Origin of the sequence: Kitasatospora sp. NPDC049285 (assembly GCF_040678815.1) — a bacterium.
In the GTDB taxonomy this organism is placed as follows: Bacteria; Actinomycetota; Actinomycetes; order Streptomycetales; family Streptomycetaceae; genus Kitasatospora.
Window position 1 is genome coordinate 1 of the sequence record NZ_JBFAQR010000007.1, and the last position, 115,343, is coordinate 115,343.

Consider the following 115,343-nt stretch of genomic DNA (forward strand, 5'->3'; position numbering starts at 1 on the left):
GCCCCGGACCCCTGGGGCGACACCCGCCGACCGTCCGCCCTGGGTCAGCCGATCAGCAGCTGCTGCCCGGGTGCCGCGGTGCACGGCTGCTGGACCAGCGCTGCGCCGTCCGCGGTGGAGCCGCCCGCGATGTCCAGGCACTTGCCGCTGTGCCGGGCCAGCAGGGTGACGTACCCGCTGCCGTTGTCACGGACCGAGAACTCCTGGTTCGGCCCGCCGTTGCAGGTGAACTGCACCACCGGTGCGCCGTCCGCCGTGGACAGGCCCGCCACGTCCAGGCACTGCCCGGTGGAGCGCGCCACCACCGTGACGTGGCCGGGGCTGCTCGGGCGCAGCGACCACTGCTGGTCGGCGGCGTTGGCGCAGGTGTGCTGGATGACCGCGGTGCCCGGGGCGGTGGCGGCGCCCGCCACGTCGACGCAGCGGCCGCTGAGCCTGACCTTCAGGGACTTGTAGGCGTCGGCCGCGGCGCTGCGCGGCGCCCAGGACTGGTTGGCACCCGTGGTGGCCTGCCAGACGCCGACCGGTGCGCCGTCGGCGGTGGACTCGCCGGTGACGTCGAGGAGCAGACCGCTGGCCTTGTTGATCAGGGTGTCGTGGCCGTCGCCGGTGGTGGAGAGCAGCCACTGCTGCTGGGTGGAGGTGCCGGCGGTGGCGAAGCCGAGGGTTCCGGCGGAGACCGACAGCGCCTTGCCGGTCCTGGCGTTGGTGATCCGGTACGCGGCGGTGGAGTCGTAGCCGCCGGCCAGCTTGGTGAAGGTCCACTGCTGGGTGGTGTCGGCGGGGTTGACGGTGCGCTGGACGGGGCCGGTGCTGCCGGCGGTGAGCGCCAGGCCGCTGCGGTCGTTGACCAGGCGGCGGACCTGGCCGGTGGGGGCGGTGGCGGCGGCCGGGGCGACGCCGTTGGCGCCGGGCAGCACGAAGGTGGTCACCGAGCCGGGGCCGACGGTGGCGGTGAGGGTCTTGGCGGCGGTGGCGCTCAGGTCGGCCTCGCGCTGCAGGTTCTTGCCGGCGTCGGTGGTGTAGCGCTGCACCGGCACGGCCTGGTCGACGGTGGCGAAGCCCGCCAGGTCGAGGGTGACGGTCTGCGCCGCGCCGGTCGAGTTGGTGTACACCGCGACCGCGCCGGTGCCGCCGGGCCGCAGCGCCGCCAGGGTGTCGGTGGAGTCGGTGCCGATCACCCGGGCGCCGGGGCGCACGAAGCGGCTGTAGTTGGCCATCGCCCAGTACTTCTTGTTGGTGCGGATCGGCTCGTTCGCCGGGTCGGCGGAGTTCAGGTCGACCTGGATCAGGCCCCAGTTGGAGTCCTCGTGGCCGGGCGTCATGTTGGTGTAGTCCTCGACGGCCTGCCACATCACCCAGGCGCCGGGCTCCAGCTCCCGTACGTCGTCGGTGATCCGGTGCGCGAAGTCGAGGGCCGGCGCCATGTCGGTGAAGCTCTGCGGCACCGAGCCGCCCAGGTCGACCTCGGACATCCACAGCGGCAGTCCGGCGCCCTTGGCGCTGTCCCGGACCCCGCCGCGCCCGCTGGTGCCGTAGGTGTGCGTGTCGAGCCTGCCGACGGCGGCGCGGGCCGCCGCCGGGTAGGCGTTCCAGTCGGTGCGGAACAGGTCGGGGTTGGTCTCGTCCATCGCCGCGATCGGGGTGTGCAGGCCGGCCCCGTCCAGGGCGGTGCGGACGGCGGTGGCCAGGTGCGCCTGCGAGGCCTGGTCCCAGTGCGAGCCCTCCTGCGGGCCGCCGGCGTGCCAGTACGAGGTGCCGGGTTCGTTCATCGGCGACAGCGAGCCGAAGGTGACGCCGCCGGCGGCCTGCGCGCGCTGCACGGATCCGGCGAGGTAGGCGGCGAAGCGGTCGTACTGGTCGGCGCGCAGGTTGTCCTTCGAGCCGTCGGCGGCGCCGGAGACCAGGCCGCTGTTGGTCATGAAGTACGGGGCGGAGTTGGAGAACGCCTCGAAGGTGTCCGCGCCGCGGCTCTTCGCGGCGGCGAGCCACCAGCGCTGGTTGGCGTCGGCCTGCGGGTTCCAGTGGTCGGGGTTGTTCGGGTCCCACCAGTTCGGCTGCTCGGTCCAGCCGGTCGGGTTCCCGCCGGGCGGGCCGTACGCGGCGGGGCGGTTCCAGTAGCCGGGCACGGCCGCGCCGGGGCGCAGGTACGGCGCGGTCTCCGGGCTGTCGCCGCCGCCGATGTTGTAGCGGGCGACGGTGAAGCCCAGCCCGTCCGGCCCGTACAGGGCGTCGGCGAGCTTGGTGCGCTCGGCGTCCGGCCAGCCGCCGGTGACGTTGGCGAACCAGGCCAGTGCGGTGCCCCAGCCCTGGAACGGCTGCTGCTGGTAGGACGGGTCGAGCCGGACGGTGACGTGCGCGGCGGCCTCCTCGGCCGCGGCGGGCGGGGCGGCCAGCAGGCCGGTGGCCAGTGCGGCGACCGCGGCGAGTGCGGTGGCCGGGCCGGTGCGGCGGCGGCGCGGGACGGGCAGGGGCATGGGTTCCTCCCGGGTGGCAGGCGGGGCGCGGACATGCGAACGGCACGCCCCTCGCCTGGCGAGGAGAGGGGCGTGCCGTGGTCGGGGGTGTGGCGGGGGTGGTGACGGGGCGTCAGCGGCTCACAGGGCGGCCGCGCCGCGCCGCCACTGCTGGTTGGCGCCGGAGTTGCAGGTCCACTGCTCCAGCCCGGTGCCGTCGGCGGTGGACTGGTTGATCACGTCCAGGCACTTGCCGGAGCGCCGGTCGACCAGCTTGACGTTGCCGCTCGCGTCGGCCTTCACGACCTGCCACTGCTGGGAGGTGGCGGTGGAGCAGGTGTTCTGCACCACAGGTGCGCCGTCCGCGGTCGAGTTGCCCGCGATGTCCAGGCACTTGCCGCTGTGCCGGGCCATCAGCTGGACGTAGCCGCCGCTCAGCGGCTTGAACCAGAAGTTCTGGTTCGCGCCGTTGCCGCAGGACCACTGGAGCAGCCCGGCGCCCGCCCCGAACGCGTAGTTGCCGACGTCGGCGCACTTGCCGCTCTGCTTCCCGGTGAGGGTCTCCCAGGTGGCGTTCATCGGGGTGACGGTGCCGGCCGCGGCGTCCACGGTGATCTGCGGGGAGTCGCCCATGGTCATGGTGGTGGCGGTGGGGAACTTCAGCGGCAGCCAGACGTACTGCGAGTCCTGGACGGTGCCGCCCATCGAGTTGCCCCAGCGGTCGCCCATGTACAGGTAGCTGGTGCCGGTGGTGCCCTGGACCGGCAGCACGTACGCGGTCTGGCTGCCGTAGGTGACGCCGTCGCCGATGTCCTGCAGGCCGCTCCAGGAGCCGGTGATGCTGCTCGCGGTGCCGTACTGCTGCTGGTTGGGGGACCAGCCGGTGGCCTGCGAGGTGAGCAGGAAGTAGACGCCGCCCCGCTTGAACAGGGCGGGCGCCTCGCGGGACTGGCCGTTCCACAGGCTCTGCACCTGGGCGTCGATGCCGGTGTAGTCGGCGGTCAGGCGGTAGACGTGCAGGTCCCGGTTCTCGTTGGCGGCGGAGACCATGTAGGCGGTGCCGTCGTCGTCGACGAAGGTGGTGATGTCGCGGGACATCTCGCCGAGCGGGCGGAAGCTGCCGCGCCAGCCGTAGTTGCCGTCCACGGTGGAGGAGACCGCGACCGCGGCCCGGGCCTCGCCGTAGTCGGCGCCGTTCTCCTTGTGCATCCACATCACGAACTGGCCGGTCGCCGCGTTGTAGATCACCTTGGGGCGCTCGATGTTGGCGGAGGCCAGCTCGGGGTCGGTGGCCTGGGTGAGCACGTGGTTGCGGAACTCCCAGGTCTTCAGGTCGGTGGAGCGGTAGGCGGAGACGTAGCGGAAGGTGTTGTCGGCGTTCCGGTCCTCGCCGAACCAGTAGTAGTACTGGCCGACCTTGATGACGCCGCCGCCGTGGGCGTGCACCACCGCGCCGGTGGTGTCGGTGAACTGGGTGCCGTTGACGATGGTCGCCGGGGCGGCGTGGGCCTCGGTGGCGCCGGTGGCGAGCGGGGCGCAGAGCGCCAGCAGGGTGCCGAGGAGCGCGACTCTGAAACGGTGCATGGGGGCTCGTACCTCTGCGGTGCGGGGGTGGGTGGGGGAGTGGCCGCCGTCTGCTCCAGCGCGTTCCGTTCGCTGATGTTGACGCAAACAAGTGGTTGTCCGAGAGTTTCCGAGCGATGTTCGGTTGTGTCAATGGTTTCCGCCAGGTAACCAGAATTTCGCTCAGTGGTGTTGAATCATGTTGGATTCGCGGGACGGGAGTGGCGCGGGGTGCGCTCGGGGCGGCTCGGGGCCGCCCTATCCTGTTGGTTCGTGAGCAAGAACCCAGAGGTGGGAGACAGACCCGTGGCGGACCCCGCACTGCTCGGCCCCCAGCGCCGGACGCTGATCCTCGACCTGGTGCGCCGGACCGGCGCCGTCCGGGTGGCGGAACTGGTGGAGCAGTTCGGCGTCTCCGACATGACGATCCGCCGGGACCTGGACGAGCTGGCCCGGGCCGGCGAGGTGGAGAAGATCTACGGCGGTGCGGTGGCCGCCGGCGCCCGGGCCGAGGAGCCCGGCTTCGAGGCCAAGGCGCAGCGCGCCTCCGGCGCCAAGGCGGCGCTGGCGGCCGCCGCGGCGGCCCTGGTGGAGCCCGGCAGCGTGGTGGCGATCTCCGCCGGTTCGACCGCGTACGCGGTGGCCGGACGGCTGCTGGAGGTGCGCGGGCTGACCGTGGTCACCAACTCGCTGCCGGTCGCCGAACTGCTGCGCGAGCACGAGGCCCGCAACCCCGGCACCGGACCGGCCCTGCTGCTGACCGGCGGCACCCCGACCCCGTCCGCTGCGCTGGTCGGCCCGCTGGCCGACCAGGCGATCCGCTCGCTGTACGTGGACGTGCTGGTGATCGGCGCGCACGGGGTCTCCGAGCGGACCGGGCTGACCACACCCAACCTGGCCGAGGCGCAGACCAACCGGGCGCTGATCGCCGCGGCGGGACGGGTGGTGGCGGTGGCCGACCACAGCAAGTGGGGCGTGGTGGGCCTGAGCGCCTTCGCGGCGCTGAACGAGGTGGACTGCTTCGTCACCGACAGCGGCCTGGACGAGCCGGCCCGCGCCGTGCTCGGTGAGCAGGTGGGCCGGCTGATCGTGGCGGACGCGCCCTGACCCGCCGCCGTCCGGCTCCGGGGGCTCAGCGCGCCGCGGCGAAGGCGGCGGGCCGCACGCGGCGGGAGTCGGCGGACGGGCCCAGCGGGTGCGGCAGTTGGTGGACCCGGCAGCCCAGCTCCTCGAACCGGCGGACGGTGGCGTCCGCGGCCTCGTCGTCCAGCGAGAAGACGAACGGCCCGGGGATCACCACGGCGGAGACCCGTCCTTCCTCGACCGCCTCGAGCAGCGCCTCCAGCGACGTCAGCGGTTCGCGGGAGCGGCGGCCGTTGTCCATGAAGACGGTGGCCTCGCCGAGGCCGGCGGTCAGCGCGTAGCGGCTCAGCACGTCCCAGAAGTCCAGCAGGTAGCCCGCGTCGTAAGGGTAGCAGCGCAGGTAGATGGCGGTGGGGCGGCTTGCCACCGGGCGGGTCCTCGTGTTCATGGCGCTCTCGCCTCCGGGTGGTGCGGGTGGGGCTCGTGCTTCCAGCCAAGGCCGCGAAGGGCGCCGGATCCAGGGCCGGCGGTGCCCAGTTCCGAGCGGGGGCGGCCGGGACATGGGTAGTCGCGGGCCGGTACCTGGGTAGTCGCCGACGCCCCCGGCGATGTGCGGTGGTGTTCGGTCGTGGTGCACATCGGCCGGGCCCACCGGTCTGTCGCCGATCGGCCGGGCCCACCGGTCTGTCGCCGGTCCGCGCCGGGCGGGGGGGCAGTAGCGTGAAGGTACCTTCCAGGCGGGTCAGGAGCGGCAGATGGCAGGCACCGGACGGCACCCCGGCCGGGCGGCGGACCGGCACGGCTTCGCGTTCGTCGGACGCGACGGCGAACTGCGGGAGCTGGTCGCCCTGTTGTCGGCCCGCCCGGCCATCGCCCTGATCCAGGGCGAGGCTGGCGTCGGCAAGACCCGGCTGGCCGCCGAGGCCGCCGAGGCGCTGCGCGCACAGGGCGTCGGCACGGTCACCGGCCGCTGCCACCCGCTGCGCGAACCCCTCGCCTTCGGCCCGGTGATCGACGCGCTCGACACGCTCGGCCCGCTGCTGCCCCCGGATGCCCGGCTCCCCGCCGCCACCGGCGCCCTCGCCCCGCTGCTGCCCGCCCTCGCCGACCGGCTGCCCCCGCCGCCCGAGGCACCCGCCGGCCCCGGCGAACAGCGCCAGGCCGTGCTCCACGCCACCCGCGCCCTGCTCGCCGCGGCCGCCCCCGTCGTGCTGGTCGTCGAGGACGTGCACTGGGCCGACGACGCCACCCGGGAACTCCTCCTGCTGCTGGCCGGCAGCCTGCCCGACGACGTCGGCCTGGTCCTCACCTTCCGCGGTGAGGAGCAGCAGGGCCCGCTGCTCGGGCGGGAGTTCCGCCGCCCCGCCGGCACCGGCCTGCGCGAACCCGTGCTGCACCGGCTGGACGCCCCGGCGCTCGCAGCGCTGGCCGGCTCCGCCCTCGGCGCGGCCCCCGACCGCCAGGTCACCGACGCCCTGTACGAACGCAGCCACGGACTGCCGCTGATCGCCGTGGAGGACCTGATCACCCTCAGTGGTCAGACCGGCGCCGCCCGCAGCCCCGACCTGCTCGGCGTCCCGCGCAGCCTGCGCGAGGTGCTCGCCGCCCGGATCGAACGGCTCACCCCGGACGCCGTCGCCCTGGTGAACGCCGCCGCGGTCCTCGCCCTCCCCGGCCCGGAGGCGCTGCTCGCCGACGCCGCCGGCCTGTCCGCCGACGCCGGCACCGACGCGCTGACCGACGCCCTCGACCGCTCCGTCCTGGTCGAACAGGGCCCGGACAGCTACGGCTTCTCGCACGCCCTGGCCCGCCGCGCCGTCTACGACGCGCTGCCCGGCCCGGTCCGCACCCGGCTGCACCGTCGCGTCCTGCACCTGCTCACCGCGCAGCAGCCGCCACCGCTGGTGCAGATCGCCCACCACACCCGGGCCCTCGGCGACACCGCGCAGTGGCTGGTGCACGCCCGCGCCGCCGCCGACCAGGCGATGGCCGTCGGCGACCTCGGCACCGCCGCCCTGATGCTCCGTCAACTCATCGACCACCCAGGCCTGCCGGCCGAGGACCTCGGCGTCGCCGCCCGCTCGCTCGCCGAGGCCGTCGCCTACACCGCCGAGGGCACCGACACCACCGTCGACGCGCTGCGCCGCATCGTCGACACCCCCGGTCTGGCCCCCGCCGACCGCGGCGAGATCCGCGCCCGGATCGGCAACATCCTGCGCACCCGGCTCGGCGGCTCCCACGGACTGGCCGAACTCGAGCAGTCCGCAGCCGAGTTGGAGGCCGACAACCCGGTCCACGCGGCCAAGACCTTCGCCGTCCTCGCCGCCATGGACTCCGGCGACGCCACCGCCGCCGAACGCCGGGCCTGGATGGACCACGCCCTCGCCATCCTGGACCGGGTGGACGACCCCGAGGCCGCTGCGGTGGTCGGGATCAACCGCATGGTCCTCGTTCCCGACTGCGCCGACCCCGGCATCCCCGCCCTGGTCGCCGCCCTGCCCCGGCACACCGACAGCCCGAAGCTGAAGTTCTGCACCGTCGTCGGCCTGTCCAACGCCGCCGAGACCGCCTTCCTCACCGGTCAGGACCGCCGCACCGGCCCCTGGGCCGCGGAGGCCGCCGCCCTCGCCGAACGCGACGGCCTCAGCCTGATGATGATGTACGTCCGCAGCTACCCGCTGCTCCTCGACTGGGCGGGCGGCCACTGGCAGCGATGGGACGCCGGACTCGCCGACTACCGCGCCGGGTTCCCGGACAGCCCGCTCGCGGACGGCGGACTGCTCGCCGCCGCCCAGGCCGGCATCGACGCCGCCCGCGGCCACACCGCCCGCGCCGTCGAGCGCCACCGGCAGTGCCTGGACACCGACCCCACCGACCTGCTCACCCTGCCGCACGCCGCCGGCCTCGCCCGCCTCCAACTCGCCCAGGGCGAGCCGGAGGAGGCCTGGCGCACGCTCACCCCCGCGGTCCGGCTGCTGCGCCGCCGCGAAGCCTGGCCGTTCGCCAACGACCTGCTGCCCACGGCCGTCGAGACCGCCCTGCTGCGCGGCGACCGGGTCACCGCCGCCGCCCTCGCCGCGGAGCACGCCGCCGGGATCGCCGGCCTGGACTGCCCCGGCGCGGTCGCCGAACAGCACCTGGCTGCCGGCCTGCTCGCCGAACAGGCGGCCGACGCCGCGACCGCCTTCGACCGGGCCCGGGACGCCTGGCAGGCCGTCGGCCGTCCCTACCCCGCGGCGCTCGCCGGCGAACGCGCCGCGCTGGCCCGGCCCGCCGACGAGGCGGCCGCCGGGCTCACCGCCGCCATCGAGGTCCTCGACCGGCTCGGCGCGGTCAGCGACGCCTCCCGCTGCCGCCGCCACCTGCGCACCCACGAGTCCGCCGCCGTCCCCCGCGCGCCCCGCGACCCCGCCGACACCCTCTCGCCGCGCGAACGCCAGGTGGCCGGACTGCTCGCCGAGGGCGCCAGCAACAAGGAGATCGCCGCCGCGCTCTACCTCTCCGAGCGGACCGCCGAACACCACGTCGCCGCAGTGCTGCGCAAGCTCGGCACCACCCGCAAGTCCCTTCGTGACAAAGCGAGTTGACCGCACGCCCGGCGGGTATCGACCCGAAGGGGGCGGGGCCGGGCCGAGGGGGAACCGTGCTGCGGAGGATCGTGTGCGTGCTGGGCGCGCTGGTGGCGGCGGGCCTCTCCGCCTTCCTGATGGTGCTGGTGGTGAAGTACGGCCAGGTCTGGGCCTACTTCCTGATCATCCTGGTCGCGCCGTGGTCGGTCTTCCTGCTCCTCCTGGGCTTCATGGACGACGACGGCGACGCGGGCAACGACATCCCGGGCGGCGACGGGGGCGTCGGGCTCGGCCTGTGACGGACCGTCAGTGCTGTGAGCGCGGGTCACAGGACGAACGCCTGCCCGGCCGCCGTCCGGTCCGCCGGTCGGAGGGTGGGTCAGCCCGGGTACTTGGTGCCGCCGTTGAAGTCGGCGGTGAAGGTGGTCTCGATGCCGGTGAGGACGCCGGGGTCGGTGACGATCAGGCCGAGTTCGCGGTTGTGGTTGAGGGAGTTGTCGGAGAAGTTCTCCGAGCCGGCGAAGACCTTGGCGGTGGCGGTGCCGTAGTCGGCGACGATGGTCTTGGCGTGGACGTAGAGGCCGGTGGTGCCGTTGTAGGTGACGACCTTGCCGCCCGCGCCGACCACGGCGGAGAAGGAGCTGCCGTAGCTGGAGGGGTTCATGCCGACCACGCGGACGGCGACGCCGCGCCTCGCCGCGGCGACGACCGCGTTGACCAGCGCGGTGTCGCCGAACTCCAACTGCTCGACGTCGAGCGAGTGCTGGGCGCCGTTGATCAGGGCGAGCAGGCGGGTCTGCGAGTCGGTGGGGGACCAGACCAGGTTGTCGCCGTCCGGCGGGGTGATCGAGGTCTTGGCGTAGTCGGCGTTGAAGACCTGCTCGATCGCGGCCACGTCGGCGGCGTCCGCGTCGAAGACGCCGAAGTCGCGGTCGTTGGCGTAGTAGGTGGAGTCGAGGTTGCCGGTCATCACCAGGGACTTGGCGCCGTCCACGGTGATCGTCTTCTGGTGGGTGTAGACGAACGACGAGGAGGAGTACACCACGCCCGCGCCGCCCGAGCGGAGGGCGTTGAAGGCGGAGGAGTTCACCGAGGTGTGCGCGCCGTCCAGGATCACCCGGACCTTGACGCCGGCCTTCTGACGGTTCACCAGCGCGGTGACCGCGGTGGTGTCCCGCAGCTCGTACATGGTGACGTCGACGCTGCGGGTGGCGGTGTTGATGAAGTCGTAGACGGCGGTGTGGCTCTGGTCCGGGAAGACCAGCAGCGCGTAGGCGCCCGCGGCGTGGGCCGGGACGGCGGTCAGCGCGGTCGCGGCGGCGGTGGCCGTGGCGGTGAGCAGGAGGGCGGCACGGCGCGCGAGGGTGCTGGGCATCGGGGATTCTCCCTGCGGTGACGTGGTGCACGGCACCGGCTCCCGGACGGGGGAGCCGGCCTGGGCGGAGCAGCTGAGCACGGTGCGAAGGAGCCCTGGGAGTGTGGCAGTGCCATGGTTTACGCGCATAGACGCCGGAGATGGCGCGTACATGAACCGAAGGCGGTGAACGGGCGCACCCACCCGACGCCCGCTCAAGTAGGCTGGCCGCCGCCGGAGCGAGGGGCGGCGTCGACGGCGCGCCCCCGCAGCGCCACGGGGACCGGCGAACGGGGACGACGAAGAGGAACAGTGCACGTGGACACCGGCGCACTCACCGGTCTGCGGACTGCCGGGGACCTCCCGGACGCCGACGCCCCGTCAGCCGCGGGCTGGCGGTACGTGGTCGACCAGGGCTACGACCCGGCGGGCCGGGTGCCCGGCCACGCCGTCCAGGGCGGCTGGCCGCCCGGACCGGACGCCCCCTACCGGCCCAACCCCGGCCACGGCCGGCCGCCGAGGGCCTCCGCCGCGACGGCCTCCGCGGCCGTCACCCCCGCCCCGCTGCCGCCGCTCGGCGCCGGCCGCCGCCCCGCCGCCCGGGCCCTGCTGTCCTGGCTGGACGACGAACGCGCGCCCCGGCTGTGCCGGGTGACGGGCTCCTCCGGCAGCGGCCGTACCCACCTGCTGACCTGGCTCGCCGCCGCCTGCCCGCCGGACCACCCGCGGCCCGGCCGCCGGGTGCACGCCCTGCTGGACGCCGAGGGCCTGACGGTCCGTTCGGCCACCGCCCGGCTCGCCGACCTGCTCGGCGTCTTCGCCCGCGAACCGGCCGACCTGCTCACCGCCCTGCAGGACGGCCAGCCCCGGGTGGTGGTGGTCACCGACCTCGACCGGGCCGGCAACGCCCAACTGCCCGGCACGGCCGCGCGGATCGCCCGCGAGCTGCTCGCCCCGCTGCTCGCCCTGCCCTGGCTGCTCCTGCTGGTCGACACCGCCCACGAACCCGCCGCCCGCGCGCTCACCACGGCCGCCCCGGCCGGCGCGGTGCTCGACCTGGACGAGCCGCAGTGGACCGACCCCGGCCAGTTCGCCGCCTGGTGCGCCCAGCTGGCGGGCCGTCAGGTCGACCCGGCCGCCGTCCACCCCAGCCCCGGCCTGGCGCTGCTCGCCGCCCGCATCCCCCCGACCGTCCCGCTGCCCCGGCTGCCCGCCGGGACCCCCGTCGGCGAACGGGCCGGCGCCCTGGCCGCCACCTGGTGGGCCGCCGTGCCGCCCGCCGAACGCGCCGCCCTGCAGGCGCTGCACGCCGCCGAGGCGCCCGTCAGCACCGAGCTGTGGGCCACGCTGCCCGGGGCGGGCGGCCCGGCCGCCGTACACGCCGCCGCCGAGCTGCTGCCGCCGCCCGCCGTGGTGGGTCGCCGGCGGCTGCGCCCGGAGGTACTCGCCCGGCAGGTCGCCGCCGACACGCCGCCGGTCGACCACCCGGGGCTGATGTGGGAGATCGCGGGCGGCATACCCTCCGGCCCCGGCGGCCGACCCGATCTCGCCGCGGCCGACCCGGAGCGGCTCGCGCTGCTCGTCCAGCACGCGGCCGCCGCCGACCCGGCCTCCCCGCTGCTGGACGACCCCGACGTCCTGCTGCACGCCGAACCGGCCGCCGTCACCGCGGCCTTCGAGCGCGCCCACGCGGCCGGCGCCCCGGTCACCGCGCTCGCCGCGGCCTGGCAGCTCGCCGCCCCCGACCGCACCGCCCTCGCCCACCCCGCCGAACGGGCCGGCGCGCTGCACGCCTGGCTGGTCGGCCGCGAACCCGCGGCCGCCGCGCACTGCGCCGCCGTCGCCGGACCGTACTGGCGCACCCACTGGAGCCGCCCCGCCGCCGGACCCGCGCTGATCGCGCTCGGCCGCGGCCCGCTCACCGGACAGCTGCTGCTCGCCGCCGACGGACGGCTCGGCCTGCTCGACCCGGCGACCGGTCAGGAAAGGGCCGTGCCACTGCCGCTGACGGACCGTTCGGCCGTCGCGCTGGCCTGCGCGGGCGACGGCGGCGCACTGCACCTCTCACCGGCCGGACCGGTCTCCGTGCTGCCGCTCGGCGGACCGATCGGCGCGCCCTCCTCCGCCGCCGTCGCCCTCCCGCCGGTCACCGCGCTCGCCACCCTCGACGACGCGCTCGCCCACGGCACGGCCGACGGCCGCACCGGCTGCCGCCTGCTCGCCGAGGACACCGCCCACGAACCCGAACAGCCGCTGCACGACGGGCCGGTCACGGCGATCGCCCTGGCCGAGGTCGACGGCGGCACCCTGGTGGTCAGCGGCGGCGCGGAAGGCCGCGTGCACTCCTGGATGCCGGCGCGCGCCCCGCTGCCCGAGCCGATCGACGCCCGCCCGTACTCCGTCACCGCCCTCGCCGTCTCCGCCACCCCCGCCGGCCTGCTGCTCGCCGCCGCCTGGTCGGACGGCCTGCTGCGCCTGCGCCGCTGGGGCGCCGCCGCCACCGCACTCGACCTCCGCCTCGGCAACCCCGCCACCGCGCTCGCCGTCACCCCCGACGGCCTGGTGCTCGCGGCCCTCCCGGAGGCCCTGCTCGCCCTCACCTTGGAGTAGCCCGGCACACCGGTTCCGACGTCGTTCGGCGGTAGCGCCGGCCATGGCGCGTTGAAAGTCGCCCCCGGACCCGCCACCTTCAACAAACATCGAGGAATCTCACCATTTCCGGTGCCATATCGATCGAGTTTGATCACCGGGAGGACATCGGGCGTCAATGGGGCCGCCGGTTCTATCCCTCCACGTTGACGAAACTGACTGGAAATGAGGAACCGATGCCTGAGTACCGTGGCGGGGTCGATCTTGTGGAGATGGAGTGCGCGGCCCTCGCCGGGCTGCCCGCGGCCGAGCGGCTGACCGAACTCGAACGCCTCTGCCGGCGCACCGAGAAGATTCTCGGCCGGGCCGTCCTGGACACCGCCTCCGAGGTCTACGAGCAGGGCGACGACGCGGCCCTGCGCCGCTCGCCCTACGCCTACGGCTACCTGCGGCGCACCCTCGGCTTCCGCGGCGATCACCGGACGGACGGCTGACCGGTGTACACCTACCTGTGCCGGACCCGCTGGGGCGACATGGACGCCTTCGGGCACGTCAACAACCTGAAGGTGCTGCAGTACGTGCAGGAGGCGGTCTACTGCCTGCTGTACGACGACACCGGGGGCCAGGACCTGTTCGAGGACGGCTTCATGATCGCCCGTCATGAGATCGACTACCGGGCGCCGCTGTACCACTGCCCCACCCCGCTGCCCGTGCAGATCTGGGTGGAGCGCCTCGGCCGGTCCTCGATCAGCACCAACTGCGAGGCCCGCCGCCGCGGACACGTGGTCTTCCAGGCCCGGACGGTCACGGTGGCGACCGACGCCGAGACCAGGCGCAGCCGCCCGCTGCGCGAGCCGGAACGGCAGCACCTCAGCCGGTACCGGGTGCGCTCCACCACCCTGACCGCCCCCGGCGGCCGCGGCCCGGGCACACCCGCCACCCGCACCCCGGCGGCACCGGCCGCGCGCTCCTCGGCCGCGCCCGCCGGCCGGCCGCCGCGCGCGGGTTTCAACACCGGCACGACTTCAACCGGAGTCGGCAACGCCCTGCCGGGACACCGGCGGTGACCCGCCCATACTGCTGGGCGGGAGGCCGCGCATCCGGCCTCCGACCGGGCCGGCTTCTGCGGTGGGTGGCCGGGCCGCGGTGGGCGGCGGCGGCACGGGATCCGTCCCGGCGGACGGGTCGGCGGGAACCACCAGGGCGTAGTAGGAGGGGTCGTTCATAGCGGAAGTGATCACCAGCCGGCCCGCCCGGCCACACCCGCGGACGGCCCCGCTCACCCCCGCGCGCGGCCGGGCTCCGGGCTACCCGCCCAGCCGCGCGAACCGGCCCTCCAGCCGGGCCAGTTGCAGGGAGGTGGCGGGCGAGCGCAGGGCCTCGTGGCGCTCCCGGAAGGTCGCGTGGGCCCGCCTCGCCTGGTGGATGTTGCCCGCGTCCAGCTCCAGGTGGGCCAGCTGCAGCAGCGACACCCCGATGGTGCGGTGCTCGCCCTGCGGCCGGGCCCGCAGCGAGGCCCGCAGGTACGACAGCGCCGACTCGGTGGCCCGCAGCGCCTGGTGGACCTGCGCGGTCTGGTACAGCAGGGCCGGCTCCGGGTACCGGTGCGGGCCGCCCTCGCTCGCCGCCCGGCCCGCCCACTGCTGCGCCCCGTCCAACCGGCGCATCGCCTCCCCGGCCTGCCGCAACCGGGCCGCCGCCACCGCCTGCTGCGCCAGCACGAACGCCCGTACCCCCGGCGCCGCGGCGCCCGGCAGGTGCTCGGCCGCCGCGTCCGCCAGCCGCGACGCGTACGCCTGGTGCCCCAGCGCCCCGGCCTGCGTGCTCTGGTCCCGCAGCGCCATCGACTCGGCCTGCCCGTCCTGTGCCTCCGCCGCCATCCGGTACGCCAGACGGTAGTGCCGCTGCGCCTCCCCGTGCCGGTTGTCGTCGGTGTAGGTGCGGCCCACCAGGCGCACCAACTGGGAGGCCGCGCTGAGCAGTTCGCGGTGCCGGAGGTCCGCGGCGGGTGACCGCAGCCAGGGCAGCACCTGGTCGCGCAGGTAGCCCAGCAGCAGCCCGCGGGCGATCGCCCCGCCGTACGCGTCGTAGTGCCGGGCCGCGAAGGCGGTCATCTCCCGGACCGCCTCCACCTGCCGCGCGCCGACCCGCTCCGCGCCCGCCCGGTCCATGCTCGGCCGGTCCATGGTCGGTCGGTCCGCGGTCGGCCGGGCCGCAGGCGCGGGTGCCGTGACCGGTGGACGATGGAACGGGCCGGTGCGGCACGGGAGTTGCGGCTCGGGTGCGGGCAGCCGCGGGGACGGCAGCAGGCGCACCTGGAAGAGAGGGGACGCGGACGTGTCGTCGTCCGGAGGGGCGGACTCGGGCCAGGAGTGCCACTGCCGCAGCCCGGCCACCGGATCGGTCGGCTCCGACTCCTCCGCGGAAAGGGCCCGCACGGGCGGACGCAGGCCGAGTTCGACCAGGCTGACCGGTCGCCCCAGCCGGCGGGCGAACGCCTCCTCCAGCAACTGGGGCCCGGGCGGCCGCGGCTGAGTGCCCGACAGCCAGTGCGCCACGGTCGTCCGGTCGTAGCCCACGCTCAGACCGCTCTCCCGGGCCACCTTCTGCAGGGCCGCGGCGAGGGCCGGCCCGTTCCATCCCGCCTCCGCCATGCAGCGGCGCAGCGCGGGATTCGGTCCACGGGCGTGTGCCATATTCAGATCTCCTCGTGCGGACCTTTCGACGTGGCGGTCCCAGAATAACCGGCGGCGAAGGCGGTGAAAGCCCGCTTTCCGGAAACCCCGGCTGTTCAACGCGGGAGGAGGGAAACCGATGCTGTTCGGTGGCGAAGGAGTGAGGGAGGGTAAAGCAGAGTCAAAGCCGGGTGGTGAAAGGTGATTGTCAGCTCGGCAGTCCCTCCGGCCCGGGGAGCGGTCGGTCGGGGCGGTGCTCGGGGCGGTGGTCGAGGAGGCGGCGAAGCAGGGTGTCGGTGTCGAGGTAGTGGTGCTCGAAGCCGGGCGGGACGAGCCGCTCCGTCAGCCGCAGGAAGTCGCGGACCGGTTCGACGGGCGTGCGCAGCACCGCGGTGTGGCCCGGGGTGGAGAGCGCGATGGCGACCAGTTCCGGGTCGGCCAGCGAGCGCCGGATGGTGACGTCGCCGATCCCGGCCCAGCCGTCCAGCCCGGCGGACAGCAGGTCGCGGGCGAACAGCCAGGTGATCGGGTCGTCCAGGTCGGCGTGGCAGTCCAGGTGCACGGCGTACGGGTCGGCGCGGTGGTAGCGCAGCCGTGCCGGGACGGAGACCTGCAGGCCCGGACAGGGCTCCACGACGACGTCCAGCAGCAGCACGCAGTCCGCGTCACCGGCCCGGTCGAGCCGGTCGTGCGGGGTGTTCGACCAGTTCACCGGGACTCCTCCCGCGGTCGCACGATGCTCGGCCGCGCACCGGCCGCCGGCTTGCCGGGCGGTCGATCGCCCGGGGGCCGTTCGCCTGGCGGTCGTTCGGGTCGGGCGGGCTCGGCTCGGATGGCGTCGGATCGGACGGGGTCGGCTCGGACCGGTTCGGCTCGGACCGGTTCGGGTCGAGTCGGTTCGGACGGCGGCTGGAAGGAGAACCGGGGCAGCGCGACCAGTCGGGACCACTCCTGGTCCTGCCGGCCGGGCACGGTACGCCCCGCCTGGTGCCAGATGGTCACCAGTCGGGCGTAAATCGGGGCTTGCTGAATCGTTTCGTCTCTTACGCCCGTCAGGGCCCTTGGGTCGGCACTCACGTCCGGGGATAACGACCGAAACCCGGGGTGGTCACGCCACTTGCACCCGTGGGTGCGAGCGGAGTCGGCGAGGGCGGCCGGGTCCGGGTGCCCGGTCGATGCCGCGGCGGGTGCGAAAACGGCTCGCGGGAGGGTCCGGGGCCGGGCAGGATGTCCGGCCGTGACGGACGAGGACGACGACTTTCGGTACGCGCCGGTGGACACCCTGCCAGGGCTGATCCAGCGCGGGCGCGGGTTGGGGGCGGTGTGGGCGGAGCGCGAGCCTGCGGCGGCCGCTGCGGTGGCGCTGGCCTGTGTCCGGCGGGACACCAGGTGGGACTGGCAGGTCGATGACCGGCACGGCTACCTGGCCGGGCTGCTCGACCGCTCGGCGGTACCGCTGGAGCCGCTGCTGGAACAGCTGGCGGGCGACCAGGAGGAGTGCGAACGAGGGTTCCGTGTACTGGAGTTGCTCGCCCTGCGCGGGTCGGTCGAGGCCCGCGAGGCCCTGCGTGACCACGTCCGGCACGGTCCGTGGTGGCAGGACGTCCTGTGCTCGCTCGCCGACTGCTGGCCGCCCGAGTGGTGGGACGACCTGGCCGAGGACGCGGTCCGCCGTCTGGACGGCGGGCGGCCGGAGTGGCCGAACAGCCGGCCGTGGCTGCGCTGGCGGCAGGCGCTCGCGCCGGAGAGCCGGACCGCCCTGCGCCGCCACCGTCACCGGATCGGCCCGACCGACGCCGAACTGATCGCCGTCCTGAGGGACGCCGATGCCTCGCGGGCCGAGCGGGGCGCCGCCGTGGTGACCCTCGCCGGCCGTCCCGGGGTGAGCGAACTGATCCCCCTGGTACCGGACTTGGCATCGGCGGACGGGCAGCGGCCGCTGCCGCTGCTCGGCCGGGCGGTGGAGCGGGTGGGGGCGCCCGCGCTGGCCGCCGCGCGCGAGTGGGCCGCGGACGACCGGCCGTGGCTGGCGTGGCTCGGCCTCGGGGTGCTGGCCCGGCACGGGGAGCGGGAGGACCTGCCCCGACTGCTGCGGGAGTTGGAGCGCTGCTGGGGCGAACGCCGGTGGTGCGGGCCCGATCTGCTGGCGGACGGGCTGGGGCGGTTCGGTGCGGCGGCGGGTGAGGCGGAGGCGGTGCTCGGCCGGTACTGGCTGCACACCCCGCACTCGTACGAACGGCCCTCGTACCTGCGGGCGTTGGTGGCGATCCGGCCGGGCGCGGTGGACGCGCTGCTGTACGAGTCGCTGTGGGACTGCGAGCCGGCCGCCCGGCTGCTGGCGGTGGAACGGGCCCCGGACGGGACCGAACTGCGCCGCCGGCTGTCCGAGTTGCGGGACGACCCGGCGGAGCAGGCCGAGGTCCGGGCGGCCGCGGCGGCGCGACTGGGCTGACGCCCGTGGTGAACGCCGACCGGGCAGCCACGGCTGGAGGCCGTGGCTGCCCGGTGGGTGGGGGTCAGCGGGTCAGAACTGGGTGGTGATGGTCACGCCGCTGAAGTCGGTCGCGGCGTAGAGGCTGAGGTAGCGGTAGCCGGCCGTGGGGTTGGTGACCGTGATGGTCTGGGTGGTGGTGCCGGGGGTGGTGGAGGAGGCGGTGAAGGCGCTGGGGGAGGCCCAGGTGCTGTCGTTGTAGTAGAGGTACGCGGTGCCGGTGCCGCCGCTGGCGGTGATCTTCAGGGTGGTGGTGCCGGCCGGCAGGTAGACGTACAGGTAGTCGAGGTTGCCGGCGGTGCGGGCGCGGCCGGTGCGGGAGCAGTTCTGGCCCATCGCGTCGGTGCGCTGGTCGGTGCAGGTCGGCAGCGTGGTGCCGGCGCCGACGGCGACGGTCACCGAGGCCGGGGTGGCGGTGGAGCGGCCGTTGGCGTCGGTCACGGTCAGGGCGACGGTGTAGGTGCCCGCGTTCGCGTAGGTGTGGGTCGGGTTCTGCACGTCCGCGGAGGTGCCGTCGCCGAAGGTCCAGTGCCAGGAGGTGATCGGCGCCGGGCTGTTGGTGACCACCGAGCGGTCGGTGAGGGTGACGGTCGGGCCGCTGACGGACTGGGTGAAGAGCGCGGTCGGGCCGGTGGCGTAGCAGGCACCCGAGGCGCAGGCGCTCAGCCAGGCGTCGAAGTCGGCGTCGTACGAGGTGCCGAGGCCGTTGTAGACCGCGTAGCCGCCCTGGTAGTCACCGGTGCGGAAGTGGCCGAGCATGGCGTAGACGTCCGCCGGGTGCTTCTCGACCATGTACCGGACCGCCATGTATCCCCACGGGTAGACCCGGTTGGAGTCCGAGTTGGAGTAGGTGTTCTGGAAGATCGTGCTGAGCTTGTAGGTGTGCTTGCCGGCCTCGGTCATCGCCTGGGTGTCGGTGACGCCGCGGTAGGTGTACGACTGGTACTCGGCGACGCCCTCGATCCACCAGATGTCCGGGACGGACGTCTCGGCGCCGAAGTTGCCCTTCATGTCGTAGATGTTGTCCAGGTAGTGCGTGTACTCGTGGTTGAGGTTCCACACGTTGCCCGGGAAGTCGTCGTTCCAGGACTTCTGGTACATCACGCAGACCGGCTGGTTGTTCGGGTCGGTGACGTCCATGACGGTCTGGCCGCCGTTGTCCGTCGAGTTGCCGTAGATCGCCCAGGAGTACGTCTGGTAGTCGGCGGCGGAGGCGAAGACCGGCATGATGACGGTCTTGCCGTACTGGTTCGGGACCGGACCGGTGTCCTTCACCAGGTTGTGGAAGAAGCCGTCCTCGCCGCGCAGGCTCGCGCAGACCGGCTGCAGCTGAGCGACCGTCAGGGCCTGGGCGCGCAGCGTGCGGTTGTCGCAGACCAGCACGTTCGGCAGCACGGTGTCCGCCAGCTTGGTCGGCAGGTCGCAGATGCCGTAGTACGAACACTGCGCCCGGTCGTAGGAGTTGGCGTTGTACGCCACGTGCACGTAGAGCGGGCCGGTGGTGCCGAGGATCGCGGTGGTGTCCAGGACCTGCTTCACCAGCGGCTTGGCCACGCTCTCGATCGCGGTGCTGTCGCCGGCCATCCGGGCCAGGTCGTTGCCCGCGTTGACGTCCAGGAAGGCGTTGGCGGTGCCGAGCAGGTCCTTGTGGTTCTGCACGAACCCGGCCAGCGCGCCGACCAGGCTGGTGTCGGCGCCGACCGCGTTGATGAAGTCGCTGTTCCAGTTCGCGCGCCACAGCGGCGCGAACAGCAGCGCGTTCACCGAGTCCACCATCCGCGGGGACGCGTTGTAGCCGTTGTTGTACCCGTTCAGCAGCTGCTTGTAGACGTTCAGGTAGCCGGCCTGGACGTTGGCGCTGTCGGTGAGGATCACCACGTCGTACAGCACGACGCCGTTGGCGTCGTTGACGTCGGTCCAGTGGCTGCCCGCGAAGAACCGGTCCAGGCCCGCCTTGGTGGCGGCGGTCAGCGAGGAGTCGTACGGGCCGACCGCGCCCGCGTTGTAGGACTGGACGTAGTAGCCGGCCCGCAGGAACTGCACCAGCTGCAGGATGCCGGCGGAGTTGGTGCCGTCGTAGCCGGCCGCCAGGTCCTTGAAGGCGCCCGCGACGGTCAGCATGTTGGCCTGCTTGAAGATCGCGCCGGCGTCGCTGCCGGTCACGTTGAACAGCGTCTTCACGCAGGTGGTGGTGGAGCCCTCGACGAAGGCCACCAGGTCGGCACCGGAGCGGCTGCCGAAGTCGGCGGCGGTGCAGGTCTGGGCGGCCGCGGCGAGTGTCCCCGCGGCGCCGCTCGCCGAACCGGTGGCGCCCTTGGCCGACTTGGCGACCGGCTGGGCGGGGAGGGCCTGGTACGGCCGGGGCGTGGTCTGCACGGCGGTGCCGGCGGGCTGGCCCGCCACCACCTGGTTGAGCAGGGCAGGCGGCAGCGGGGCGGCGACCGGGGTGAGCGTGTCGGGCGCGGCCGCGACGATCGGGCCGAGCGGCTTGGGGGCGGTGTCCGCGACGGCGGCGCCGACCCGGGCCTTGCCGGCGGCCGGCGCCGGGGCGGCGGAGGCCGGGACGGCCGGCAGCAGGGCGGCGACCGTGGCACAGCCGGCCAGCAGGCCGGCCGTCAGGGTGGGAAGGGGTATGCGCAGGCGCACTGCTTCTCCTGTGGGGGAGTTCACTGGGCATCAGCTGGGGGGTGACGCGAGTGCATCCTGGCATCGGGCGGGGCGTCAGAACAATGTCACAGGTCATATGACATTGCACTGGGGTGGCATAACACGATTGGGGAGGGGTTGGTGAGGTGAACGGACGGGGTGCCGGCCCGGACCTCAGGGGCGCGGTGGACGGAAGCTGCGCGCGGCCCAACTGTGCAGGTGGGGAGCCTCGGCGGCGAGGTCGCGGTGGGCGGCGGTGGCGGCGGCGACCAGGGTGTCGGCGAGGGCCGGGCTGACCGCGGTGCGCCGCCAGAGCAGCGCGTGGCGCAACCACAGCGGGCTGCCGAGCAGTGGCTTCAACACCGCTCCGTACGCGGGTGCGGTGCTCGCCGGGACCAGCGCGACGCCCAGGCCGGCCGCCACCAGGTCCAGCAACTCGCGCCGTCCGCAGCGGACTTCGTTGACCTGGGCGGGCGCGAAGGAGGCCGCCGTGCAGGCCGCCCGGAACAGCGCGGGCCAGGTGGGCCCGTCCAAGGTGGGGAGCAGCCAGGCCTCGGCGGCCAGGTCGGGCAGGGTCAACTCGGCGTGGTGGCGCAGCGGGTGGACGGCCGGGAGTGCGACGAAGGCCGGCTCGGTGGCGATGCCGCGAAGCCCGAAGTCGGGCGAGGGGCGGAGCTGGGCGCCGGGGTGGTCGAGGGCGAGGACGAGATCGGGCTGGGCGGGCTGCGGCGCGCCGGGGGATGGGGCGGGCGGGAGGTGGGGGGAGAGGGTGAAGCGGAGGTCGGGGCGGAGCTGGCGGGCCCTGGTGAGCAGGCCGGGCAGCAGGGCGGGGCTGGTCGCGGCGACCCGGAGATCACGGTGGGGGTGGTCGTCGCCCGCGCAGGCCGGGCCCTGGGCGAGCCGATCGACCCGGGCGAGGACCTCGCGGGCGGCGGCCAGGACCTCGGCGCCGAAGGTCGTGGGCACCACGCCGGAGGCCGTGCGATCGAACACGGACGCGCCCAGGTGGCGCTCGATGCGCCGCAGTTGGGTGCTGGTGGCGGGCTGGGACGCGCCGATGGTGGCCGCGGCCCGGCCCACGCTGCCGGTGTCGGCGATCGCGCAGAGCACCCGCAGGTGTCGCAGCTCCAGGTCCATGCGCCCTCCCTCGCGTGCAGCCGCGGCCCGCCCTGGCGGTGGCGAGGGGGAGCTGTGCAATTTCACACGCAACATGTCAGATGGTGTCGCTCACCTTCGCTGCGCGAGCGTGGCACGTCAAGAGCGAGGGTGAGGGTGGGGGGCGGCGCGGGCGCGTGGGTGTGGGGCGGGGAGGGGTGCTGCGCGAGGGTGGCACGTCAAGAGCGAGGGTGAGGGTGGGGGGCGGCGTGGGCGCGTGGGTGTGGGGCGGGGAGGGGTGCGCTGCGCGAGGGTGGCGGGTCGAGAGTGAGGGTGAGGGTGGGGGGGGGCGGCGTGGGCGCGTGGGTGTGGGGCGGGGGAGGGTGCGCTGCGCGAGGGTGGCGGGTCGAGAGTGAGGGTGAGGGTGGGGGGCGGCGTGGGCGCGCGGGTGCGGGGCGGGGAGGGTGCGCTGCGCGAGGGTGGCGGGTCCCGGGCGGGGGCGCGTGGGTGTGGGGTGCGATTTGCGACCGGTGAGGCGGTGGTCCGGGTGGCCGGTCAGGCCGCCGTGCGCGGCGTGGGTGACCACCAGTTCGGGCGGGCGACGAGGCCCTCGGGGCGGCCGACGGCACCCTGTGGGCCCGGACCCAGCTCGTGCAGCGCATCGGTGAGGTCGCCCACCCGGGGGCGCCGTTGGCTCAGCTCGCGGTGGCCATGGTGGTGGCTGCCCCGGCCGGGGTGTGCCGGGCGGGCGGGCCGTCGGCGGCTGGCGACTCGTCGTCGTCGCGGGCGGACCGCCTGCCGCGGGTGGGGTGCGGGCGCACTCTCCTGCGGCGGCGGCCGACGGTCCGTCATCGCGCGATGGGCGCCGGGTCTACTCGAAGCTGACCGAGGCCAGCTTCGACTGGAACACCTCGGCGTGGCCGGCCACCGTCTCGGCGTGCTCGTGCATCATCCGGGCGTGGTCGTCCAGCAGGTCCGGGTCGATCATGAAGCCGCTGCCGCCGCCCGAGCCGCCGCTCACCCCGAGCGCGGACTCGGCGGCCTGGAAGACCAGGCCGGAGACGGCGTTGGCGACGGTGTCGATCAGCGGGCCGATCGCCGCCTCGATCACCTGGCCGATGATGTACTGCTCCAGCTGCTGCTCGAGGTAGTTGATCAGCCGCTTGGCGGCCTCCTCGATCAGCGCCACGGCAGCCTCGGCGATGCCGAAGGTGGCCACCGCCGCGGCCTGGTCGGCGACGAACGCCGCGGCCAGCGCGATGAGTTCGCCGATCGTCTCCATCTTCATCGCGATGATCACGTCGGAGGCGATCTCCAGCGCCTGCGCCACCACGTGGCAGGCCTGCACCAGCTGGTTCAGGTGGCTGTCCGAGATGTTCGCCCACTTGGCCAGCAGCGCCTCGTAGGACGCGCCCTGGTACGCCTCGCCGAGCCGCTGGATGGTGTCCGTCGACTGCTGGTGCGCCGACTCGACGTTCTCCGCGAACTCCTTGACGTGCGAAGCGAACTCGCGCACGGAATCCTCGTTCACGCTCGGCCAGTTGATGCCGATGATGGACAGGAACGACACGACCTCGCCGGGCAGTTCGATCGCCATGGTGCCTCCCCGTTGGGACCTGGTGGCTCGCACGGTAGCGCCAACCCGGGTCCGGAGGCGGCGATTTGAACGAAGCTTGGTGATCCGGTCGCGAATCCCTCCGGCGGCCGGCCGGGCGGGGTGATGTTGGTCACGCTGTGTGCACCGTCGAGGGCGTCCGACGGGCCGTCAGATCGGGCCGCGGAGTGCGGCGGAGGCGGGCAGCCGTCTTCGCGGTGTGGCGGGCGTCACGCCGAACGGGGCCCGCGGGGGCGTACCACCGCTGGTCAGCGGGGGGACCGCCCGGTTGATCGCGGGCGGCCAAAGCTAGCATGGGAGCGCCTTAGCTCGGCCTACCCTCGAAAGTTGAACTTGTGACTGTCAATGACGACGTGTTCACGGACTGGATGAACCGCGAGGAGATCGCGGAGTCGATGATCCCGATCATCGGGCGGCTGCACCGCGAGCGGGACGTGAACGTCCTGCTGCACAGCCGTTCCCTGGTGAACAAGTCGGTGGTCAGCATCCTGAAGACGCACCGCTTCGCCCGCCAGATCGCCGGCGAGGAGCTCTCGGTCACCGAGACCATGCCGTTCCTCCAGGCCCTCACCACGCTCGACCTCGGTCCCTCGCAGATCGACCTCGGCATGCTGGCCGCCACCTACCGTGCGGACGACCGCGGCCTCACCGTCGAGCAGTTCACCGCCGAGGCGGTGGTCGGGGCGACCGGCGAGCACAAGCTGGAGCGCCAGGCCCCGCGCGACGTGGTGCTGTACGGCTTCGGCCGGATCGGCCGCCTGCTGGCCCGCCTCCTGGTGGAGAAGGCCGGCTCGGGCAACGGCCTGCGGCTGCGCGCCATCGTGGTCCGCAACAGCGGCGGCGAGGACCTGGTCAAGCGCGCCTCGCTGCTGCGCCGCGACTCCATCCACGGGCAGTTCCAGGGCTCGATCACCGTGGACGAGGCGAACAGCACCATCGTCGCCAACGGCAACGCGATCAAGGTGATCTACTCCAACGACCCCAGCGAGGTGGACTACACCGCCTACGGGATCAAGGACGCGATCCTGGTCGACAACACCGGCCGCTGGCGCGACCGCGAGGGCCTGTCCAAGCACCTGCGGCCGGGCATCGCCAAGGTCGTGCTGACCGCGCCGGGCAAGGGCGACGTCCCGAACATCGTGCACGGCGTCAACCACGACACCGTCAAGCCGGACGAGCAGATCATCTCCTGCGCCTCCTGCACCACCAACGCGATCGTGCCGCCGCTGAAGGCGATGGCCGACGAGTACGGCGTGCTGCGCGGCCACGTGGAGACCGTCCACTCGTTCACCAACGACCAGAACCTGCTGGACAACTACCACAAGGCCGACCGCCGCGGCCGCTCCGCGCCGCTGAACATGGTGATCACCGAGACCGGTGCCGCCTCCGCGGTCGCCAAGGCGCTGCCGGACCTGCAGGCGAAGATCACCGGCAGCTCGATCCGCGTCCCGGTGCCGGACGTCTCGATCGCCATCCTCAACCTGCAGCTGGCCCGCGAGACCACCCGCGAGGACGTCCTCGACCACCTGCGGGACGTCTCGCTGACCTCCCCGCTGAAGCGGCAGATCGACTTCATCGACTCGCCCGACGCGGTCTCCAGCGACTTCATCGGCTCCCGCCACGCCTCGATCGTCGACGCGGGCGCCACCAAGGTCGAGGGCGACAACGCGATCCTCTACCTGTGGTACGACAACGAGTTCGGCTACTCGTGCCAGGTGATCCGGGTCGTCCAGCACGTCTCGGGCGTCGAGTACCCGACCTTCCCGCGCCCGGCGGTCTGATCCGTTCGGAACCCTGGTGGAACCCCGGCCGGCCTGCGTGCCCGCCGGGGTTCCGGCGTTCCGGGGGCTGACGGACCGTCAGTTCTCCTTCTCGGCGCGCTTCCTGGCGTAGGCCCGGGCCGCCCGGACCCGGTCGCCGCAGCGGGTGGAGCACCAGTGGCGGGAGGCGTGGCCGCGGACCAGGAAGCGGGTGCAGGGGCTGCCGCCGCAGGCGGCGAGCTTCTCCGCGTCGGCGCCGGTCAGCAGGTCGGCGGCGTCGGCCGCGAGCAGCGCCATCGCGTGGTCGGCCAGCCGGTCCGCGGGGTGGGTGACCGAGCGGTGCAGCCCGAGGTCGGCGTCCCACCGCAGCAGTGGCGCGGACGGGGTGGCGGTCAGGGCGGCGTTGACGGCCGCCAGCGCGTCGGCGGGCGCGGGCCGGCCGGCGGTGTGGGCGTCCAGGAGTTCCCGCAGGGCGGCGCGCAGGCCGTGCAGCCGGCCGTTGCAGACGTCGTACACCTGCGCGCCGGCCGGGGCGAGACCGTGTTCGACCAGCCAGGCGGAGGTCTCGGCGGGTGTGGCGAGCAGGTCGAGCGTCCCGCCCGGGAGGGTCAGCGCGGAGTTGACGAAGTCCAGGGCGACGTACCGCTCGGCGCCGGGGGCGGGCGGGGGCGCGGGGGCGGCGACGGCGGCGGGACGCTGGCTCATGCCTCTCATGGTAAAGCGTCCAGTTGCCCGTGAGTGGGCGGGTCGCGGTGCGGGCCGGTGGGAGAATGATCGGGACCGCCGGGGCGAGGCCTGCCCGGCAAGCAGATGGTGCCGTCCGTGATGTACCCGCCGGTCGGTGACGCCCCTGCGGCCTACAAGTCCCACCCGGGCGAGGAGTTCCTGTTCGTGCACGCGGGTCGCGCCGAGCCGGCGTTCCCCGACCGGACGGTGCAGCTCGGCCCCGGCGACAGCGTGTACGTCAACTCCTTGGTGCCGCACCGGCTGCGCAGCCTGGACGGGCGGGCGGCCGAGGTGCTGCTGGTGATCCGCGACGAACCCGTGGCGGCGGAGGGCCGGGTCCCGTCGCTCCCGTGAGCCCCCGCCGCAGCGGGTTCGTGGTGGTGCGTCAGGCGGGTCACCGGGTTCGGTCCTCGGTGCTCGGGGCCTCGGTGAGGGCGTCGCCGTGACCGGCGCGCAGGGCGCGGCGGGCGTAGTAGGCGAAGTTCGCCTGCCCGCGCTCGGGGGTGGAGGTCCAGTCGTGGGCCTCCTTGGCGAGCAGCTCCGGGATCTCCTGGATCCGCCCGGCCGCGGCGGCCAGCAACTGGAGCCGGGCCGCCCGTTCGAACAGGATCGCCAGGGTGCAGGACTCCTCGACGCTCGCGGTGGCGACGAGTTGGCCGTGGTGGGCGAGCAGCAGCGCCCGCTTGTCGCCGAGCGCGCCGGCGATCAGCTCGCCCTCCTCGTTGCCGACCGGGATGCCCGGCCACTTCTCCAGGAACGCGCAGTCGTCGTACAGCGGGCACAGGTCCATGTGCGAGACCACCAGCGGTGTCTCCAGCATCGACAGTGCCGAGACGTGCAGCGGGTGGGTGTGGATGATGCAGGTGACGTCCGGCCTGGCCCGGTACACCCAGGAGTGGAAGCGGTTGGCGGGGTTGGCCATGCCGTCGCCCGCCAGGACGTTCAGGTCCTCGTCGACCAGCAGCAGGTTGTCCTCGGTGACCTCGTCGAAGCCGAGGCCGAGCCGCTGCGTGTAGTAGGTGCCCGGCCGTTCGGCGCGGGCGGTGATCTGGCCGGCCAGGCCGGAGTCGTGGCCGGCGTCGAACAGGATCCGGCAGGTCAGCGCGATCTTCTGACGCACCGTCCAGTCGTTGTCGGGTATCGCGGCGCGCATGCGTCGCCGGGCGAGGTCGACCAGTTCGGCCTTCCGTGCGGCAAAGGTGTCCGCCATGGTCCGGGGGCCTCCTCGTCGGTTCGGCGGGTGCCGTGAACGCGGGGTCGACTGTAGGACACCTTGTGTCCAAGCGGCGGTGCCGGACCTCTTCTCACGGAAAACCTTGCGACGAGCCGTGAGGTGCCGCTAGATTTCTCTCACGGGAAACGACACGGTTTCCCGTGACTCAACTGACTCTCCGTGAGGTGTGCGATGACCGATTCCCTCGACATCCAGGTCTTCGGCGGCCCCACCGCCCTGATCGAGTACGGCGGCCTGCGGTTCCTCACCGACCCGACCTTCGACGCTCCCGGCGACTACCCGCGCGGCGACGGCCGGTACCTGACCAAGACCCTGCCCGGGACGGTCGAACCCGCCGAACTCGGCCACCTCGACGCGGTGCTGCTCTCCCACGACGAGCACCCCGACAACCTCGACCACGGCGGGCGCAAGCTGCTGGCCGACGTCCCGCTCACCCTGACCACTCCGAGCGGCGCGATCCGCCTCGGCGGCACCGCGCAGGGCCTCGCCCCGTGGGAGAGCGCCGAGTTGGCCCGTCCCGACGGCGGCGTCGTGACCGTCACCGCCGTCCCCGCCCAGCACGGCCCCGAGGGCTGCGAGCCGATCAGCGGCGAGGTGGTCGGCTTCGTGCTGACCGGCGAGGACCTGCCGGTGGTCTACGTCAGCGGCGACAACGCCTCGCTGGACGTCGTCCGGCGGATCGCCGACCGCGTCGGTCCCGTCGACACCGCCGTCCTGTTCGCCGGCGGCGCCCGGGTCGGCATCTTCGACAACGCCCTGCTCACCCTCGACAGCGCCGCCGCCGCCGAGGCCGCCCGGATCCTCGGCGCCCGCCGCGTCGTCCCCGTCCACTTCGACAGCTGGGCCCACTTCACCGAAGGCCGCGAGCCCCTGCTCGCCGCCTTCGCCGCCGCCGGCCTCACCGACATCCTCGACCTGGCCTGACCCCGGGTCACCACCCCGCGGGCCGCCGCCGGCGGTCCGGCACGGCTCGCCCGAATGCAGTGAGGACTCGTGACCGTCCCGCCCCAGCACGGCCCGGCGCACGGCGATGGGCCGCCGGCGGATCCGTCCGCGTCCGGCAGGCAGCCGTCAGGTCGGATGTCCGCGGGGGTGAAGGTCGCGCTGATCGCTCTCATCGGAACTCTGAGCGCCCGGGCCCGAACCTGTGGCTGTGCGTGCGCACCTCGGAGAAGCGGGTGGCCGCCGTGCACGTCACGGACCTGCAGCACGCGGGTGGGGGCCGGCCGGCCACGGCGACGGTGTCCGTCGCGGTGTGGCTCGACTGACCCGGTCAGATCTCGACCAGCATCTTGCCGGTGTTCGCGCCGGTGAGGACGCCGAGGAAGGCGTCGACGATGTGGTCGAAGCCGTGGTGGAGCGTCTCGGGGGAGTGGATCGCGCCGGAGCGCAGGTGCGGGGCGAGCAGGGAGTAGAGCTCCGGCTGGGCGTCGAGGTGGTGGCGGACCAGGAAGCCTTCGAGGCGGATGGACTTGCCGACCAGGTCGAACAGGTTGTGCGGGGCGGCCGGCGGGGTCGCGGCGGCGTACTGGGCGATGGCGCCGCACCAGGCGATGCGGCCGAAGTCGCGCATCGCGTCGATCGCGGCGGCCAGGTGCTCGCCGCCGACGTTGTCGAGGTAGACGTCGATGCCGTCGGGTGCGGCGCCGTGCAGCAGCTCGCGGACCGGCCCGTCGTGGTAGTCGAAGGCCACGTCGAAGCCGAGCCGGTCGGTGAGGAAGGCGGTCTTGGCGGGCGTCCCGGCCGAGCCGATCACCCGGCGGGCGCCGAGCAGGCGGGCGAGTTGGCCGGCCGCGGTGCCGACGCCGCCCGCCGCCGCGGAGACGAAGAGGTCCTCGCCGGGCTTGAGGCCGGCGATCCGGGTCAGGCCGACGTAGGCGGACAGGCCGGTGCCGCCCAGGATGCCGAGGTGCGCGCTGAGCGGGACGCCGGGCAGCTCGGGCAGCACCCGCACGTCCCCGGGCGTCACCACCGCGTGGGTGCGCCAGCCCTGACGGTGGATCACCGCGGTGCCGACCGGCAGGGCCGGGCTGCGGGACTCCACCACCCGGCCGACCGCGCGGCCCTCCAGCGGGGCGTTCAGCGCGTACCCGCCGTCGCCGCCGGCCATCGAGCCGAGCATGTAGGGGTCGACCGACAGGTAGGCGTTCTCCACCAGCGCGGTGCCCTCGGTGAGGGCGGGCAGCTCGTCGGCGACGAACGCGAACTGCTCGGCAGTGGGCAGCCCCTGCGGGCGGGCGGTCTGGTGGACGGCGAGAGCGGTGCGGGTGGCGGTGCGGGTCATGGCGCTGCTCCAGGGTCGGACGTGCGGTGGGTGACGGGTTCGACCGTAGGGAGCGGCGCGATGCCCTGGCAGGGGCCGGCGTCGATGGAACGCCGCCTGCCATGAATGCCGTTCATGGCTGCCGCTACGCTGCGCGGATGGCAGATCTCCTTCCGCAGGAGCTGCGGGTGCTGGCCGCGGTCGCCGACACCGGTAGCTTCACCGCCGCCGCCGAGCGGCTCGGCATGACCCAGTCCGCCGTCTCGCACGCGGTCCGCGGCTGCGAACGCAAGCTCGGCGCCGTGCTGTTCGACCGCGGTCGGCGCGGTGCGAGCCCGACCGAGGCGGGTGCCCGTGTGGTCGGGCACGCCCGGCGGATCCTGCGATTGCTGGCCGCGCTGCCGTACGAGGCGCAGCGCGGCGCGGGCGAGCCGGTGGCCGGGCCGCTGCGGATCGCCGCCTTCCGGAGCGTCGCCGTGCACCTGCTGCCCGCCGTGCTCGCCGGGCTGGCGGTGCGTCACCCGGGCGTGGAGCCGCAGGTGCGGATCGTCCGCGAGCTCGGGCGCGGCACCGCGGGCGAGGTCGCGGACGGGCGCGCCGACCTGGCGCTCGCCACCCTGGACGCGGGCGGCACCGCGCTGCCCGGTCTGCTCGCCGTCCCGCTGTACGAGGAGGGCTACGCGCTCGCCCACCAGCAGGGCCATCCCGATCCGATGCGCCTGCCGCTGGTCGACTGGGACGAGAACTGCGGTTCCTACACCGCCGGTTGGTGGCGGCGGCAGGAGTGGATCCCGGCCGCGACCGTCAACGTCGAGGACGACACGGTGGTCCTCTCGATGGCCGCCCAGGGACTCGGCATGGCCATCATGCCGCGCCTCACCCTGCTCAACCCGCCTACCGCCCTCGCGATCACCGACCTGGGCCCCGAGCCGCCGACCCGCCAGGTCGGCTACGTCACCACCCCCGAACTCGCCCGCACCGCCGCCGTCCGCGCCCTCATCCGGGAACTCCGCACCGCGCCTCTCCCCGAAGGCGTCACCCTCGCCGACGGCTCGAGGGTCCGGGCCTGAGGTGTGAGACTGCGGTCCGACGGTCTGACCCGCACGGAGGGGGACGTACGTGAAGGACCTGCAGAACGGCCTCACGGCGCTGCTGCCGAGCGCGCTCGGGGTGCAGGTGCGGGCCGAGGCGTGCCCGGCGTGGCTGGTGCGGCCGGGGCGGGTGGAGTGTGCCGGGCGGTGGCCCGCCGTGGCGGTGATCTACCGTGCGCTGACCGGACTCGCCCTGCCTGACCTGGCCCCGCCTCGCGAGCACCGCCGGCTGGACGTGCTGCTGACCCATCCGGACGGCCGGCAGCAGGTGCTGGAGGTCGACGAACGCCAGCACTTCACCGGTGCGCGGGCCGTCAGCCTCGCGCACTACCCGTCCGACGCCGTCCTGGGGTTCGATGCCGCCCGATGGTCGCGGCGGGCCCGGGAGTTGACCGGCCGTGAGCCCGGTGGCGGGTTCGCCCCGGGCCCGGCCTCTGCTGTTTCCCGGCGCGGGCGGCCGGCACCGGCAGCGGGCCTTCCGGGATGCGCTGGCCGATCTGCTGCCCGCGGAGCACGGCTGGCTGCCGACGCTGCGGATCGATGACATCGAGGCGGCGGCGGTGCTGGCTTCGGCTGAACCGGTGGACGCCGTGCGGCGGTTGCTGGCGGGACGGCCGGGAATCGGGTGGGCCGGGGCGCCCCGCCGCCCGTGAGCGGGTGCCGGGTCCGGCCGGGGGGATGAACGGACCCGGTGGGCGGCGGGGCGGGGCGGTGACGTGGCCCCGACAACGAGTGTGGGCGGGGGCGCTCACGTTTGGTTAACGTCCGGGTGACGTGCGGAAACGGGGGTCGGGTGTGGTTGACTGGGCGGGCCGTTCGGCCCGGAAGGGTGGAACGGGCGCGCTCCGGCGGTGAGTTGGAGTGCGTCCGCGGGCGGCGGGGATGTTCGGGGATGTCGGGGAACGTGGGACTGCCGTCAGGGGGAGCGATGCGGGCGCTCGCCGAAGTCGAGGACGAGCCGCTGCGGGCGGACGGGCTGGTGTTGCGCCGGCCGGTCGTCGGCGATGCGCCGCTGGTGTTCCGGGGGACCCGGGACCCGCTGGTCCGGGAGTTCCTGCAGGCGGTGATCCCGCACCTGGACATGGCGGCCGCCGAGCGCTGGCTGACCGAGGTGCCGCCGCTGCTCTGGGCCGAGGGCCGGGCCGCGTACTTCACCGTGGACCTGGACGAAGAGCCGGTCGGCTGGGCCGAGTTGGTGAACCTGGACGCGGCGGACCAGAGCGCCGAGGTGGCCGTGTGGCTGCTGCCGGAGCATCGGCGGATGCGGACCGCGACCGGCGCGCTGCGCCTGGTCTGCCGGTTCGGCTTCGAGCGGCTGGGCCTGCGCCGGATCGACGCCTTCGCCGCCGCCGACAACATGCCGAGCCAGGTGATGGGCGCCGCGATCGGGTTCCGGCGGGCCGGCTACCGTCCGGCGCTTTTCCGCAGCTCCCGCACCCAGCGGCTGCACGACGCCGTGCACGCCACCCTCGTCCCGGACGACCTGTGCTGACCGCCGGAACGAGACGACGGCGGGTGGATCGGAACGGCGCGCGGATGACGGCGTCGCGAGGCTGACGCGTGCGGGCGGCGCAGGCCGCCGGGCGCACCCCGGGTCGCCGGACGGCGACGGGCGCGAGACCAGGCAAGAGAACGGGAAGCAGCGCGGGCAGGCGACTGTCCGGCAGGGCACAAGGAGTGACGACATGTCAGGAAGCGTCCGGCTGGAGGCCGGTGGCCGCGGTGAGCTGCTGATCACCGCCGACGGAACGTTCCGCGCGAGCGGGGCGGACGGCGGCGGCGAGCGGACCGGTCGGCTCGACGGTGCGCTGGTGCGGCGGGTGCTGGGCGGCCTCGGCGAGGCGCCCGTGCCGGTCGAGGAGCCGGCCACGGCGCGGCGGCTGACCGTCGTCGGCCAGCCCGGCCACCCCGACCGGCAGTGGACCGACGGGACGGCGGCGCCCGTCCCGGTCTCGGCCACCGCGTTGGAGGCGCTGCTGGACCAGCTGCTCGCCGAGCCGGGCAGCCCCGCCGCGCTGCCGGGCGTGCTGGCGATCGCCGACCCGACCGCCCGCGGCGCCCGCACCGCCGCCGCCGTCGGCACCGTGGGCGGCCGGGCCGCGTACGCGCTGGTGGACGAGGACGGCTCGTTCGGGCTGACCGCGCTGGACGACGCCGAGTCGCTCGGCGGCTCGGACGCCGACGCGGGCCTGCTGCCCACCGCCGTGGCACTCGGCGAGGCCGCCGGCCGCTCGCTGTTCGCGGTCGGCGGTGCGGACGGCTCGGTGCAGGTCTGGGACGCCGTCACCGGGCAGGTCGCGCACGGCACCACCGGCGGCGAGGGCGCCCAGGCGGTGGCCGCCGCGGTGATCGGCGACATCCCGGTGGCGTTCTCGGCCGGCCAGTCCGGCGACCTGCGGGCGATCCGCGCCGACAACGGCAGGGTGCTGGGCACCCTGCCCACCGGCGGCTCCGGCGCCACCGTGCTGCGCGCCGCGCGCTGCGCCGGACTCGACCTGCTGGTCGCCGCCTCGCCCGACGGCAGCGTCCGGGTGTGGAACGCCGCCGACGGCGAGCAGTTGCACCTGCTGGTCGGCCACCGCGGCGAGGTCCGCGCCCTCGCGGTGCTCGGCATCGGCGACCAGGCGGTGCTCGCCTCGGCGGGCCTGGACCGCCGGATCCGGCTCTGGGACCTGGCCACCGGCCAGATCGTCGCCGAACTCGACGGCCACACCGGCACCGTCACCGGCCTGGCCTTCCTCGACCTCGACGGCCGCCCGGTGCTGGCCTCCTGCGCGCTGGACGGCACGGTGCGCACCTGGGACGTGTACGACGGCCGCGCGCTGCGCGGCTGGCCCGCCGGGGAGTGGCTGACCGCGCTGGCCGCCGACGGCGCCCGGCTGCTGGTCGGCGACGAGCACGGCCGGATCACCGCCTGGGACGCCGCCACCGGGACCGCCCGCGAGACGCCCGCCCCGCTCGGCCGGACCGGCACCCCGGTCACCGCGCTGGCGAGCGGCGAACTGTTCGGCCGGGCCGTGCTGGTGGCGGGCTTCGGCGACGGCACCCTGGTGTCCTGGGACGCGCTGACGGCCACTCAGCTGCTGGAGCTGGCCGCCGACGGCGGTCCGGTGCACGCGCTGGACGTCACCGCCGACGGGCCGGACGGTCCGCTGCTGGTATCCGGCACGGCGGCCGGCTCGGTGCGCGCCCACACGCTGCGCGACGGTACCCCGTACCCGCTGCCGACCCCGCACGCCGGGCCGGTCGCCGGGCTGGCGTTCACCGCCGACGAGCCGCCGCTGCTGGTCTCCGCCGGGCGGGACGGCGTGGTCGCGGTCCGCGACGCCGCCACCGGGGCGGCCCGGCTGCGCTTCGACACCGGCCACGTCGGGACCACCGCGCTGGCGGTCACCCGGGCCGGTGGCCAGCACATCCTGGCCACCGTCGGCGCCGACCTGGTGGTGCGGCTGTGGCACGGCGGCACCGGCGGGGCCGGTCCGGTCTGCGAGGGCCTGGCGCAGCCCGCCGAGGTGCTGGCCTTCGGCGAGTCGGGCGGTCGCCCGGTGGTGATCGCCGGAGCCGCCGACGGCACCGTGCTGGTCTGGTCGGTCGAGAACGGCAGCCTCACCGCGCAGCTCACCGGCGGTGGCGCGGCGGTCCGGTCGCTGGTCTCCCGGGAGTTCGACGGCGAGGCGCTGCTCGCGGCGGGCGACACCGCCGGGACGCTGCGCCTGTGGCACCTGACGAGCGGCACCCTGCTGAACGAGGCCGCCCTGGAGGGTGCTCCGTTGGCGATCGACCTCGACGAGGCGGGCCTGCGGATCGTCACCCCCGGTGGGGCGGTGTCCCTCTGACGGACCGCCGCTCCGGGCTCGTCATTCACCGTTCATGACTCCGGGGTAACCTCGCCTCACCGGATGCTGGCCAAGACACGGTGGGGGAAGCGGTGAACTTTCGGCTGCTCGGCGCGGTCTCGGCGGACGGCGTGGACGGGGAACTGCGGCTCGGGCCGGAGAAGCGGCGCAGCCTGCTGGCCCTCCTGCTGCTGCGCCGCAACCGCGCCGTCTCGGTCGCCCAACTGACCGAGGCGCTGTGGGTCGCCGACCCGCCCGCCAACGCCCGCACCGTGGTGCAGAGCCACGTCTCCCGGCTGCGGGCGCTGCTCGCCGAGGCCGAGGCCGACCGGCAGGGGGTGCAACTCGCCACCGCAGGCGACGCCTACACCCTGCAACTGCCGGACGGGCTGGTGGACGTCGAGCAGTTCGACGTCCTGGTGGCGGCGGCCCGCGCCGAGCAGCGTTCCACCGACGTGGTGGACGCGCTGGAGCGGGCGCTGGCGCTGTGGCGCGGGCCGGCGCTGACCGGCACGGTGGCCAGCCCGCCGCTGGAGGCCTGGCGGCAGACCCTGGAGGAGAACCGGCTCGCCGCGGTGGAGACCCTCGCCGAGCACTACCGGCTGCTCGGCGAACCGGCCAGGGCGGCGGAAATTCTACGCGCGGAGACGGTGGCCCACCCGCTGCGCGAGTCGCTGGTCTCCGCGCTGATGCTGGCCCTGTTCGGGGCCGGCCGGCAGTCCGACGCGCTGGACTGGTACCACCGCACCCGGGAGTCCCTGGCCGACCGGCTCGGCGTCGACCCCGGCCGGGCGCTGAACGCCGCCTACGAGCGGATCCTGCGCGGCGAGGGGCTCACCGTCCTCGCTGACGGTCCGTCAACCGCGCTGCTGGAGACCCCGGTCCGGGTGCCGGAGCAGCGCCGGGTCGAACCCGACCCGCTGCCCGCGGTCGACCTGCTGCCCCGCGCGCCGCGCGGGTTCCACGGCCGGGACGCCGAACTCGCGGCCCTCGGCGACGCCGCCCGCAGCGGCCCGGACGGCGCCATCGCCCTGGTCACCGGACCGGCCGGGGTCGGCAAGACCGCGCTCGCCCTGCACTGGGCGCACCGCAACGCCGCCCGCTTCCCCGGCGGCCTGCTCTTCGTCGACCTCGGCGGCCACAGCGACCGCCCCGAGCGCGAGGTCTGCGAGGTGCTGGCCGAGTTCCTCGCCGCACTCGGCGTCGCCCGGGCGGACCTGCCGGAAGGCGCCGCCGCCCGCAGCTCGCTCTACCGGCGGCTCACCACGGGCCGGAAGGTGCTGGTGGTGATCGACAACGCCCGCGACGCCGGGCAGGTCCGTCCGCTGCTGCCCGGCGGCGCGGACGGGGTCGCCGTGGTGACCAGCCGGCACCGGATGCTCGGCCTGCTGGTCTCCGAACTCGCCCGCCCCGTCCCGGTGGCGGTGCTCGACCAGGACGAGTCCACCGCGCTGCTCGCCCGGGTGCTCGGCCCGGCCCGGATCGCCGCGGAGCCCGCCGCCGCCCGCGAACTCGCCCGGCTCTGCGACGGCCTGCCGCTCGCCCTGCGGATCGCCGCGGCCAAGATCGCCGCCGACCCGCGCCGCGGCATCGCCGCCCTGGTCGGCCAACTCCGGCACGAGCAGCGCCGGCTCGGCCGGCTGGCCGCCGAAGAGGTCAGCGTGACCAGCGCGTTGCGGCTGTCCTACGAGCAACTCACGGAGCCCGCCGCCCGGTTGTTCCGCACCCTGGGCTTCCACCCGGGGCCGGTGATCGACGCCTACACCGCCGCCGCGCTCGGCGACCTCGACCTGTGCGCCACCGCCGAAGCCCTCGAACAGCTCGCCGCCACCCACCTGATCGGCGAGACCGACGGCGGCCGGTACACCCTGCACGACCTGGTCTGGCTGTACGCCCGGGAGTTGAGCGACCAGGCCGGCCCCGCCGAGCAGACCCTCGCCCGGGAACGCCTCGCCGACCAGTACCTGTACACCGGCCTGGCCGCCGCCGAGGCCGCCGAACCCGGCAGCCAGCCCTGCTTCGTCCCCGCGCCCGACAGCCACCGGCCGCGCGCCACCGCCGAGTTCGCCACCGCGGCGGAGGCGCTGGCCTGGCTCGGCGCGCACCGCGAGACGCTCGCCCAGCTGATCGCCACCGCCGACCCGGCGCGGGCCTGGCGGCTGGTGCTCACCCAGTGGCCGCTGATCCTGCGCCGGGTCCGCGACGGCTGGGTGCCGCAACTGGAACAGGCCCTGGACGCCGCCGTCGAAGCGGGCGACCCGGACGGCGAGAGCCAGGTCCGCGCGCTGCTCGGCTGGGTGCTGGTCTCCAACCGCCGTCTGCCCGAGGCGTTGACCTGCCTCGCCCCGGCCGCCGACCTCGCCCAGCGGGCCGGCAACCAGGTCGGCCGGGCGGTCGCCCTGATCAACCTGTCCCTGGTGCAGTCCGAACTCGGCGACACTGCCACGGCCGGCGGCGGACTCGCCCAGGCCCTGGAGATCGCGCTCGCCGTCGACCACCGGCACACCGTCACCCTCGCGCTGCAGCACCTCGCCCGCCACCTGCTGGACACCGGCCGCCCCCGGCAGGCCATCGAACACGCCCGGCACGGGCTGGAGTTGACCGCCGACGAGGCCCCCGCCACGCGTCGCGTCCTGCTGCACACCACCTGCGGAGAGGCGCTCACCGTGCTCGGCCGGCACTCCGAGGCCCGCACCCGGTTGCAGGCCGCACTGGCCGAAGCCGAACGCCTCGGCCACGACGAGGCCACCGCCGAGGTGCTGCACGCCCTCGCCCGCGCCGAGGACGCCGCCGGACTCGCCCGCGCGGCCGGCGTCCACCGCCGCCGCGCCGAGGAACTCAGCCCGCTGTGACCGGGTTCACGGATACGTCGTAAAGCGGTTGACGGGGCGTTAGCCATGCGCATGCGGAAAGCAAGGAACGTAGTGCAGGATGAGAGAGTGCGGCAGTTGCGGGTACGTCCCGGTACTGCCCGTGGCACCGCGTCCGCACCCGCTGCTCACCCGGTCGCCCCGGGAACCGGTCGATCCTCGCCAGCCCGCACACGGGGAAGTCGAAGCCGGAGGGGTGTGCGGGGATGGCCGACGAAACGGTGTGGATCGATCTCGACGAGGTCCAGTCCTCAGCCAAGACGATCATGGGGTTGCTGAAGGAACTGGAGGGCCCGGCCAACCAGTTGGAGGCCGCCGTCAAGCAGGTTCAGGCGTCCGTCTACGGCACCGACCTGCTCGGCAAGTCGCTGCAGGGCGGCGGCTCATCGGTCGGCGGACTGGCCCAGCACCAGGAGCAGGTGATGGCGGGCATCCGGGTGCTGATGCAGAACGCCACCGCGATGGGCGAGAACCTGCTCACCATGGCGGCCCGGCACGAGGCCAACGACGAACAGCAGGCCAGCGAGCTGACCCGGATCAGCGACACCGGGGCGATGCCCCTCTCGCCGGTCGTCGCAGGACTGCCGGCCGGCACCGTCTCCGCGACGCCGCAGACCCTGCAGCCGGCGCACCTCGCGCAGCCCGACGAGGTGGCCGAGATGTCGCCGCGCCTGCGCCCGATGGAGGAGGTGCCCGCCGAACGGGGCACCCCCGCGGTCGACCCGATCACCCCGCCCGCGCCGATCGGGCCGGTCAGCGTCCCCGACGCCGGGGTCGACTACCACGACCCGAACGCGCCGGAGCTGCACTACAACGACAACCCGAACCCGCTGTTCGTGGACACCACGGTCGCGGACTGAGCTGACGCCGGCCGCCCGCTGTTCTGACGCGGGCGGCCCCGGCGTCCTGGCCGCCCCGAGAACGACCCGTCCGACGCACGGCCGGCCGCCACACCGGCCGATCCGACGAGCCGTCACCGGACCACACCGGTGCCGGCCGTCGCCGAACCGACCCCGACTCCCTCGCAGAGAGCTTTCCGCCATGATCGAGCTGCCGGCCGACCTCGCCGAAGTACTCAAGACCGTGCAGAAGAACGAGAACGGCAAGGACATCCTGTTCCCCGACGGCGACGAGGAGCTGCTCGGCCAGCTCGCCGCCGCCTGGGACAAGTGGAACGAGGTCGCCGGCACCCACGTCCAGGCGATCGCCCAGGCCGCGAACCGCGCGATGTCCAGCATGGCCGGACCCGCCGCCGACAGCTTCCAGCAGTACCTGCAGAAGTTCGCCGCCGGCGACGGCTCGCACGTCGCCACCACCCTGCAGGCCGGCCACGGCCTGGCCCAGAGCCTGCACGGCGCGAGCCAGGCGGTCACCGGCACCAAGAACGAGATGATCCGCGAACTCCAGTACGCCAAGGAGTACATCGAGCAGAACCCGGCGGGCAAGCACGACGACATCGCCCAGTCCGAGGGCATCAAGCAGGCCGCCGCCACCTACCACTCGTACGTCGGCCAGGTCGGCAACGGCGTCGACGGCATGCTCCGCAAGAGCGCCGGTCACATCAGCGACATGACGGGCATGGGCAAGACCTGCGCCCTCAACGGCGCGGGCGGCGCCGGCACTTCGGGCGGCGACGGAACGATGAGCTCCGGCGGTACGGGTATCGACGGCCTGAAGGGCGGCCCGATCGACCCGCGGACCGGACGCCCCCTGCCGCCCGGCACGATGATCGACCCGGTCACCGGACTGCCGGTGCAGGGCGGTGCGGGCGCGATCGACCCCCGCACCGGACTTCCGCTGAGCGGTGCGGGCGCGATCGACCCCCGCACCGGACTCCCGCTGAGCGGTGCGGGCGCGATCGACCCGGCGACGGGACTGCCGTTGAACGCCGGCGGCGCCGCAGGCGCCGCTCCCTTCGCGATGCCCGCAGCCACTCCGACCTCGTTCGACGGGCTCGCCGGTGGCGGTGCGGGCGGTGGCGGTGCGGGCGGTGGCGGCGGGTCCGCTCCCTTCTCCATGCCCGCGCCCCACCCGAACTCGTTCGACGGTGGCGGTGGGGGCGGCGGTGCCTTCGACCCCGGTTCGTTCGGCGGCGGTGGAGGCGGCGGCGCCGGTGGCGGTGGGACCGAGACGCACAAGCTGCAGCCGTTCAAGCCGATGACGCCCGACATGCCGAACTTCGGCCAGGGCGCGGGCGTGGGCGGCGGGACCCCGACCTTCACCCCGCTGCCGGTCAGCCCGTCGCACGGCTCGCTGAACCTGGCCGGCCTCTCCGACCTCAACCTCGGTGGCGCGGGCGGCAGTTCGGCGCTCGGCGGTGGCGGAGGCGGCTTCGGCGGCGGTTCGGGCGGTGGCCTCGGTGGCGGTCTGGGCGGCTCCGGGACCGGCGGACTGTCCCCGTTCGGCGGCGCGGGCGGCCTCGGCGGCGCGCTCGGCGGAGCCCTCGGCGGGGCGCTCGGCGGCGGTGGCGGCGGCGCCCTCGGCCTGGGCGGCGCGGAGACCGCGCGCTCCGGCGGCCTGGGCGCGGCCTCGGCCGGCAGCCTGAGCGGCGCCGCGGGCGCGATGGGCCGCGCCGGCGCGGTGGCCGGCTCCGGCCTGGGCTCCGGCGCCGGTGGCAGCGCCGCCCGGGCGGGCGGCGGCATGGCCGGTGGCGGCATGGGCGGCGGCCACATGCCCGGTGCGGGCGGTGGCGGGCGCGGGGGCGGCAAGGAAGGCCGCAAGGGCAACCGCTTCCTCAGCCCCACCCGCTTCGGTACCGAGGGCGAGGAGGAAGAGGAGCTGCTGGCGGAGGACGCCGGCATCCTCGGCCAGGCCGGCGAGGCCGAACCGCGCGACCGGCAGTGGCAGCGCGCCCGCCGCCGCTGGCTGGACGACGCCCGCGCCGAGGGCACCTTCGCCGGGCCCGAGCCCACGGCCACCGCGACCCCCGCCGCGGCCGGCCCCACCAGCGAACAGGCGGTGCTCAACCAGCTCGCCGGCGTCCTGCTCGGCACCGGCACCGACGCGGAGTCGGACACCCCGGCCGAGGCCGGGACGGTCACCGAGACGGCGAGCGGCGGGACGCCCGCCGTCGACCTGACGACCCGCCAGGAGACCTCGAGCGCGGCCGAGTCCACGGGCAGCGCCGACGACGACTACCTGGAGCGCTCCCGGTCCGCCGCCGCGCGGCGCGGCCACCCCGACGCACCCGAGGCCGCGGCCGCCCCGACCCCCGCGACGGCGTCCGCGACCGCGGCCGCTGCGGCACCGGAGGCGGCGGCCAAGCCCGCCCCGCTCCGCGAGGAGGGCGGCTACCAGGTCCCCAGCCCCTTCCTGCGCGCCGCGCTCACCCGCCTCGCGGCCCCCGCCGCGGACTGACCCGCGCCCGCCGTCGAATCCGCACCTGACGAAGGATCACCATGAGCAACGACGAGCCGGCCTGGTACGAGACCGAGGCCACCGCCCGGGTCGAACCCGAACACCTGAGCCGCCTCGTGGCGCAGGAGGCGACCCCCGCGTTCCGCGTGGGCACGGTCGCCACCGAGGGTGTGCCCCTCGAGCCGCTGCAGGCCCGGACCGCCGAGATCCCGGCGGAGCCGTTGCTGCAGGCGCGGGTGGGGACGGTTCAGGCCGAGCCGTTGATGCAGGCGCGGGTGTCCGAGGCGATCCCGGCGGAGCCGATGCTGCAGGGTCGCCTGACGGCGCAGCAGATGGAGCCGATGGAGGGCCGGCTGACGGCGCAGCAGGTGCAGCCGATGGAGGGTCGGCTGACGGCGCAGCAGATGGAGCCGATGGAGGGTCGGCTCACGGCGCAGCAGATGGAGCCGATGGAGGGTCGGCTCACGGCGCAGCAGGTGGAGCCGAGGCTGCAGGATCTGACGGCGCAGCGTACGGAGCCGAGGCTGCAGGATCTGACGGCCGCGGTGCCGGCCGAGCGGCGGCTGAAGGACGCGGTCGCGGCCGAGCCCGCCACGGCGGACGCCGTCGCCGCGGAGCCCCTGCGCCGGATGACGGGCACGGTGCCCGCTCAGCAGGCGCAGGCCCGTACCGGAATGGAGGCCGCCAAGCGGTCCGCGTCGTCCGGCGACGGCGGCGGCGGTGCCGGGCAGGGGTTCCAGGTCAACCCGGAGCAGTACCAGGCGGCGGTGTCGCCGATGCTCGCCGCGTCCGAGCAGGTCCGGTCGCTGTACACCTCGTTGAGCGCGTTCCTGCCGTCGCTGGAGGCGCAGAACCCGTGGGGCAACGACGAGTCCGGCAAGAAGTTCGCCGAGGGTGAGAAGGGCTACCTGAAGTACAGCAAGGACACCCTGGACGTCGTGAAGGGCCTGCCCGACGCGCTGAAGGGCATCGCCGACGGCCTGAAGGCGATGGCCGAGAACTACCAGGGTGCGGACGAGTCGATCACCTCCGAGTTCAACGGCATGGACCTGGGCGACAACCCGATGCCCCTGGCGCCGACCCTGCCGAGCGCCCCGTTGAACAACCCCGTACACATCCCGGTGACCCCGCGGATCTCCCAGAGCGGAAGGCACTGACCCGATGGCTGTCGAACTCCCCGAGCCCCTCCAGTGGGTGCTGCTGCTGCTCGCGGGCTGCCGTTGGCCGGAGGCGGACGAGGACCAGCTCCGCGACATGGCCGACCACTGCCGCAAGACCGCCGAGGGCCTCAAGGACGCCACACAGGCGTCCGACGCCGCGATCAAGCGTGCGCTGGACGGCCAACAGGGTGTCGCCGCCGAGGCGTTGAACAAGTACTGGGCCAAGTTCGCCACCGGCAAGGGCACCCAGGAGGACCCCGGCTACCTGCCCGGCGCGATCAACTCGCTCAACGGCATGGGCGACATGCTGGAGCAGATGGCCAACTCCGCCGAGACCGCGAAGATCCAGATCATCGCGCAGCTCGGCATCCTCGCCTTCGAACTCGCCACCGCCGAGGCCGAGGCGCCGTTCACCGCGGGCGCCTCGCTGCTCGAGGTGCCGGTGATGATCGGGGCCAGCCGGGCGGTGGTCTCCACCCTGCTGAAGACCCTGCTCAAGGAAATGCTCCAGATGGCGGCCAAGCAGGCCGCCCAGATGGCCGCGATCAACCTGCTCGCCCAGGGCATCGAACTCGCCGAGGGCCACCGCAAGAGCATCGACATGAAGGAGCTCGGCCAGAACGCGCTCGGCGGCGCGGTCGGCGGTGCCTCCGGCCACCTGATCGGCAAGGGCATCGGCGGCGCGGGCAAGAAGCTCGGCATGGAGGGCGCGCTCAACTCCACGGCCGGCAAGATGGCCACCGGCGCGGCCGTCGGCGTCGGCGCGGACGTCTCCACCCAGCTCATCACCACCGGCAAGGTCGACGGCGAGTCGCTGCTCGGCTCCGGCCTCTCCGGCGGCGCGGGCGCGGGCCTGCACGCGGGCGCCTCCGCGATGAAGGGCCACGCGGCACCCCCGAAGCCCGCGGAGGCCCCGCACCTCGACCTGCCGAAGACCGGGACCCACGACGGTCCGCCCACCTTCAGCAAGTCCGGCGGCGCGTCCGGCGAAGGCGGTTACCACGGCCCGAGCGGGGACACCGGCGGCTCCGCCACGCGATCGGGCGGCGGCGGGAGCGGTTCCGCGACCGGCGGCGGCGCGGGGCTGGGCTCCGGTTCGGGCTCGGGTTCGCACTCGGGGACGGAGACGGCCGGTTCGGGCTCGGGTTCGGGTTCCGCTGCGGGCTTCGGCTCGGGAGCGGGCTCGCACGGCGGGACCGGTTCGGGTTCGGGCGAGTCGCAGGTGAACGGGCTGTCGCCGTTCGGCTCCTCGGGCGGTGGCAGCCACCCGGCACCGGCCACCCACGAGACGGGGACGGGCGGTTCGGGCGGTGCCACGCGCTCGGGCGGCAACGACACGCCGCCGCCGGTCGCGCACGAGTCGACGCCGCGTCAGGAGCCGGTGGCGCACGACCCGTTCTCGCCGAGTGGCGACCACGAGGGCGCTGCGCCGGGCGGGTCCCGGCACGAGTCGGCGGCGCCTCGGCAGGAGCAGCCCGCGCACGAGGGCGCAGCGCCGCGTCAGGAGCCGACGGGGGTGCGTCCGGACGCGACCCCGGCGCCGTCGCACGAGGCCACGCCGCGTCAGGACGCGCCTGCGCCGAGTCACGAGCAGTCGCCGCGGCCGGAGGCCACCACCCCGGTGGCCTCGCACGAGTCGACGCCGCGTCAGGAGCCGGTGGCCCACGAGCCGGTGGCGCAGCGTGGGGACCACGAGGGCGCTCAGCAGAGCCCGCCCCGGCAGGAGCAGCCCGCGCACGAGGGCGCTGCGCCGCGGCAGGAGCACCCGGCGCAGGAGCCCGTGGGGCAGCGCGGTGGTCCCGAGCCGACGGCCGCGCGGCCCGACAGCTCCCCGGCGCCGACCCACGAGCCGACGCCGCGTCAGGAAGCTCCCGTGTCGGGCCACGAGCGGTCGCCGCGGCCGGAGGCCACCACCCCGGTGGCTTCACACGAGCCGACGCCGCGCCAGGACGCGCCCGCGCCGAACCACGAGCAGTCGCCCCGGCCGGAGAGCGCTTCGGCTGCGCACGAGCCGACGCCGCGTCAGGATCCGGCGACGGTGCGTCCGGACACCACTCCGGCCCCCTCGCACGAGGCGACGCCGCGTCAGGAAGCTCCCGTGTCGGGCCACGAGCAGTCGCCGCGGCCGGAGGCCGCTCCGGTGGCCGCGCACGAGCCGACGCCGCGTCAGGAGCCGGTGGCGCACGACCCGGTGTCGCCGCGTGGGGATCACGAGGGAGCCCAGCCGGGCGGGGTCCGGCACGAGCAGCCCGCGCAGCACGAGAGCGGTGCGCCGCGGCAGGAGCCGCCCGCCGAGTCGGGCGGCTCGCGGCCGGCCGCGCCCGCGCACGAGCAGCCCGCGGCAGCCAACTCGGCTGCCGGGCACGGTGGTTCGCCGGCGCGTGAGAACGTGACCGAGTCGTCCGATGTGCCGCCGCAGCGCAGTGGCACGGGCCAGGTGCCCAACCTGTCCGGGGTGCTCGGCGGCGCCGGGCACCTGGCCGGGGCCGGAGGCAACACGCATCTCGACGGCGGCACCCGGATCTCGGGCGGGCAGACGGCCACCCGGCCGGCGCCCGAGGCGGTGCCGCACCAGGTGGTGCCCGACAGCGCCGCGTCCACCGTCCAGCAGCCGGCGGGCACTCCGCCGATGACGGGCGGCTTCATGCCCGGCCCGGTGGCCGGTGGCGGCGGCGGCCACAGCACGGGCGGCGGCCACAGCACGGGCGGCGGCCGCACGCCGTCCGCGCCCCGGCCGTCGACGCCGCGTCCGGCGGAGCCGACCCCGCAGCCCGGCGGCGGCACCATCCGCCCGGGGGCGGGCCGTAGCTCCGACAGCCATGTGCCGCCCCCGCCGCCGGCTCCGCCGCAGCACCGCGGGATCGACACCACGAACACCCGTGGCGCTCGTGACGAGCAGCTGCCGCCGCCTCCGCCGCCGGAGAACACCCGGATCCGGCCGGTCGACGAGCGGCCCACGCACGACGAGCTGGCGCAGTTGCACCAGCACCCGGACGGTCCGGCGCTGATCCACCCGCCCAAGGCGGACGCGGCGGCGCTCCAGCAGTACAAGAACGCCAACAAGTTCAACTTCCGGCTGACCGGCGAGCTGGAGACGGCCGCGAACTCGCTGCCGCACAGCTCGTGGGGGCGGCACGACTCGGGCAGCCGGCTGCCGGACGGCAGGCCGGACGTCAAGGTCAGCCCGTACTCCCAGTCGTTCAAGTCGCACCTCGACCCGCTGACCCTCAAGGCGCTGCACCCGGTCGCCGCCGGCGCGGTCACCCCGCACCTGCGCAACGAACTCGGCCCGGAGGCCCTGGCCTACCAGGGCAACCATGTGCTGGAGGAGGCCGGGAAGCTGGACTTCCGCACGCAGGAGCACTACCAGCAGCAGGAGGTCCGCCGGAACGTGCTGCAGCGGCTGGCCCACCAGGACGCCCAGCAGACCTGGCACCCGGTCGCCGAGCAGCACGTGACCGACCGCCTGGACGGCTCGACGTCCGCGATGGACGGCGTGCACCGCCTGCTGAACGGGCACGACGGACAGCCCGGCCACGACGGGATCGTGCTGGGCGAGTCGCACAACCAGTCGCCGAGCTGGCGCTTCCTCAACGACAACATGCACGACCTGAAGGCCGCGGGCGTCGACCGGATCTACGTCGAGTCGCTCCGCGACGACGCCTTCCAGCAGCACCTGGACGCGTTCCAGCGGCCCGGCGGCACCATGTCGCCGAACCTGGAGAAGATGCTCCACGCCTACGACCGGGCCCAGAACTCCCCGCCCGGCCACGGGCTCTACGACACGGTAGTGAAGGCGAAGGCCGAGGGCGTGACCGTCCACGCGGCGGACGGCTACCCGGCCCGGCGGCCGAACGAGGGCGGTCGGCAGGCGCTGGAGGAGCGCGCCCGGCTGCTGAACTCGTACATGAACCACGCGATTTCGGAAGGCGGTGGGTCGGGCAAGTACGTGCTGGTCACCGGCAAGGCGCACGTGCACGAGCACCCGAGCAGCACCGAGCACCGGATTCCCGGCGTGGCCGAGATGCTGGGCGCCCCGGCGGTGCGGCTCACCGACGCCGGACGTCCGAACCCGTCGGGTGCGCCGCACGACGCGTCGACGAACACCAACGCGGGGGACTTCCGCCTCGGGTACCTCGCCCCCGAGTCGACCGGGCACGACCCGGCGAACGCGGCCCCGCACCAGGGCGGCGACATCCCGCCGGCCCCGCCCGCGCCGCCCATGCAGCACCCCGGCGAGGGCAGCGGGGCGAACAGCACCCGGAGCCTCGGCGGCGACAACCCGCCGCCCCCGCCCGCACCGCCCACGCAGCACACCACCTCCAACTCCTCGTCCACCGGCCACAACCCGCCTCCGACCACCAGCCACACCGCACCGCCCACCACCAGCCACACCGCACCGCCCACCACCGGCCACAACGCGCCTGCCACCAACGGGCACAACACGCCTCCCGCCACAGGGCACGGCAGCACGTCGACGTCCGCGCACGACCAGTTCCTCGACCGGCAGAAGCAGGAGCGGGACGCCGAACTGCAGGCGCTGTCCGGCAAGTCGCCGGTGCGCGACGCGGTCGACCAACTCGGGGCCGAGCAGTGGTCGGTGGCGACGCCGCCGGCGAACACGGACCGGCTGCGCCAGGACCTGCCGACCATGTCGCCGCACGAGCGGGCCCAGGAGCTGGCCAACATGACGCCGGAGAACCGGCGTTGGCTGGCGCGGGACCCCCAGACGGTGGACGCGCTGAAGAACGGGCTGCCGCCGAAGGAGTTCGCCAGGACCGCGGCGGAGCTGATGGTCCACGTGGACCCGCGGGCGGAGCGCGCGGCCTCCGCGCGGCAGGAGGCGCAGCAGCAGATCGAGCGGATGCTCCAGGACCCGGAGACGACGGCGCGGCTGCTGAAGAACGGCGCGGACGTCGTGGTGGTGCCGAAGGACGTGCGGATGCCGGACGTCCCGGAGCTGAACAACCTGCGCGGCGTGCACAACAACTCGTCGGCGGGCGCCGGTCGCGGGTACGACGACATGCGCGGCTCGGGCGGGCGGCAATCGGCGGTCACCGAGGAGAACCTGCTCGGCGAGCACACCTCGATCGGGCACGGCGGGCACTACGACGACGGGTACTCCACCACCACCCACGAGTTCACCCACACCGTGCACCGGCATGGTCTGGACGCGAACGACCAGAAGCTGATCACCGACACCTTCAACCAGAAGGTGGGCGACCCGAAGGCGGCCTGGCCGGACGGCCCGCGGCACGACGCGAGCGGCAAGCCGGTGGACAACTACTCGTCGCGGGACGAGCAGGAGTACTTCGCGCAGGTCACCAACGCCTACCTGGGCACCAACCACGGCACCGACCCGTACACCGGCCAGCCGCGCAACAACGGCGCGGACTGGGTGCGGCAGAACGAGCCGGCCATGCTGCCGCTGCTGGAGAAGCTGTACGGCAAGGACCCGGGCGCGGTGCACGACGGGCACGCCAACCCGGTGCACGCCACCGACGCCGAGAACCACATGTACGAGGGCTTCCGGGACTTCATGGAGCGCGTCGACGGCGACGGGACGCAGCCGCCCGGCCACCAGCCGCCGACCGCTCCGCCGCCGCCCCCGCCGGCCGGCCACCAGCAGGCCAACCCCGGCCAGCACGGCTTCGGTTCGGCGCAGCACCTGCCGGCGCCGCCGCCGAAGGCACCGGGCGGCGGCAAGGCGGCCGACGACGGCTACTCGCACAAGATCGACGGCGAGAAGACCTTCGAGGCGATCAAGGACTTCCTGCCGGACTCCGCGGAGTTCGACAAGGTCAAGGACACGCTGAAGAAGTACGAGCGCTCGGAACTGGTCAAGGGCGACACCGACGCGATCATGGACGCCTACCGCCAGCAGAAGCAGCTTCACCTGGACCTGCTGCGCCGCCACGTGCCCGAGTCGCTCGACGGGGTGAACCACCGGCTGGACGAGATCGCCCGGGAGACCCCGGACCGGCAGGCCGAACTCGCCCACGAGAAGCGGAACCTGGAGACGGCGAAGGCCACGCTGGAGGACCAGCGGAACCGGATGGCCATCTACGACCACGAGTTCGCCCGGCTCAAGGGCGAACCCAAGGCCGGTACGCAGGCGTTCAAGGACCTGGAGGCCGCCCGCCGGCAGGCGGAGCCGCAGATCACCAAGGACGCGATCGCGCGGATCGAGCAGCAGCGCACCATCACCGGCGACCTGCGGAAGGAGGCCGACGCGCACCTCACCGACGCCGAGGCCGCCTACCAGGCCGAGAAGAAGAAGCGGGAGGACACCGGCGGCACGAAGGAGACCTCCGCGGAGTCGGCCGCGAAGACCACCCGGAACGTCTTCAAGAGCCGGGTCAAGGACCTCGAGCGCCGCGAGCAGGAACTCCAGGCCGACCTGACGGCGCGTCAGGACGCCCAGTCCGGGAAGTACGCGGCGACCCCGACCAAGCCGAAGAAGACCTCCGGTCACGAGGACATGGAGGGCGCGTACCGGGCCGCGTTCGGCTACTCGGACCACGGCGTGATGGCGGGCGAGCCGCACGCCGAGAAGACCGTGCGGCGGATGAAGGGCAACACGGTCAGCTTCACCGACGCGGTGGTCAACCGGAACCACGTCGTGGCCGACTACATGGTGCACAAGTACGTGACGGCGGCCGTGTTCAAGGCGCGGTCGTTCGGCGACGAGCACCGGACCGAGGCGTCGAGGACCTTCGCGGACTTCGCCGACACCATGGCACCCGACCAGCACCGGATCTTCGACTCGACCGGGAAGGCGGCCGCCAAGGCGCTCGGCAAGAACGGCCTGGAGCACGCCGCGCTGACCGTGCGCGACCTCGGCTACACCGCGAAGGACGTCGACCTGGGCAAGGCCTACGGCAACGACCGGCTGGAGTCCGCGTTCCACCCCGCGAAGACGGACGACCCGGCGAGCGCCGCCGCCGCCAAGCAGGAGGTGCAGCACCAGCTGACCCGGTCCGGCCTGGACGGCCCGGCCAAGGCGGAGTTCGACCGGTACGCGGACACCGTGGCGCGGTTCTCCGACGACCCGTCACCCCAGCACCTGGCGGAGATGAAGGGCGCCCTCGCGGACGTCCGCACCAAGGTCCGCGAGCAGGCCGTCGAGGACCTCGCCCTGGTGCACGGCGTTACCGGGCCCCGGCACCTGGACGACACCGTCGCGGCGGCCCGGCAGGCCGCCGCCGACCTGCCCGGCGGCCCGGGCGGGTCCCCGGCGCACGAGCGGCTCGCCGACCGACTCGACGACCTGGCGGGCGCCTACGACCGCCTCGGCCAGGACCGCCAGGACCTCAAGGGCCTCGCCCACGACCTGCGCAACGACCCCAACGCGGTGCGGCCCGAGCGGTTGACGGACCTTGCCGACCGGCTGCCGAACGAGCGGGACCAACTGCGCCGCGACGAGGTGCGCAACGAGCTCGACAAGGCGGGCGAGATCCTCAAGCCCGGCGGCAACCCGACCGCGAAGGCCGACGCCGCGGCCAAGTACCTGACCGACGCGGAGAAGCACATCGCGACGGTCGGCGAGCAGTACGGCGGCGCCTTCCCGCGGGCCGGCGCGGGGCAGAAGCACCCCGCGGGCCTGTTCGACCAGGCCGTGCAGGCCAAGGTCGAGGACGTGCCGAAGCTGATCGAGGAGATCACCGCCGGCCTGTCCAACAGCGCCTCCAACCTGCGCTTCGGCGACGAGCTGACCAACAAGTGGATCCAGAACTTCCTGGACCCGCACGTGGTCCGGGACCAGGACGTGCTGACCGCGGTCGCCAAGGGCCACCTGCCGCCCGAGGCGCTGTACTCGCCGCACACCCTGGACCTGCTGCGCGGACTGCGCAGCCTGGAGGACACCGGTCTGGTGCCGCGCGAGCTGCGCGACCTGATGGCGCCGAAGACCGAGGCCGACATGGTGGACCTCCACCAGCCCGGCCAGAAGCCCAGCGCCAGCGCCGTCAACATCGCCGACGAGCACGGCATGCTGACCCACGCGGGTGGTGAGACGCCGGTCTCCTCCTCCGGCGACTTCACGCGGCAGCCCGGGCAGTCGGCGAAGCCGGTGGTGGGCTCCGAGGCACTGCACGACCCGGCCCGGGACGCCCTTCCGGGCGCCGAGGGCCGCGAGATCGGCGCCACCCCGCCCCCCGCCACGCCCCGGCCGCAGACCCCGCACGGCGACCTGCCGCCGGCGTCCCAGGACACCGACGTGTCGATGGGCTCGCCGGACCACGACACGCCGACGCCCTCGCAGGGCCACGACGTGCCGATGGCGTCGCAGAGCCAGGACCAGTCGATGGCCTCGCAGCAGACGGTCCGTCCGGAGAAGCGCCGCGTGGACCCGGACGACGACACCCTGATGACGGACGCGCCGGCGCCCAAGCGCCGGGCGACCGAAGCGGTGCCCCCGCCCCCGCCCCCGCCGCCGGTCGCCCACCCCGCCGCGACCGACCACCAGGGCGCGGGCGCACACGCCTTCGGCTCGCTCCCGTCGCCCCCGCCGCCGGTCGCCGGGCACGGCACCGGTGCGCCCGAACACCGGCAGTCCCGTTCGATGGACGTCGACGAGCCCGCGCCGACCGTCCCGCACCAGCGCGACGCGGACGGCGACACCGTCATGCACGAGCCGCCCGGTTCGAACGACCGCAAGCGCGGGCGCGACGACGAGGACGACCAGCCCGCCCCCGACCGGGAGCCGAAACGCCGCCGGACGCCGTCGTACGAGAACACCGACGGCGTCATGCACGACCGCGGGTACCAGGCGGTCGACGCCCGGCACCCGCTGACGCAGGACCTGGTGGGCTACCTCGGCGGCGCGCCCAAGGTGCACCCGCCGATGAGCTCCTCGCTGCTGCAGAAGGTCAACCCGCACGCCGCGCCGGTGCACCCGGCCGACGGCTTCCGGGCCGGCAACGACCTGAACGCCTGCCTGGAGAACGTCGAGGCGTACCGGGACACCCACTTCGGCCGTCCCCGGGTCTCCGGGCAGACGCTGCACGGCACCGTGGAGCCGATCCCCGGCAACACGCTGTGGAAGCGGCACGACGGCCCCGCGCTGTTCGGCGAGGGCGACACCGCGGTCCAGAAGCTGATGGAGAAGGTGCAGGCCGGCGGGCCGGGCAGCTTCGCCACCGTGCTCGGCGCGAGCAAGGAGGGCGGCGCCGGCCACGCGGTCGCGCTGGTCCACGACCGCGACGGGCGGCTGCGCTGGGCCGATCTGACGGACCGCAAGGTCACCCCCGCCACCGGTGGGATGCCGGAGAACTTCCGCTCCGACTGGACGGTGTGGGCGTCGGTCGCCGACCCGCACGAGAACAACATCTCGGGCCCGCACGACCCGAACTTCATGGACACCTACTCCACCTTCACCCGGCCCCCGGGCGAGCACGCCCCGGAGCCGATGGACGTCGACGACTTCGGCACCGTGCCGCCGTCCGAGGCGGTCGGCAGGTTCACCGGGCACCCGGACCCGCAGGCCGCCCGGGTCGCCGAGGACCGGATGGTGGCGCTGCAGACCCACACCGAGCAGATCTACGAGCAGATCCAGACCAGCCTGGGCCGGCTCGCCCTCGGCGAGGAGGGCCTCACCGGCCGCCCGGACCGCACCGCGGAGGACCTGCAGTACAACCTGTGGTCCGGCCCGGAACGCTGGGCCGCCGACCCGAAGCTCGGCCCGCGCTACGGCTCCACGGTGGAGCAGACCGGCGAGTACCAGGCGCACCACGCGCCCGGGTTCACCATGGACCAGACGGCGTACCACTACGACGCCCTGGACCAGCTCAAGGGCGCCGGCTACCCGGACTCCCGGCCGCCGAAGGACCCCGAGTACCAGAAGCAGCTGGTCGACTGGCTGAAGCAGAACGAGGCCGACGGCATCCCGTACGACCCGCAGGCGGTGGAGCGCAAGTTCCGCGAGCTGCGCGACGGCACCACCGACCGGGACCACGAGGTGCACGACGGCGTCACGCCGTCCGGCCACCCCGAGGTACTGGTCAACCCGCACGGCACCCAGTTCCGCAACGCCTGGGACATCGCCTCGGACTCGGTCGCCGAGAACGCCGCGAAGGCGATGGCCCCCGTGCGCAGTTACGGCCTGGACGAGCCGAACGCCGCGGGCTCCGGCACCGCGCACCCCGCGCCGGACGGCACGGTGCAGGCCCGGCAGGAGATCCCGATGGTGATCCGGGCCACCGACGAGGTCGCCGGGACGCTCCGCGACAACGTCCAACTGCGCCACGAGATCGCCCGGTTGGCGGGCGACGAGCAGACCCGGCACGAGCTGACCGTGCTCGCCGCGCAGGCCGGCCACGGCGTCCAGCAGTTCCAGGACGGCGCGCACCTGCTGGAGACCGGCCGGCGCCCCGAGGAACGCGCCGACAGTGCCCGGCAGATGCTCGATGGCCGCAACCAATTCCTGGACTCCATCCGGGAGTTCGACGCCAAGCTGAAGGGCCAGGAGCTGCCGGCGGCGGACGGCGGCCACGGCAACGCCGCCGAGTGGCTGAAGAACTTCGAACAGCAGGGCGCCGAACGGGGCTTCGGCTCCAAGCCGTCCGAGACCCAGGTGCTGGACGACCACGCGGGCAGCACGCCGGAGCCCACGGCCCGGCCGGAAGGCCAGCCCGAGGGCCGGACCTCGCCCACCGACCGGCCCGACGGGCCGGAGGACGGCGGGTCCGGCCCGACGCCGCCGCGCCCCGGTGGCGGATCCCCCGTCGGCCCCGCCGGCGGCGGCACCCACCCGGGCGGCGGCGCCCCCCGCGCCCGCTCCCACTCCGCCCCGCCCGAACTCGGCACCCGCACCACGACCCCGAGCCGCGGCAGCGACACGCCGCGCCCCACCGCGGACACCCGCACCGGCCCGGGCCCCGAGACCCGCCGCGAGGGCGGCACCGAGACCCGCACCGAGACGGGCCCGGCACCGCGAGTCGAGTCACGGCCCGAGACGCGTGCGGAGACGCGCACCGAGACCCGTCCGGAGACTCGCACCGAGGCGGGCCCCGAGACCCGCTCCGAGACGGGCCCGGAGCCGCACACCGAGACCCGTCCCGAGACTCATACAGAGACCCGCTCTGAGACGCGTCCCGAGACGGGCCCTGAGCCGCGCACCGAGATGAGCCCCGAGCCTCACGTCGAGCAGGAGGGGACCGTTCCGGCGCCGACGGCTTCGCGGGAGTTCCCGCCGGCCGGGCCGTTGGTGAAGGTGGACGGGGACGGGCTCTGTCTGCTGCACTCGCTCGCCGTGAGCGCTCCCGAGCTGGTCGCGGCGCGGACGGCGGGGACCGGTGGTGCGGCCCGGCGGTTGCAGGCCGTGGTCGAGGACCACTTCCGGGAGTTGCCGCCGGAGGCCTGGCCGACCGAGGTGGTGGCCAACTACCGCGGTCACCTGCTCGGCCGCGCGAACCTGAGCAGGGACGAACTGATGGCCTACCTGCCGGCCGACGCCCGCGCGAACTTCGCGGCCGCGCCGCTCCCGGAGCTGCACGAGATCGTCGGCGAGCACCTCACCGACAACGCGCCGCCGCCGTCGGCGCGCGAGCGCGAGGCGCTGATGCAGACCGTCCAGCACTGGGAGGCCCGCTGGCTGACCACCGAAGGCGAGATGCTCCCGGCGGCCGCCGCCCACGCGCTGGGCCTCAGCCTGCGGGTGCTCGACCACGACGGCACCACGCGGGCCGTGTTCGGGCCGGCGGACGGTCGGCAGGTGACGGTGTATCACCAGGGCAACCACTACGACGGCAGCCAGCCGCCGCCGGCCCCGGCGACCACCCACACACCCGCCGTCACCCCGGAGGGCGCGAAGAACGCCGTTCCGGAGAAGGCCGGCGAGAAGCCGCCCGCGACGCCCGAAACCGGGAAGCAGCCGCCGCACACCCAGGAGCCGGAGCAGAAGCCGAACGGTCAGGAGCCGGAGCAGAAGCCGAACGGTCAGGAGCCGGAGCAGAAGCCGAACGGCCAGGAGTCCGAGCAGCAGTCGCACACCCAGCAGCCGGAACCCCAGCCGTCGCACCCCGCGCAGGACCCGTCGCAGCAGCCCCCGGTCGGGCCGAAGACGATCACGGGGAACGACCTGGTGGTCGGGCTGACCGAGCACGAGACGGCCGTCCGGGAGAAGGTCATCGACGTGCTGGCCCGGACCGTGCCGGGCGATCGCGCGGCGGCGCGGGCGTTCGCGGACGCGCATTTCGGCCCGGCGACGCTGCGGCCGATGCTCAGCGCGCTCTCCAAGGGCGAGGTGTGGACGGCGCCGTTCGAGGGCAACGGCTGGAGCGGCAGCGTGAAGCTGCGCGGCCAGGTCACCGAGTCGACGCACCTGCGCACCGAGAAGATCGAGTTCGAGAACGGCGCGGACCGGACCGTGGCGACCGGCACCCACCACGACTCGCAGTGGCAGTACAACATCGGCGTGCAGGCCCGGCATTCGGCCGGCGGTACCGAACCCTCCGAGCTCGCGGCGTACTTCCACGACCGCGGCCAGGGCGAGGTCAACCTCGACCTCGGCGGCATGGTGGCCCGGTCGAAGACCTCCGTGTCCGCCGACGTGTTCAAGTCGACGATGCGGTTGGAGCTCGACTTCGGCGACCTGCGCCACGATCACAGCGAGGTGCACACCGGATCGGGCGGGCGCACCGAGACGGTCGACCTGGGCCTGACCGTCGCCGTCCCCAAGCACCCTGACGCCACGTCAGCGGGCGACCAGCGGACGCCCCCGCAGCGGCTGCTGGACGGCCGGGTCGGCGGACAGGAGATCGTGCTGGACCTGGCGCCGCGCGGTGGCGGCAACGACCACCGGCCGGTGGAGGCGCTGCTCGACCACGTGGACGCGGCCGCCAAGCAGGAGTTCGGCAAGGACTGGCCCGCGATGCGGGAGAAGGTCCTCGCCGAGGTCGACTTCGCCCGTCTCCAGCGGGACCTGAAGTCCATGACGGCCGGTGAACCGGTCACCGTCAAGCTGACCGGTCGGCGCGGGCAGCCGCTCGGCCGGGTCGAGATCACCGCCCGGGTGGGCGAGTTGCACCAGAGCGGTACCACCAAGGAGACCGAGTTCAACATCGGCACCACGGTGCAGCAGGTGCGCAGCTCGGCGAACACCCGTGGCAACGCGGGCCAGTTCGCGCTGGGGAACGTGCTGAAGCCGGCGCCCGCACTGATGGGCGTGGGCGGTGCGGGGCGGCTCGGCGGCGACCGGGTCGAGATCTCGGGCGACAGCCGGGTCTCCCAGCTGACCAGCAAGTCGAAGGTGCCCGGCGTCCTCTACGACGGGCCCGTGCACTTCGAGTTGGCGTTCAACGGCAAGAGCGAGACGCACGCGGCGGGCTCGGCCGACGTCAAGCTGCTGGTGGACCGCGCGGACACCACCCCCGTGGCCTCGACGACCGAGCCGAAGTCCGAGTCGAGCGCGGAGCCGAAGTCCGAGCCCAAGTCCGAGTCGGTCGCGGAGCCGACGTCCGAGCCGAAGTCCGAGTCGAGCGCGGAGCCCAAGTCCGAGCCCAAGTCGGAGGCGAAGCCCGAGGAACCGGCGGTGCACGAGGTCGTCAGCCCGCCGGAGTCGGTCTGGCACGGCGGCGACGACCGGGGCGGACTGGGCGAGACGGTCGTGGTCCGGGACCTGGAGAGCACGGCCGCGCTGCGCACGGCGGTGGACGCCGAGGGCCGGGCGCGGTTCGGCGACGACTGGGACGCCGTCCGCGACCAGGTGCTGCAGGGGTTCAGCCAGCCGAACCTGGCCTCCAAGCTGACCGGGATGACCCGCGGTGAGGCGCTGGAGGTGAAGGTCCCCGGCAAGGAGAGCCTGGTGGTCCGGGCCGTGGCGAGGGTCGAGTCGATGACCTACCGCCGCGAGGACGGCAAGGCCGAGCTCAACACGCTGAACGAGACCAGCGCGTTCAGCGTGGACCGGCGGCTGCTGTCGCGCACCGGCGCCGCCAACGGCCAGCTCGGCGGCAGCGTCGTCAAGGGCACGCCCGGCGCCGACCTGGCGGCCACCGTCTCGGGTCAGCAGCGTGACCGGGTCGGCGGGCAGGGCCGGCAGGCCGACCGGGTGTACGCCAACGGCAAGTACAGTGCCCCGCAGGTCATCTACGGGGCCGACCTGGCGGTGGACGTGCACTTCGGCCGGCCGGGCGAGAAGAACGCCTCGCAGATCTCGGCGCCGGTGCGGGTCGAGGTGGGCGTGGACGCCCGGGACACCGTCAAGGTCCAGGTGCCGCGCAGCGACGACAGCACGGTCTCCTTCAAGCCGCCGACCGAGCCCGCCGAGTCCACGGCGACCGGCCGGGACGACGCCCGCCGCGACGGGGTGGAGATCGAGCGCCCCGCCGCGCCGCACACCGCGCCGCGCCGGATGCGCGAGCAGCACGAGCTGAACGCCTCCTACGTGGTGCACAGCCTGAGCGGTGCCGACAAGGTGCGGACGGCGGTGGAGGACGCGGTCCGCTCGAAGTACGGCGAGCCGTCCGAGGAGGTCAAGCAGCGGCTGGACGCGACCTTCGACCGGATCGCGCTCAAGACCAACCTGTCCCAGCTCACCCGCGGCGGAAAGCTCACCGAGACGGTCTCCGGCACCACCTGGAAGGCCGAGGTCACCGTCACGGCCCGGCTGGAGGACTCCACCTACCACTCGAAGGCGGACAAGTACGAGTTCGAGTCCGGCACCCGTACCTCCAGCGGCCAGGGCAACGTGCGCGATCGCCGCGAGCGGCTGGACGCCGGCGGGCGGTTCGCGGTGCGGACGCCGGTGCTGAACGTGGCGGGCGCCTACACCCACCGGATGGACCGCAGCTACGCCAACGGCGCGGAGACCGTCGGCTCGACCTCGAACCGCGGCAAGCACGTCGAGCCGGCCGTGTTCTTCGACGTCCACACCGCGTACGACGTGAAGGTCGAGTTCAAGCGGCTGAACGTCTCCGACGGCTCGCACACCCAGAAGGTGGACACCGTCGCCCGGGTGGCCGTCCCGATGCGGGACGCCGAGCCGGCGTCCGGTCCGGTCGAGCGGACCACCACGAAGCAGCCGAAGAGCTTCGTGGAGGGACGGCGACTGGACTCCTCGGCGATCGTCACCGACGTGCACGCGCTGCCGGGGACGCACGCCGCCGCCGGGCCCCGGCGGACGCTGGGCGAGTCGGTGCTCTCCCAGGTGGAGTCCGGCTGGAAGCCCGGCAAACTCCGCCGGAAGACCGAACAGCCGGAGGGGCAGCCGAAGTCGGAGCGCAACCCGTTCGGCAGCGACTGGTCGGGAATCCGCCGCAAGCTGGACGAGGAGCTCACCCCCGACAAGCTGCAGTCCCGGCTGAAGGGCATGACGGCCGGGGACGAGATCGTGGTGCGGCACGGGCGGACCACCGTCCGGGTCGGCGCGGTGCTGCGCGACCGGATGGAGCACCTGGGCGAGTCCGGGACCACCGAGTTCAACGCCGGCACCGACGTGCAGCGCTCCTTCGCCGGGACCCAGGGCACCGGCACCGGACACCAGGGCCTGTTCGGGCTGAGCGGTGCCGCGCCGATTCCGGGCGCGCCCGTCTCGGTGACCGCCGGTCTGACCGGCACCGGCGGCGGGGGCCACGACCACGTCGAGGTGCGCAACAGCAGCACCTCGGCCGGTACGGCCACCAAGGCCAAGCTGCCCGGCAGCGCCTACAAGGGCGAGGCGGAGCTGCAGTTCACCATCTCCCGGCGGCCGTTGATCGGCGCTCAGGTCTTCCAGCGGCGCACCGCGACGATCGGCTTCGAGACCATCGTCGAGTCGGGCGAGACCGTGCCGGTCTCCTCGAAGCCGGCCGGCGAGCAGCCCGCCGTGGAGATGCCGCCGCGGACCGTGCCGGCCCAGGCGCCGGAGTCGGTCGGCGTCCCGGTCCCGCCGGAGCGGGTGTGGCAGACCGGTCTGCGCGACACCGACGTGCTGCGCTGGCTGGGCGACGTCGGCGGCGTCCAGGACCTGGTGCGGCTGCGCGGCCCCGAGTACTTCGGCAAGAAGACGTGGGAGGAGATGGCGCCCCAGGTCGGCACCATCACCTCGCACAGCCACCTCTCCGCGCTGTTCGGCCCCGCCAGCCAGGGCGCCGAGGTGTCGGCGACCGTTCCCACCAACCGGGTGACGCTCGGCGGCGGCAAGGGGGTGGAGGTCGGTATGAAGGTCATCTCCCTCGAGCACCGGACCAACGACGACGCGGTCGAGCTGAGCCCGGCCAACACGCTCGGGGCCGGCACCGCGCACTCGGACCTGTCGTCGAAGAACGGGGGCGTCCAGGGCCAGGTCGGTGCGAGCGTCACCGGGACCGTCAGCAACAACCCCGGGATCACCGGCGGCGCCCAGCGGCTGTGGCGCGACGGCGGCAGCCACGCCGACTCCGGCCAGATCGTCTCCAACGGCAAGTTCGCCACTCCGATGGCGCGCTACCAGGGCCATGCCGAGGTCGAGGTGACGCTCTTCGACGGGAACCGGAACCCCGTCAAGGAGAAGGGCGTCATCCCGTTCACCGTCGACATCCCGCTGTCGGAGACCACCAAGTCCGAGGTGCCGGGCGACCACTACCTCGCCTTCACCGGGGAGCAGCGGTCCGGCGAACTGCGCTTCGGCGAGGACTCCGGGCTGCTCGGCGACGTCCACCAGGCCGTGCACGGCGACCGCGGGCCGGTCGACCCCGCCGGCCGGACGCCCGCCGAGCGGGAGCAGTTGACGGGCACGGCGCGCCTCGGCCGGGCCGTCTACGACCGGGAGTTCACCGCGGGCACCGACGCCGGGCGGGCCCACATCCAGGCCACCCACCGGCTGGTCGAACTCTCCGGCGGGTCCTCGGCCTCCGCCTCCTCCCTGCTGGGGGACCTGCTCGGCACTCCCGAGGGGGCCCCGCTGAAGGCGGAGGAGGCGCGCAAGGTGCTCGACTTCGTGGAGCGGAAGTCGGCCGACGGGCCGGTCACCCTCGACGACCTGGTCGCCGGGGCGCACGACGGCTGGCCCGCGCACGAGCCGTACGACGTCCACCGCGAGGCGTGGACCGACCACGGCCCTGCCAGCGAACTGGTCACCGCCGCGATGGCGGCGGCCGCGGACGCCGCCCGGCCGCTGGTCCAGGGCGGGCTGCCGCCGCTCGGCCGGCTCTACCTCACCGTCGCCGGCGAGGGCGCCGGGCTGCCGCTGCGTCAGGAGTTCGAGCTGAACGGCGACCCGGCGGAGCAGATCCGGACCATCGAGGAGGCCACCTACCTGAAGCCGGGCACCCGGCCCGGCGAGGTCACCGTCCGACTGGCCGGGGCGTCCGAGGCGGGCCACGACTGGGACTTCCGGGTCACCGCCCGCCCCGAGGGCAGCCGCGAACTGACGGTCCGGCACCGGAAGCCCGCGGACGACGCGCAGCCGGACGACCCGACCCGGACCGCCGCCGCGGCGAGCGTCACGGCGGCGAGCAGCTTCGTCGCGGGGCGGACCGGGGCACCGGAGGGGGCCGTCTGAGGGCCGCCCTTCCGTCCGCGCCGCAGGTGTTCCGCGGCGCGGACGGGAGGGAATGCGGACGTTGACAGCCGATCGATCCGGTCGGTCTAATGCTGACGCCCGGGAACGGGCAGCTCACGGGGGGAGTCATGGTGGGGAATTCGAGGATCGAAGCACTGTTCGAACGCGACCGGGCCTGTCAGGGCGCGGGCATCGCGATCGAGGAGGTCGGCTCGGGGCGGGCGGTGGCCCGGATGAAGGTCACCGAGGAGATGGCCAACGCGCACGGCATCGGGCACGGCGGCTACGTCTTCCTGCTCGCCGACGCCGCGTTCTCGTACGCCTGCAACAGCTACGGGCCGGTGACGGTCGCGCAGGGCGCGCAGATCACCTTCCTCGCGCCCGCGCAGCTCGGCGAGGAGCTGGTCGCGGAGGCGGTGGAGCGGGCCAAGGCGGGGCGGCAGGGCGTCTACGACGTGACGGTGCGGACGGCCGGGGGCCGGACCGTCGCGGAGTTCCGCGGCCAGAGCACGATGATCGCCGGGGCGCCGCACAGCGACTGACCGGCGCCGGCCGCACACCCTCACGGACCTCCGGGGATCGGTGTGCGGCCGGTGTAACCCCCGGCCACCGGCCGCGGAGACACCCGCGAAATGCGCTCTTCCTACAGTCACCACAAGCAGGTGCAGGTCGAACGGAAGGGCTCCCGTGGCCGGTCAGGTGGTGCAGGACGCAGGGACGCCGGAGCGGACCGGGCAGGTCAGGTCGGTGTGCTCCTACTGCGGGGTGGGCTGCGGCCTGCTCCTGGACGTCGGCAGCGGCCCGGACGGCAGACGGACGGTGCTGCGCGCCTCCGGCGACCCGGCGCACCCGGCCAACCGCGGCCGGCTCTGCACCAAGGGAGCCACCACCGCGGACCTGCTCGCCGCACCCGGACGGCTCGACACCGCGCTGGTGCGCACCGTCCGCGGCGAGGAGCCGGTGGCCACCCCGGTCGCCGACGCCATCGCCGCGACCGGCCGCCGGCTCCGCGCGATCGTCGACGAGCACGGCCCGGACGCGGTGGCGCTGTACGTCTCGGGCCAGCTGAGCCTGGAGGCGCAGTACCTGGCCAACAAGCTGGCCAAGGGGTACCTGCGCACCAACCAGATCGAGTCCAACTCCCGCCTGTGCATGGCCAGCGCGGGCACCGGCTACAAGCTGTCGCTGGGCGCGGACGGCCCGCCCGGCTCGTACCGGGACCTCGACCTGGCCGACGTCTTCCTGGTGATCGGCTCCAACATGGCCGACTGCCACCCGATCCTGTTCCTGCGGATGATGGACCGGGTCAAGGCCGGCGCCAAGCTGATCGTGGTCGACCCGCGGCGGACCGCCACCGCCGCCAAGGCCGACCTGTTCCTGCAGATCGAGCCCGGCACCGACCTGGCGCTGCTGAACGGCCTACTGCACCTGCTGGTGGAGAACGGGCACACCGACGAGGAGTTCATCGCCCGGCACACCGAGGGCTGGGAGTCGATGCCGGAGCTGCTCGCCGACTACCCGCCCGCCCGGGTCGCCGAACTCACCGGCCTGGCCGAGCAGGACCTCCGGACCGCGGCCCGACTGATCGGCGAGGCGGGCGAGTTCACCAGCCTGTGGACGATGGGCCTGAACCAGTCCACCCACGGCACCTGGAACACCAACGCGCTGGTCAACCTGCACCTGGCCACCGGCACCATCTGCCGCCCCGGCAGCGGCCCGTTCTCGCTCACCGGCCAGCCCAACGCGATGGGCGGCCGCGAGATGGGCTACATGGGCCCCGGCCTTCCCGGGCAGCGCAGCGTCCTCGCCCCCGCCGACCGGGAGTTCACCGAGCGGGTGTGGGAGCTGCCGCCCGGCACCCTCCGCGCCGACGGCGTCGGCCGGGGCACCGTCGAGATGTTCCAGCAGCTCGCCGAGGGCGACATCAAGGCCTGCTGGATCATCTGCACCAACCCGGTCGCCTCGGTCGCCAACCGGCGCACCGTCATCGCCGGCCTGGAGCGCGCCGAATTCGTCGTCGCCCAGGACGTGTTCACCGAGACCGAGACCAACGCCTACGCCGACGTGGTGCTGCCCGCCGCGCTGTGGACCGAGACCGAGGGCGTGCTGATCAACAGCGAACGCAACCTCACCCTCGCCCAGCCCGCCGCCGACCCGCCCGGTGAGGCGCTGCCCGACTGGCGGATCATCGCCGACGTCGCCCGCGCCATGGGCTACGCCGACGGCTTCGACTACGACAGCGCCGAGCAGGTCTTCGAGGAGCTCAAGCGCTTCCACAACCCGGCCACCGGCTACGACCTGCGCGGCGCCGACTACGCCCGGCTGCGCGAGACCCCCGTGCAGTGGCCCGCCGCCGACCCCGACGGGCCCGACCGCAACCCGATCCGCTACCTGCGCGCCGACGGCACCCCGCACTTCCCCACCCCCGGCGGCCGGGCCGTCTTCCACCCCCGCCCGCACCTCGACCCGGCCGAACTCCCCGACGACGACTACCCGTTCGTCCTCAACACCGGCCGGCTGCCGCACCAGTGGCACACCCTCACCAAGACCGCGAAGGTGGCCAAGCTCGCCAGGCTCAACCCCTCCCCGTTCGTCGAGATCCACCCCGCGGACGCCGCCGCGCTCGGCATCGCCGACGGCGACGGCGTCGAGGTGGCCTCCCGGCGCGGCCGGGCCGTGCTGCCCGCCACCGTCACCGACCGGGTCCGGAAGGGAAGTTGCTTCGCACCGTTCCACTGGAACGACCTGTTCGGCGAGTACCTCAGCGTCAACGCCGTCACCAGCGACGCCGTCGACCCGCTCTCCTTCCAGCCCGAACTCAAGTACTGCGCGGTCGCGTTGACCAAGGTGCCGACCCCGGCCGCGACGCCTGCGGCACCCGCCGCCCCGGTACCCGCGACCGCGTCCGCCGAGGTCGCCGCCGGCGCGGTGTTCGGCCTGGAGGTCGGCGCGCCGCCGGTGCTCAGCGAGGTCGAACGGCAGTACCTGGCGGGCTTCCTGGCCGCCATCCCGACCGGGCGACCGGGCGTGCCCGTGCTGCCCGTGGACGCGCCGTTCGGAGCCGGGCACGCCCAGTGGGTCAACGGCGCGCTGGCCGGCCTCTACTCGCGCACCGAACCGGCCGCCGCCACCACGCCCGTCCGGCAGGTCCTGGTGCTGTGGGCTTCGCAGACCGGCACCGCCGAGGAGTTCGCCGCCACCGCGGCTGCCCGGCTGCTGGCCGGCGGCCACCCCGCCGCGCTGCTCGCGATGGCCGACGCCGACCCCGCCGCGCTGCCCGCCGACGCCGACCTGCTGCTGATCACCAGCACCTACGGCGACGGCGACGCCCCCGACAACGGCGCCGACTTCTGGGACGCCCTCAGTGCCACCGAACCCGCCCGGCTGGACGGCCGCCGCTACGCCGTCCTCGCGTTCGGCGACTCCGCCTACCAGGACTTCTGCGGCCACGGCCGCCGCCTCGACACCCGGCTCGCCGAACTCGGCGCGCACCGGCTCGCCCCGCGCGCCGACTGCGAACCCGACTACGAGAACACCGCCAACGGCTGGCTCGACGGCGTCCTCACCGCCCTGCGCGAGACCCCGGCGGCCCCGGCCCCCGTGCCCGCCCCCACTGGCGGTCGCCGGGCCCCGGCCGCCACCGCCCGCCTGGTCGGCAACCGGCTGCTCAGCGGCACCGGCTCCGGCAAGGAGGTGCGGCGCTTCACCTTCGACACCCGCGAGATGGAACGCCCGCTGGAGTACGCCACCGGCGACGCGCTGGCCGTCCACCCCGTCAACTCGGCGCAGCTGGTCCAGGAGTGGCTGGCCGTCACCGGCCTGTCCGCGGACGCCGCGGTGACCCTGCCGTCGGTCGGCGAGCTGCCGTTCGGCGAGGCGCTCGCCCGGCACCTCGACATCACCCGGGTGAGCCCCGCGCTGCTCCGCTTCACCGCCGAACGCACCCGCGACGACCGCGAGTTGCGGGCCCTGCTGCGCGCCGACAACACCGACGCGCTGGCCCGCTGGACGTGGGGCCGGCAGGCCGTCGACGTGGCCGCCGAGTTCGCCGTCCGGGCCGGGGCCCAGGAGTGGGCCGAGGTGTTCGGCCGGCTCCAGCCCCGCCAGTACTCGATCTGCTCCAGCCCGCTCACCGACCCGGACCTGGTGTCGCTGACCGTCTCCGTGGTGCGCTGGGAGAACCTCAAGGGCCAGGCCCGCGGCGGCGTCTGCTCCACCCACCTGGCCGACGCCGAGACCGGCGCGGCCGTCCCCGTCCACCTCCAGCGCACCGCGCACTTCCGCCCGCCCGCCGACCCCGCCACCCCCATGATCATGGTCGGCCCCGGCACCGGCGTCGCCCCGTTCCTCGGCTTCCTGGAGGACCGCCGCGCCCGCGGCCACCGCGCCCCGAACTGGCTGTTCTTCGGGGAGCAGCACCGCGCCACCGACTTCTACTACCGCGAGGAACTCACCGACCACCTCGCCGCCGGTACCCTCAGCCGCCTCGACACCGCCTTCTCCCGCGACCAGCGCGCCAAGATCTACGTCCAGGACCGGATGCGCGAGCACGGCCACCAGCTCTGGTCCTGGCTCCAGGACGGCGCCCACTTCTACGTCTGCGGCGACGCCTCCCGGATGGCCAAGGACGTCGACCACGCCCTCCGCGAGATCGCCACCGCCCACGGCGGCCTCACCATCGAGGACGCCGCCGCCTACGTCAAGCAACTCGCCACCGACAAGCGCTACGTCCGCGACGTGTACTGACCGCCCCACGTCAACTCTCGCTGGTCCGGGCCAGGTTGGCGGCCGGCGGAGCGGCGCCGTTCGGCGAGTTCGCCGCGACGGCCGAAGGGCTGGAGTTCGACGGCGAGCGCCCTGGTGGAGAAGCGCACTTGGGCCGCTGCCTAGTCCTTCGGGCGTTCGTCGATGACCTGCTGGAGCTTGCCCGTGCGGGGGTTGGTGGCCAGTTCCGCGCGGGGGACCCACTCGAGTCGGAGGGGGTGGATCGCGCCGAGGGCGACTTCGGAGGTGTAGAGCGGGCGGGCGTCGAGGACGGCGCGGCGAAGGGTCTCGAGGAGGTCGGCCGGGGGCTCGGTGGTGTGGCCGAGGCGGATGATCAGGCCGTCGCGGCCGTCCCAGCGGCGTTGGACGAGCTGCATCCCCGCGATGTGCTGGCCGGGGTCGTGGGCGAGCAGGACGGCGCGGACGTCCTCGGTGGGCATCGCGACGGTGCCGACCCGGGCGCCCTCGGTGGAGCGGCCGAGGAGGCGGAAGCGGCGGCACTCGGCGTCGGTCCACTCGGCGCGGTCGCCGGCGGGGTAGCGCAGGATCGGGACCAGGGTGCGGAACAGGTTGGTGACCACCACCCGTCCGGGGACGCCGGGTTCGGTGATCGGCTCGCCGGTGGCGTCGTCGATCAGCTCGACCACGGTGCGGTTCGGGAAGGCCTCGTGCACCCGCACGTCGTCCCCGGCGACCGGGCCGGCGACCAGTCCGGCGTCGACCGAGGCGTAGCCGATGGAGGAGATGGCGGCGTTCGGGAAGGCGCTGCGCAGCAGCGGGCGCAGGTCGTTGAAGAGGATGTCGCCGCCGAACAGGATGAGTTGGACCTGTTCGGCGGGCCGGTCCTGCTTGAGCAGGGTCTCGGCGACCGAGGAGAGCTTCATCGGCTCGCCGGCCAGCACGTCGACGCCGAAGGAGTGGATCAGGTCGGCGATGTACTCGTCGGGCGCGGCGGCCACCGGCAGTCGGACGTTGTCGACGGGCGCGTGGTGCAGCGCGTTCTCGATGAAGAGGAAGCCGCTGTACAGCTCCCCGGCGCAGAACAGGTTTGCCACCTTCTGGCCGGGCCGGAGGCCGGCGTTGACCAGGCCCGCGCCGAACGCGCTGACGCTGTCGAAGTGTTCGGTGCGCGTCCAGGGCGAGAACTTGGGTGCGCCGGTGGTGCCGCCGGTCTTGTAGACGGCGGCGTCGGTCAGCGGCGCGGTGAGCAGTCGGTTGTCGGGCCAGGCGTTGGCGACCCAGAACGCCGCCTGGTCGATGACCGGCAGCTGGGTGAGCGAGGTGACGACGGTGGGCACGTCGCGGTACAGCTCGGCGTAGAACGGCGAGTTGGTCCGGGCGTGGTCGACCAGGTCCTGAAGCGGCTTGGCGGGCACGGTGGTTGCTCCTCGGGGCGGAGTCGGGACGGGCGGGAGCGCGGCCGGCCCGGCGCGGGCCGGGTGCGCTCCCGGCCCGGGGCGGGAACCGGCGGCGGGTCAGTGGGCGGGCCGTTCGTCGATCACCTGCCGGAGCTTGCCGGTGCGCGGGTTGGTGACGAGCTCGGAGCGCGGGACCCATTCGACCTGGAGCGGGTGGATCGCGCCGACGGCGACCTCCTCCTCGTAGGTGGGGCGGGCGTCGAGGACGGCACGGCGCAGGGTCTCGAGCAGGCCGGCCGGGGGCTCGGTGGTGTGGCCGAGGCGGATGAGCAGGCCGTCGCGACCGTCCCAGCGGCGCTGGACGAACTGCAGGCCGGTGATGTGGTGCCCGGGGTCGTGGGCGAGCAGCACGTCGCGGACGTCCTCGGTGGGCATGGTGACGATGCCGACCCGGGCGCCCTCGGTGGAGCGGCCGAGGAGGCGGAAGCGGCGGCACTCGGCGTCGGTCCACTCGGCGCGGTCGCCGGCGGGGTAGCGCAGGATCGGCATCAGGGTGCGGAACAGGTTGGTCACCACCACCCGTCCGGGGACGCCGGGTTCGGTGATCGGCTCGCCGGTGGCCTCGTCGATCAGCTCGACCACGGTCCGGTTCGGGAACGCCTCGTGGACGCGCAGGTCCTCCCCGGCGGGCACCGGCCCGGCGACCAGTCCGGCGTCCACGGAGGCGTAGCCGATCGAGGAGAGCGCGGCGTTCGGGAAGGCGCTGCGCAGCAGCGGGCGCAGGTCGTTGAAGAGGATGTCGCCGCCGAACAGGATGAGTTGGACCTGTTCGGCGGGCCGGTCCTCCTTCAGGAGCGTCTCGGCGACGGAGGACAGCTTCATCGGCTCGCCGGCGAGCACGTCGACGCCGAAGGAGTGGATCAGGTCGGTGACGTACTCGTCGGGCGCGGTCGCCACGGGCAGTCGGACGTTGTCGACGGGCGCGTGGTGCAGCGCGTTCTCGATGAAGATGAAGCCGCTGTAGAACTCGCCCGCCCGGAACAGGTTGGCCACCTTCTGGCCGGGCTTGAGGCCCGCGTTGACCAGGCCGGCGCCGAACGCGCTGACCGAGTCGAAGTGCTCCGAGCGGGTCCACGGTGAGAACTTGGGCGCGCCGGTGGTGCCGCCGGACTTGTACACGGCGGCGTCGGTGAGCGGGCCGGTGAGCAGCCGGTTGTCGGGCCAGCTGTTGGCGGCCCAGAACGCGACCTGGTCGATGACGGGCAGCTGGGTGAGCGAGGTGACGACGGCGGGCGCGTCGCGGTACAGCTCGGCGTAGAACGGCGAGTTGGCCCGGGCGTGGTCGACGAGCACCTGAAGTGGCCTGGCGGGCATGGGGGTTGCTCCTCGGTTCGGAGTCAGGGGCGGTCAGGGGGCGGGGGTGAGGCCGATCCAGTCGTGGGCGAGCCGCTGGATCGCGGTGCCGTCGCGGTCGGCGAGCTTGGCGTCGAGGTAGCCCGCGGCCCACGCGTTGGCGGGGATCCGGAACGCCGGCCGGTCCTCGGCCAGCGCCTGCAGCACGGCCTCGGCGACCTCGGCGGCGGGCTGTCCGGCGCTCGCCCAGCCCTTGCCCAGCCGGTCCACGTAGCTGGCGAAGGTGTCCGCGTACGGGCCCGAGGCGGCCTGCACGGTGGACCGGTTGACGTCGGGGAAGACGCCGAAGTTGGTGTCGGGGACGTAGCCGGGCACCAGCATCGAGACCCGCACGCCGTGTGCGGCGGCCACCGGGGCGAGCGCCTCCATGAAGCCCTCGACGGCGAACTTGGCCGCGCAGTACGCCTCGTTGAAGGGCTGGCCGACCACGCCGTGCACGCTGCCGATGGTCAGCATCCGGCCGCGGGAGGCGCGCAGCAGCGGCATCGCGGCGCGCGAGACGGCGACCGTGCCGAAGAAGTTGACGTCCAGGTTGGCGCGCAGCGCCGCCGAGGTGGACATCTCCAGCGTCGGGTCGAAGTTGGAGATCCCGGCGTTGTTGACCAGGGCGTCGAGGTGGTCGACCCCGGCGAAGCAGGCCGCGACGGACTCCTCGTCGGTGACGTCGAGCCGGCGGACCAGGGCGTCGGGCGCGGCGGCCCGCAGGGCGTCGGCGCGGTCCGGGGAGCGCACGGTGGCGATCACCGTCCAGCCGGCCCGGCTCGCGGCGGCCGCGGTGGCCAGCCCGATCCCGGAGGAGCAGCCGGTGATCAGCACCACCTGACGGTCCGTCATGAGGTGGCCTCCGCGAGCTCGGTGACGGTATCGACGGCCTTCGGGAGGTCGGCGTCCATCCGGGACTGGATGCCGAGCGCGGGCAGGAAGGAGCAGGCGGCCAGCAGGGTGCCGCCGGCCATGGTCCAGCGGGCCGCGTCGAGGACGCCGAGCGGGCCGGTGAGCAGCGAGACGGCGAGGCCGCCGACCAGCGCGGCGAGCGGGATGACGCCCCAGGTGGCGGTGCGGAACGCGGCGTGCATGACGCCCTGGTGCTGCGCGGACATCCGGGACTGCCGGGCGGGCGCGGAGCACACGTTGATGCAGGACATGAAGAAGCCGTAGCAGCCCATGGTGGCCGCGATGACGGGCCCGGCGGGCACCGCGGGCGCGGCCAGCACGCCCAGGCCGACCAGGCAGTGCAGCAGCAGCGCCCACGCCAGGGTCCGGCCGATGCCGAGGCGTTCGCTGATCTTCGGGGCGACCAGCGCGCCGAGCAGCGCGCCGACGGCGCCCGCGGACATCGCCGCGCCGAACACGCCGACGCTGACGCCGAGGCCGCGGTAGGCGAGCACCGGCAGCACGGTGACGAAGATCGGGCCGCCGGAGTTCAGCGTGACCGCGGCGAGCACCACCCGGCGCAGCACCGGGTCCTGCCAGTTGAGCCGGAAGCCGAGGGTGAGGCGCTGCCACACCGAGCCCTGGGCGACGGTGCGCTCGCCCCACGGCTGCATCCAGCGGAAGCAGGCCGCGGAGACCAGGTAGCTGGCGGCGTCGACCAGCAGCGAGGCGGCGCCGAGCGCGCTGTACAGGGCGGCGGCGATGGACGGCCCGGCGACCTCGGCGACCGAGCCGCTGCCCTCCAGCCGGGAGTAGGCGCGGACCAGGTGCTCCTTCTCGACCACGGCGGGCACGGCCACCAGGTAGCCGACGTTGAAGAAGATCGTCGCGCCGGAGACCACCGCCACGGAGCAGAAGAGCAGCGGCGTGGAGAGGAAGTCCAGCCAGTACGCGAGCGGGATGACGGCGACGGCCAGCACCCGGACCAGGTCGCAGACCAGCAGGGTGAGCCGCTTGTCCCAGCGGTCCACCAGCACGCCCGCGACCGGTCCGAGCAGCGGGATGCCCAGGTACTGGGCCATCGCGACGATGCCGACCTGGAACGCGGAGGCGTGCAGCACGAAGATCATCAGGGTCGGGACGACGAACACCGTCACCCGGTCGCCGACGTTGGAGATCGACTTGCCGACGAAGAACAGGTTGAAGCCCCGGCCGAGTGACTGGGGCATGCGCAGACTCACGATTCCTCCCGTACGACGAAGCCGGCCGTCTTCCCGGTCCGGTCGTTGCTGACCAGCGCGTCCACCACACGGACCCGGACGTTCTCCGGGTCGTGCACGAAACCGGTGCTCAAGGTGAAGGTGCTGGACAGCAGTTCACGGCGCAGCGACTCGGTGTCGACCTGCGCGCCGGCCGCGGCCAGCAGCAGCACCTCGACCCGCAGGGCCCGCCCGGCCTGCTCGGTGATCAGCACCTGGCCGCGGGTCACCCCCGGCTCGGCCTCCGCCCGGGCGAGCAGCTCGTCGACGTGCAGGCCCAGTCCGCGCACCTGCACGACGTTGTCCCGGCGGCCCAGCACCCGCATCGCGGGCTCCGGCCGCCCGCACGGGCAGGACACCAACTCGCCCGCGTCGCCGGTGCGGTAGCGCAGCACCGGGTTGAGCATCGCCGGGTCCAGCGAGGTGAAGTCCAGCAGCCCGCCCTCGCCGACGTGCACCAGCTGGTGCGGGAACGGGTGGAAGGTGTCGGCCGGGCAGTCCGGCGTGTTGGAGCCGACCACCCAGGTCTCGGTGGACCCGAACATGCCGTGCCGCCGGGCCTCCGGCGCCACCGCCGCCAGGTCCTCCTCCAGCTGCGGCTGCCAGGCCTCGCCGAGCCACAGCACCTTGCGCAGCGACGGCAGTTTGATCCCGGCGGCGCGGGCGTGCGAGAACCACAGCCGCAGCACGCTCGGGGTGCCGCCGATCGCGGTGACCTTCCGGTCGGCGAGGAAGGCCAGCCACTCCGGGTACTCCTCCCGGGTGACCGAGCCCAGCGCGATCACCCGGCAGCCGGACAGGTCCGCCAGGCCCGCCGCCAGGAAGTGCGCGCCCCACATCCGGCCCGCGCCCCAGGCGTTGACGAACACGTCGTCCCGGTCCAGCGGCTGCCAGTGCTCGTACACCTTCGCCATGTAGAACCCGGTCGGCGCGTACCCGACCTTCGGCGCGCCGGTGCTGCCGCCGGACTGGAACAGCCAGGTCGCGCCCTGCTCCGCCTGCGGCTCCAGGTGCGCCAGCGCCACGTTCAGGTCGTCCTTGGCCAGCGGCGGCAGCGCGGCGACGTCCGCCAGCGACACCGGTTCCGGCGCCCCGTCGTAGCGGGCCGCCAACTCCGGTACGGTGCGCAGCTGTTCCAGCGTGCGGCGGGCCACCGCGAGGCCCGGCGCCGCGGCCTGCCCGGTCAGCGAGAAACTCATCGCGCCGCCCCTCCGTTCGCCAGCCACTTCGCGTGCGCGTCGCGGTACGCGGTGAACCGCGCCCGGGTGACGTCCCGTTGCACCGAGCGGTGCGGGTCGTCGAAGTCGGGGGCGATCACCCCGTCCGGCTCCAGCTCGGAGAACCAGAACCGCTCGCCGTCGTGCAGGAAGTCCACGCAGAAGAACGGGATCGGCAGTTTCCGCGCGAAGTACTCGGTGGCTTCGGCGAGTTCACCGGGAAGCTCGCAGAAGTCCATCGAGCCGCCGCGGCTGGCGTTGGCCACCGGCGAGCCCGCCTCCGGGGTGCGCCGCAGCACCGCGTACGGCCGCCCGTCGACCACGTAGACCCGGTAGTCGACCGTGCCGTCGCCGAGGTACGGCTGCGCCACCAGCGTGGTGTCGCCGCCCTGCGCGAGGCTGGCCAGGCCGCGGACGTCCTCGCGGGAGCGGGCCAGGTTGATCCCGCCGCCGCCGCACCAGCCGGCCGGCTTCACGATCGCCGGGAACTCCAGGCCGTCCAGCGCCACCTCGTACTGGTGCTTGGAGACGTCCCGGCCGGAGCCGATCCGCACCGACGGGATCGCCGGGACCGGCGAGTCCGCCAGGAACAGCATGGTCGCCAGCTTGTCGTTGCCCAGCAGCGACACCTGCGCCGGGAACGGCAGGTAGAAGCCCGCCTGCTCCAGCACCGTGCACAGCGCCAGCTGGTTGAACACGTCCATCGACTGGTACGGCAGCGAGTACAGCGCCGTGATGAACAGGGTGTCCTCGGGGGTCACCAGGTCCTCGTCGACGTACACCTTCGGCCGGGCCGGATCGATGCCGTCCACGGTCACCGCCTCCGGGGCGTGCCGGGTCCAGCTCATCCCCAGCTCCGCGGCGATCTCCGCGTACATGTCCCAGAAGTAGTGCTGCCACATCGCGCCGGACCGGGTGGACTCCCGGTCCGGGAAGATCCAGCACATCCGACGCAGCGGCGCCAGGGCCTCGCTCACTCGCTCTCCTCCAGTTCGAAGTGCCCGTCCAGCGCGAAGTGCCCGGCGCGGACGCCCTGTTCGGCCCACCAGGCGCGGCCGGACTCGGGCAGGGTGTCCACCGGGTCGAAGTACGGGTGCCGGCGGTCGGCCAGCTCGGCCGGCTCCGGCGCGTCACCGGAACGCAGCTCCAGACCGGTGCGGTAGTTCTTCGTCCAGTACGAGACGCCGCGCTCGCGGTCGTAGTCGACCGCCTGGTGCACCCAGCGCTTGCCGACGTGCGGGACGTCGGCGACCATCCGCGGCGTGGCGTAGCCCGGCAGGTAGCCGAGGATCGCCTCCTGGAGCCGCTGCGCCTCGGCCAGCGAGGTGCGCCAGTGCTCCGCGTTGGGGATCACGTCGCACAGGTAGAAGTAGTACGGCAGGACGTTCGCCTCGCCCTGCAGGGCGAAGCACAGGTCCAGCAGGTCCTCCGGGGTGGCGTTGACGCCGCGCATCAGCACGCCCTGGTTGCGGACGTCCCGCACCCCGGCGTCCAGCAGCGCCCGCGCGGCCTCGGCGACCAGCGGGGTCACCGAGGCGACGTGGTTGGCGTGGGTGTGCACGGCCAGGTTCACCGAGCGCCGGGCGGCCAGCCGGGCCACCCGCTCCACGCCGCGCAGCACCTCCGGCTGGAGCCAGTGCTGGGGCAGGCCCACCACCGACTTGCTGGCCAGCCGGATGTCCCGCACCGAGCCGAGCTCCAGCAGCCGCAGCAGGAAGGACTCCAGCCGCGGCCACGGCACGTTCGCCAGGTCCCCGCCGGAGACCACCACGTCGCGCACCGTCGGGGTGCGCTTGAGGTAGTCCAGCATCTGCTCCTGCCGGTCGGCGGGCCGCAGCACCAGCCGCGACTTGGCCACCTGCGGGGTGGAGGTGCCGACCAGGTCCATCCGGGTGCAGTGCCCGCAGTACTGCGGGCAGGTGGACAGCAACTCGGCCAGCACCTTGGTCGGGTAGCGGTGCGTCAGGCCCTCCACCACCCACATCTGCGCCTCGTGCAGCGAGTCCCGGGCCGCCAGCGGATGGCTCGGCCACTGCGGGTGCCGGTCCAGGCGCACCGGCAGCATGTACCGGCGCACCGGGTCGGCCAGGAACGCCTCGGTGAAGGCCTCCGGCGCGAGCTCGGCGCCGACCGCCATGGTGTTCAGCATGTGCGGCGGCACCAGCACCGGCATCGTCGCGAACTCGGCCTGGTCGGCCGCGAGTTCACGGTAGAACCGGTCGGTGAGCAGCTCGCCGAAGACCCGCCGCAGCTGCCGCTCGCCCTGCACGCAGTTGGCCCGCTGCCACTGCGCGTCCCGCCACTGCTCCGCGGTCACCTCCCGCCAGCCCGGCAGCCGCCGCCAGTCCGGCTCGACCAGCGGGCGCCGCACGTACTGGTACGGCTGAAGCTGACGGTCCATCAGGAATGCTGCTCGGTCAGCAGGGCGGCGTGCCGGGTGCGCAGCTCGCGCTTCAGCACCTTGCCGGTCGGCCCGAGCGGGAACTCGGCGTCCGTGCCGGCCACCCGGAGCCCCGCCAGCTCGGCCAGCCCGGCCTTGGCGAGCTGCGCGTTGGCGGCCTCCAGCAGCCCGTCCGCCGACGCGCCGGCCTGCAGCCGCACCACCGCGACCGGCCGCTGCCCGCCGTCCGGGTGCGGCACGCCCACCACCGAGCAGTCCTGCACCGCCTCGGCGCAGTCGGCGAGCAGCACCTCCTCCAGCGGGAGGCTGTACACCGGCCCGTCCAGGGTGTCGATCACGTCGACGGTCCGGTCCAGGTGGTAGAACCGGCCCTCCGCGTCGCGGCGGGCGATGTCGCCCGTGAGCCAGTAGCCGGCCAGCCGGAAGGAGTCGGTCAACCGGGCGTTGTTCCAGTACCCGTGGGTGATCGAGGGCGCGACCACCGCCAGCATGCCGACCGTCCCGTCCGGGACCTCCGCGCCGTCCTCGTCCACCACGGCGGCCTTCACGACCACCTCCGACGGCTTGCCGACGCACCGGTCGTTGCGCTCGGTCTCCGGCGAGGTGACCTGGCCGAACAGCGCCATGCCCATCTCCGAGGAGCCCAGGCCGTCGATGAACTGCGAACCGGGCAGCGCCGGTTGCTCGGCCTTCTCCTGCGGCAGCAGCCACGGCTTGATCAGCCCGGCCGGGCGCTCGCCCAGCTGCACCAGCCGCCGGATGTGCCCGTAGTGCGCGCTGTCGCCGGTGTTGAACCAGGAGTGCACCTTCGCCGCGCCCGCGACCGGCAGCTCACCCGTGGCCAACTCGACGAAGGTGCGCGGGAAGGACGCCACCATGGTCGGCAGGAACGCCTCCATCACCGGCTCCACCGTCACCCGCCGCCAGTCCGCCATCACCACCGTCGGCAGGCCCAGCAGGGTGGCGGTGAGGAAGTAGCTCAGCCCGCCCGCGTGGGTGTGCGGCATCAGCGACATCAGCCGGTCCGAGGACTCCGCCGGGAAGCGCACCATGCGCGGCTGCTTGCCCTCCCAGAACTGACGGTGCGCCAGCGTGGTCGACTTCGGCGTGCCGGTCGTCCCGGAGGAGTGGATCAGCGCCACCACGTCGTCGGCCGCGTGCTGGTACGGGTAGCCGTCCGGCAGCGCCGCCGCCCCCGCGTCGAACGCCTGCACCTCGGCGGCGAGCGCCAGGAACCGCGGTCTGCGCTGCGGGTCCTGCCGGTACGCCGAGGCCAGCCGGGTGGTGTCGTCCGCCACCACGCCGACCACGCCGACGTGGTTCAGGTAGCGCACCATCACGTCGTGCCGCATCGCGTCGTTGATCAGCGCCGGCACCGCGCCCAGCGCGGTCAGCGCGAAGAAGTGCAGCAGCGGCTCCAGGCCCTCGCCGACCACCACGCCCACCGGCTCGCCGGCCCGCACCCCGTTGGCGTGGTACCAGGCCGCGTACCGGTCCCGCAGCGCCGCGAGGTCCAGCAGGCTGTGCCCGTGCAGCACCACCTGCCCCCGGTGGTCCGTGCGGTGGCTGAACGCGTACGGCACCGCCCGGTTCGGGTTGGCCGCGATCGCCCGATCGAGGAAGTTGCCCGCCCCCAGCGTCGGGTCGGTCATGAACTGCTCGCGGACGGCGAGCGGGGCGATGGAACTCTGGTCGCTCATGGCGGCCTCCCATGGGTACTCGTCGCCGCAGGGCGCGCCCGGTGGGGCGCGCTCGGTGCGGCAGGATGGAGAGTTGACGGAACGTCGGGGAACGGGGGTCGGTCAGCGGGGGAGCAGCTCGGCGGCCACCCGGCGGCCGGAGCGGATCGCGCCCTCCATCAGCCCGAAGAACTCGGTGCTGGTCTCGGTGCCCGCCCAGTGCACCCGCCCGTGCGGTGCGGTCAGCGCGGGGCCCAGCGACAGCCAGTCGCCCGGGCCGAACAGCGCCGCGTAACAGCCCTTGCTGAACGGCTCGTTGACCCAGTCGGTGACGTGGAAGCCGATCGGCTCCGGCAGCATCGGGAACAGCCGGGCGGCCTGCGCGACCGCGGCCGCCCGCTGCTGCCCGGCGTCCAGCGCGGCGAAGCGGTGCGCCTCCGCGCCGGTGACGAACCCGGTCAGCACGCCCGGCGACCCCTCCGGCGGGGTGTCGTCCACCGTGGACAGCAGCGGCCCGGCCGCGTTCACCGACCAGCCGGACAGGCCGTGCGCGCGCCACACCGGCTCCGGGTACACCAGGTTCAGCTTCACCGCGCAGCCCCGCCCGGTGCGCACCCCGGCCCGCGGCGCCGGCCGCCCCGGGCCGAAGTCGATCGCGTCCGCGAGCAGCGGCGGCACCGCCACCACCACCGCGTCCGCGCGGTAACTCGCCAGCTCGGTGTGGACGGTGACGCCCGCGCCGTCCTGCTCCACCGCGCGCACCGGCTCGCCGCAGCGCAGCCCGCCGCCGTCCGCGCGCAGCCGCTCGGCCAGCCGCTCGCACAGCCGGTGCGCGCCGCCGGCCACCCGGTCCTGCTGCGCGCCGCCCTCGAAGGCGTTCAGGTAGCGCAGGCCGCCGCCGGAGCGCAGGTAGGTCGCCATGTGCAGCACCGACACGTCGGCCGGATCGGCGGCCATCATCTCGCCGAGGAACAGCGGGAAGAACAACCGGGCGTCCGGGTGCGGCAGTTGCTGCTCCGCCCAGTCGGCGGCGGTCATCCCGTCCAGCAGCTCGGCGTTCGGCGTCAGCCACGGCGCGTCCGGCCGCACGGCGGCGGTGAGTTCGTCCAGCAGCTCGAACAGGTCGCCGAGCGCCACCGCGTTCAGCGGCGGGAACCGCCCGTCCCGGGTGGCGTGCTCCGGGCCGTCGCCGAGCGCGAAGCGGCTCGCTCCGAGCATCGTGGTCGGCGCCGTCTTCAGGTCCGACTCGGCGAGCAGCGCGTGCAGTTCGGTGTGCCGGTCGCCCAGGTAGGCGGCGCCCGCATCGATCCACCGGCCCGGCGCGACCTCCACGCCACGGGTCCGGCCGCCGACCGCCGGCTGCGCCTCCAGCACCGTCACCGCCACGCCGTGGCGGGCCAGTTCGGTCGCGGCGGTCAAGCCCGCCAGGCCCGCGCCGACTACCACCGCGCTCTGCACCGGGGCGCCCAGCGGGCCGCCCGGGCCGACCAGGGCGCTCATCGGGCGGCGCCCTGGACGCCCGTGAGCCCGGCGGCCGCGACCCGGTCGGCGACGCCCGCCGGGGTCGGATCGGCGACGAACTCCTCGAACGAGAGCTCCACCGCGTGGGCGCGGGCCACCGCGCTCAGCACCCGGGTGGCGATCAGCGAATCCCCGCCCAGCAGGAAGAAGTTGCCGTCCGCCGGGACCTCCGCCGCCTCCAGGACCCGGCAGAAGATCGCCGCCACCGAGTCGAGCAGCGACCCGTCGGCGGGCGGAGCGGTCGCGGGCGAGGCGGCGGCGGGCATGTCGAGGCTCATCAGGGTCTCCTTCGACCGGTGCGTGGTGCGCGTGGTCCGGCAGGTGCGAGCGGTGCGTGGTAGGCGCGGTGCTGGGGTACCTGGTCGGCTGAGCGGTGCTGGTGTGCAGGCTGAGCGCGGTGCGGGTGCGCGGTGGTGGCGCGCGGGCGGTGCGGCCGTGCTGTGCAGGAGGTCTGACGGGTCGTCAGATCACGGTGCGTACTGCGGTGGTGCGGGGGTCTGCGGAGTCCGTACGGGGCGGTCAGTGCACGGGTACGGCGCCGTGCAGGCGGTGCGAGGCGGCGCGGTCGACCTTGCCGCTGGCGGTGCGGACCAGGTCCGGCACCACGGTGATCCGGCTCGGCACGAGGTGCCCGGGCACCCGTTCTCGCAGGAAGGCGAGCAACTCGGCGGCCAGCGCCGGGTCCGGCCCGCCGGTGCGCGGCACCACGTAGGCGACCAGCGCCGCGCGGCCGGCCAGCGTGGTGGCGGTGACCGCCGCCGCGCCGACCTCCGGGTGGGCGCCGAGTCCGGCCTCCACCTCGGCCGGGTCGACCCGGATGCCGCGGATCTTCACCTCGTGGTCGAGGCGCCCCTGGTGGGTGAGCACCCCGTCCGGGCCGGCGCCGACCCGGTCCCCGGTGCGGAAGTACCGCCGCCCGTCCGCGGTGGTGGTGAACCGCTCGGCGGTGGCCTCCGGCAGGCCCAGGTAGCCGAGCGCCAGGGCCGGGCCGCCGATCAGCAACTCGCCGTCCGGGCCGACGACTTCCTCGACGTGCGGCAGCGCGCGGCCGATCGGCGCCCGCGCGGCCGGGTCCCAGGGGGCGCCGGGCCGGGCGGAGTCCGGGCCCAGCAGGTCCACCGCGTGGGTGATCAGCGTGGTCTCGGTGCAGCCGTAGGTGTTCAGCAGCCTGATCCCCGCGGTGTCCAGCCGGCTCCAGTCGGCCAGCCGGGCCGGATTCGCCGCCTCGCCGCCGATCACCACCAGCCGTACGCAGGACGGGAGTCCGGCGCCGGGACCGTCCTCCGCCAGGTGCAGCACCAGCTCGTGCCAGAACGCCGTCGGCAGGTCCAGCACCGTGACGCCGCGCTGCTCGACCATCCGCAGCAGCCGCGGGAAGGACGCCGAGTGCGCCTCCGCGTCGAACACCAGCCGGGCGCCCGCGGTCAGCGTCGGCAGGATCTCCTCGAAGCAGGTGTCCCAGTTCAGCGAGGCGAACTGCAGGACACGGTCCTCGAGGGTGATCCCGAACAGCGCGCGCAGTGACGCCGTCGACGCGGAGATCGCCCCGCGCGGCGTCAGCACCGGCTTCGGGCGGCCGGTCGACCCCGAGGTGAAGAGCAGGTAGGCCGGATCGTCCGGCTGCGCCGTGACCCGCCGGTCGGTGCCCGGGTCGCCCGCAGCTGCCAACTCAACGTGCTGAATTCCGAGTTGACCGGCCAGCGCGTCGGCATCCCGGCCGACCAGGGTGCGGCAGCCGGCCGCCGCGACCATCGCCCGCTGCCGCTCGACCGGGAACGCCGGGTCGATCGGGCAGTAGACGCCGCCGGCCGCGAGGATCCCGAGCAGCGCCACGACGGTGTCGGGGGTGTGCGTCGCCGGCACCGCGACCGGGCTCGGTCGTGGGCCCAGCCGGTCGGCCAACTGGTCGACCGATAACGCGAGTTGCCGGTAAGTCAGGGTGTTGCCGTGGTGCTCGATCGCGATTCGTCCGGGCCACCGCAGAACGGTATCCGCGAACACCTCCAGCAGGTCGGATCGCGACCCGCTGACATCGCCGTTCTTTGACATGCCCGCTCCAAGATAATGCCCAGAGGTGCCCGTCCGTGCTTCGGCGAACCGGGACTCTACCTCTCAGCTTGCGGAGTCACAATGGCCGTTACGGCGACTTCCCAGAGGATCTGTGACAGAACTGTGAACGGCGGCCGGGCGGTCGTTGATCACGTTCCGTGGCGGTGGAGCCCTGGTGAATGCCCGTGCGGGGAAGCGGATTGGACGATGCGTCGGCGAACTGGCGGGGGAGTGCCGGAAATCGGCGGCGGTGCGACGGAATCCGCGCCAGGATGCTTTGCGGACGATATGGCGGCCGGGCCAGACGATGATCGTTTCGCCGGTCCGGGCGGGCCTGGTTGGCACTCGTACAGAGATTCGAACGGCAGTTTGCGGCAGCCGTCCAGGGCGAGCGGAAAACGATTTCCCGTTACCGTCCAGGGGTATGACGAATCGTCGGCCGCGCGAATGCGAACCGCCGGACGCGCTCGGTCCGGATGACCACGGTGGGTGGTCGGGGAGCGGTCGGGACGCCCGGAACAACTCGTCCGAGTGGTGGCTCGGAATGGCCGCCGCGGACCGACCGCCCGGACGTGGTTCTCGACCGCATCCTCGCCGCGGCCCGCGTCTGACGGTCGGTCGGCTCGGGTGTGGGGGCGTCTCGTTCAGAGCGCGACGGGTTCGTCGCTGCTGTGGGCGGCGGGCGGTCCGGGACGGTAGAGGACCAGGGTGGCCACCAGGCCGACGCCGAAGATGGCCGCCGACCACCAGTAGGCGGTGGAGTAGCTGTGGATCGCGGCCTGCGCCTGCGCCTGCGGGGTCGGCTCCTTGCCGACCAGGTAGTTCGCGGCGGCGGTGGTGGCGAGCGTGTTGAGCAGCGAGGTGCCGATCGAACCGCCCACCTGCTGGCTGGTGTTGACCATCGCGGAGCCGACGCCGGCGTCCCGGGGCGCGATGCCCGCGGTGGCCAGGTTCATGCCGGGGGCGAAGATGAAGCCGAACCCGATGCCGGCCACCACCAGCGGCGGCATCACGTGCAGCGCGTAGCTGCTGTTCAGGTCCAGGAAGGTGAGCCAGACCATGGAGGCGCCGGCCAGTGCCATGCCGGTCGGCACGATCGGCTTCCCGCCGTAGCGGGGGAGCAGCACGTTGGTGGTGACGACCGAGGAGACCACCATCGCGGCGACCATCGGCAGGAAGGCCAGGCCGGTGGTCACCGGGCTGTAGCCGAGGATCTGCTGGAGGTAGTAGGTCAGGAAGAGGAAGACGCCGAAGATGCCGGCGCCGGAGATGAAGATGCCGGCGAACGACGCGCCGCGGTCCCGGTCCAGGACCACCCGCAGCGGCAGCAGCGGGTGCTCGGCGCGGGTCTGCCACCAGACGAACAGGACCAGCAGCACGCCGCCGGCCGCCAGGAAGCCCCAGGTCTGCACGTCGCCCCAGGTGTGCGACTCGGCGTTGCTGAAGCCGTAGACGATGCAGAACAGCCCGGCGCAGGCGAGCAGCGTGCCCGGGATGTCGAGCTTCGGCCGCTCGGCGGGGCGTCCGCCGTGCAGCAGCCGCATGCCGCCGACGATGGCGAGCGCCGCGAAGGCCAGGTTGACGTACAGGCACCAGCGCCAGTTCAGGTACTCGGTGAGCACGCCGCCGAGCAGCAGGCCCACCGCGCCGCCCGCGCCCGCGATGGCGCCGTAGATGCCGAACGCCTTCGACCGTTCCCGGCCGTCCCGGAAGGTGGTGGTCAGCAGCGACAGGGCCGCCGGGGCGAGCAGCGCGCCGAACGCGCCCTGCAGCGCGCGGGCGGCGACCAGCATGGTGAAGCTGGTCGCCGCACCGCCCAGCGCCGAGGCGCCGGCGAAGCCGATCAGACCGATGATGAACACCGCCTTGCGGCCCACCAGGTCGGCGATCCGGCCGCCGAGCAGCAGCAGGCTGCCGAAGGCGAGCGCGTAGGCGGTGACGATCCACTGCCGGTTGGCGTCGGAGAAGCCGAGGTCCTGCTGGGCGGAGGGCAGCGCGATGTTCACGATCGTCGCGTCCAGCACCACCATCAGCTGGGCGATGCCGATGACGGCGAGGATCCACCAGCGGTGCTCGTGCTTGCCGCCGCTCGCCGCGATGTCCACGGGCTGGGCGGCCCCGTCCACGGGCCGGACGGCTCCGGCGGGCCCCGGGGCGGCCGGTCCGACCGCGGTGTCCGCTTCGTTCCACTCGGATGAGCGATCCATGCTGACCTCCAGACGGTCCCGCCGCCGGGGCGGGCACGAAGGCAGACGTCTTGATCACCGTAGTGAGACGAGGTCCCGGTCGCGACTCGAGCACCGGCCGTGACCTGCGGGAACGAAGCGGACGCGGAGCGTGAACCCCCGGGGTCGGATACCGCGGTGATCGGGTGGCTCAGCTCAGTCGGGTGAAGGTCCAGCTCTGGGTGGTGGACGAGGTGTCGGCCTGCTGGGTCAGCGGCGCGTTGTCCGCGGTGGAGGCCGCGGTGAGGACCAGGCCGCTGTTGGCGGAGGTCAGCGCGTAGCCACTGCCGCTGGGCGTGATGATCCAGCGCTGGTTGACGGCGCCGGTGCAGGTCCACTGGACGACGGCGGCGCCGGGGCTGACGGAGACCCAGCTGACGTCGGCGCATAGGCCGGAGGAGAGGTTGCGCACCGCCCAGGTGCCGTCGCCGTTGGCGGTGAGCGTCCACTTCTGGTTGTCGCCGCCGTTGACGTGCCATCCGATCAGCGGCGTGCCCGCGGCGGTGGCGAAGTTCGGGTCGTCCACCGCCTGGCCGGCGGCGGTGATCCGGTAGACGCCGCCGGAGACCACGGGGGCGGCGGGGGCGGTGCCGGAGGGGGTGATCCGGTACAGGGCCGCCGCGTGCGGCGGGACGGCGGCGCGGACCACACCGGTGGCGTTCGTGGTGACCGCCTTGGACCACAGGTCCTTGATCGTGTACGAGTCGGCGCCGCCGATGCCGGCGGCCGCCGCCGTGGTGCCGATGGTCGCGGCCACGCCGGTGTCGTTGAACAGCGCCACCGCGCGGTCGCCGTCGGCCAGGCGCTTGACCCACATCTGGAGGCCGGAGTCGTCGGCGGCCCGGCGGCCGCCGTCGCCGAGCGGGTCCTGGTCGACCGCGATCACGTCGGGGTCGGTGAGGATGGCGTTGGTCGGCGCGGTCATCGAGCGGAGGTCGTTGCCCGCGAGCAGCGGAGCACCCATCAGCGCCCAGAGGCTGAAGTGCGCGCGGGCCTCGTCGTTGCTCAGGCCGGTGCCGACGCCGACCTCCAGCATGTCGGGGTCGTTCCAGTGCCCGGGGCCGGCCTGGTCGGCGATCGCGGGCTGCCCGTTGAGGGCGAGGATGTTGCGCACGCCCATCGGGTAGCTGTTGGTGTTGCCGGTGTTCCAGAAGGTGCCGATGTCCTCGGTGGTGCGCCAGAGGTTGGCGATGCCGCCCCAGTTGAACGCGGCGCCGGTCTTCTCGTCGTGGTACGAGTTCGGGTTGATGCTGTAGACGATCGGCCGTCCGGTGGCCCGCAGCGCGTCCCGCATCACGGTGAACCGCTGCTGCTGGTAGGCGAGATCGCCGTCCGGCGAGCACCAGTCGTACTTCAGGTAGTCGACTCCCCAGGAGGCGAAGGTGTTCGCGTCCTGCTGCTCGTGCCCCAGGCTGCCGGTCGCCCCCGGGTAGTGGCCGGGGCGCTGGGCACAGGTCAGGTCGGTCGGTACCTCGTAGATGCCGAACTTCAGGCCCTTGCCGTGGATGTAGTCGCCGAGCGCCTTCATGCCGTGCGGGAACCGCGTGGTGCTGCCCCGCAGGTTGCCGGCCGCGTCGCGGGTGGGCTCCATCCAGCAGTCGTCGACGACCACGTACTGGTAGCCGGCGGCCTTCATGCCTGAGCCGACCAGCGCGTCGGCGGCCTGCTTGATCAGGTCCTCGCTGATGTCGCAGCCGAAGGTGTTCCAGGTGTTCCACCCCATCGGCGGCGTGGCCGCCACGACGGGTGCCACGGCGGGCGACGCCGCTGACGCCTGGGGAGCGCCCAGGACCGCGCCGAGCGCGAGGACGGCGAACGCCGCGACGGCGGCCCGCCCGCCGCGGGTCCGGGTGGGGGAATGAGGCATCTGCGACTCCTGCCGACTGACACGGGATCAAATATCGTTCGGCCACAGACAACTCGGGATCGGCCCGCCGGTCAAGATCGCCGAGCCGGGTTCGTCGCGCCACCGGTACCTGAGGTGGCGTCAGCCCATCTCGCGGCTCACGACCGGATCGGGCAGCGAACCGGTGCCGACGTACCGGTCGACGGGCGTGACGGCGCGGCGGTAGGTGGCGTAGAGCAGGACGGCCGTCACGGCGGAGACCGGGAGCGCGACCAGGTTGAGCAGCAGCACGTACGGCTCGCCGGCGGCGGTGGAGTAGAACTGCAGGAAGGCCGACCGGAAGGCCATGGTGCCGAAGGTCAGGGCGGCGAGCCGCAGGGCGGTGGGCCAGCCGGAGTGGAGCAGGCGGACCGTGCGGACCGGGCCGCGGCCCTCCAGGAAGGCGGGCAGGGGGAGCAGCAGGCCGACCGCGGTGAGGTAGATGCCGACGGCGGCGATCAGCAGGGCGACGGGCAGGTCCGTGGGGTCGAGGAGAGTGGCCGGGGACCACAGCCAGGCGACGTCCTGCAGCGTCTGCGGGTTGCACAGCAGGAGCCAGAGCGTCAGCGGGGCGATCCGGCGCGGGTCGGGACGGGCACCGGTCAGGACGGACAGCTGCACCCACCAGGCCAGCGCCCCGAGCAGGGCGCCGACACCGTCCTGCACGAGGATCTCGGTCAGGTTGTAGCCGAGGAACCTCGTGGCCGTCATGGCGACCAGGTGGGCGACCGCGAGGCCCAGGTTCACCAGCAGGAGTTGCCACCAGCACGCGGTGGTCCGTTCGCGGACGATGCCCCACCAGGTCGCGTCGGGGAGTCCCGGAGTGTCGATCACCCGGGGACCGTACCGGACGCCGACGGCGCGGGGCACGGCCATTTGTGCGAAGGGCGCCGGTCGGCCGGGTGACGGCGGGTCAGGAGGTGGCGGCGGCCCAGGTGATGGCCTCGGTGCGTCGGGCGAGCGGGAAGACCCTGGTCTCGCCGGGGCTCATCCAGCCGAACAGCGAGGTGAGGTGGGTCATCCAGGCGATGTCGGTGACCAGGGCGATCCGCTTCCACGAACGGAGGTGCTCGACGCCGACCTTGAGGTCCTGCCAGAGGGCGCCGCCGGAGAGGCCGTCGAACTCGGGGATCACGATCACGAACCGGATCTCGCCCTTCGCGGCGGCCTCCTCCATCGCGGGCAGCACCACGTCGCGGTAGTCCTCGGCGCGCAGCGTGCCCTCGCCGGTCTCGAAGCCCACCACACCGGCGGGCAGGTCGCTCAGCTGCTTGATCATCGGACGGCTCCGGGTGTCGGGGCTACGGGGTCTGGACGATCTGGATCAGGTTGCCGCAGGTGTCGTCGAAGACGGCGGTGGTCACCGGGCCCATGGCGAGCGGCTCCTGGGTGAAGGCCACGCCGAGGCCGCGCAGGCGCTCGAACTCGGCCTTCACGTCGTCCACCGCGAACGAGGCGGCCGGGATGCCGTCCTCGACCAGCGCCGACTTGTACGGCGGCACCGCCCGGTGGCCGGACGGCTCCAGCAGCAGCTCCGTCCCGTCCGGCTGCTCGGGCGAGACCACGGTCAGCCAGCGGGCGCCGCCGCCGAGCGGGATGTCGCGCTTCTTCACGAAGCCCAGCACGTCCGCGTAGAAGCGCAGCGCCTGCTCCTGGTCGTCGACGAAGACGCTGGTGACGTGGATCCTCATGGACTGCCCTCCGGGCTTCGCGGAGCCGGCACGCCCGGCCCCGGCCATCGTCCGGCACGGGCCCGCCCCGGGCAAGCACCGACCTGCCGGGGCACAGCGGTCGTTCGGGCAGCTCACGGCACAGGGGTGGTTCGGGCGGCTCAGGGGGCGGCGGGGAGCCGGGCGGCGACGGCGTCGAGGAGCAGGTCGAGGGCGAGCGGGTAGGCGCTGCGCGGCATGTCGGCGGCGAGCAGGTGGACGGTGGCGGCGATGTGCGGGTGGGTGTCGGGGGAGAGGCCGCGGTAGGCGGTGTTCCAGACCGCGAGGTCGGCCTGCTGGGCGGCGGCGGGCAGGGCGAATACCGCCGAGTCCAGGACGGCGAAGCCCAACGCCTGGTCGATGAAGGCGTGGTAGAGCGGGACGGCCTCGGTGTCGGGGAAGCCGGCGTCGCGCAGGATGCCGAGCATGGTCTCGATCGCCCGGATCTCGTTGGCCCGGCCGGTGGTGCGGTACGCGGCGAGGACCGCGGCCTGCGGGTGCGCCTGGTAGCAGGCGCGGATCCGCAGGCCGACCTCGCGCAGGTCCGCGCGCCACTCGCCGGTCGGCTGCCAGCCCCGCAGGCCGAGGCCGATGAGCTCGTCGGCGACGGCGAGCAGCAGGTCGTCGGCGCTGCGGAAGTAGCGGTAGATCGCGCTCGGGTCGGCGCCGAGCGCGGCGCCGAGCCGGCGGACGCTGAACGCCTGGGCGCCGTGCTGGCCGACCAGGCGCAGCGCCGTCTCGACGATGACCTGCTCGGACAGGACGGTGCCCTGCTTGGTGGGGCGCCGCCGGCGGCGCTCGGGTTCGGGAACGACGCGGTCGGTCATGGCCGCCGAGCTTACGACAACGCCATTGACGTGTGAAGTGCCGGACGGTTTCATCTCAACCTCCACCCGGAGTCGGCCCGACCTCGGCCGGAGCGTGAACGCTCCGGGTGCGGACACCCCCATGTCGGCGCGCCCGTCGCGTGTGCGCGCCCTCCCCCACGACAGATCTCGGCGGTGATCCATTGGCTAGGACGGTCAAGGACCGGGGCCCGGTCCCGGACGGCGGCTCGGCGGCCGCGATGCGCAGGACGGTCGGCGTCGGCGGCGTGGTGGTGATCGCCGCGTCCAGTACCGCGGCCACCACCAGCATCGGCATCGGCCTGGGCCTGATGGCGGGCGTGGTCGGCCTGCACCTGCCGGCCATCATGCTGCTGGCGTTCCTGCCGGTGCTCGGCATCGCCGCCGGCTACGGCCGGCTCGGCCGTGACGACCCGGACGCGGGCAGCAGCTACCGCTGGGTGGGCCGGGCGCTCAACCCGTGGCTGGGCTTCCTCACCGGCTGGGTGAACATCCTGACCACCGTGGTGTTCATGGCGTACACCACCACGGTCACCGGCTCGGCGATCATCCAACTGCTCGGCAAGGCCGGGCTGCACTCGGTCGGCGGGCTGGCACTGGACGCGGACTCCAGCTTCCAGGCCACCCTGATCGGCATGCTGGTGCTGCTGACCGCCACCGTCGTCGCGGTGCGCGGCCTGGACCTGGCGGCGGCGCTGCAGAAGTACCTGCTGATCTTCGAGTACGCGGTCCTGCTGGCGTTCTGCGGCTACGGCCTGTTCGCCGGCGACCAGCCGTTCTCGCTCGACTGGTACGACCCGTTCGCCATCCCGTCGTTGGCGGCGCTGGCCCAGGGCATGGTGCTGGCGGTCTTCTGCTACTGGGGCTTCGAGTCGGTGTTCAGCGTCGGCGAGGAGGTGCACGACCCGAAGGACGCCTCCCGGGGCGGCTTCTGGTCCCTGCTGATGATGCTCGGGCTGTTCCTGTTCGCCGGCACCGCCTTCCAACGGGTGCTGCCGATGGACGAGTTGGCCGACAACGGGGCCAGCGGACTGGCGTACTTCGCCGACCGCCTCGCCCACCAGCCGCTGGCCGCACTGCCGTTGGTCGCCCTGATGTTCTCCGCCGCCGCCTCGCTGCAGGCCTCGGTGATCCCCACCGCCCGCGGCACCTACGCGATGGGCCGGGACGGCACCCTCGGCCCGGTGTGGACCCGGCTCCACCCGCGCCACCGCACCCCCGCCGTCGGCACCTGGCTGATCACCGGCATCTCGCTGCTGCTGGCGGCGCTCTCGCTGGTGATCCCGACCGTCACCGAGCTGATCTCGGCCACCGTCAACGCGATCGGCATCGTGGTCGCGCTGTACTACGCGCTCACCGCGATCGCCTCCGCGGTGCGCTTCCGCCACCTGCTGCGCGAGGACCTCGCCGAGGGGCTGAAGGCGGTGGTCGCGCCGCTGCTCGGCGCGGCGGTGCTGCTGCTGGTCGGCGGCTACCTCGCCTGGACCTTCTACGACTCCACCGACCACTTCGAACTCGCCGCCGACAACGGCTGGTTCGAGCTGTCCGTGCCGGTGCTGATGATCGGCAGCGGACTCGTCGCCGCCGCGTGGTCGCGGTTCCGCCGCCGCTCGGCGTACTTCACCGGCGAACCGGCCCCCACCGCCGCCTGACATCCACCTGACCGTCAGTCAACTCCCGTACCCGGAAGAGAAATCGGAGCACCACCCATGACCCACGCCGACCTGGTCCTCACCGGAGGACCGATCCACACCGGCGACAGCGCGCGGACCCGGGCCACCAGCCTGGCCGTCTCCGGCGAGCGGATCGTCGCGGTGGGCCACGACGAGGTACGGGAGTTGATCGGCCCGCGCACCGAGGTCGTGGACCTGCACGGCAAGCTGCTGATCGCCGGCTTCCAGGACGCGCACGTCCACGCGGTGTACGGCGGCGTCGAGATGGCCGAGTGCGACCTGACCGGCACCGTCGGGGTCGCCGAGTACCTGGAGCGGATCGCCGGGTACGCCGCCGCCAACCCGGACCGGGCCTGGATCACCGGCGGCGGCTGGTCCCTGGAGAGCTTCGAAGGCGGCCTGCCCACCCGGCAGTTGCTCGACCGGGTGGTACCGGACCGGCCGGTGCTGCTGGCCAACCGCGACCACCACGGCGCCTGGGCCAACACCCGCGCGCTGGAACTCGCCGGACTCACCCGCGACACCCCCGACCCCGCCGACGGCCGGATCGAACGCGAGCCGGACGGCACCCCCAGCGGCATGCTGCAGGAGGGCGCGGTCGGCCTGGTCGGTCGGCACACCCCCGACACCACCGCCGCCGACCGCCTCGCCGGACTGCTGCGCGCGCAGGCGCTGCTGCACTCGATGGGCATCACCGCCTGGCAGGACGCGCTGCTCGGCGAGTTCGGCGGCCATCCCGACCCGTCCGACGCCTACCGGACCGCCGCCGAGGACGGCACGCTGACCGCCCGGGTGGTCGGCGCACTCTGGTGGGACCGCGAGCGCGGCGCCGAGCAGATCCCCGAACTCGTCGAGCGCCGCGCGACGTCGAGCCACGGACGGTTCCGCGCCGGATCGGTGAAGATCATGCAGGACGGCATCGCGGAGAACTTCACCGCTGCCCTCACCAGCCCCTACCTGGACGGCTGCGGCTGCGCCACCGGCAACAGCGGCCTCAGCTTCGTCGACCCGGTCGCGCTGCGCTCGCACGTCACCGCACTCGACGCGCTCGGCTTCCAGGTGCACTTCCACGCGCTCGGCGACCGCGCCGTCCGCGAGGCCCTCGACGCGATCGAGGCCGCCCGCGCGGCGAACGGCCGGCGGGACACCCGGCACCACCTGGCACACCTGCAGGTGGTCCACCCCGACGACGTGGCGCGGTTCGCCGCACTCGGCGCGATCGCCAACATCCAGCCGCTGTGGGCCGCGCACGAGCCGCAGATGGACGAGCTCACCATCCCCTTCCTCGGGCCCGAACGCGCCGCCTGGCAGTACCCGTTCGGCGACCTGCTGCGCAGCGGGGCCACCCTGGCCGCCGGCAGCGACTGGCCGGTCTCCAGTCCCGTCCCGCTCGAAGGCATCCACGTCGCCGTCAACCGCCGCGAACCCGGCGCCGCCCCCGACACCCCCGTCTTCCTCCCCGAACAGCGCCTCGACCTGGCCACCGCCCTCGCCGCCTACACCGCCGGCACCGCCCACCTCAACCACCTCGACGACACCGGCATCCTCCGCCCCGGCCACCTCGCCGACCTCGTCGTCCTCGACCGCGACCCCTTCGCCGCCCCCACCGACGAGATCGCCGCCACCCAGGTCCTGCGCACCTACGTCGGCGGCCGGGCCGTGCACGTCACCGAGTAGCCGCCGCGGCGAAGTGGTAACCGCCCGGTCCGGCAGGGTGTCAGGACGGTGCCGGGCGGCCTGACAGGGTGTTCGTTGCCGGGTGGGGGAGGGCGCGGTTAGCGTCCGTGGGCGTACGGACCCCACATCCCCGGAAGCAGGTACGGCATGGCTACCGTCAACGGCGGCGTCTCCTTCTGGTACGCGGCCGACGGACTGCCGGCGCGGCGACCGGCGCTTACCGGGGACGTCGCGGCGGACGTCTGCGTGGTCGGGGGCGGGTACACCGGGCTGTGGACCGCGTACTACCTGAAGAAGGCCGCGCCGGAGCTCGAAATCGTGCTGCTGGAACGGGAGTTCTGCGGATACGGGGCGTCCGGTCGAAACGGCGGGTGGCTGTACAACGGCATCGCGGGGCGGGAGCGCTACGCCCGGCTGCACGGGGTGGCGGCGGCCCGGCGGCTGCAGCTGGCGATGAACGACACGGTCGCCGAGACCCTGCGGGCGGCCGCGGCGGAGGGCATCGACTGCGACGCGCACCAGGGCGGGGTGCTCACCGTGGCCACCAGCGAGGCCCAACTGGGCAGGCTGCAAGCGGCGTTCGAGCACGAGACGGCCTTCGGCGCGGACGACGTGCAGTACCTGGACGCCGCGCAGACCGCCGAACGGCTCCACGTGCAGGGCGCGTTGGGCTCGACCTGGAGCCGGCACGGCGCGCGCGTCCACCCGGCGAAGCTGGTGCTCGGGCTGGCGGCGGCCGTGGAGCGGCTCGGCGTGAAGGTCCACGAGTCCACGCCCGTCACGGAGTTGGCGAGCGGACGGGCCGTCACCCCGGACGGCACGGTGCGGGCCCGCCACGTGCTGCGCTGCACCGAGGGGTTCACCGCCGAGCTGCGCGGGCACAAGCGCGCCTGGCTGCCGATGAACTCCTCGATGATCGCCACCGAGCCGCTGCCGGCCGAAGTGTGGGACGCGATCGGCTGGGACGGCCGCGAGGTGCTCGGCGACGAGGCGCACGCCTACATGTACGCGCAGCGCACCGCCGACGACCGGATCGCACTCGGCGGCCGCGGCCACCCGTACCGCTACGGCTCGCGGATCGACCAGGACGGGCGGACCCCGGACGCGACGGTCGGTCAACTGCGGGCCGTCCTGGGCCGGATGTTCCCCGCGGCGGCCGACGCCCGGATCGACCACGCCTGGTCGGGGGTGCTCGGGGTGCCCCGCGACTGGTGCGCCACCGTCGACCTCGACCCGGCGAGCGGCCTCGGCTGGGCGGGCGGCTACGTCGGCAGCGGTGTGGCCACCACCAACCTGGCCGGCCGGACCCTGCGCGACCTGGTGCTCCGCGACCTCGGCCGCACCGGCGACACCGACCTCACCACCCTGCCCTGGGTCTCCCACCGCGTCCGCCGCTGGGAGCCCGAACCGCTCCGCTACCTCGGCGTCCACACCCTCTACTCCGTCTACCGCCACGCCGACCGACGGGAGACCACCACCACCTCCGCCCTGGCCACCCTCGCCGACCGCATCTCGGGCCGCCACTAACGCTTCTTCTTGGACGACGCCGGGCCATCAGGGGGTCAGGGGCGGTGCAGGACCGAGGCTTCGAAGGTGCGGAAGTCGCGTTCCTGCTGCCACTCCAGCGCCGCCTTGGGGCTCGCGGCCAGCAGTGCGCGGCACCTGGGGGAGGGCTCGGTGCCCAGCGGGCGGCCGGAGCACTCGGGGACGGGCTGGAAGCCGTCGCGGTCGCGCCAGAGGCTGCGGCCGGCGGCGAAGCCGTACTCGAGGGAGGTGCGGGCCAGGTCCTTGAGGTCGCGGTAGGAGAGGCCGTACTGCTGGGTGGCCCGGACGTACTCGTGGGTGATGTCGATCCGCTCGACGCCCGGGTCGTCGGTGGACAGCGCGGTCGGGACGCCGTACTTGCGGTAGAGCGGGAACGGGTGGTCCGGGCCGGAGACCTGGAGGATCTGGGCGTTGCTGGTCAGCGGCACCTCGATCAGGACCTTGCGCTCCGCGAGGGTGCGCAGCAGGTCCGCCGAGTCGTCCTCGTGCACCACGTCGACGCCGTGCCCGATCCGCTCGGCGTGCCCGGTGGTGACCGCCTCGCGGATGTGGAAGCGCAGGTCCTCCGGCTTGACCAGGCCGGGGACCAGCTCGCCCGCGTGCAGGCTGATGTGCGCCTTCGGGTAGAGCGGGTGCAGGAAGTCCAGCATCTGCATCTGGAGCCGGTAGTTGTCCAGCGAGGACTGGTAGTCCTCGGGCTGGACCAGGTTCACCGCGACGAAGCGCTCGTCCTGGGAGGCCAGTTCCATGCCCAGCAGCAGCTGGGCGAAGACCCGCGCCGGGGTGGACGCCCGGGAGGCCTGCGAGATGATCCGCACCGTGACCGCGCAGCCGGGGCGGGCCCCGGCCGTGCCGCACTGCTCGGTGCCCTGGTATTCGGCGAGCCCCTGGTCCAGGTCGCTGCGGGCCGAGTCCACCAGCGCCTGGACCTGGCCGTCCGCCAGCAGCTTGCCGCGCAGCGCCGCGAAGTCCGGGTCGAAGCCGACCTTCGCGGCCAGCGCCGCCACGCCGACCGAGGCCGGGGTGATCATGGTCTCCAGGTAGCTCTGGTGCTGGGCCGCCATGGTGTCGGTCACCTCGGCCAGCATCCGGCCCGGGTGGCGCCAGCTGGCCTCGCCGAACTTCCCGAAGGTGGCGAAGAAGTGGTCGTGGCCGGACTCCGGGCCGGGGGTGAAGTCCTGCATCGACCAGGCCCGGATCACCGCGGTGCGGAACCCCTGGTCGTCGATCGCGTCCTGGGCGGGCCGGGCGGTGGCCGGGCAGGGGCCGGTCATCGAGGTGTAGGTGGCGGAGTCGATGCAGAGCCCGTCGTCCGCCGCCAGCTGGATCAGCAGCTCGGTGGAGACCGCGCCCGAGAGGTGGTTGTGCAGGTCAGCGCCCTTCGGCAGCTCCCGCAGGAACGCCCCGAGCCGCCCGGGGTCGTTGCGGATCGCCTCCAGCTTCCGGGCCACGGCGGGCTCGGACGGACGGGACCCGGGCGTCTGCGCCTCGGCGTGGGCGGGGGCCAGCGGGAGCAGCAGTGCCGCGCACGCGACGACGGCGGCCGTGGTGGTTCGGCGTAGCGAGATCATGAACGCCATGCTGACGGTCCGTCAGCATGGGCGTTCCGGCTGCCCGCGCGTGTCGTCGGTACACCATCCGAACGGGTGGCATGCCCGGGGCGGGTACGGGGAAGGGCCGGGGCAGTCCCGAGGCGGGGCCGAGGCCCCGCCTGCGGCGCGCGGGCCTACTTGGCGCGCTTCTCCTTCTCCTTCTGCCGCTCGCTCTCCTTGCGGACGTCCGCCTGGGTGGCGCGCTCGCGCTGCAGCCACTCCGGGTTCTCGTCCCGCAGGGCGTTGATCTGCTCGGTGGTGAGCGCCTCGGTCACCCCGGCGCGGGCCAGGCCGGTGACGGAGACGCCGAGGCGGGCGGCGACCACCTGGCGCGGGTGCGGACCGGTGCGGCGCAGCTCGGCGAGCCAGGCCGGCGGCTCGGCCTGCATGGCGTTCAGCTGGTCGCGGGTCACCACGCCCGCCTGGAACTCCTCGGGCGTGGCCGCCAGGTAGATCCCCAGCTTCTTGGCCGCGGTCGCGGGCTTCATGGACTGGGAGGTCTTCGGCTTGGGCGTGTTCATGCGCTCAAGGGTAAGGCAGAGCGTGACCACCCCGGTGACGGTGGGTAGCCTGGCTGCGTGACAGAGACCCAGCCGACCGCCGCCTTCCGCCTCGTGTACGTCCCCGGGGTGACCCCCACCAAGTGGCTGCGGGTGTGGGCCGAGCGCTTGCCGGACGTGCCGCTGGAGCTGCTCCAGGCGACCGCCGCGGAGGGCGCGGACCTGCTGGTCGGCGGCGGTGCGGACGCCGGACTGGTGCGGCTGCCGGTGGACCGGACGGTGCTGAGCGCGATCCCGCTGTACACCGAGGCCACGGTGGTGGTCTTCCCCAAGGACCACTGGCTGGCCGCCGCGGAGGAGGTCGCCGTCGACGACCTCGCCGAGGAGGTCGTCTTCCATCCGCAGGACGACACGCTGGTCTGGGAGCAGCTGCCCGGCCGTCCCGCGTTCGAGCGCCCGGCGACCACCGGCGACGCGATCGAGCTGGTCGCGGCCAACGTCGGCGTGCTCGCGGTGCCGCAGTCGCTGGCCCGGCTGCACCACCGGCGGGACCTGACCTACCGGCCCCTGGTGGACGTCCCGCAGTCGCAGGTGGCGCTGGCCTGGCCGGAGGCCGCCACCACCGACCTGGTGGAGGAGTTCATCGGCATCGTCCGCGGCCGCACCGCCAACAGCTCGCGCGGCCGGGCCGCCGCCGACCGGCAGCCGGACGCGAAGAAGGCCGACGCGAAGAAGCAGCCGCCGAGGAAGGCGGCGAAGGCGGCGCAGGGCCAGAAGCCGGCGCCGGGTCAGAAGTCGCCGCAGAGGAAGACCGGGGCGCGCACCCCGGCGCGCCCGCCGCAGGCCAGGAAGGGCCGCAAGCGCGGCTGAGCCCGGGAGAGTTGACGAACCGTCGGGTCCGGCCGGGAGGGGCTTCCGGCTGGTGGGACGGTGTGGCCCCCATCATGGTCGACGGGCATGCTTGCCCTACCGACCGAGGAGGATGGCCACGATGGCGCACGCACGGGCCGGGCAGCCGGCCGAGCCGCAGGACCTGATCGACGTCGCCCAGTTGGTGACGGCGTACTACACGCTCCACCCGTCCCCGGCGGAGGTCGCCCAGCGGGTGGCGTTCGGCACCTCCGGGCACCGGGGGTCGTCCCTGCGGACGGCGTTCAACGAGGACCACATCGCCGCGACCGCCCAGGCGATCTGCGACTACCGGGCCGAACAGGGCACCACCGGGCCGCTGTTCCTCGGCATCGACACCCACGCGCTGTCCGAGCCGGCCCGGGCCACCACGCTGGAGGTGCTGGCCGCCAACGAGGTCACGGTGCTGCTGGACAGCGCCGACGGGTACACCCCGACCCCGGCCGTCTCGCACGCCATCCTCACCCACAACCGCACCCGCCCGTCGGCCCTCGCCGACGGCATCGTGGTGACCCCCTCGCACAACCCGCCCGCCGACGGCGGCTTCAAGTACAACCCGCCGCACGGCGGACCGGCCGACTCCACCGCCACCGGCTGGATCGAGCGCCGCGCCAACGAACTGCTGGCCGCCGGCCTCGCGGGCGTCCGGCGGATTCCGTACACCCGGGCGCTGGCCGCCGTCACCACCGGCCGCTACGACTTCCTCGGCGCGTACGTCGACGACCTGCCCGCCGTCCTGGACCTGGACGCCGTCCGCGCCTCCGGGCTGCGGATCGGCGCCGACCCGCTCGGCGGCGCCGCGGTCGCGTACTGGGGACGGATCGCCGAGACGCACCGGCTCGACCTCACGGTGGTCAACCCGCTGACCGACCCCACCTGGCGGTTCATGACGCTGGACTGGGACGGCAAGATCCGGATGGACTGCTCCTCCCCGTACGCGATGGCCTCGCTGATCGAGCGGCGGGACGCCTTCGCGCTCGCCACCGGCAACGACGCGGACGCCGACCGGCACGGCATCGTCACCCCCGACGGCGGGCTGATGAACCCCAACCACTACCTGGCCGTCGCCATCGACCACCTGTACCGCCACCGGGACGGCTGGCCGGCCGTCGCCGCCGTCGGCAAGACCCTGGTGTCCTCCTCGATGATCGACCGGGTGGCCGCCCGGCTCGGTCGGCCGCTGCTCGAAGTCCCGGTCGGCTTCAAGTGGTTCGTCGACGGGCTGCTCACCGGCAGCGTCGCCTTCGGCGGCGAGGAGTCCGCCGGGGCGTCCTTCCTGCGCCGCGACGGGCAGCCGTGGACCACCGACAAGGACGGCATCCTGCTCGCCCTGCTGGCCTCCGAGATCACCGCCGTCACCGGCCGCACCCCCTCCGAGCACTACCGGGACCTCACCGCCGAGCACGGCGACCCCGTGTACGCCCGGGTCGACGCCCCCGCCGACCGCGCGCAGAAGGCCGCCCTGGCCGCGCTCGACGCCTCGCAGGTCACCGCCGACGAACTGGCCGGCGAGCCGATCACCGCCGTCCTCACCCACGCCCCCGGCAACGGCGCGGCGATCGGCGGCCTCAAGGTCTGCACCGAGAACGCCTGGTTCGCCGCCCGGCCGTCCGGCACCGAGGACGTCTACAAGATCTACGCCGAGAGCTTCCTGGGCGCCGACCACCTCACCCGGGTCCAGGACGAGGCCCGCACGCTGGTCGGGGAGGTGCTGGCCAAGCTGTAGTCCGGTGTCGATGGGTGTTGCATTGCGATCCTTGATGTTCGAAGATGTTTGATGTAGCTCGGCGAGTCGTCGAGCCGTGTTGTCGAACCATGAAGGAGTCCCGCGGTGCACAAGACGGTCACCAAGCTGGCCGACGGCCGGGAACTGGTCTACTACGACGCCGAGCCGGGCCTGTCCCGGGACGCCGTGGACCGGCGGCCGCTCGATCCCGCGGACAGCGCCTCCGAGATCCGCGTCGACCCGTTCACCGGCGACCCGGTGACCATCGCCGCGCACCGCCAGGGCCGGATCTACCACCCGCCGGCCGACGAGTGCCCGCTCTGCCCCTCGCGGGACGGGCGGCTGAGCGAGATCCCGGCGGACGACTACCAGGTCGCGGTCTTCGAGAACCGCTTCCCGTCGCTCGCCTCCTCCTCGGCCGCCCACGTCGTCCCCTGGGAGGAAGGCCCGTACGCGCTCGGCCCCGGCGCCGGGCGGTGCGAGGTGGTCTGCTTCACCTCCGACCACGGCGCCTCCCTCGGCGACCTCACCGAGGACCGGGCCCGCCTGGTGCTGGACGCCTGGACCGACCGCACCGCCGAGCTGTACGCCCGCCCGGACGTCCGGCAGGTCTACTGCTTCGAGAACCGCGGCGCCGACATCGGCGTGACGCTCGGCCACCCGCACGGCCAGATCTACGCCTTCCCGTTCACCACGCCGCGCACCGCCCAGGCCGTCGCCCGCGCCGCGGAGTACCGGGCGAGCACCGGGCGCAACCTCTCCGAGGACGTGCTGGCGGCCGAGCGCGCCACCGCCGGGGAGCCCGGCTCCCGGGTGGTGCTGGCCGGCGAGCACTGGACGGCGTTCGTCCCGTTCGCCGCCCGCTGGCCGTACGAGGTGCACCTCTACCCGAACCGCCGGGTCGCCGACCTCACCGCGCTGACCGAGGACGAGCGCGCCGAGTTCCCGCGGCTCTACCTCGACCTGCTGCGCCGCTTCGACCGGCTCTTCCCCGAGCCGGCCCCGTACATCGCCGCCTGGCACCAGGCGCCGCGCCCGGCCGAGGCCGAACTGGCGCTGCACCTGGAGCTGTTCACGGTGCGCCGGACCGCCACCAAGCTGAAGTACCTGGCCGGTACGGAGTCCGGGATGGGCGCGGTGATGAACGACATCCGCCCGGAGACCGCCGCCGCGACGCTGCGCGAGCTGTAACCGCCCGGTTCGGGCCGCAGGCCGCTCGGGGCGCCCCCGCCCCGGGCGGCCTGCGGCGTGCCGGGCCCGGACCGCCGAAGGCGCCGACCCGGGGTCGTACGTGCGAGAGCCGCCCGGCGCGGACCTCGCGCGCCGGGCGGCTCTCGGTGGCGGACGGCTCAGGAGACCCGGTGGGCGCCCTGCGAGGGGGTGGCGGTGAAGGTGACCGGGGCGGTGTACCCGGCCTCGGCGAAGGCGGCGTGCACGGCGTCCGCCACCGCGGCGAGCCGGTCGGTGTCCACCAGGGCGAGCACCGAGCCGCCGAAGCCGCCGCCCATCATCCGGGCGCCCAGCGCGCCGGCGGCGTTGGCGGCCGCCACCGCCAGGTCGGTCTCCGCGCAGGAGACCCGGTAGTCGTCGCGCAGCGAGGCGTGGCCCGCGGTGAGGATCGGGCCGAGGGCGCGCGGATCGCCGGCGTCCAGCGCCCGGATGGTGTCCAGGACCCGCTGGTCCTCCGTCACCACGTGCCGCAGCAGTGGGCGCAGCTCGGCGGGCAGCTTCTCCTCGGCCGCCGCCAGCTCCGCGGCCTCGACGTCGCGCAGCGCCCGCACGCCGAGCAGGTCGGCGGCCCGCTCGCAGCCCGCCCGCAGACCGGCGTAGGCGCCGTCGCCGAGGTCGTGCTTGACCCGGGTGTCGATCACCAGCAGGGTCAGGCCCACCGCCGGGAGGTCGAGCGGGACCTGACGGCCGGTCAGGTCGCGGGTGTCGAGGAAGTAGGCGTGCCCCGCGACGCAGCAGCTGGAGGCCATCTGGTCGAGCGCGCCGCAGGGCACCCCGACGAAGGCGTTCTCGGCGCGCTGGGCGATCAGCGCGCGGGCCGGGGCGTCCAGGCCGAGGCCGTACAGCTCGTCCAGGGCGATCGCGGTGGCGCACTCCAGGGCCGCGGAGGAGGAGAGTCCGGCGCCGGTCGGGACGTCGGAGTCGAAGGCCAGGTCGGCGCCGCCCACCGGGTGCCCGGCCTCCGCCAGCGCCCAGAACACGCCCGCCGGGTACGCCGCCCAGCCGGGGACCGGGCCGGGCGCCAGGTCGGCCAGCACGAGCTCGGTGACCCGCCCGTCGCCCTGGGCGCTGTACAGCCGGATCCGGCCGTCGGCGCGGCGGCGGGCGGCGACCCGGGTGGTGTGCGGGAGGGCGGCGGGCAGGACGAAGCCCTCGTTGTAGTCGGTGTGCTCGCCGATCAGGTTGATCCGGCCGGGCGCGGCCCACACGCCCTCGGGGGAGTCGCCGTAGACGGCGGTGAAGGCGGCGGCGGCATCGGTGGTCATCGGGCGGCTCCAGCGGCGTGCGACAGGTACAAGGGTAGAGCGCAATACTTCAACATATTCAAACACAGCACACCAGAGACGAACAGATGTGTACTGTCGGGTGCGGTGCGGTTCCCGGGCACTATGCTGCTGGCTTCTGCAGGATTCCGGACGGAGAAGACGGTGACCGACGGCGGACTGCTCGCGGCGCAGCGGCGGGCGCTCATCCTCGACCTGGTGCGGCGGGACGGCGCGGTGAAGGTCGCCGAACTGGTCGATCAGCTCGGCGTCTCCGACATGACGATCCGCCGCGACCTGGACGCGCTGACCCGCTCCGGCGCGGTGCAGAAGGTGTACGGCGGCGCGGTCGCCCGCACCGCCAGCGCCGACGAGCCCGGCTTCGAGGCCAAGTCGGGCCTGGAGTCCGACACCAAGGCCGCGCTCGCCGAAGCCGCCGCCGCCCTGGTGCAGCCCGGCAGCGTGGTCGCCCTCTCGGCCGGCACCACCGCGTACGCCGTCGCCGCCCGGCTGCTGGACGTCACCGGACTGACCGTGGTCACCAACTCGCTGCCGGTCGCCGAACTGGTCCGCGCCCGCGGCGAGGAGGCTCCCGCCCTGCTGCTCACCGGCGGGGCCCCCACCCGGTCCGCCGCGCTGGTCGGCCCGCTCGCCGACCAGGCCATCCGCTCGCTCCACGTCGACCTGCTGATCATCGGCGCCCACGGCGTCAGCGAGCACGCGGGCCTGACCACCCCCAACCTGGCCGAGGCCCAGACCAACCGCGCCCTGATCGCCTCCGCCAGCCGGGTCGTCGCCGTCGCCGACCACACCAAGTGGGGCGTGGTCGGCCTCAGCAGCTTCGCCGCCCTGGCCGACCTGCACACCTTCATCACCGACCAGGGCCTGCCGCCGCACGCCCGCACCGTGCTCACCGAGCAGTGCGGCGAACTCCTGGTGGTCTGACCGGGCTACGCGTTCCCGGTCAGTGGTCGGACCCGGTCCAGATCACTTCCTTGCGGTCCGACCCGGCGCCGTAGGTGAACTGGACGGTGAACGGGTCCGAGGTGCCGTTCGGCAGCGCGTAGGGCTCTTGGAGGGTGGACTCCTGGCCCGGGGCGACCGAGTCGGCGAGGAACTTCATGCCGTCGCTGCCGTCGATCACCGGGAAGAGCAGCGTGCCCTTGGCGTCCTGCACGAACGGCGAGCCCGAGCCGTACAGCGAGAGCTGCTTCGACCCGGTGTTCACCACGGTGATCTTCATCAGGACGATGGTCGCGTTCTTCGGCGCCTTGAAGACGGTCTCGTCCGGGGTGTACGGCACCAGCGGCGCCAGCGTGACCTTCAGGCCGTCCGGATAGGTGTAGGACTGGCCGATCGACAGCCGCCGGGCCTTCTGGTCCGCCGCCTGCTCCGCGGCCTTCCTGTCGCGCTCGGCCTGCAGCCGCCTGGCCTCGTCCTCGACCTTCTTGGCCTCGGCGTCCGACTGCGCCTTCTGCTGCGCCCACTGCTCGTCGGCGCGGCTGCGGGCGGCGGCCCGCTCCTGGCCGGCGGTGTGCACCTGCGCGGCGACGAACACGCCGGTGCCGACCGAGACCAGCAGGCCGAAGCCGCCCAGGATCACGCCGGTGAGCGCCATCCCGCGGTTGGTCGCCTGCCCCTTGCGGGCGTAGCCCAGGCCGACCGCGCCGAAGATCACGGCCAGCAGCGCCGGGAGCCAGGCCAGCCAGAACAGGATCACGGCCAGGCTGAGGAAGGCGCCGACGATGCCGAGCACCATCGCCGCGACGCCCTGGGAGTTGCGCGGCAGCGGCGCCGGCACCGGGTACGGGGGCCAGTACGGCGGAACGGGGACCGCACCGGGGGCGCCGATCGCGTCCTGCGGTGGCGCTCCGGCAGGACCGCCGGTCGCACCGGCGGGACCGCCTGCCGCGCCGATCGCGTCCTGGGACGTCGCTCCGGCGGGGACCGGAGCCGGCACGGCCCACGGGTTGGCGGGGGCCGGCGTCTCCTCGGGCTGCGGGTGGTCGGGCGGGACGGGAGCGGTCATGCGGCGGCGTCCTTCAGGTGCGTCGATCTGATGATCGGACATTCGATCTCAACCCCGTAGTCTGTCCTGACTCCGCGTCGGCCGTGAAATCGTTTTCCGCGGGCCCGGCAGCCACGGCCTGGTCTGGACCACTGGACGATTCGGCCGGACGCCGCGCACACTGCTGCGGTGACGCTCCGACCGCCGTACGCCGGGCTGGAACTGCATGACCTGGAGGTTCCGGACCCCGGGCTGCTCCCGTTCGCCGCCGGGACCTTCGACTCGATCGGGCCGCTCTCCCGAGCGGGGTTCCCGCACCGCCACTCCTTCTACGAGGTCGCCTACCTGACCGAGGGGAGCGGAGTGCACGTCATCGACCTGGCGGAGCACGTCATCCAGCCGCCGAACCTGTACGTGATCCTGCCCGGCCAGGTGCACCACTGGGGGCGGGCGCGCGGGCTGGACGGCTGGGTGATGCTCTTCAACGAGGACTTCCTGCACCGGCAGCCCGAGGACATCGCCCTGCTGCGCGGGCTCGCCGCCGCCACCGGCCACCGCCTCGCCGCCCGTCCGCACCGTGAACTCTCGCACCTGCTACGCGAGTTGACCGAGGAGTACCGCTACGCGGCGGAGGGTCGGCCGGGCGTCCTGCAGGCGCTGCTGCACGTCCTGCTGGTCCGCGCCCTGCGGGCGGCCCGCGCCGAGTACCCGGCCGCCACCCCGCCGAAGCCGGCCCGCCCGCTGGTCGACCGGTTCACCCGGATGATCGCCGACGCCACCCGCCCCGACCGCTCGGTGCTCGCCCTCGCCCGCGAACTCGGGGTCTCCGCCGGTTACCTGCACGAGGTGGTGAAGGAGGCGACCGGACGCACCCCGGCCCGGCTGATCCGCGAACAGCAGACCCTGGAGGCGAAGCGCCTGCTGGCGACCACCGACCTGACGGTCCGCCAGGTCGCGGCCGCGGCCGGCTTCTCGGACCCGGCGTACTTCTGCCGCTTCTTCCGACGCGAAGTCGGCTGCACGCCGGGGGAGTTCAGGGGGAGCGCGGGCTGAGCGGGGCGTGGTCCTACGGGGTGGGCGGGTGCCGGCGACGGCGCTCAGGGCCCGGGGCCGGCGCTGCGAAAAGGCGTGGAGCCGGGGCGCTTGGTCGTGCCAGGGTGCGGGCATGCATGTGTCCGACGCTGACCGGGTGCTCCGGGAACTCCACGCCACGCTCGAACGCCGCAAGCGCCCGGAGGACGTCGCGGAGCTGATCCGGGACCTGCACGCCGCCCTCGGTGGCACCCTCGACCCGGTCGCCGCGCGGGCGCTCGCCAAGGCGGCCGAGTACTCGCTGCGCAACCTCTGGCACGGCTACACGTCGATGTCCGAGGAGTTCGCCCGACCGGTCGGCGCCGCCCGTCAACTCGCCGCCGCCGCCCAGCTGTTCCCCGAGCTGCCGGAGATCCCGGCGGAGGCCGCCGACGACCCGGCGCGGATCGCCGAACTGATCCGGGCGGCCGGCCGGCAGATCGGACGGCAGGACGGGCAGGACGACTTCGGGCTCGACCGGCTGGACCGGGCCGGGCGGGCCGCCGCCGGACTCGGCGACCTCTCCGCCCGCCGGTACAACAAGCGCTTCCGGCTGCTGCTCCGGCTGGAGGCCAAACTGGTCCGGCTGATCCACGAACAGCGCCGCCGCGAGGTCACCCTCACCGGCAAGGGCGCGCTCGCCGCCCGGCTGCCGTACGACCTGTTCGCCGCCGACCCCGACACCGCCGCCTTCATCGCCTACCGCACCGCCCGCGGCCACCAGCGCAGCGTCTTCACCAACGGGCCGCAGCGCCGCGTCCACGACGAGGTCGGCGAGGCGCTGCTGGAGCGCCTGCGCGAACACCCCGACCGGACCTGCTGGTACGCCCTCGCGCACGTGCACCCCACCGCCGAGGTGCTGGCCCGGCTCAGCGACGCGGAGATCAAGCAGCTGCTGGTGCGCTGGAACGGCGTGCTGCGGGACGCGGCCGCGATGCTGGAGGCCGCCTGGCGCCGCCAGCCGATCGAACGGGCCACCATGGTGGTCCGGCGCGGGCAGGACTCCTCCACCTGGAACCAGGCCGCGCAGTGCTGGAACACCGCCCGCGACCACTGGTTCGCGCTGGTCTTCGAGCTCGGCGAGGAGCGCGTGCTGGACGTCTACTGCCCGGGCAAGGTGCCCCGGCTGATGGCCGCCGACGTCGCCGCCTGGCACCGGCGCAGCGGCGGCGGCCTGCACCCCGACACCCTGGTCTGGGCCGAACTCCCGCTGCCGTGGGAGGTGTTGCGCGGCGAGCGGACCTGTCCGCGGACCCTGGTCGAGGACGTCTGCGCCCGCCACCGGGTCGACCCCGTCGACACCGCCTGGACGGCGCCGCGCCGACCCGCCCGACCCGCCGCGTTCCGTCGCACCCCCGAACTCGTCCACGGCGTCGCCGTCTCCGACCCGCTGGTGGCCGGGCTGCTCCGCTCCGCCGGCACGTACTCGGGCAAGGCCGGCCGGGCGGCGCTCGCCGAGTGGCTCTGAACCCCGGCCCGGGCCGCGCCCGGCGGATGGCTCCGAACCCCGGCCCGGGCCGCGCCCGGCGGACCCGAATCCCGGCCTCCGGTAATCCGTTTGACGGTCCCTCGGGCTCGTACCAGGATCACCGCGGCGGCGTGGAAGCTCTGCGGAGGAGCGCCCGGCTCTGACTTCCGGGTGGCCGCAGGTTCGAATCCTGCCCACGCCGCCGCCTCGCCCTCGCGCGGCGGCTGAGGAATGCACCACGTCCCGCCGCTCGCGTCCATCGACGGCGGTGCGGGCAGGGCCTAGCGTCGGAGCCACCCCCACAAGCGCCGCCGCGCCCGCACCCGATCACTCAAGGTGTCATGTCCCGACCAATGAACCCGTGGCGGGCGGCGACCATCGAGGCACCCGAACGGAGAGCCATGCCCACTCCGCCCCACCAACCCCTCGGCGAGCGGCAGTTCAGCCGCAAGAGCCTGCTCAAGGCGGCCGCGCTGGCCGGTGCCGCGCCCCTGCTGCTCGGCGGCGGCACCGCCCTGGCCCGCGACGCCGTGGGCGGCTCGGCGCCGCTCACCCCCGACTGCCACGACGGGGACGCCCCCACCGAGGAGCAGATCGAGGGCCCCTACTTCAAGCCGGGCTCCCCGCTGCGCACCAACCTGGTCACCCCCGGCACCGCGGGCACCCCGCTGACCGTCAGCGGGTACGTCTTCGGGCGCAACTGCCTGCCGGTCTCCGGTGCGCTGCTGGACTTCTGGCAGGCCGACACCAACGGGAACTACGACAACAGCGGGTACACCTTCCGCGGCCACCAGTTCAGCACGACCAACGGCGCGTTCACCCTGACCACGGTCGTGCCCGGCCTCTACCCCGGCCGCACCCGGCACATCCACGTCAAGGTGCAGGCCCCCGGGCAGCCGATCCTCACCACGCAGCTGTACTTCCCGAACGAGCCGCGCAACTCCACCGACACCATCTTCGACCCGGACCTGGTGATGACGGTCCGCCAGGTCGGCAACGGGCGCGAGGCCGGCTTCGACTTCGTGCTCAACGTGAACGGGACGCCCGCGCCCAGCACCAGCCCCAGCGGCAGCCCCACCCAGGGCTCGCCCAGCCCCAGTCCCAGCCCCAGCACCTCCGGCGGCACCACCACCTGGCAGGTCGGCGCCAGCTACCGGGTCGGGGACCTGGTCACCTACGGCGGCCTCGGCTACGCCTGCATCCAGGCGCACACCGCCTACCCCGGCTGGGAGCCGCCGAACGTCCCCGCCCTGTGGGCCCGCCGCTGACCCGGCGCACCCGGTCCCGCCGCTGACCGCACCCCCACCCCGCGCCCCACGCGCGAGGGCGGTCAGCGGCGGCCCACCCCCACGAACCGGCGGCCCGGGTCCGCTCCCGCGGAGGGGAAACCGGCGAGCTCCCCGGGCCGCCGCCCGCGCCATGGCGCGCCCCGGACGCGGGGTGCCCCGGGCCGCCATGGCGCACCCGCGGCAGGACCGCTCGCGGCCCGCGCCGAGCCCGGCTTCCCGCCGGCCGGCCCGCTCCGGCCGTTGACTAGACTGCGCGGCGATCACGGGACGGACGGCGGGGGCGGGGCGCGATGCGAAGGATGAGCGGACTGGGACGGGCAGCGGTGATCGCGGCGGTCCTCGGCGTACTGATCGCCGGCGTCGGCACCTGGTACGCGCGTTCCGGCGCCGACGTCCGGGCCTACACGGTCGGCGGCAACGACATGGCCCCGGCGTACCACAAGGGCCAGCGGGTGGTGCTGTCCCGGATCGACGCCGGGCAGGTCCGCCGCGGCGACGCGGTGGTCTTCCGGGCCCGGACCGGCCCGCAGGACGGCGACGACTCCGCGCACTTCAAGCGGGTGGTCGCGCTCGGCGGCGACCACCTCACCCAATGCGGCGGCCAGCCGCTCCAGTTGAACGGCACGCCGGTCGACGAGCCGTACCTGCAGGGCCGGCCGGTGAACGACGGCCGCTGCATCGACGTCACCGTCCCCGAGGGCCGGATGTACCTGCTCGGCGACCACCGCGGCGACTCGCTGGACTCCCGCTACTGGACCGAACTCCCGCAGGGCACCGTCCCGTTGTCCGCAGTCGAGGCCCGCGACGACGGCGCCTCGGCGAACCCGCTGATCGTCGGCGCCCTGCTGGCCCTGCTCGGTGTGCTGCTGCTCCCGCTCTCCGGGATCCTCGCCCTGGCCGCCTGGCTGGTCCGCCGCAACGCCCGCCGCCGCCCGCCCGTCGGGTGGCCCGCGGTCGCCAACCAGGCGGTGCCGCAGGCCGGTTCGCAGCCCGCCGACACGCCCTGACCCGTACGCCGGCGCGCACTGTCGGCGGTCGCGTCTACCATGCCGCCCATGCGAGCATCCGGAACCTTCACCGTCGCCGAGTTCACCCCCGCCGAGACGCCCGACGGCGGCGTCGAGACCGCCGTGGCGGTCGGCCTGGCCACCATGCGCAAGGAGTTCGAGGGCGAGATCGCCGGACGCGCGGCGACCCTCTTCACCGCCGCCTTCGACCACGCCGCGGGCGTCGGCACCTACCTCGCCATGGAGTCCTTCACCGGCCGACTCCACGACGCGGAGGGCGCGTTCAACTTCGCCCACTCCGCCACCACGCTCGGCACCTCCCGGGACGGCGAGTACTTCGTCATCGTCCCCGGCAGCGGCACCGCCGCGCTCGCGGGCATCACCGGCACCGGCGGCATCGTGATCGACGAGGACGGCACCCACCGCATCTGGCTGGACTACGAACTCGCCTGACCCGCCACGGGTGGTGACGCTCCGTCAGGCGGAGCGTCGCGCCTCGCGGGCCCACGCGCACAGCACCGGCACGCAGCGCTCCGCGAAGTACTCGTAGTCCGCCGCGGTGTTGTAGACGTGCGTGGAGAGCCGGAAGTAGCCCACGCCGCCGAAGCTGGTGAACGCCGCCTCGACGCCGAACTCGGCGGCCAGCCGGTCGCGCAGCCCGTTCGCGGAGGCGGTGTCCCGGCCCACGCCGGCCGGCAGGCGGACCAGCCGCAGCGCGCTCGCCGGCATCCCGACCTCGACGCCGGCCGGCTCGCCGATCGCCTCCGAGACCGCGGCACCGATCAACTCCTCCGCGTAGTCCGCGAGTTCGGTCATGTACCGGCGGGCCTCGGCCCAACCCCACTGCTGCGCGACGAAGTCCAGCGCGGCGGGGGCGGCCAGATAGGACGTCAGATCCAGCGTGCCCTGGGTGTCGAAGCGCTCGGGGAAGGGCTGCTCGGCGCCCCAGGAGTCGATCAACGGGTAGAGCTGCTCCCGGAGTTCACCACGCGCGACGAGCGCCGCGGTGCCGCGCGGGGCACAGCCGAACTTGTGCAGGTTGCCCACCCAGACGTCGCACTCCACACCGGCCAGCGGGTCCGCCGCCAGCCCGGGCACGTGCGCGCCGTCCACCAGCAGCGGGATGCCCCGCTCGCGGGCCGCCGTGCCGACGGCACCCACGGGCATCCAGCGCGCCGTCGCGGAGGTGATGTGGTCCAGCACGATCAGCGCCGTCCGGTCCGTCACCCCGTCCAGCACCGCCGCCGCGGCCTCCTCCGGGCCCGCCGCCAGCGGGACGTGCACCGTCCGGACCGCGCCGCCCCAGCGCCGCGCGAGCCGCTCCGCGCCCATCGTGACGGCACCGTACCCGTGGTCGGTGACCAGGATCTCGCCGCCCGGCCGGTCCGGCAGGCCCTGGTAGACGACGCTCGCCCCCGCGCTCGCGTTCGGCACCAACGCCAACTTCCCGGCGCCCACGCCCAGGAACCCCGCCACCGCGGCCCGCGCCTGCGCCACCCGCCCCGGCAGCGCCGGGAACCACAGCACCGGCGCGGCCTCCATGCTCTCCCGCCACCGCGCCTGCTCCCGCTGCGCCGCCACCGGCACCGCCCCGAACGACCCGTGGTTCAGGTGCCGCACCGCGGGGTCCAGCGACCATCCGGCCACCGCCGGCCGCCCGTCCTGCAGAACCAACGCCTCCGGCGCGACCGCGGCACCCACGACACTCCTCCGCTCCCCGCCACGGCGACACCCGCCCGGCGACCTGCGGAGATCCTTGCACGGACGATCCCCGCGGCCGGGGTCAGGGCCGGACGGCGCCCATGTACGGCATGACGTCCATGTCGACGATCTCGACGTTCTTGCCGGTGCGCGGGGCGTGCAGGAGCTTGCCGTTGCCGATGTAGATGCCGACGTGGTGCAGGTCCGAGTAGTAGAAGAGCAGGTCGCCGGGCTGGATGTCGGCCTTGGCGATGCGCTTGCCCGCGTTCCACTGGTCCTGCGAGACGCGGGGGAGACTGACCCCGCCGGCCTTGAACGCCATCTGCGTCAGACCGGAGCAGTCGTACGAGTTCGGGCCCTCGGCGCCCCACGCGTAGGGCTTGCCGAGCTGGGCGTAGGCGAAGTCCAGGATCGCCTTGACCTGCCCGGTGGCCGGTCCGGTGTACGACTGGGGCCGGGCCGAACTGCGGGACGCGGTTGCGGAGCCGTCGCCGAGGACGCGGGCCCGGTCGGCGGCCTTGAGGGTGGCGAGGATCCGGCCGGCCTCGCTCAGCTTGGCCTGCACCTCGGTCTTCTTCGCGCTCAACAGGCTGCGGGCCTGGTCGAGTTCGGTGAGCTTGGCGGCGGTCTCGGCGCGCTCCTGGTCGATCGACTGCTGTAGTCGCCTCGCGGTGCGCAGCGCCTCGACCTGCTGCCCGTCGGCGAGCCGCTGCAGGCCGGCCTGCGCCAGGTACGCGTCGGGGGAGGAGCTGAGCACCAGTTGGACGCTCGGGTCGAGGCCGCCGCTGCGGTACTGCTCGGCGGCCAACGCGCCCAGGGTCTCCTGCAGCCGGAGGATCCGGTCCTGCTGTCCGGCCAGGCGCTCCTGCAGCCGGGCGGCCTCGGTCTGGAGCTGCTTGGAGCGCTCCTCGACCTTGTTGTACTGCTCGGTGGCCGCCTCGGCCTCTTCGTAGAGGCCGTCCACCTTGGCCTTGACCTGGTCGAGGCTTGGCGCGGGCTCGGCCCCGGCGTTCGCCGCCGGCAGCAGGACGGCGGCACCGGCGGCCGCGCCGAGCACGGTGAGGCGGGCGCGTCCGGCGGGCCGGGGCCTGCGGTGGTTTCCCATCGGCTGCGGTCTCTCCTCGGGTCGGGCACCCGCCGTCCGGGCGATCACTACGAGACAACTTAGTAGTTCAGTAGAAGGCCCGGCAAGCCACCCCCCACCCACTACGATGAGCGGGCCAACAGCGGCGGAGGGCCAGGAACGGAGCGGAGCGGCGGTGCGCAGACTCGGCGAACTCGAGGCGGAGATCATGGACCGCCTGTGGACCTGGGACCGCCCGGCCACCGTCCGGGAGATCGTCGACGACCTCAACCGGACCCGCCCGCTCGCCTACACCACGGTGATGACGGTCGCCGACATCCTGCACCGCAAGGGCCTGCTGCGCCGCGAGAAGTCCGGCCGGGCCTGGAGCTACCGGCCCGCCTGGACCCGCGAGAGCTACACCGCGGCCCTGATGCGCGACGTCCTCGGCGAGAGCCCCGACCCGACCGCCGCCCTGGCCCGCCTGGTCGAACAGCTCACCCCCGACGAACTCGCCGCGCTGCGCGCCGCGATGGACTCGGTCGGCCGCGAGCAACCCGAGGGCGACCGGTGATCGCGGCGCTGGCACTGCTCGGCTACGCACTGGTGGTCGGCGTGCTCGCCCCGCTGCCCCTCGCCCGGGCGGGCTGGACGCACCGGGCGCCGCGGCTGGCGGTGGCGCTCTGGCAGGGCCTGGCCCTCTCCTTCCTCACCGCGCTGGTGCTGGCGGCCCATCACCTCGCCGTCCCCGGCGCCCACCTGAACGCCGGACTGGTCGGCCTGCTGCACGCCTGCGGCGTCGCCCACCCCACCGGACTGCTGCCCGGCGGCCCCGCCGAGGCCTGGCGGCTGCTGCCGGCCGCCGCCGCGGCGCTCTGGCCGCTCGGCTGGTTCGCGGTGCTGCTGCGCCGCACCCGCCGGCACCGTCGCCGCCACCGCGAGGTGCTCGACCTGGTGGCCGCCCGCGAACCGGGACTGGGCGCGCTGGTGCTGGAGCACGCCGTCCCAGCCGCGTACTGCCTGCCCGGGCGGCGGTCCCGGATCGTGCTCACCCGCGGCGCGCTCGACCTGCTGACGCCCGATCAGATCGCCGCGGTGCTGGCCCACGAGCGAGCCCACGTGGCCGGGCGGCACCACCTGGCCCGGACCGCCGCCGACGCGCTGGCCAAGGCCTTCCCGTTCCTGCCGCTGGCCCGCCTCGGCGCCCGGGAGACCGCGCTGCTCCTGGAGATGGCCGCCGACGACCGCGCGGTGCGCCGCCACCCGCGCACCGTGCTGGCCGCCGCGATGTACCGCGTCGCCGACGGCCAGGTCCCGCACACCGCATTCGCCGCCGGCGGCCCCGACGCACTGGTGCGAGTCCGCCGCCTGCTCACCCCCGCCCCCGCCCCCCACCCCGCCCTCCGCACCGCCGCCGCCCTCACCACCGCCACCGCCCCGATCCTCCCCCTCCTCCTCACCTGCACCCCCTGACCCACCCCGCCCGGGACTCCCTGGCCTGCGGCGCCGGCCAGGGTGGGTTTGCTTCGTTACGGCGGCAGCCTGTGCGGGGGAGTGCTGGCCTACGGCGTCGGCCTGGCGGGGGACTGCTTGCCTGCGGCGCTGGCCCGGAGGGGATTGTTGGCGGCTCTCCCGTAGTCCATGGCCGCCGTGCCCGCGGCTGGGTGTCGGTTACCAGGCGGTGCCTGCGTGCGGGCGGGTCCACAGGGAGACCTGGAGGGTGACTGCCTTGAACCAGGCCTGGTGCATGGCCTCCACCTGCTCTGCGGGGTGTCCCTTCGCGGCCAGGAACGGTCGCATGGTGGCGGTGATCGGGTAGATGAAGGCGATCAGGTAGCGCAGGGGGACCTCCGCTGCTGAGCGTGCGCCGTCGGTGCGGTTCTTCCCGGCTGCGGTGTGGCGGCGGCCGATCTCCTCCTGCTGGGCCAACCACCGCTCGTCGTAGGGGCGTTCGCAGGTGTCCCGGATCCACTGGCCGAACCGCGGTCGCACCGCCGCCAGGTATGCGCCGATCGGCTCGCCCTCGGGCGTGGCGAAGTACGCCACCAGGTGCGGGTGCGAGCCGACGAAGCCGTACCAGACGTCCAGCACCTGCTCGACCTGGTCCTCCAGCACCTGCCCGGCCAGTCGCAGTGCCGCCCGGTCGTCCTCGGTGAACAGCACCGAGGCGGTGAGCTTCGCCAACTCCTCGGCGCCGACCGGCGACTGGGGCTGCGCCGGGTCGTCGTAGCGGTAACCGGGAATCGTGGGAGCGGACATGACGGGTCCTCGCTTTCGTGGGAGCGACGGGAAATGGTCGATCGCTAGGACTCCTCACTGAAAAATCGATGAGGAGTCCTAACTGCCACGACGCTAGCCCGCCCGCGCCGGATCGCGCAAGCATCCCCCGGGCCGGGCAGGCGGATTGACCGACCGTCAGCCCGCCTGGTGCTCGGGGCAGTCCACCCGCAGCGCCTCGGGCGCCAGTGGCGAGTGCAGCAGGTCGCACCAGTCGCCGTCGGCCTCGGTGCGGTGGAAGCGGCAGGTCAGGCAGGTCCGGGCGACGGTGATCCGGCCGGTGCGGTGCAGTGAGGCGATCGCCTCCAGCAGTACCCGCAGCGCGCCGGCCTGCTCGGCGTCCGAGGCGGTGCCGAGCCCGGCCGCCAGCGGCTCGCTCCAGTGGTGCAGGCGCTCCGCGACATCCCGGCCCGGCGCGGTCGGCAGCCAGGCCGCGCGCCGCGAGTCGCCGGGATCGGGCACCGACTCCAGCAGGCCCTTGCGGACCAGCGCCGCGGCCGCGTCGCTCACCGTCGGCGCCGACACCTCCAGCCAGCGGGCGAACGACCCCGTGGACTGCGGTCCCGCGCCCGGCGTGGTGACGCGGAGCAGCAGCTGCGCCTGGGTCACCGACAGGCCCTCACGCCGCGCGGCGTCCCGCAGCATCGCCCGCCCGGCGTCCCCGAGCCGCTCGATCGCGTCGATCAGCCGCCGGTCCAACCCGCGCTCCGCCACACCGCTCCCCTCCGGCCCGCCCACCGCGGCGGCCCCCTGCCCCACCCCACCCGGCCGGGGCAGGGGGCCGCCCAGTCTAGTGGCCGCTCCCGCCCGTGGAACCGAACGCGACCCGCCCACCCGAGCGGTCCGGGCGAACGGGTCGAATCCCAGCGTCATGCGTCCTACGTCGTGCGTCATGCGTCATGCGTCCTACGTCGTGCGTCATGCGTCATGCGTCCTACGTCGTGCGTCAGACGTCGAACGTCGTGCGGCGCGGGCCTACAGCGGAGTGGGCTTGATCATCGCGAACGGCGCGCCCTGCGGGTCGGCGACCACGGTCATCCGGCCGGCCATCATGTCGAACGGCGGGGCCAGCACCGAGCCGCCGGAGCGGACCAGGGCGTCCACCATGGAGTCGGTGTCGTCCACCGCGAAGTAGGTCAGCCAGTGCGGCGGGGTGCCGGGCGGGTCGTTGTCCTGGGTCATCGCCCCGGCCACGGCCCGGCCGCCGACCCGCATCTCCCAGTACTTCTCGGCGCCCTCCATCGGCACCACCTCGATGCCGAGCGCCTCGCCGTAGAAGGCGGTGGCGGCCTCGACGTCGGTGGTGTGCAGCTCGTTCCAGGTCACCGCGCCGGCCTCGTTGACCACCTGCGCGCCGAAGAACTCGCCCGGCTGCCAGACGCCGAACACCGCGCCCTGCGGGTCCGCGGCGATCAGCATCCGCCCGAGCGCGCCGACGTCCATCACCGGGGCGAGCAGGGTGCCGCCCGCGCCGACGATCGCGTCCTGGGTGGCCTGCGCGTCGGTGGTGGCGAGGTAGGTGGTCCACACGGTCGGCGGCTCGGGCATCCCTTCGGGCGCCATCGCCGGGCCGATGCCGGCCGCGGCCTTGCCGTCCAGCTCGCAGACCGCGTACCCGCCGAACTCGGCCGGTCCGGGCTGGCCCTGCCAGCCGAACAGGTCGCGGTAGAAGTCCAGCGCCGCCTGCTGGTCCTTCGCCATCAGATCGACCCAGCACGGAATGCCGGTCGCGTACGGAGTGGTGACTTCGGGCATCTGTCGCTCTTTCTGGTGAGGCCCCCGCCTGCGTCCCCCGCCTGCCACCCTCGCGTCGCCGCCCGGAATCCGCCACTCGGGCACCGCCTGCCAGGGGGGTCCTGACGGTCGCTCAGGCGGGGAGCCGGGTCAGCGCGATCAGCGCGATGTCGTCGGCGAGGTGGTGGGTCCAGTCCCGGACGTCCGCGGCCAGGTCGCGGACCAGCTCGCGCGGGTCGGCGGCGCGCAGCGCGGCCAGCCGCTCGCCGAGCGGGTAGAACTCGCCGGAGGAGTTGCGAGCCTCGCTGAGCCCGTCGGTGTGCAGCAGCAGCGCCGAGCCGTCCGGCAGTGCCAGCGGGGTGGGGACGGGGGCCGGGCCGGCGCCCAGGGCGCCGAAGCCGAGCGGCAGCATCGCGGGCACCGGGGTGTCGCGGACCTCGCGGGCGTCCACCCGCAGTGGGGTGAGGTGCCCGCAGTTGACCACCTCGACCTGGTCGACGCCGTCGCGGTGCTGGAGCAGCAGCGCGGTGGCGAACAGCTCGTCGTCGCGGCGGGCGGCGGCCAGCCGGGTCAGCTGCCGGTCCAGGCGGGCGGCCAGTTCGCCGAGGTCGGCGGTCTCGTGGGCCTGCGAGCGGAAGCAACCGAGCAGGTCGGTGACGGTCTGGACGGCCTGCAGGCCCTTGCCGCGGACGTCGCCGATCAGCAGCCGGGTGCCGTGCGGGGTGCGCAGCGCCTCGATGAAGTCGCCGCCGATGCCGGTGCCCGCGGTGGCCGGCTGGTAGTGCCCGACCAGCCGCAGCTCGCCGAGGCGGTCCGGGATCGGGTGCAGCACCGCCTCCTGCAGCGCGATCTCGCTCGCCCGCACCCGGGCGAGGCGCTCCGACTGCTGCCGGCGGCTCCACGCCGCCACGCCCATCGCCGCGCCCACCGCGAGCGCCGCCACCGACGCCCCCGGGCGGTCCGCCACCCGCGCACCAGCGAGCGCCTCCAGCAGGACGTGCTGCAGTCCGGCCGCGGCCGCCACCGTCACCGCCACCACCGGGCGGCCCAGCAGCATCGCGACCAGCGCGACCACCGCCGTCGCCACCCACAGCACCTCGTCGAGCCCGCCCGGGCTGCCGTCGCCGGTCAGCAGTGCCGAACTGCCCGGCACGGCCTGCCCCAGCACCCCGCCGAACAGGATCGCCATCGGGTACAGCGCCAGCGCCGACGCCCGGTTGCGATCCGGCAGCGCGGCCAGGAACCCCGCCAGGTACGGGATCTGCGCCAGCACCATGCCGAAGCCGACCAGCACCGCCACCGCGCCCGCCACCAGCGCCGCCTGCCCCGGCTCGGCGGGCAGGAAGTGCAGCGCTGCCAGCCCGACCGCCGCCAGCGGCAGGCCCAGCGAGGCGCCGGTCAGCGGCGTCGGCCGCCAGTGCCGGGCCATCAGGCCCGCCGCGAGCATGCCCAGGCCGTACCCCGAGATCGACAGCGTCATCTGCTGCACCGACACCCCGCGCGCCGCCAGCAGCACCGGAACCGCCGCGGTCAGCGCCAGCTGGGTGAACCCGAGCGTCAGGCCCGCCGCCGCCGCGCCGCCCGCCGCGCGGGCCGGGACCCCCGTGGGCGCGGGCCGACGGTCCGTCAGCACCGCCCAGGCCCGGCCGCCCGCGAACAGCGCCGCCGTACCGGCCAGCAGCGCGCCCACCCACGCGTTCGGCCAGCCCCACAGCGGGCCCAGCTCCAGCCCGGCGACCAGCAGCAGCGCCGCCACCGCGAGGCCCGGGCCGACGAACGCCGTGCCGCGCGGCCGGGGCGTCCGGACGGCGGCGGGGGCGGGCACCAGCCGTAGCGAGGCCACCGCCAGCAGCAGCGCCGCCGCCGGGATCACCGCCTCGCCCAGCCGCCAGCCCGCCGCGGCGTCCACCCGTACGGCGAGGTTCACGCCCAGGACGAACACCGCCGCGACGGCTGCCACCGCGCCGCCCACCACGCCGGTGATCCGGCCCGGCAGGTTCAGCACCGGGATCGACGCCAGCGCCGCGAGCAGCACCCCGGCCGAGGCCCCGTCCTCCAGGGCCCGCCCGGCCAGGTACATCCAGGTGTGTCCGGCCGCCGCGGTCAGCGCGCCGCCCGCCGCGACCAGGCCCAGGCACCAGCGCAGCACCCGCGGCCACCCCCAGCGGTCCACCGCGCGGCCGGCTCCCAGCAGCGCCGTCAGCATCGCCAGCGCCACCGCCAGCTGGGCGGCCACCGCGTCCCGGCGGCCGATCCCGAACTCCGCCGCCGCTCCGGCCGTCATCGCTCCGTGCATCAGCGGCAGCAGCACACAGAGCGAGGCGGCGGCCGCGAGCAGGAAGCGCACGGCGCGCCGCGGGGTGCCGGTCACCTGGGCCTCCTTCGGCAGGTCTCGTGAAAGCCAGGGTTTCAGAGACCCGGGAGGGCCAGAAGGGAAGAAGGTCACATTCGTACTATTTATTGCTTATGTCCTGGTTTGCGCCAGCCTGGACGTTCTCGGCCCGGCGGCGGGTGTGCTCACGCCCTCCGGGTGGCGAGCAGCAGGCCGGTCGAGCAGTCGAGGTACGTCGCGTGCAGGTCGGGGTGGGCGAGGAGGTGGGTGGTGAGGGCGGCGGCCTTGGGGGCGTGGTCGGCGGGCCAGGCGGGCTGGGGGAGGAGGTCGTCGACCAGGTAGGTCGCGCCGGGGGCCAGTAGGGCCAGGGCCTGCTCGAGGTGGGTGAACTTGCCGGGCCAGGTGTCGGCGAAGATCAGGTCGAACCGACGGCCCGCGAGGCGGTCGAGCAGGGCGGCGCCGTCGTCCTGGACGAGTTCGATGCGCGGGTCGGCGCCGAGGTGCGAGGTGGCGACGGCGACCAGTGCGGGGTCCTGCTCGACGGTCAGCAGGGTGGCGTCGGGGGTCATCCCGCTGAGCAGCCACGCGGCGCCGACGCCCGCGCCGGTCCCGAGCTCCAGGATGCGGCCGCCGGGGCGGGCGGCGGCGAGGCTGCGCAGCAGCTGACCGGTGGTCAGGTCGCAGGACATCTCGAAGCCCAGCGCGGTGCAGGACGCGGTGATCGCGGCGAGCACGGCGGGGTGGCTGTCCGGGGTGAGCGGGCGGGTGTCGGTCACGACGGTCCTTCCGGTCGGCGAGTGGCCGACACGGTAGTGACCGCCCGCCGCCCCGGCCCGGAATTCCGCAGGGTGGACACCGCCCGACGGCTTGGGCCGTCCGGGGGAGTGCGGGCGTGGGATCGGACGGTTGATCACACCGGTGCCTACGGTGGCGGGCATGTGGCAGGACATGTTCGTCGCGGGGATCTCGTACGGGGAGAAGGCCCTGCGCACCGTGATGGTGTACGTCGCGCTGCTGGTGCTGCTGCGCGTGATCGGCAAGCGCGGGCTGGCGCAGCTGAACAGCTTCGACCTGGTGGTGATGCTGCTGCTGTCGAACGTGGTGCAGAACGCGGTGATCGGCCCCGACAACTCGGTCAGCGGCGGGCTGTTCGGCGCGGTCGTGCTGCTGCTCACGGACTGGCTGCTGGTGCGGCAGGCGGTCCGGTGGGACTGGTTCAACCGGCTGCTGGACGGGACGCCGACGGTGCTGGCGCGCAACGGGGTGTACGACCGGAAGGTGATCGCCAAGCAGGGCGTCCGGAAGGCGGACCTGGACGTGGCGATCCGGCATCAGGGCGGTGACGCGGTGGAGGAGACCGCGCTGATCGTGCTGGAGCCGGGCGGGACGCTGCTGGTCGAGCTGAAGGACGGTGACCAGGTGGCCGACAAGGACGACGTGGCGGCGATCCGGGCGGCGCTGGCGGCGATCGAGGCCCGGCTGCCCACTGCCCGCTGACCGTTTCGTCCCGTTATCCGCCTCGGGTCGGGCGATATTGACGGATCCTTAACGGTGGCCCTGAAGCCGAAAACGCCTTCGATTCGATCATCGACAGTGCCTCTGGCCTGCGGAAATGATGCCCTCGCCATAGTTGGACAGTCGGATTGTCTTCACGGTGGCGGCCAATACGCTCCCCTCTTGTGTTCAACGACCCCCAGGCGCTCAAGCGCCTCGTGATCGGCCGGGCGATGCGCAGCGAGGAGCTCGGCGAGACGCTGCTGCCCAAGCGCCTCGCGCTGCCGATCTTCGCCTCCGACCCGCTGTCCTCCGTCGCGTACGCGACCGGCGAGATCCTGCTCGTCCTCACCGTGGGCGGCACCGCGTTCCTGTACCTGACGCCGTGGATCGGCCTCGCGGTGGTCGGCCTGATGGCCGTGGTGGTGATGTCCTACCGGCAGGTGGTGCACGCCTACCCGTCCGGCGGCGGCTCGTACGAGGTGGTGTCGAAGAACCTCGGGGCCAACGCGGGCCTGGTGGTGGCCGCTTCGCTGCTGGTCGACTACGTGATGACGGTGGCGGTGTCGGTCGCCTCGGGCGTGGACAACATCATCTCCGCCTTCAACGGCCTCGCCGACCACCGGGTCGCGCTGGCGATCGGCTTCGTGGTGCTGCTGACCGCGGTGAACCTGCGCGGGGTGCGGGAGTCCGGGCGGGCGTTCGCCGCGCCGACGTACCTGTTCATCGGCGGCATCCTGCTGATGGTGGTGACCGGCCTGGTCCGGCTGGCGTTCGGCGACGGCCCGCAGGCCGCGACCGCGGGCCTGGGCATCCAGGCGGTGGACGGCAAGGACGCGCTGCAGGGCCTGGGCCTGCTGATGCTGGGCCTGCGGGCCTTCGCCTCCGGCTGCACCGCGCTGACCGGCGTCGAGGCGATCTCCAACGGCGTGCCCGCCTTCCGCGCCCCGAAGTCCCGCAACGCCGCCTCCACCATGGCGGTGATGGGCGTCGTCGCGGTGGTGATGTTCGCCGGCGTCACCGTGCTCGCGCTCACCTCGCACGTCCACTACGTCGAGGACGCCTGCCGGCTCACCGGCCTGGCCGGGGACTGCCACGCCTACACCCAGCAGACCGTGATCGCGCAGCTCGCCGCGTCCGTCTTCGGCGGCTCCGACACGGTGCTCTTCTACTTCATCCAGGCGGTCACCGCGCTGGTACTGATCCTGGCCGCGAACACCGCGTTCAACGGCTTCCCGCTGCTCGCCTCGATCCTCGCGCAGCACCGCTACCTGCCCCGGCAGATGCACACCCGCGGCGACCGGCTGGCCTTCTCCAACGGCATCATCGCGCTCGCCCTGGTGGCCGGCGGACTGCTCTGGTTCTACCAGGCCGACGTCACCAGCCTGATCCACCTGTACATCCTGGGCGTCTTCACCTCCTTCACGCTGTCCCAGATCGGCATGGTCCGGCACTGGAACCGCGCCCTGGCCACCGAGAGCGACCCCGCGGTGCGCGGCGCCGCCCAGCGCTCCCGGATCATCAACGGGCTCGGCGCCGTCACCACCGCGCTGGTGCTGGTGATCGTCCTGATCACCAAGTTCACCCAGGGCGCCTGGCTGGCGGTGGTCGCCGCCCTGCTGCTGTGGCTGGCCATGCGGGCGGTGCGCCGGCACTACGACGCGGTCGCCGCCGAGCTCGCCGTCGAGGACCC

The 115,343-nt window shown here is 74.0% G+C and carries 78 protein-coding genes and 1 tRNA gene (1 of these 79 running past the window's edge); 38 read left to right on the plus strand and 41 right to left on the minus strand.

The genetic code is table 11. From position 1 onward, the window contains the following. Nucleotides 1-44: 44 nt before the first annotated feature. Together AB0K51_RS07125 and AB0K51_RS07130 are read right to left on the minus strand one after the other, a co-directional pair. On the minus strand, nt 45-2,477 hold the full coding sequence (locus AB0K51_RS07125) for an RICIN domain-containing protein (RefSeq protein WP_363451441.1): 2,433 nt from the start codon (nt 2,475-2,477) through the stop codon (nt 45-47). Between the two features lie 120 nt (nt 2,478-2,597). Further along, on the minus strand, nt 2,598-4,040 hold the full coding sequence (locus tag AB0K51_RS07130) for an RICIN domain-containing protein (RefSeq protein WP_363451443.1): 1,443 nt from the start codon (nt 4,038-4,040) through the stop codon (nt 2,598-2,600). A gap of 285 nt (nt 4,041-4,325) precedes the next feature. Between AB0K51_RS07130 and AB0K51_RS07135 the strand changes: the two genes are divergently transcribed. Continuing rightward, a complete protein-coding gene (locus tag AB0K51_RS07135) occupies nt 4,326-5,126 on the plus strand; it encodes a DeoR/GlpR family DNA-binding transcription regulator (protein ID WP_363451445.1) in 801 nt (266 codons plus the stop codon). Between the two features lie 25 nt (nt 5,127-5,151). On the opposite strand, the gene AB0K51_RS07140 is transcribed toward AB0K51_RS07135, so the two are convergent. Then, complete coding sequence (locus AB0K51_RS07140; RefSeq protein WP_363451447.1) at nt 5,152-5,529, minus strand: hypothetical protein; 378 nt, start codon at nt 5,527-5,529, stop codon at nt 5,152-5,154. Nucleotides 5,530-5,857: 328 nt separating this feature from the next. Between AB0K51_RS07140 and AB0K51_RS07145 the strand changes: the two genes are divergently transcribed. Then, a complete protein-coding gene (locus AB0K51_RS07145) occupies nt 5,858-8,689 on the plus strand; it encodes an AAA family ATPase (RefSeq protein WP_363451449.1) in 2,832 nt (943 codons plus the stop codon). Between the two features lie 56 nt (nt 8,690-8,745). Beyond that, the gene (locus AB0K51_RS07150; protein ID WP_363451451.1) at nt 8,746-8,970 is read left to right on the plus strand and encodes a hypothetical protein; all 225 of its coding nucleotides are present in this window, start codon (nt 8,746-8,748) and stop codon (nt 8,968-8,970) included. Nucleotides 8,971-9,050: 80 nt separating this feature from the next. Here the strand turns inward: AB0K51_RS07150 and AB0K51_RS07155 are convergent, their stop codons facing one another. Beyond that, nucleotides 9,051-10,046, minus strand: a complete 996-nt coding sequence (locus AB0K51_RS07155; RefSeq protein WP_363451453.1) for a phospholipase D-like domain-containing protein — start codon at nt 10,044-10,046, stop codon at nt 9,051-9,053. A 297-nt stretch (nt 10,047-10,343) separates the two neighbouring features. On the opposite strand from AB0K51_RS07155, the gene AB0K51_RS07160 reads away from it, so the two are divergent. The 3 genes from AB0K51_RS07160 to AB0K51_RS07170 all read left to right on the plus strand — a co-directional run bounded on the left by AB0K51_RS07160 (nt 10,344) and on the right by AB0K51_RS07170 (nt 13,681). Continuing rightward, a complete protein-coding gene (locus tag AB0K51_RS07160; protein WP_363451455.1) occupies nt 10,344-12,635 on the plus strand; it encodes a hypothetical protein in 2,292 nt (763 codons plus the stop codon). A 215-nt stretch (nt 12,636-12,850) separates the two neighbouring features. Next, nucleotides 12,851-13,108 carry a hypothetical protein gene (locus AB0K51_RS07165; RefSeq protein WP_363451456.1) on the plus strand — a complete coding sequence of 86 codons (258 nt, stop codon included), beginning with the start codon at nt 12,851-12,853 and terminating at the stop codon, nt 13,106-13,108. 3 nt (nt 13,109-13,111) lie between these two features. Further along, a complete protein-coding gene (locus AB0K51_RS07170) occupies nt 13,112-13,681 on the plus strand; it encodes a thioesterase family protein (RefSeq protein ID WP_363451458.1) in 570 nt (189 codons plus the stop codon). A 240-nt stretch (nt 13,682-13,921) separates the two neighbouring features. Here the strand turns inward: AB0K51_RS07170 and AB0K51_RS07175 are convergent, their stop codons facing one another. Together AB0K51_RS07175 and AB0K51_RS07180 are read right to left on the minus strand one after the other, a co-directional pair. Continuing rightward, the gene (locus tag AB0K51_RS07175; protein WP_363451460.1) at nt 13,922-15,310 is read right to left on the minus strand and encodes a hypothetical protein; all 1,389 of its coding nucleotides are present in this window, start codon (nt 15,308-15,310) and stop codon (nt 13,922-13,924) included. Between the two features lie 187 nt (nt 15,311-15,497). Then, the gene (locus tag AB0K51_RS07180) at nt 15,498-16,001 is read right to left on the minus strand and encodes an SsgA family sporulation/cell division regulator (protein WP_363451462.1); all 504 of its coding nucleotides are present in this window, start codon (nt 15,999-16,001) and stop codon (nt 15,498-15,500) included. A gap of 525 nt (nt 16,002-16,526) precedes the next feature. Between AB0K51_RS07180 and AB0K51_RS07185 the strand changes: the two genes are divergently transcribed. Continuing rightward, nucleotides 16,527-17,741, plus strand: coding sequence for a hypothetical protein (locus AB0K51_RS07185; protein ID WP_363451464.1), 1,215 nt, complete (start codon nt 16,527-16,529; stop codon nt 17,739-17,741). A gap of 72 nt (nt 17,742-17,813) precedes the next feature. Here AB0K51_RS07185 and AB0K51_RS07190 read toward each other — a convergent pair whose 3' ends face one another. The 4 genes from AB0K51_RS07190 to AB0K51_RS07205 all read right to left on the minus strand — a co-directional run bounded on the left by AB0K51_RS07190 (nt 17,814) and on the right by AB0K51_RS07205 (nt 23,118). Further along, entirely contained in the window at nt 17,814-20,426 is a 2,613-nt protein-coding gene (locus tag AB0K51_RS07190; protein ID WP_363451466.1) for a collagenase, read from the minus strand. A 174-nt stretch (nt 20,427-20,600) separates the two neighbouring features. Next, nucleotides 20,601-21,563 carry a LysR family transcriptional regulator gene (locus tag AB0K51_RS07195; protein ID WP_363451468.1) on the minus strand — a complete coding sequence of 321 codons (963 nt, stop codon included), beginning with the start codon at nt 21,561-21,563 and terminating at the stop codon, nt 20,601-20,603. A gap of 653 nt (nt 21,564-22,216) precedes the next feature. Continuing rightward, complete coding sequence (locus AB0K51_RS07200; RefSeq protein ID WP_363451470.1) at nt 22,217-22,342, minus strand: hypothetical protein; 126 nt, start codon at nt 22,340-22,342, stop codon at nt 22,217-22,219. Between the two features lie 50 nt (nt 22,343-22,392). After that, the gene (locus AB0K51_RS07205; protein WP_363451472.1) at nt 22,393-23,118 is read right to left on the minus strand and encodes a WXG100 family type VII secretion target; all 726 of its coding nucleotides are present in this window, start codon (nt 23,116-23,118) and stop codon (nt 22,393-22,395) included. Between the two features lie 353 nt (nt 23,119-23,471). Between AB0K51_RS07205 and AB0K51_RS07210 the strand changes: the two genes are divergently transcribed. Further along, nucleotides 23,472-24,917 carry a glyceraldehyde-3-phosphate dehydrogenase gene (locus AB0K51_RS07210; protein WP_363451474.1) on the plus strand — a complete coding sequence of 482 codons (1,446 nt, stop codon included), beginning with the start codon at nt 23,472-23,474 and terminating at the stop codon, nt 24,915-24,917. A 78-nt stretch (nt 24,918-24,995) separates the two neighbouring features. Here AB0K51_RS07210 and AB0K51_RS07215 read toward each other — a convergent pair whose 3' ends face one another. Then, nucleotides 24,996-25,610: an ABATE domain-containing protein gene (locus AB0K51_RS07215; RefSeq protein ID WP_363451476.1), complete on the minus strand. Its 615-nt coding sequence runs from the start codon at nt 25,608-25,610 to the stop codon at nt 24,996-24,998. Between the two features lie 111 nt (nt 25,611-25,721). Here AB0K51_RS07215 and AB0K51_RS07220 point away from each other — a divergent pair, with 111 nt between their 5' ends. Then, nucleotides 25,722-25,976, plus strand: a complete 255-nt coding sequence (locus AB0K51_RS07220) for a cupin domain-containing protein (RefSeq protein WP_363451745.1) — start codon at nt 25,722-25,724, stop codon at nt 25,974-25,976. 40 nt (nt 25,977-26,016) lie between these two features. On the opposite strand, the gene AB0K51_RS07225 is transcribed toward AB0K51_RS07220, so the two are convergent. Next, nucleotides 26,017-26,832 (minus strand): aldolase, encoded by an 816-nt coding sequence (locus tag AB0K51_RS07225; protein WP_363451478.1) that lies wholly within the window; start codon nt 26,830-26,832, stop codon nt 26,017-26,019. A gap of 195 nt (nt 26,833-27,027) precedes the next feature. On the opposite strand from AB0K51_RS07225, the gene AB0K51_RS07230 reads away from it, so the two are divergent. Further along, nucleotides 27,028-27,780, plus strand: a complete 753-nt coding sequence (locus AB0K51_RS07230; protein WP_363451480.1) for an MBL fold metallo-hydrolase — start codon at nt 27,028-27,030, stop codon at nt 27,778-27,780. Between the two features lie 349 nt (nt 27,781-28,129). Here AB0K51_RS07230 and AB0K51_RS07235 read toward each other — a convergent pair whose 3' ends face one another. Continuing rightward, nucleotides 28,130-29,140: an NADP-dependent oxidoreductase gene (locus AB0K51_RS07235; protein ID WP_363451482.1), complete on the minus strand. Its 1,011-nt coding sequence runs from the start codon at nt 29,138-29,140 to the stop codon at nt 28,130-28,132. 137 nt (nt 29,141-29,277) lie between these two features. Between AB0K51_RS07235 and AB0K51_RS07240 the strand changes: the two genes are divergently transcribed. The 11 genes from AB0K51_RS07240 to AB0K51_RS07290 all read left to right on the plus strand — a co-directional run bounded on the left by AB0K51_RS07240 (nt 29,278) and on the right by AB0K51_RS07290 (nt 63,640). Beyond that, on the plus strand, nt 29,278-30,189 hold the full coding sequence (locus AB0K51_RS07240; RefSeq protein WP_363451484.1) for a LysR family transcriptional regulator: 912 nt from the start codon (nt 29,278-29,280) through the stop codon (nt 30,187-30,189). 49 nt (nt 30,190-30,238) lie between these two features. Then, a complete protein-coding gene (locus tag AB0K51_RS07245; RefSeq protein WP_363451486.1) occupies nt 30,239-30,754 on the plus strand; it encodes a hypothetical protein in 516 nt (171 codons plus the stop codon). A 348-nt stretch (nt 30,755-31,102) separates the two neighbouring features. After that, the gene (locus AB0K51_RS07250) at nt 31,103-31,702 is read left to right on the plus strand and encodes a GNAT family N-acetyltransferase (protein WP_363451488.1); all 600 of its coding nucleotides are present in this window, start codon (nt 31,103-31,105) and stop codon (nt 31,700-31,702) included. A 193-nt stretch (nt 31,703-31,895) separates the two neighbouring features. Further along, nucleotides 31,896-34,046 carry a WD40 repeat domain-containing protein gene (locus AB0K51_RS07255; RefSeq protein WP_363451490.1) on the plus strand — a complete coding sequence of 717 codons (2,151 nt, stop codon included), beginning with the start codon at nt 31,896-31,898 and terminating at the stop codon, nt 34,044-34,046. Between the two features lie 92 nt (nt 34,047-34,138). Then, a complete protein-coding gene (locus AB0K51_RS07260; protein ID WP_363451492.1) occupies nt 34,139-36,898 on the plus strand; it encodes a BTAD domain-containing putative transcriptional regulator in 2,760 nt (919 codons plus the stop codon). Between the two features lie 224 nt (nt 36,899-37,122). Continuing rightward, entirely contained in the window at nt 37,123-37,776 is a 654-nt protein-coding gene (locus AB0K51_RS07265; RefSeq protein WP_363451494.1) for a hypothetical protein, read from the plus strand. A gap of 181 nt (nt 37,777-37,957) precedes the next feature. Next, on the plus strand, nt 37,958-40,273 hold the full coding sequence (locus AB0K51_RS07270; RefSeq protein ID WP_363451496.1) for a hypothetical protein: 2,316 nt from the start codon (nt 37,958-37,960) through the stop codon (nt 40,271-40,273). Between the two features lie 41 nt (nt 40,274-40,314). Further along, the gene (locus tag AB0K51_RS07275; protein WP_363451498.1) at nt 40,315-41,430 is read left to right on the plus strand and encodes a hypothetical protein; all 1,116 of its coding nucleotides are present in this window, start codon (nt 40,315-40,317) and stop codon (nt 41,428-41,430) included. Nucleotides 41,431-41,434: 4 nt separating this feature from the next. Further along, nucleotides 41,435-58,894, plus strand: coding sequence for a toxin glutamine deamidase domain-containing protein (locus AB0K51_RS07280; protein ID WP_363451500.1), 17,460 nt, complete (start codon nt 41,435-41,437; stop codon nt 58,892-58,894). A gap of 128 nt (nt 58,895-59,022) precedes the next feature. Continuing rightward, a complete protein-coding gene (paaI, locus tag AB0K51_RS07285; RefSeq protein ID WP_363451502.1) occupies nt 59,023-59,436 on the plus strand; it encodes a hydroxyphenylacetyl-CoA thioesterase PaaI in 414 nt (137 codons plus the stop codon). Nucleotides 59,437-59,581: 145 nt separating this feature from the next. Continuing rightward, a complete protein-coding gene (locus AB0K51_RS07290) occupies nt 59,582-63,640 on the plus strand; it encodes a bifunctional nitrate reductase/sulfite reductase flavoprotein subunit alpha (RefSeq protein ID WP_363451504.1) in 4,059 nt (1,352 codons plus the stop codon). A 140-nt stretch (nt 63,641-63,780) separates the two neighbouring features. On the opposite strand, the gene AB0K51_RS07295 is transcribed toward AB0K51_RS07290, so the two are convergent. From AB0K51_RS07295 to AB0K51_RS07375, 17 genes are all read right to left on the minus strand, one after another. Then, nucleotides 63,781-65,034 carry a phenylacetate--CoA ligase family protein gene (locus AB0K51_RS07295; protein ID WP_363451506.1) on the minus strand — a complete coding sequence of 418 codons (1,254 nt, stop codon included), beginning with the start codon at nt 65,032-65,034 and terminating at the stop codon, nt 63,781-63,783. Nucleotides 65,035-65,133: 99 nt separating this feature from the next. After that, the gene (locus AB0K51_RS07300; RefSeq protein ID WP_363451508.1) at nt 65,134-66,390 is read right to left on the minus strand and encodes a phenylacetate--CoA ligase family protein; all 1,257 of its coding nucleotides are present in this window, start codon (nt 66,388-66,390) and stop codon (nt 65,134-65,136) included. Nucleotides 66,391-66,423: 33 nt separating this feature from the next. Continuing rightward, complete coding sequence (locus tag AB0K51_RS07305; protein WP_363451510.1) at nt 66,424-67,263, minus strand: SDR family NAD(P)-dependent oxidoreductase; 840 nt, start codon at nt 67,261-67,263, stop codon at nt 66,424-66,426. Then, entirely contained in the window at nt 67,260-68,531 is a 1,272-nt protein-coding gene (locus AB0K51_RS07310) for an MFS transporter (protein ID WP_363451512.1), read from the minus strand. The genes AB0K51_RS07305 and AB0K51_RS07310 overlap by 4 nt, the downstream gene beginning before the upstream one ends. A gap of 8 nt (nt 68,532-68,539) precedes the next feature. Then, nucleotides 68,540-69,760, minus strand: a complete 1,221-nt coding sequence (locus tag AB0K51_RS07315) for an AMP-binding protein (protein WP_363451514.1) — start codon at nt 69,758-69,760, stop codon at nt 68,540-68,542. Beyond that, on the minus strand, nt 69,757-70,755 hold the full coding sequence (locus tag AB0K51_RS07320) for a hypothetical protein (protein WP_363451516.1): 999 nt from the start codon (nt 70,753-70,755) through the stop codon (nt 69,757-69,759). Before AB0K51_RS07320 ends, AB0K51_RS07315 begins: the two co-directional genes overlap by 4 nt. Beyond that, complete coding sequence (locus AB0K51_RS07325; RefSeq protein WP_363451518.1) at nt 70,752-72,179, minus strand: lysine 2,3-aminomutase; 1,428 nt, start codon at nt 72,177-72,179, stop codon at nt 70,752-70,754. The genes AB0K51_RS07320 and AB0K51_RS07325 overlap by 4 nt, the downstream gene beginning before the upstream one ends. Beyond that, complete coding sequence (locus AB0K51_RS07330; RefSeq protein WP_363451520.1) at nt 72,179-73,879, minus strand: class I adenylate-forming enzyme family protein; 1,701 nt, start codon at nt 73,877-73,879, stop codon at nt 72,179-72,181. Before AB0K51_RS07330 ends, AB0K51_RS07325 begins: the two co-directional genes overlap by 1 nt. Before the next feature lie 102 nt (nt 73,880-73,981). Continuing rightward, nucleotides 73,982-75,358, minus strand: coding sequence for an FAD-dependent oxidoreductase (locus AB0K51_RS07335; RefSeq protein WP_363451522.1), 1,377 nt, complete (start codon nt 75,356-75,358; stop codon nt 73,982-73,984). Next, on the minus strand, nt 75,355-75,657 hold the full coding sequence (locus AB0K51_RS07340) for a phosphopantetheine-binding protein (protein ID WP_363451524.1): 303 nt from the start codon (nt 75,655-75,657) through the stop codon (nt 75,355-75,357). Before AB0K51_RS07340 ends, AB0K51_RS07335 begins: the two co-directional genes overlap by 4 nt. 241 nt (nt 75,658-75,898) lie before the next feature. Further along, nucleotides 75,899-77,428 (minus strand): amino acid adenylation domain-containing protein, encoded by a 1,530-nt coding sequence (locus AB0K51_RS07345; protein ID WP_363451526.1) that lies wholly within the window; start codon nt 77,426-77,428, stop codon nt 75,899-75,901. Nucleotides 77,429-78,072: 644 nt separating this feature from the next. Continuing rightward, a complete protein-coding gene (locus AB0K51_RS07350) occupies nt 78,073-79,635 on the minus strand; it encodes an MFS transporter (RefSeq protein ID WP_363451528.1) in 1,563 nt (520 codons plus the stop codon). A gap of 169 nt (nt 79,636-79,804) precedes the next feature. After that, entirely contained in the window at nt 79,805-81,520 is a 1,716-nt protein-coding gene (locus tag AB0K51_RS07355; protein ID WP_363451530.1) for an alpha-galactosidase, read from the minus strand. 120 nt (nt 81,521-81,640) lie between these two features. After that, nucleotides 81,641-82,372 carry a hypothetical protein gene (locus tag AB0K51_RS07360; RefSeq protein ID WP_363451532.1) on the minus strand — a complete coding sequence of 244 codons (732 nt, stop codon included), beginning with the start codon at nt 82,370-82,372 and terminating at the stop codon, nt 81,641-81,643. A 79-nt stretch (nt 82,373-82,451) separates the two neighbouring features. Then, entirely contained in the window at nt 82,452-82,817 is a 366-nt protein-coding gene (locus tag AB0K51_RS07365) for an STAS/SEC14 domain-containing protein (protein WP_363451534.1), read from the minus strand. A 22-nt stretch (nt 82,818-82,839) separates the two neighbouring features. After that, nucleotides 82,840-83,229: a VOC family protein gene (locus tag AB0K51_RS07370; RefSeq protein WP_363451536.1), complete on the minus strand. Its 390-nt coding sequence runs from the start codon at nt 83,227-83,229 to the stop codon at nt 82,840-82,842. A 140-nt stretch (nt 83,230-83,369) separates the two neighbouring features. Further along, nucleotides 83,370-84,074, minus strand: coding sequence for a TetR/AcrR family transcriptional regulator (locus tag AB0K51_RS07375; protein WP_363451538.1), 705 nt, complete (start codon nt 84,072-84,074; stop codon nt 83,370-83,372). 239 nt (nt 84,075-84,313) lie between these two features. Between AB0K51_RS07375 and AB0K51_RS07380 the strand changes: the two genes are divergently transcribed. From AB0K51_RS07380 to AB0K51_RS07390, 3 genes are all read left to right on the plus strand, one after another. After that, nucleotides 84,314-85,744: an APC family permease gene (locus tag AB0K51_RS07380; RefSeq protein WP_363451747.1), complete on the plus strand. Its 1,431-nt coding sequence runs from the start codon at nt 84,314-84,316 to the stop codon at nt 85,742-85,744. Between the two features lie 57 nt (nt 85,745-85,801). After that, entirely contained in the window at nt 85,802-87,442 is a 1,641-nt protein-coding gene (locus AB0K51_RS07385; RefSeq protein WP_363451540.1) for an amidohydrolase, read from the plus strand. A 147-nt stretch (nt 87,443-87,589) separates the two neighbouring features. After that, nucleotides 87,590-88,969 (plus strand): FAD-dependent oxidoreductase, encoded by a 1,380-nt coding sequence (locus AB0K51_RS07390; RefSeq protein WP_363451542.1) that lies wholly within the window; start codon nt 87,590-87,592, stop codon nt 88,967-88,969. Between the two features lie 35 nt (nt 88,970-89,004). On the opposite strand, the gene AB0K51_RS07395 is transcribed toward AB0K51_RS07390, so the two are convergent. Beyond that, nucleotides 89,005-90,567 (minus strand): adenosine deaminase, encoded by a 1,563-nt coding sequence (locus AB0K51_RS07395; RefSeq protein WP_363451544.1) that lies wholly within the window; start codon nt 90,565-90,567, stop codon nt 89,005-89,007. Between the two features lie 146 nt (nt 90,568-90,713). Then, nucleotides 90,714-91,100, minus strand: a complete 387-nt coding sequence (locus AB0K51_RS07400) for a DUF5997 family protein (RefSeq protein ID WP_363451546.1) — start codon at nt 91,098-91,100, stop codon at nt 90,714-90,716. 57 nt (nt 91,101-91,157) lie between these two features. On the opposite strand from AB0K51_RS07400, the gene AB0K51_RS07405 reads away from it, so the two are divergent. The 3 genes from AB0K51_RS07405 (at nt 91,158) to galT (ending at nt 94,905) form a co-directional block, all read left to right on the plus strand. Beyond that, complete coding sequence (locus AB0K51_RS07405; RefSeq protein WP_363451548.1) at nt 91,158-91,949, plus strand: LysR substrate-binding domain-containing protein; 792 nt, start codon at nt 91,158-91,160, stop codon at nt 91,947-91,949. A 121-nt stretch (nt 91,950-92,070) separates the two neighbouring features. Continuing rightward, nucleotides 92,071-93,714: a phosphoglucomutase (alpha-D-glucose-1,6-bisphosphate-dependent) gene (pgm, locus tag AB0K51_RS07410; protein WP_363451550.1), complete on the plus strand. Its 1,644-nt coding sequence runs from the start codon at nt 92,071-92,073 to the stop codon at nt 93,712-93,714. 105 nt (nt 93,715-93,819) lie between these two features. Then, on the plus strand, nt 93,820-94,905 hold the full coding sequence (gene galT / locus AB0K51_RS07415; protein WP_363451552.1) for a galactose-1-phosphate uridylyltransferase: 1,086 nt from the start codon (nt 93,820-93,822) through the stop codon (nt 94,903-94,905). A 158-nt stretch (nt 94,906-95,063) separates the two neighbouring features. Here galT and galK read toward each other — a convergent pair whose 3' ends face one another. After that, a complete protein-coding gene (gene galK / locus AB0K51_RS07420) occupies nt 95,064-96,209 on the minus strand; it encodes a galactokinase (RefSeq protein WP_363451554.1) in 1,146 nt (381 codons plus the stop codon). A 162-nt stretch (nt 96,210-96,371) separates the two neighbouring features. On the opposite strand from galK, the gene AB0K51_RS07425 reads away from it, so the two are divergent. Next, entirely contained in the window at nt 96,372-97,151 is a 780-nt protein-coding gene (locus AB0K51_RS07425) for a DeoR/GlpR family DNA-binding transcription regulator (protein ID WP_363451556.1), read from the plus strand. 19 nt (nt 97,152-97,170) lie between these two features. Here the strand turns inward: AB0K51_RS07425 and AB0K51_RS07430 are convergent, their stop codons facing one another. After that, nucleotides 97,171-98,235 (minus strand): hypothetical protein, encoded by a 1,065-nt coding sequence (locus AB0K51_RS07430; RefSeq protein WP_363451558.1) that lies wholly within the window; start codon nt 98,233-98,235, stop codon nt 97,171-97,173. A 168-nt stretch (nt 98,236-98,403) separates the two neighbouring features. Between AB0K51_RS07430 and AB0K51_RS07435 the strand changes: the two genes are divergently transcribed. The 6 genes from AB0K51_RS07435 to AB0K51_RS07460 all read left to right on the plus strand — a co-directional run bounded on the left by AB0K51_RS07435 (nt 98,404) and on the right by AB0K51_RS07460 (nt 103,502). Then, complete coding sequence (locus AB0K51_RS07435) at nt 98,404-99,267, plus strand: helix-turn-helix domain-containing protein (RefSeq protein ID WP_363451560.1); 864 nt, start codon at nt 98,404-98,406, stop codon at nt 99,265-99,267. A gap of 112 nt (nt 99,268-99,379) precedes the next feature. Next, nucleotides 99,380-100,753: a hypothetical protein gene (locus AB0K51_RS07440; protein ID WP_363451562.1), complete on the plus strand. Its 1,374-nt coding sequence runs from the start codon at nt 99,380-99,382 to the stop codon at nt 100,751-100,753. Nucleotides 100,754-100,881: 128 nt separating this feature from the next. Continuing rightward, a tRNA-Gln gene (locus AB0K51_RS07445) sits at nt 100,882-100,955 on the plus strand. A gap of 199 nt (nt 100,956-101,154) precedes the next feature. Then, the gene (locus tag AB0K51_RS07450; protein ID WP_363451564.1) at nt 101,155-102,021 is read left to right on the plus strand and encodes a carbohydrate-binding protein; all 867 of its coding nucleotides are present in this window, start codon (nt 101,155-101,157) and stop codon (nt 102,019-102,021) included. Between the two features lie 320 nt (nt 102,022-102,341). Further along, on the plus strand, nt 102,342-103,049 hold the full coding sequence (gene lepB, locus AB0K51_RS07455; protein WP_363451566.1) for a signal peptidase I: 708 nt from the start codon (nt 102,342-102,344) through the stop codon (nt 103,047-103,049). A 48-nt stretch (nt 103,050-103,097) separates the two neighbouring features. Continuing rightward, nucleotides 103,098-103,502 (plus strand): DUF3224 domain-containing protein, encoded by a 405-nt coding sequence (locus tag AB0K51_RS07460; protein ID WP_363451568.1) that lies wholly within the window; start codon nt 103,098-103,100, stop codon nt 103,500-103,502. 24 nt (nt 103,503-103,526) lie between these two features. Here AB0K51_RS07460 and AB0K51_RS07465 read toward each other — a convergent pair whose 3' ends face one another. Together AB0K51_RS07465 and AB0K51_RS07470 are read right to left on the minus strand one after the other, a co-directional pair. Next, a complete protein-coding gene (locus tag AB0K51_RS07465; protein WP_363451570.1) occupies nt 103,527-104,750 on the minus strand; it encodes an aminotransferase class V-fold PLP-dependent enzyme in 1,224 nt (407 codons plus the stop codon). An 82-nt stretch (nt 104,751-104,832) separates the two neighbouring features. Beyond that, complete coding sequence (locus AB0K51_RS07470) at nt 104,833-105,855, minus strand: NlpC/P60 family protein (RefSeq protein ID WP_363451572.1); 1,023 nt, start codon at nt 105,853-105,855, stop codon at nt 104,833-104,835. A gap of 154 nt (nt 105,856-106,009) precedes the next feature. Here AB0K51_RS07470 and AB0K51_RS07475 point away from each other — a divergent pair, with 154 nt between their 5' ends. Both AB0K51_RS07475 and AB0K51_RS07480 read left to right on the plus strand, forming a co-directional pair. Continuing rightward, complete coding sequence (locus AB0K51_RS07475; protein ID WP_363451574.1) at nt 106,010-106,387, plus strand: BlaI/MecI/CopY family transcriptional regulator; 378 nt, start codon at nt 106,010-106,012, stop codon at nt 106,385-106,387. Then, a complete protein-coding gene (locus AB0K51_RS07480; RefSeq protein WP_363451576.1) occupies nt 106,384-107,286 on the plus strand; it encodes a M56 family metallopeptidase in 903 nt (300 codons plus the stop codon). Before AB0K51_RS07475 ends, AB0K51_RS07480 begins: the two co-directional genes overlap by 4 nt. 198 nt (nt 107,287-107,484) lie before the next feature. Here AB0K51_RS07480 and AB0K51_RS07485 read toward each other — a convergent pair whose 3' ends face one another. The 5 genes from AB0K51_RS07485 to AB0K51_RS07505 form a co-directional block, all read right to left on the minus strand. Continuing rightward, a complete protein-coding gene (locus AB0K51_RS07485; protein ID WP_363451578.1) occupies nt 107,485-108,072 on the minus strand; it encodes a protoglobin domain-containing protein in 588 nt (195 codons plus the stop codon). 156 nt (nt 108,073-108,228) lie between these two features. Continuing rightward, entirely contained in the window at nt 108,229-108,804 is a 576-nt protein-coding gene (locus tag AB0K51_RS07490; protein ID WP_363451580.1) for a MarR family winged helix-turn-helix transcriptional regulator, read from the minus strand. Nucleotides 108,805-109,065: 261 nt separating this feature from the next. After that, nucleotides 109,066-109,845 (minus strand): VOC family protein, encoded by a 780-nt coding sequence (locus tag AB0K51_RS07495; RefSeq protein WP_363451582.1) that lies wholly within the window; start codon nt 109,843-109,845, stop codon nt 109,066-109,068. 112 nt (nt 109,846-109,957) lie between these two features. Continuing rightward, nucleotides 109,958-112,195 (minus strand): PP2C family protein-serine/threonine phosphatase, encoded by a 2,238-nt coding sequence (locus AB0K51_RS07500; protein ID WP_363451584.1) that lies wholly within the window; start codon nt 112,193-112,195, stop codon nt 109,958-109,960. A 146-nt stretch (nt 112,196-112,341) separates the two neighbouring features. Continuing rightward, nucleotides 112,342-112,932, minus strand: a complete 591-nt coding sequence (locus AB0K51_RS07505) for a class I SAM-dependent methyltransferase (protein WP_363451586.1) — start codon at nt 112,930-112,932, stop codon at nt 112,342-112,344. Nucleotides 112,933-113,092: 160 nt separating this feature from the next. Between AB0K51_RS07505 and AB0K51_RS07510 the strand changes: the two genes are divergently transcribed. Both AB0K51_RS07510 and AB0K51_RS07515 read left to right on the plus strand, forming a co-directional pair. After that, nucleotides 113,093-113,653 carry a YetF domain-containing protein gene (locus tag AB0K51_RS07510; protein ID WP_363451588.1) on the plus strand — a complete coding sequence of 187 codons (561 nt, stop codon included), beginning with the start codon at nt 113,093-113,095 and terminating at the stop codon, nt 113,651-113,653. A gap of 230 nt (nt 113,654-113,883) precedes the next feature. Next, nucleotides 113,884-115,343: the 5' portion of an APC family permease gene (locus tag AB0K51_RS07515; RefSeq protein ID WP_363451749.1), read on the plus strand. The gene runs 502 nt beyond the window's last position; the window shows 1,460 of its 1,962 coding nt (coding positions 1-1,460); it begins with the start codon at nt 113,884-113,886; its stop codon lies off the right edge, out of view.

Excerpts from the sequence above, each read along its gene's own strand:
- AB0K51_RS07125 (WP_363451441.1), bottom strand. The coding sequence starts at position 2,477 with ATGCCCCTGCCCGTCCCGCGCCGCCGCCGCACCGGCCCGGCCACCGCA.
- AB0K51_RS07130 (WP_363451443.1), bottom strand. The coding sequence starts at position 4,040 with ATGCACCGTTTCAGAGTCGCGCTCCTCGGCACCCTGCTGGCGCTCTGC.
- AB0K51_RS07145 (WP_363451449.1), top strand. The coding sequence starts at position 5,858 with ATGGCAGGCACCGGACGGCACCCCGGCCGGGCGGCGGACCGGCACGGC.
- AB0K51_RS07155 (WP_363451453.1), bottom strand. The coding sequence starts at position 10,046 with ATGCCCAGCACCCTCGCGCGCCGTGCCGCCCTCCTGCTCACCGCCACG.
- AB0K51_RS07165 (WP_363451456.1), top strand. The coding sequence starts at position 12,851 with ATGCCTGAGTACCGTGGCGGGGTCGATCTTGTGGAGATGGAGTGCGCG.
- AB0K51_RS07175 (WP_363451460.1), bottom strand. The coding sequence starts at position 15,310 with ATGGCACACGCCCGTGGACCGAATCCCGCGCTGCGCCGCTGCATGGCG.
- AB0K51_RS07195 (WP_363451468.1), bottom strand. The coding sequence starts at position 21,563 with ATGGACCTGGAGCTGCGACACCTGCGGGTGCTCTGCGCGATCGCCGAC.
- AB0K51_RS07205 (WP_363451472.1), bottom strand. The coding sequence starts at position 23,118 with ATGGCGATCGAACTGCCCGGCGAGGTCGTGTCGTTCCTGTCCATCATC.
- AB0K51_RS07215 (WP_363451476.1), bottom strand. The coding sequence starts at position 25,610 with ATGAGAGGCATGAGCCAGCGTCCCGCCGCCGTCGCCGCCCCCGCGCCC.
- AB0K51_RS07220 (WP_363451745.1), top strand. The coding sequence starts at position 25,722 with ATGTACCCGCCGGTCGGTGACGCCCCTGCGGCCTACAAGTCCCACCCG.
- AB0K51_RS07225 (WP_363451478.1), bottom strand. The coding sequence starts at position 26,832 with ATGGCGGACACCTTTGCCGCACGGAAGGCCGAACTGGTCGACCTCGCC.
- AB0K51_RS07230 (WP_363451480.1), top strand. The coding sequence starts at position 27,028 with ATGACCGATTCCCTCGACATCCAGGTCTTCGGCGGCCCCACCGCCCTG.
- AB0K51_RS07235 (WP_363451482.1), bottom strand. The coding sequence starts at position 29,140 with ATGACCCGCACCGCCACCCGCACCGCTCTCGCCGTCCACCAGACCGCC.
- AB0K51_RS07240 (WP_363451484.1), top strand. The coding sequence starts at position 29,278 with ATGGCAGATCTCCTTCCGCAGGAGCTGCGGGTGCTGGCCGCGGTCGCC.
- AB0K51_RS07250 (WP_363451488.1), top strand. The coding sequence starts at position 31,103 with ATGTCGGGGAACGTGGGACTGCCGTCAGGGGGAGCGATGCGGGCGCTC.
- AB0K51_RS07255 (WP_363451490.1), top strand. The coding sequence starts at position 31,896 with ATGTCAGGAAGCGTCCGGCTGGAGGCCGGTGGCCGCGGTGAGCTGCTG.
- AB0K51_RS07265 (WP_363451494.1), top strand. The coding sequence starts at position 37,123 with ATGGCCGACGAAACGGTGTGGATCGATCTCGACGAGGTCCAGTCCTCA.
- AB0K51_RS07270 (WP_363451496.1), top strand. The coding sequence starts at position 37,958 with ATGATCGAGCTGCCGGCCGACCTCGCCGAAGTACTCAAGACCGTGCAG.
- AB0K51_RS07275 (WP_363451498.1), top strand. The coding sequence starts at position 40,315 with ATGAGCAACGACGAGCCGGCCTGGTACGAGACCGAGGCCACCGCCCGG.
- AB0K51_RS07280 (WP_363451500.1), top strand. The coding sequence starts at position 41,435 with ATGGCTGTCGAACTCCCCGAGCCCCTCCAGTGGGTGCTGCTGCTGCTC.
- paaI (WP_363451502.1), top strand. The coding sequence starts at position 59,023 with ATGGTGGGGAATTCGAGGATCGAAGCACTGTTCGAACGCGACCGGGCC.
- AB0K51_RS07300 (WP_363451508.1), bottom strand. The coding sequence starts at position 66,390 with ATGCCCGCCAGGCCACTTCAGGTGCTCGTCGACCACGCCCGGGCCAAC.
- AB0K51_RS07305 (WP_363451510.1), bottom strand. The coding sequence starts at position 67,263 with ATGACGGACCGTCAGGTGGTGCTGATCACCGGCTGCTCCTCCGGGATC.
- AB0K51_RS07310 (WP_363451512.1), bottom strand. The coding sequence starts at position 68,531 with ATGCCCCAGTCACTCGGCCGGGGCTTCAACCTGTTCTTCGTCGGCAAG.
- AB0K51_RS07315 (WP_363451514.1), bottom strand. The coding sequence starts at position 69,760 with ATGAGTTTCTCGCTGACCGGGCAGGCCGCGGCGCCGGGCCTCGCGGTG.
- AB0K51_RS07325 (WP_363451518.1), bottom strand. The coding sequence starts at position 72,179 with ATGGACCGTCAGCTTCAGCCGTACCAGTACGTGCGGCGCCCGCTGGTC.
- AB0K51_RS07330 (WP_363451520.1), bottom strand. The coding sequence starts at position 73,879 with ATGAGCGACCAGAGTTCCATCGCCCCGCTCGCCGTCCGCGAGCAGTTC.
- AB0K51_RS07335 (WP_363451522.1), bottom strand. The coding sequence starts at position 75,358 with ATGAGCGCCCTGGTCGGCCCGGGCGGCCCGCTGGGCGCCCCGGTGCAG.
- AB0K51_RS07340 (WP_363451524.1), bottom strand. The coding sequence starts at position 75,657 with ATGAGCCTCGACATGCCCGCCGCCGCCTCGCCCGCGACCGCTCCGCCC.
- AB0K51_RS07345 (WP_363451526.1), bottom strand. The coding sequence starts at position 77,428 with ATGTCAAAGAACGGCGATGTCAGCGGGTCGCGATCCGACCTGCTGGAG.
- AB0K51_RS07350 (WP_363451528.1), bottom strand. The coding sequence starts at position 79,635 with ATGGATCGCTCATCCGAGTGGAACGAAGCGGACACCGCGGTCGGACCG.
- AB0K51_RS07355 (WP_363451530.1), bottom strand. The coding sequence starts at position 81,520 with ATGCCTCATTCCCCCACCCGGACCCGCGGCGGGCGGGCCGCCGTCGCG.
- AB0K51_RS07365 (WP_363451534.1), bottom strand. The coding sequence starts at position 82,817 with ATGATCAAGCAGCTGAGCGACCTGCCCGCCGGTGTGGTGGGCTTCGAG.
- AB0K51_RS07370 (WP_363451536.1), bottom strand. The coding sequence starts at position 83,229 with ATGAGGATCCACGTCACCAGCGTCTTCGTCGACGACCAGGAGCAGGCG.
- AB0K51_RS07375 (WP_363451538.1), bottom strand. The coding sequence starts at position 84,074 with ATGACCGACCGCGTCGTTCCCGAACCCGAGCGCCGCCGGCGGCGCCCC.
- AB0K51_RS07380 (WP_363451747.1), top strand. The coding sequence starts at position 84,314 with ATGCGCAGGACGGTCGGCGTCGGCGGCGTGGTGGTGATCGCCGCGTCC.
- AB0K51_RS07385 (WP_363451540.1), top strand. The coding sequence starts at position 85,802 with ATGACCCACGCCGACCTGGTCCTCACCGGAGGACCGATCCACACCGGC.
- AB0K51_RS07390 (WP_363451542.1), top strand. The coding sequence starts at position 87,590 with ATGGCTACCGTCAACGGCGGCGTCTCCTTCTGGTACGCGGCCGACGGA.
- AB0K51_RS07395 (WP_363451544.1), bottom strand. The coding sequence starts at position 90,567 with ATGGCGTTCATGATCTCGCTACGCCGAACCACCACGGCCGCCGTCGTC.
- AB0K51_RS07400 (WP_363451546.1), bottom strand. The coding sequence starts at position 91,100 with ATGAACACGCCCAAGCCGAAGACCTCCCAGTCCATGAAGCCCGCGACC.
- pgm (WP_363451550.1), top strand. The coding sequence starts at position 92,071 with ATGGCGCACGCACGGGCCGGGCAGCCGGCCGAGCCGCAGGACCTGATC.
- galK (WP_363451554.1), bottom strand. The coding sequence starts at position 96,209 with ATGACCACCGATGCCGCCGCCGCCTTCACCGCCGTCTACGGCGACTCC.
- AB0K51_RS07430 (WP_363451558.1), bottom strand. The coding sequence starts at position 98,235 with ATGACCGCTCCCGTCCCGCCCGACCACCCGCAGCCCGAGGAGACGCCG.
- AB0K51_RS07440 (WP_363451562.1), top strand. The coding sequence starts at position 99,380 with ATGCATGTGTCCGACGCTGACCGGGTGCTCCGGGAACTCCACGCCACG.
- AB0K51_RS07450 (WP_363451564.1), top strand. The coding sequence starts at position 101,155 with ATGCCCACTCCGCCCCACCAACCCCTCGGCGAGCGGCAGTTCAGCCGC.
- lepB (WP_363451566.1), top strand. The coding sequence starts at position 102,342 with ATGAGCGGACTGGGACGGGCAGCGGTGATCGCGGCGGTCCTCGGCGTA.
- AB0K51_RS07460 (WP_363451568.1), top strand. The coding sequence starts at position 103,098 with ATGCGAGCATCCGGAACCTTCACCGTCGCCGAGTTCACCCCCGCCGAG.
- AB0K51_RS07470 (WP_363451572.1), bottom strand. The coding sequence starts at position 105,855 with ATGGGAAACCACCGCAGGCCCCGGCCCGCCGGACGCGCCCGCCTCACC.
- AB0K51_RS07485 (WP_363451578.1), bottom strand. The coding sequence starts at position 108,072 with ATGTCCGCTCCCACGATTCCCGGTTACCGCTACGACGACCCGGCGCAG.
- AB0K51_RS07495 (WP_363451582.1), bottom strand. The coding sequence starts at position 109,845 with ATGCCCGAAGTCACCACTCCGTACGCGACCGGCATTCCGTGCTGGGTC.
- AB0K51_RS07510 (WP_363451588.1), top strand. The coding sequence starts at position 113,093 with ATGTGGCAGGACATGTTCGTCGCGGGGATCTCGTACGGGGAGAAGGCC.